108 protein-coding genes (2 of these 108 cut by a window edge) are annotated in these 110,449 nt (G+C 66.3%); 55 read left to right on the forward strand and 53 right to left on the reverse strand.

The window, feature by feature from the left end:
- The 5 genes from CEY09_RS16270 to CEY09_RS16290 all read left to right on the forward strand — a co-directional run.
- A protein-coding gene (locus CEY09_RS16270; RefSeq protein WP_006226532.1) for a methyl-accepting chemotaxis protein crosses the window boundary here: on the forward strand, positions 1-1,785 show its 3' portion. Its footprint begins 75 nt before the window's first position; the window shows 1,785 of its 1,860 coding nt (coding positions 76-1,860); its start codon lies beyond the left edge, outside the window; the stop codon is at positions 1,783-1,785.
- A gap of 109 nt (positions 1,786-1,894) precedes the next feature.
- The gene (locus tag CEY09_RS16275; protein ID WP_088589439.1) at positions 1,895-2,704 is read left to right on the forward strand and encodes an alpha/beta fold hydrolase; all 810 of its coding nucleotides are present in this window, start codon (positions 1,895-1,897) and stop codon (positions 2,702-2,704) included.
- A 90-nt stretch (positions 2,705-2,794) separates the two neighbouring features.
- Positions 2,795-4,369, forward strand: a complete 1,575-nt coding sequence (locus CEY09_RS16280) for a hypothetical protein (protein ID WP_088589440.1) — start codon at positions 2,795-2,797, stop codon at positions 4,367-4,369.
- A gap of 37 nt (positions 4,370-4,406) precedes the next feature.
- The gene (uvrA, locus tag CEY09_RS16285; RefSeq protein WP_088589441.1) at positions 4,407-6,938 is read left to right on the forward strand and encodes an excinuclease ABC subunit UvrA; all 2,532 of its coding nucleotides are present in this window, start codon (positions 4,407-4,409) and stop codon (positions 6,936-6,938) included.
- The gene (locus CEY09_RS16290) at positions 6,935-7,384 is read left to right on the forward strand and encodes a GNAT family N-acetyltransferase (protein WP_088589442.1); all 450 of its coding nucleotides are present in this window, start codon (positions 6,935-6,937) and stop codon (positions 7,382-7,384) included. Before uvrA ends, CEY09_RS16290 begins: the two co-directional genes overlap by 4 nt.
- 36 nt (positions 7,385-7,420) lie before the next feature.
- Here the strand turns inward: CEY09_RS16290 and CEY09_RS16295 are convergent, their stop codons facing one another.
- Positions 7,421-8,197: a bestrophin-like domain gene (locus CEY09_RS16295; protein WP_088589443.1), complete on the reverse strand. Its 777-nt coding sequence runs from the start codon at positions 8,195-8,197 to the stop codon at positions 7,421-7,423.
- A 142-nt stretch (positions 8,198-8,339) separates the two neighbouring features.
- Between CEY09_RS16295 and CEY09_RS16300 the strand changes: the two genes are divergently transcribed.
- Positions 8,340-9,389 carry an NADP(H)-dependent aldo-keto reductase gene (locus CEY09_RS16300; protein ID WP_006226526.1) on the forward strand — a complete coding sequence of 350 codons (1,050 nt, stop codon included), beginning with the start codon at positions 8,340-8,342 and terminating at the stop codon, positions 9,387-9,389.
- A 26-nt stretch (positions 9,390-9,415) separates the two neighbouring features.
- Entirely contained in the window at positions 9,416-10,030 is a 615-nt protein-coding gene (locus CEY09_RS16305) for a hypothetical protein (RefSeq protein WP_088589444.1), read from the forward strand.
- Here CEY09_RS16305 and CEY09_RS16310 read toward each other — a convergent pair.
- The gene (locus CEY09_RS16310) at positions 10,027-10,836 is read right to left on the reverse strand and encodes a metallophosphoesterase (RefSeq protein ID WP_006226524.1); all 810 of its coding nucleotides are present in this window, start codon (positions 10,834-10,836) and stop codon (positions 10,027-10,029) included. The genes CEY09_RS16305 and CEY09_RS16310 overlap by 4 nt on opposite strands.
- Positions 10,837-10,934: 98 nt before the next feature.
- On the opposite strand from CEY09_RS16310, the gene CEY09_RS16315 reads away from it, so the two are divergent.
- The 5 genes from CEY09_RS16315 (at position 10,935) to CEY09_RS16330 (ending at position 15,733) form a co-directional block, all read left to right on the forward strand.
- Positions 10,935-11,366: a lysozyme inhibitor LprI family protein gene (locus CEY09_RS16315; RefSeq protein WP_006226523.1), complete on the forward strand. Its 432-nt coding sequence runs from the start codon at positions 10,935-10,937 to the stop codon at positions 11,364-11,366.
- Positions 11,363-12,013 (forward strand): DNA-3-methyladenine glycosylase I, encoded by a 651-nt coding sequence (locus CEY09_RS16320; RefSeq protein WP_088589445.1) that lies wholly within the window; start codon positions 11,363-11,365, stop codon positions 12,011-12,013. The genes CEY09_RS16315 and CEY09_RS16320 overlap by 4 nt, the downstream gene beginning before the upstream one ends.
- Positions 12,014-12,092: 79 nt before the next feature.
- Positions 12,093-13,082: a bifunctional helix-turn-helix transcriptional regulator/GNAT family N-acetyltransferase gene (locus tag CEY09_RS16325; RefSeq protein WP_088589446.1), complete on the forward strand. Its 990-nt coding sequence runs from the start codon at positions 12,093-12,095 to the stop codon at positions 13,080-13,082.
- Positions 13,083-13,269: 187 nt separating this feature from the next.
- On the forward strand, positions 13,270-13,437 hold the full coding sequence (locus CEY09_RS32305) for a hypothetical protein (RefSeq protein WP_167390088.1): 168 nt from the start codon (positions 13,270-13,272) through the stop codon (positions 13,435-13,437).
- 64 nt (positions 13,438-13,501) lie between these two features.
- Entirely contained in the window at positions 13,502-15,733 is a 2,232-nt protein-coding gene (locus CEY09_RS16330) for a phosphocholine-specific phospholipase C (RefSeq protein WP_088589447.1), read from the forward strand.
- 97 nt (positions 15,734-15,830) lie between these two features.
- On the opposite strand, the gene CEY09_RS16335 is transcribed toward CEY09_RS16330, so the two are convergent.
- The 4 genes from CEY09_RS16335 to CEY09_RS16350 form a co-directional block, all read right to left on the reverse strand.
- Positions 15,831-16,526: a pentapeptide repeat-containing protein gene (locus CEY09_RS16335; RefSeq protein WP_088589448.1), complete on the reverse strand. Its 696-nt coding sequence runs from the start codon at positions 16,524-16,526 to the stop codon at positions 15,831-15,833.
- Positions 16,527-16,643: 117 nt separating this feature from the next.
- Positions 16,644-17,294 (reverse strand): response regulator, encoded by a 651-nt coding sequence (locus CEY09_RS16340; protein WP_088589449.1) that lies wholly within the window; start codon positions 17,292-17,294, stop codon positions 16,644-16,646.
- Positions 17,295-17,351: 57 nt separating this feature from the next.
- Positions 17,352-17,690, reverse strand: coding sequence for an Hpt domain-containing protein (locus CEY09_RS16345; RefSeq protein ID WP_088589450.1), 339 nt, complete (start codon positions 17,688-17,690; stop codon positions 17,352-17,354).
- 2 nt (positions 17,691-17,692) lie between these two features.
- Entirely contained in the window at positions 17,693-20,254 is a 2,562-nt protein-coding gene (locus CEY09_RS16350) for an ATP-binding protein (protein ID WP_088589451.1), read from the reverse strand.
- Between the two features lie 227 nt (positions 20,255-20,481).
- Between CEY09_RS16350 and CEY09_RS16355 the strand changes: the two genes are divergently transcribed.
- The gene (locus CEY09_RS16355) at positions 20,482-21,276 is read left to right on the forward strand and encodes a hypothetical protein (RefSeq protein ID WP_088589452.1); all 795 of its coding nucleotides are present in this window, start codon (positions 20,482-20,484) and stop codon (positions 21,274-21,276) included.
- A gap of 66 nt (positions 21,277-21,342) precedes the next feature.
- Here the strand turns inward: CEY09_RS16355 and gvpU are convergent, their stop codons facing one another.
- Positions 21,343-21,789 (reverse strand): gas vesicle accessory protein GvpU, encoded by a 447-nt coding sequence (gvpU, locus tag CEY09_RS32415; RefSeq protein ID WP_175216753.1) that lies wholly within the window; start codon positions 21,787-21,789, stop codon positions 21,343-21,345.
- Between the two features lie 177 nt (positions 21,790-21,966).
- Between gvpU and CEY09_RS16365 the strand changes: the two genes are divergently transcribed.
- Complete coding sequence (locus CEY09_RS16365; protein WP_088589453.1) at positions 21,967-22,341, forward strand: hypothetical protein; 375 nt, start codon at positions 21,967-21,969, stop codon at positions 22,339-22,341.
- A 12-nt stretch (positions 22,342-22,353) separates the two neighbouring features.
- On the opposite strand, the gene CEY09_RS16370 is transcribed toward CEY09_RS16365, so the two are convergent.
- Positions 22,354-23,313 carry a helix-turn-helix transcriptional regulator gene (locus CEY09_RS16370; RefSeq protein WP_088589454.1) on the reverse strand — a complete coding sequence of 320 codons (960 nt, stop codon included), beginning with the start codon at positions 23,311-23,313 and terminating at the stop codon, positions 22,354-22,356.
- A 121-nt stretch (positions 23,314-23,434) separates the two neighbouring features.
- Between CEY09_RS16370 and CEY09_RS16375 the strand changes: the two genes are divergently transcribed.
- Positions 23,435-24,040 carry a glutathione S-transferase family protein gene (locus CEY09_RS16375; RefSeq protein WP_088589455.1) on the forward strand — a complete coding sequence of 202 codons (606 nt, stop codon included), beginning with the start codon at positions 23,435-23,437 and terminating at the stop codon, positions 24,038-24,040.
- 14 nt (positions 24,041-24,054) lie between these two features.
- On the opposite strand, the gene CEY09_RS16380 is transcribed toward CEY09_RS16375, so the two are convergent.
- Positions 24,055-25,374: a ParB/Srx family N-terminal domain-containing protein gene (locus CEY09_RS16380; RefSeq protein ID WP_088589456.1), complete on the reverse strand. Its 1,320-nt coding sequence runs from the start codon at positions 25,372-25,374 to the stop codon at positions 24,055-24,057.
- A gap of 146 nt (positions 25,375-25,520) precedes the next feature.
- On the opposite strand from CEY09_RS16380, the gene CEY09_RS16385 reads away from it, so the two are divergent.
- Entirely contained in the window at positions 25,521-26,195 is a 675-nt protein-coding gene (locus tag CEY09_RS16385) for an ankyrin repeat domain-containing protein (RefSeq protein ID WP_088589457.1), read from the forward strand.
- Here the strand turns inward: CEY09_RS16385 and CEY09_RS16390 are convergent.
- Positions 26,162-27,352 carry an MFS transporter gene (locus CEY09_RS16390; protein ID WP_088589458.1) on the reverse strand — a complete coding sequence of 397 codons (1,191 nt, stop codon included), beginning with the start codon at positions 27,350-27,352 and terminating at the stop codon, positions 26,162-26,164. The two genes, CEY09_RS16385 and CEY09_RS16390, sit on opposite strands and share 34 nt — an antisense overlap.
- An 84-nt stretch (positions 27,353-27,436) precedes the next feature.
- Here CEY09_RS16390 and CEY09_RS16395 point away from each other — a divergent pair, with 84 nt between their 5' ends.
- Positions 27,437-28,210 carry an AraC family transcriptional regulator gene (locus CEY09_RS16395; protein WP_088589459.1) on the forward strand — a complete coding sequence of 258 codons (774 nt, stop codon included), beginning with the start codon at positions 27,437-27,439 and terminating at the stop codon, positions 28,208-28,210.
- A gap of 289 nt (positions 28,211-28,499) precedes the next feature.
- Here the strand turns inward: CEY09_RS16395 and CEY09_RS16400 are convergent, their stop codons facing one another.
- Positions 28,500-29,609, reverse strand: a complete 1,110-nt coding sequence (locus CEY09_RS16400) for a porin (protein ID WP_088589460.1) — start codon at positions 29,607-29,609, stop codon at positions 28,500-28,502.
- Between the two features lie 254 nt (positions 29,610-29,863).
- Between CEY09_RS16400 and CEY09_RS16405 the strand changes: the two genes are divergently transcribed.
- The 3 genes from CEY09_RS16405 to CEY09_RS16415 all read left to right on the forward strand — a co-directional run bounded on the left by CEY09_RS16405 (position 29,864) and on the right by CEY09_RS16415 (position 33,157).
- Positions 29,864-30,517: an NUDIX hydrolase gene (locus CEY09_RS16405; RefSeq protein ID WP_088589461.1), complete on the forward strand. Its 654-nt coding sequence runs from the start codon at positions 29,864-29,866 to the stop codon at positions 30,515-30,517.
- A gap of 96 nt (positions 30,518-30,613) precedes the next feature.
- Entirely contained in the window at positions 30,614-31,447 is an 834-nt protein-coding gene (locus CEY09_RS16410) for a phosphoribosyltransferase family protein (protein WP_088589462.1), read from the forward strand.
- Positions 31,448-31,462: 15 nt separating this feature from the next.
- On the forward strand, positions 31,463-33,157 hold the full coding sequence (locus CEY09_RS16415; RefSeq protein WP_088589463.1) for a nicotinate phosphoribosyltransferase: 1,695 nt from the start codon (positions 31,463-31,465) through the stop codon (positions 33,155-33,157).
- Between the two features lie 91 nt (positions 33,158-33,248).
- Here the strand turns inward: CEY09_RS16415 and CEY09_RS16420 are convergent, their stop codons facing one another.
- The 5 genes from CEY09_RS16420 to cyoA all read right to left on the reverse strand — a co-directional run bounded on the left by CEY09_RS16420 (position 33,249) and on the right by cyoA (position 38,209).
- Positions 33,249-34,028, reverse strand: a complete 780-nt coding sequence (locus CEY09_RS16420; RefSeq protein WP_088589464.1) for an SURF1 family protein — start codon at positions 34,026-34,028, stop codon at positions 33,249-33,251.
- Positions 34,028-34,450 (reverse strand): cytochrome o ubiquinol oxidase subunit IV, encoded by a 423-nt coding sequence (gene cyoD / locus CEY09_RS16425; protein WP_006226499.1) that lies wholly within the window; start codon positions 34,448-34,450, stop codon positions 34,028-34,030. Before cyoD ends, CEY09_RS16420 begins: the two co-directional genes overlap by 1 nt.
- Positions 34,447-35,088: a cytochrome o ubiquinol oxidase subunit III gene (gene cyoC, locus CEY09_RS16430; protein ID WP_006226498.1), complete on the reverse strand. Its 642-nt coding sequence runs from the start codon at positions 35,086-35,088 to the stop codon at positions 34,447-34,449. Before cyoC ends, cyoD begins: the two co-directional genes overlap by 4 nt.
- Positions 35,081-37,084, reverse strand: a complete 2,004-nt coding sequence (gene cyoB, locus CEY09_RS16435) for a cytochrome o ubiquinol oxidase subunit I (RefSeq protein WP_088589465.1) — start codon at positions 37,082-37,084, stop codon at positions 35,081-35,083. Before cyoB ends, cyoC begins: the two co-directional genes overlap by 8 nt.
- Positions 37,085-37,165: 81 nt before the next feature.
- Positions 37,166-38,209 (reverse strand): ubiquinol oxidase subunit II, encoded by a 1,044-nt coding sequence (gene cyoA / locus CEY09_RS16440; RefSeq protein ID WP_088589466.1) that lies wholly within the window; start codon positions 38,207-38,209, stop codon positions 37,166-37,168.
- 132 nt (positions 38,210-38,341) lie between these two features.
- Here cyoA and CEY09_RS16445 point away from each other — a divergent pair, with 132 nt between their 5' ends.
- Positions 38,342-39,676, forward strand: coding sequence for an MFS transporter (locus tag CEY09_RS16445; protein WP_006226495.1), 1,335 nt, complete (start codon positions 38,342-38,344; stop codon positions 39,674-39,676).
- 20 nt (positions 39,677-39,696) lie between these two features.
- On the opposite strand, the gene CEY09_RS16450 is transcribed toward CEY09_RS16445, so the two are convergent.
- Both CEY09_RS16450 and CEY09_RS16455 read right to left on the reverse strand, forming a co-directional pair.
- Positions 39,697-40,740, reverse strand: a complete 1,044-nt coding sequence (locus CEY09_RS16450) for a histone deacetylase family protein (protein ID WP_088589467.1) — start codon at positions 40,738-40,740, stop codon at positions 39,697-39,699.
- A 54-nt stretch (positions 40,741-40,794) separates the two neighbouring features.
- Positions 40,795-41,376: a YdcF family protein gene (locus CEY09_RS16455; RefSeq protein WP_088589620.1), complete on the reverse strand. Its 582-nt coding sequence runs from the start codon at positions 41,374-41,376 to the stop codon at positions 40,795-40,797.
- 123 nt (positions 41,377-41,499) lie between these two features.
- Here CEY09_RS16455 and CEY09_RS16460 point away from each other — a divergent pair, with 123 nt between their 5' ends.
- The 3 genes from CEY09_RS16460 to CEY09_RS16470 all read left to right on the forward strand — a co-directional run bounded on the left by CEY09_RS16460 (position 41,500) and on the right by CEY09_RS16470 (position 45,529).
- Entirely contained in the window at positions 41,500-42,006 is a 507-nt protein-coding gene (locus CEY09_RS16460; RefSeq protein ID WP_088589468.1) for an RNA polymerase sigma factor, read from the forward strand.
- Positions 41,975-42,988 (forward strand): FecR family protein, encoded by a 1,014-nt coding sequence (locus CEY09_RS16465; RefSeq protein ID WP_088589469.1) that lies wholly within the window; start codon positions 41,975-41,977, stop codon positions 42,986-42,988. The genes CEY09_RS16460 and CEY09_RS16465 overlap by 32 nt, the downstream gene beginning before the upstream one ends.
- A 174-nt stretch (positions 42,989-43,162) precedes the next feature.
- A complete protein-coding gene (locus CEY09_RS16470; protein WP_088589621.1) occupies positions 43,163-45,529 on the forward strand; it encodes a TonB-dependent siderophore receptor in 2,367 nt (788 codons plus the stop codon).
- 3 nt (positions 45,530-45,532) lie between these two features.
- On the opposite strand, the gene CEY09_RS16475 is transcribed toward CEY09_RS16470, so the two are convergent.
- Complete coding sequence (locus tag CEY09_RS16475) at positions 45,533-46,819, reverse strand: DUF4141 domain-containing protein (RefSeq protein ID WP_234818328.1); 1,287 nt, start codon at positions 46,817-46,819, stop codon at positions 45,533-45,535.
- Between the two features lie 148 nt (positions 46,820-46,967).
- Here CEY09_RS16475 and CEY09_RS16480 point away from each other — a divergent pair, with 148 nt between their 5' ends.
- Positions 46,968-47,369, forward strand: coding sequence for a hypothetical protein (locus CEY09_RS16480; protein ID WP_006226488.1), 402 nt, complete (start codon positions 46,968-46,970; stop codon positions 47,367-47,369).
- Here CEY09_RS16480 and CEY09_RS16485 read toward each other — a convergent pair whose 3' ends face one another.
- The 3 genes from CEY09_RS16485 to CEY09_RS16495 all read right to left on the reverse strand — a co-directional run bounded on the left by CEY09_RS16485 (position 47,370) and on the right by CEY09_RS16495 (position 49,416).
- Positions 47,370-47,987, reverse strand: coding sequence for a hypothetical protein (locus CEY09_RS16485; RefSeq protein ID WP_088589471.1), 618 nt, complete (start codon positions 47,985-47,987; stop codon positions 47,370-47,372). It abuts the gene before it with no gap.
- 51 nt (positions 47,988-48,038) lie between these two features.
- Positions 48,039-48,440, reverse strand: coding sequence for a hypothetical protein (locus CEY09_RS16490; RefSeq protein WP_088589472.1), 402 nt, complete (start codon positions 48,438-48,440; stop codon positions 48,039-48,041).
- 82 nt (positions 48,441-48,522) lie between these two features.
- Positions 48,523-49,416 (reverse strand): LysR family transcriptional regulator, encoded by an 894-nt coding sequence (locus CEY09_RS16495; protein WP_088589622.1) that lies wholly within the window; start codon positions 49,414-49,416, stop codon positions 48,523-48,525.
- Positions 49,417-49,522: 106 nt separating this feature from the next.
- Here CEY09_RS16495 and CEY09_RS16500 point away from each other — a divergent pair, with 106 nt between their 5' ends.
- The gene (locus CEY09_RS16500; RefSeq protein ID WP_035213838.1) at positions 49,523-50,509 is read left to right on the forward strand and encodes a TerC family protein; all 987 of its coding nucleotides are present in this window, start codon (positions 49,523-49,525) and stop codon (positions 50,507-50,509) included.
- Between the two features lie 170 nt (positions 50,510-50,679).
- The gene (gene tam, locus CEY09_RS16505; RefSeq protein ID WP_088589473.1) at positions 50,680-51,459 is read left to right on the forward strand and encodes a trans-aconitate 2-methyltransferase; all 780 of its coding nucleotides are present in this window, start codon (positions 50,680-50,682) and stop codon (positions 51,457-51,459) included.
- Positions 51,460-51,469: 10 nt separating this feature from the next.
- Here tam and CEY09_RS16510 read toward each other — a convergent pair whose 3' ends face one another.
- From CEY09_RS16510 to CEY09_RS16520, 3 genes are read right to left on the reverse strand one after another with little or no spacing between them, the layout of a single operon-like run.
- On the reverse strand, positions 51,470-52,897 hold the full coding sequence (locus CEY09_RS16510; protein WP_088589474.1) for an efflux transporter outer membrane subunit: 1,428 nt from the start codon (positions 52,895-52,897) through the stop codon (positions 51,470-51,472).
- Positions 52,894-53,949, reverse strand: a complete 1,056-nt coding sequence (locus CEY09_RS16515; protein WP_088589475.1) for an HlyD family secretion protein — start codon at positions 53,947-53,949, stop codon at positions 52,894-52,896. Before CEY09_RS16515 ends, CEY09_RS16510 begins: the two co-directional genes overlap by 4 nt.
- Positions 53,950-53,962: 13 nt before the next feature.
- Positions 53,963-55,459 (reverse strand): MFS transporter, encoded by a 1,497-nt coding sequence (locus CEY09_RS16520; RefSeq protein ID WP_088589476.1) that lies wholly within the window; start codon positions 55,457-55,459, stop codon positions 53,963-53,965.
- Positions 55,460-55,680: 221 nt separating this feature from the next.
- Here CEY09_RS16520 and CEY09_RS16525 point away from each other — a divergent pair, with 221 nt between their 5' ends.
- Positions 55,681-56,073, forward strand: coding sequence for a DUF4148 domain-containing protein (locus tag CEY09_RS16525; protein WP_088589477.1), 393 nt, complete (start codon positions 55,681-55,683; stop codon positions 56,071-56,073).
- Here CEY09_RS16525 and CEY09_RS16530 read toward each other — a convergent pair.
- Positions 56,037-56,837: an AraC family transcriptional regulator gene (locus CEY09_RS16530; protein WP_088589478.1), complete on the reverse strand. Its 801-nt coding sequence runs from the start codon at positions 56,835-56,837 to the stop codon at positions 56,037-56,039. The two genes, CEY09_RS16525 and CEY09_RS16530, sit on opposite strands and share 37 nt — an antisense overlap.
- A gap of 145 nt (positions 56,838-56,982) precedes the next feature.
- Between CEY09_RS16530 and CEY09_RS16535 the strand changes: the two genes are divergently transcribed.
- Positions 56,983-58,215, forward strand: a complete 1,233-nt coding sequence (locus CEY09_RS16535) for an MFS transporter (RefSeq protein WP_143219564.1) — start codon at positions 56,983-56,985, stop codon at positions 58,213-58,215.
- Between the two features lie 15 nt (positions 58,216-58,230).
- On the opposite strand, the gene CEY09_RS16540 is transcribed toward CEY09_RS16535, so the two are convergent.
- Entirely contained in the window at positions 58,231-58,560 is a 330-nt protein-coding gene (locus CEY09_RS16540) for a protealysin inhibitor emfourin (protein ID WP_088589479.1), read from the reverse strand.
- On the reverse strand, positions 58,557-59,621 hold the full coding sequence (locus CEY09_RS16545) for a M4 family metallopeptidase (protein ID WP_088589480.1): 1,065 nt from the start codon (positions 59,619-59,621) through the stop codon (positions 58,557-58,559). Before CEY09_RS16545 ends, CEY09_RS16540 begins: the two co-directional genes overlap by 4 nt.
- A gap of 181 nt (positions 59,622-59,802) precedes the next feature.
- Between CEY09_RS16545 and CEY09_RS16550 the strand changes: the two genes are divergently transcribed.
- Positions 59,803-60,450: a DMP19 family protein gene (locus tag CEY09_RS16550; protein ID WP_088589624.1), complete on the forward strand. Its 648-nt coding sequence runs from the start codon at positions 59,803-59,805 to the stop codon at positions 60,448-60,450.
- 7 nt (positions 60,451-60,457) lie between these two features.
- On the opposite strand, the gene CEY09_RS16555 is transcribed toward CEY09_RS16550, so the two are convergent.
- Complete coding sequence (locus CEY09_RS16555) at positions 60,458-61,126, reverse strand: aspartate/glutamate racemase family protein (RefSeq protein WP_088589481.1); 669 nt, start codon at positions 61,124-61,126, stop codon at positions 60,458-60,460.
- A 296-nt stretch (positions 61,127-61,422) separates the two neighbouring features.
- Between CEY09_RS16555 and CEY09_RS16560 the strand changes: the two genes are divergently transcribed.
- A complete protein-coding gene (locus tag CEY09_RS16560) occupies positions 61,423-62,304 on the forward strand; it encodes a prohibitin family protein (RefSeq protein WP_006222527.1) in 882 nt (293 codons plus the stop codon).
- Here CEY09_RS16560 and CEY09_RS16565 read toward each other — a convergent pair.
- Positions 62,297-64,402, reverse strand: a complete 2,106-nt coding sequence (locus CEY09_RS16565; protein ID WP_088589482.1) for a PTS sugar transporter subunit IIC/EAL domain-containing protein — start codon at positions 64,400-64,402, stop codon at positions 62,297-62,299. The two genes, CEY09_RS16560 and CEY09_RS16565, sit on opposite strands and share 8 nt — an antisense overlap.
- 261 nt (positions 64,403-64,663) lie before the next feature.
- Between CEY09_RS16565 and CEY09_RS16570 the strand changes: the two genes are divergently transcribed.
- The 4 genes from CEY09_RS16570 (at position 64,664) to fhuE (ending at position 69,071) form a co-directional block, all read left to right on the forward strand.
- A complete protein-coding gene (locus CEY09_RS16570; RefSeq protein ID WP_006222529.1) occupies positions 64,664-64,906 on the forward strand; it encodes a hypothetical protein in 243 nt (80 codons plus the stop codon).
- A gap of 103 nt (positions 64,907-65,009) precedes the next feature.
- Positions 65,010-65,513: an RNA polymerase sigma factor gene (locus tag CEY09_RS16575; RefSeq protein WP_006222530.1), complete on the forward strand. Its 504-nt coding sequence runs from the start codon at positions 65,010-65,012 to the stop codon at positions 65,511-65,513.
- On the forward strand, positions 65,510-66,508 hold the full coding sequence (locus tag CEY09_RS16580) for a FecR family protein (protein WP_088589483.1): 999 nt from the start codon (positions 65,510-65,512) through the stop codon (positions 66,506-66,508). Before CEY09_RS16575 ends, CEY09_RS16580 begins: the two co-directional genes overlap by 4 nt.
- 211 nt (positions 66,509-66,719) lie before the next feature.
- Positions 66,720-69,071, forward strand: coding sequence for a ferric-rhodotorulic acid/ferric-coprogen receptor FhuE (fhuE, locus tag CEY09_RS16585; RefSeq protein ID WP_167390090.1), 2,352 nt, complete (start codon positions 66,720-66,722; stop codon positions 69,069-69,071).
- 4 nt (positions 69,072-69,075) lie between these two features.
- Here the strand turns inward: fhuE and CEY09_RS16590 are convergent, their stop codons facing one another.
- Positions 69,076-69,810, reverse strand: a complete 735-nt coding sequence (locus CEY09_RS16590; protein WP_088589485.1) for an SDR family oxidoreductase — start codon at positions 69,808-69,810, stop codon at positions 69,076-69,078.
- 112 nt (positions 69,811-69,922) lie between these two features.
- On the opposite strand from CEY09_RS16590, the gene CEY09_RS16595 reads away from it, so the two are divergent.
- The 4 genes from CEY09_RS16595 (at position 69,923) to CEY09_RS16610 (ending at position 75,118) form a co-directional block, all read left to right on the forward strand.
- Positions 69,923-70,735, forward strand: a complete 813-nt coding sequence (locus CEY09_RS16595) for a LysR family transcriptional regulator (RefSeq protein ID WP_088589486.1) — start codon at positions 69,923-69,925, stop codon at positions 70,733-70,735.
- 256 nt (positions 70,736-70,991) lie between these two features.
- Entirely contained in the window at positions 70,992-71,501 is a 510-nt protein-coding gene (locus tag CEY09_RS16600; RefSeq protein ID WP_006222537.1) for a sigma-70 family RNA polymerase sigma factor, read from the forward strand.
- Positions 71,502-71,512: 11 nt separating this feature from the next.
- Positions 71,513-72,517: a FecR domain-containing protein gene (locus CEY09_RS16605; protein ID WP_088589625.1), complete on the forward strand. Its 1,005-nt coding sequence runs from the start codon at positions 71,513-71,515 to the stop codon at positions 72,515-72,517.
- Between the two features lie 138 nt (positions 72,518-72,655).
- Entirely contained in the window at positions 72,656-75,118 is a 2,463-nt protein-coding gene (locus CEY09_RS16610) for a TonB-dependent siderophore receptor (RefSeq protein ID WP_088589487.1), read from the forward strand.
- Positions 75,119-75,131: 13 nt separating this feature from the next.
- Here CEY09_RS16610 and CEY09_RS16615 read toward each other — a convergent pair whose 3' ends face one another.
- Positions 75,132-76,793 carry an ATP-binding protein gene (locus CEY09_RS16615; protein ID WP_234818329.1) on the reverse strand — a complete coding sequence of 554 codons (1,662 nt, stop codon included), beginning with the start codon at positions 76,791-76,793 and terminating at the stop codon, positions 75,132-75,134.
- A gap of 118 nt (positions 76,794-76,911) precedes the next feature.
- Between CEY09_RS16615 and CEY09_RS16620 the strand changes: the two genes are divergently transcribed.
- From CEY09_RS16620 to CEY09_RS16630, 3 genes are all read left to right on the forward strand, one after another.
- A complete protein-coding gene (locus CEY09_RS16620; RefSeq protein ID WP_377785547.1) occupies positions 76,912-77,445 on the forward strand; it encodes a sigma-70 family RNA polymerase sigma factor in 534 nt (177 codons plus the stop codon).
- On the forward strand, positions 77,442-78,413 hold the full coding sequence (locus tag CEY09_RS16625) for a FecR domain-containing protein (protein ID WP_088589489.1): 972 nt from the start codon (positions 77,442-77,444) through the stop codon (positions 78,411-78,413). Before CEY09_RS16620 ends, CEY09_RS16625 begins: the two co-directional genes overlap by 4 nt.
- Positions 78,414-78,511: 98 nt before the next feature.
- Complete coding sequence (locus CEY09_RS16630) at positions 78,512-80,986, forward strand: TonB-dependent receptor (RefSeq protein WP_088589490.1); 2,475 nt, start codon at positions 78,512-78,514, stop codon at positions 80,984-80,986.
- A gap of 25 nt (positions 80,987-81,011) precedes the next feature.
- On the opposite strand, the gene CEY09_RS16635 is transcribed toward CEY09_RS16630, so the two are convergent.
- The 3 genes from CEY09_RS16635 to acnA are packed head-to-tail and all read right to left on the reverse strand — an operon-like array spanning position 81,012 to position 85,637.
- On the reverse strand, positions 81,012-82,067 hold the full coding sequence (locus CEY09_RS16635; protein WP_088589491.1) for a lactonase family protein: 1,056 nt from the start codon (positions 82,065-82,067) through the stop codon (positions 81,012-81,014).
- A 52-nt stretch (positions 82,068-82,119) separates the two neighbouring features.
- Positions 82,120-83,016 (reverse strand): GntR family transcriptional regulator, encoded by an 897-nt coding sequence (locus CEY09_RS16640; protein ID WP_088589492.1) that lies wholly within the window; start codon positions 83,014-83,016, stop codon positions 82,120-82,122.
- Positions 83,013-85,637, reverse strand: coding sequence for an aconitate hydratase AcnA (gene acnA, locus CEY09_RS16645; RefSeq protein ID WP_088589493.1), 2,625 nt, complete (start codon positions 85,635-85,637; stop codon positions 83,013-83,015). The genes CEY09_RS16640 and acnA overlap by 4 nt, the downstream gene beginning before the upstream one ends.
- A gap of 87 nt (positions 85,638-85,724) precedes the next feature.
- Between acnA and CEY09_RS16650 the strand changes: the two genes are divergently transcribed.
- Positions 85,725-86,708 (forward strand): Bug family tripartite tricarboxylate transporter substrate binding protein, encoded by a 984-nt coding sequence (locus CEY09_RS16650; RefSeq protein WP_006222547.1) that lies wholly within the window; start codon positions 85,725-85,727, stop codon positions 86,706-86,708.
- A 12-nt stretch (positions 86,709-86,720) separates the two neighbouring features.
- On the opposite strand, the gene CEY09_RS16655 is transcribed toward CEY09_RS16650, so the two are convergent.
- Positions 86,721-87,335, reverse strand: coding sequence for a TetR/AcrR family transcriptional regulator (locus CEY09_RS16655; protein WP_088589627.1), 615 nt, complete (start codon positions 87,333-87,335; stop codon positions 86,721-86,723).
- 110 nt (positions 87,336-87,445) lie between these two features.
- Here CEY09_RS16655 and CEY09_RS16660 point away from each other — a divergent pair, with 110 nt between their 5' ends.
- Genes CEY09_RS16660 through CEY09_RS16670 form a run of 3 tightly spaced genes read left to right on the forward strand, consistent with a single transcriptional unit; the run spans position 87,446 to position 90,416 of the window.
- Positions 87,446-88,501 (forward strand): sugar phosphate isomerase/epimerase family protein, encoded by a 1,056-nt coding sequence (locus CEY09_RS16660; RefSeq protein ID WP_088589494.1) that lies wholly within the window; start codon positions 87,446-87,448, stop codon positions 88,499-88,501.
- A gap of 17 nt (positions 88,502-88,518) precedes the next feature.
- Positions 88,519-89,403, forward strand: coding sequence for an alpha/beta fold hydrolase (locus CEY09_RS16665; RefSeq protein ID WP_088589495.1), 885 nt, complete (start codon positions 88,519-88,521; stop codon positions 89,401-89,403).
- Positions 89,404-89,405: 2 nt separating this feature from the next.
- Entirely contained in the window at positions 89,406-90,416 is a 1,011-nt protein-coding gene (locus CEY09_RS16670) for an alpha/beta hydrolase (protein WP_234818330.1), read from the forward strand.
- Here CEY09_RS16670 and CEY09_RS16675 read toward each other — a convergent pair.
- Entirely contained in the window at positions 90,355-90,984 is a 630-nt protein-coding gene (locus CEY09_RS16675; protein WP_088589628.1) for a 2OG-Fe(II) oxygenase, read from the reverse strand. The two genes, CEY09_RS16670 and CEY09_RS16675, sit on opposite strands and share 62 nt — an antisense overlap.
- 153 nt (positions 90,985-91,137) lie before the next feature.
- Here CEY09_RS16675 and CEY09_RS16680 point away from each other — a divergent pair, with 153 nt between their 5' ends.
- Complete coding sequence (locus CEY09_RS16680) at positions 91,138-91,830, forward strand: HAD family hydrolase (RefSeq protein WP_006222553.1); 693 nt, start codon at positions 91,138-91,140, stop codon at positions 91,828-91,830.
- Between the two features lie 24 nt (positions 91,831-91,854).
- Here CEY09_RS16680 and CEY09_RS16685 read toward each other — a convergent pair whose 3' ends face one another.
- On the reverse strand, positions 91,855-92,637 hold the full coding sequence (locus CEY09_RS16685) for an SDR family oxidoreductase (protein ID WP_088589497.1): 783 nt from the start codon (positions 92,635-92,637) through the stop codon (positions 91,855-91,857).
- Between the two features lie 149 nt (positions 92,638-92,786).
- Between CEY09_RS16685 and CEY09_RS16690 the strand changes: the two genes are divergently transcribed.
- On the forward strand, positions 92,787-93,320 hold the full coding sequence (locus tag CEY09_RS16690; RefSeq protein WP_006222555.1) for an MgtC/SapB family protein: 534 nt from the start codon (positions 92,787-92,789) through the stop codon (positions 93,318-93,320).
- A gap of 9 nt (positions 93,321-93,329) precedes the next feature.
- On the opposite strand, the gene CEY09_RS16695 is transcribed toward CEY09_RS16690, so the two are convergent.
- The 8 genes from CEY09_RS16695 to CEY09_RS16730 form a co-directional block, all read right to left on the reverse strand.
- Complete coding sequence (locus tag CEY09_RS16695; protein ID WP_167390091.1) at positions 93,330-94,076, reverse strand: SDR family oxidoreductase; 747 nt, start codon at positions 94,074-94,076, stop codon at positions 93,330-93,332.
- A gap of 41 nt (positions 94,077-94,117) precedes the next feature.
- Entirely contained in the window at positions 94,118-94,486 is a 369-nt protein-coding gene (locus tag CEY09_RS16700; RefSeq protein ID WP_088589499.1) for a cupin domain-containing protein, read from the reverse strand.
- A 105-nt stretch (positions 94,487-94,591) separates the two neighbouring features.
- The gene (locus tag CEY09_RS16705; protein ID WP_088589500.1) at positions 94,592-95,401 is read right to left on the reverse strand and encodes an AraC family transcriptional regulator; all 810 of its coding nucleotides are present in this window, start codon (positions 95,399-95,401) and stop codon (positions 94,592-94,594) included.
- A 19-nt stretch (positions 95,402-95,420) separates the two neighbouring features.
- Positions 95,421-95,807, reverse strand: a complete 387-nt coding sequence (locus CEY09_RS16710) for a VOC family protein (RefSeq protein WP_006222559.1) — start codon at positions 95,805-95,807, stop codon at positions 95,421-95,423.
- Between the two features lie 54 nt (positions 95,808-95,861).
- Positions 95,862-96,869, reverse strand: coding sequence for a formylglycine-generating enzyme family protein (locus CEY09_RS16715; protein ID WP_088589501.1), 1,008 nt, complete (start codon positions 96,867-96,869; stop codon positions 95,862-95,864).
- Positions 96,870-96,952: 83 nt separating this feature from the next.
- Positions 96,953-97,630: a DNA oxidative demethylase AlkB gene (gene alkB, locus CEY09_RS16720; RefSeq protein ID WP_088589502.1), complete on the reverse strand. Its 678-nt coding sequence runs from the start codon at positions 97,628-97,630 to the stop codon at positions 96,953-96,955.
- Positions 97,631-97,632: 2 nt separating this feature from the next.
- A complete protein-coding gene (locus CEY09_RS16725) occupies positions 97,633-98,343 on the reverse strand; it encodes a 2OG-Fe(II) oxygenase (protein ID WP_088589503.1) in 711 nt (236 codons plus the stop codon).
- A gap of 83 nt (positions 98,344-98,426) precedes the next feature.
- Complete coding sequence (locus CEY09_RS16730; RefSeq protein WP_088589504.1) at positions 98,427-99,947, reverse strand: phospholipase D family protein; 1,521 nt, start codon at positions 99,945-99,947, stop codon at positions 98,427-98,429.
- 98 nt (positions 99,948-100,045) lie between these two features.
- On the opposite strand from CEY09_RS16730, the gene CEY09_RS16735 reads away from it, so the two are divergent.
- Positions 100,046-100,615, forward strand: coding sequence for a helix-turn-helix domain-containing protein (locus tag CEY09_RS16735; protein WP_088589505.1), 570 nt, complete (start codon positions 100,046-100,048; stop codon positions 100,613-100,615).
- Positions 100,616-100,622: 7 nt separating this feature from the next.
- Positions 100,623-101,165, forward strand: a complete 543-nt coding sequence (locus CEY09_RS16740) for a GNAT family N-acetyltransferase (RefSeq protein ID WP_088589506.1) — start codon at positions 100,623-100,625, stop codon at positions 101,163-101,165.
- A 113-nt stretch (positions 101,166-101,278) separates the two neighbouring features.
- Here the strand turns inward: CEY09_RS16740 and CEY09_RS16745 are convergent, their stop codons facing one another.
- Together CEY09_RS16745 and CEY09_RS16750 are read right to left on the reverse strand one after the other, a co-directional pair.
- Entirely contained in the window at positions 101,279-101,611 is a 333-nt protein-coding gene (locus CEY09_RS16745) for a hypothetical protein (protein ID WP_006222567.1), read from the reverse strand.
- Between the two features lie 158 nt (positions 101,612-101,769).
- Positions 101,770-102,666, reverse strand: a complete 897-nt coding sequence (locus CEY09_RS16750) for an alpha/beta fold hydrolase (protein ID WP_088589507.1) — start codon at positions 102,664-102,666, stop codon at positions 101,770-101,772.
- 114 nt (positions 102,667-102,780) lie between these two features.
- Here CEY09_RS16750 and CEY09_RS16755 point away from each other — a divergent pair, with 114 nt between their 5' ends.
- The 3 genes from CEY09_RS16755 (at position 102,781) to CEY09_RS16760 (ending at position 104,994) form a co-directional block, all read left to right on the forward strand.
- Positions 102,781-103,668 carry a LysR family transcriptional regulator gene (locus CEY09_RS16755; protein ID WP_088589508.1) on the forward strand — a complete coding sequence of 296 codons (888 nt, stop codon included), beginning with the start codon at positions 102,781-102,783 and terminating at the stop codon, positions 103,666-103,668.
- A gap of 146 nt (positions 103,669-103,814) precedes the next feature.
- A complete protein-coding gene (locus tag CEY09_RS32310) occupies positions 103,815-103,964 on the forward strand; it encodes a hypothetical protein (protein WP_167390092.1) in 150 nt (49 codons plus the stop codon).
- Between the two features lie 205 nt (positions 103,965-104,169).
- Positions 104,170-104,994, forward strand: coding sequence for an SDR family oxidoreductase (locus tag CEY09_RS16760; protein ID WP_006222571.1), 825 nt, complete (start codon positions 104,170-104,172; stop codon positions 104,992-104,994).
- A gap of 24 nt (positions 104,995-105,018) precedes the next feature.
- On the opposite strand, the gene CEY09_RS16765 is transcribed toward CEY09_RS16760, so the two are convergent.
- Together CEY09_RS16765 and CEY09_RS16770 are read right to left on the reverse strand one after the other, a co-directional pair.
- Positions 105,019-105,789: a sulfite exporter TauE/SafE family protein gene (locus tag CEY09_RS16765; RefSeq protein ID WP_088589509.1), complete on the reverse strand. Its 771-nt coding sequence runs from the start codon at positions 105,787-105,789 to the stop codon at positions 105,019-105,021.
- Positions 105,786-106,202 (reverse strand): SEL1-like repeat protein, encoded by a 417-nt coding sequence (locus CEY09_RS16770; RefSeq protein ID WP_088589510.1) that lies wholly within the window; start codon positions 106,200-106,202, stop codon positions 105,786-105,788. The genes CEY09_RS16765 and CEY09_RS16770 overlap by 4 nt, the downstream gene beginning before the upstream one ends.
- A 136-nt stretch (positions 106,203-106,338) precedes the next feature.
- On the opposite strand from CEY09_RS16770, the gene CEY09_RS16775 reads away from it, so the two are divergent.
- Positions 106,339-107,304 (forward strand): LysR substrate-binding domain-containing protein, encoded by a 966-nt coding sequence (locus CEY09_RS16775; RefSeq protein ID WP_088589511.1) that lies wholly within the window; start codon positions 106,339-106,341, stop codon positions 107,302-107,304.
- Here CEY09_RS16775 and CEY09_RS16780 read toward each other — a convergent pair.
- The gene (locus CEY09_RS16780; protein WP_167390094.1) at positions 107,225-108,628 is read right to left on the reverse strand and encodes an MATE family efflux transporter; all 1,404 of its coding nucleotides are present in this window, start codon (positions 108,626-108,628) and stop codon (positions 107,225-107,227) included. The two genes, CEY09_RS16775 and CEY09_RS16780, sit on opposite strands and share 80 nt — an antisense overlap.
- A 133-nt stretch (positions 108,629-108,761) precedes the next feature.
- On the opposite strand from CEY09_RS16780, the gene CEY09_RS16785 reads away from it, so the two are divergent.
- The gene (locus CEY09_RS16785) at positions 108,762-109,238 is read left to right on the forward strand and encodes a MarR family winged helix-turn-helix transcriptional regulator (protein WP_006222578.1); all 477 of its coding nucleotides are present in this window, start codon (positions 108,762-108,764) and stop codon (positions 109,236-109,238) included.
- Here the strand turns inward: CEY09_RS16785 and CEY09_RS16790 are convergent.
- Positions 109,235-110,140, reverse strand: coding sequence for a DMT family transporter (locus CEY09_RS16790; RefSeq protein ID WP_088589630.1), 906 nt, complete (start codon positions 110,138-110,140; stop codon positions 109,235-109,237). The genes CEY09_RS16785 and CEY09_RS16790 overlap by 4 nt on opposite strands.
- Positions 110,141-110,236: 96 nt before the next feature.
- On the reverse strand, positions 110,237-110,449 hold the end of the coding sequence (locus CEY09_RS16795; RefSeq protein WP_088589512.1) for an AraC family ligand binding domain-containing protein. Its footprint extends 591 nt past the window's final position; only the last 213 of its 804 coding nucleotides appear in the window; the start codon falls outside the window, past its right edge; the stop codon is at positions 110,237-110,239.

Genomic DNA, 110,449 nt, shown 5'->3' on the forward strand with positions numbered 1-110,449 from the left:
GGGATCACCACCTACCAGATCGTCCGCAGCAACATGATGGCGACGATCTCGGGCAACCTGGACGCCATTGCCGCCGGCAATGCCAGCGCCATCGAACGCTGGTCCGAGGACAAGGCCCAGGCGGTCGTCGCCACCGCGGCCGTGGTGGAAAAGGGCGATCCGCGCGGCCTGACCAAATTGATGGGCGAAACGAACGGCTTCCCCATTTCCACCATCGGCTGGTCAGACAAGACCTTTTTCTCGACCACGCAGGTGGCGGCTGACTATGACCCCACGGCGCGCCCCTGGTACAAGAGCGCGGTGGCGGCCGGCAAGCTGACGGTCACCAAACCCTATGGCGACTCGGGCACCGGCAAGCTCTACGTGGCGTTCACCACGCCCATGATCCGTGGCGGCCAGACGACGGGCGTACTGAGCGGCGCGGTGCCGCTGGACGGCATCCAGAGCATCATCCGCGCAATCCGTCCCACACCGTCCAGCCTGGCCTTCGTGGTGGCGACCGACGGGCAGGTCATTGCGCACGTGAACGACAAGCTGGCGCTCAAACCGTCCACCGACGTGGCGCCTGAGCTGACGCCCGCCGCGCTCTCGGCCATGTCGCGCGACGGCGCCGAGCCCCTTGCGGTCAACCTGGACGGGGTGCCGAAGCTGCTGAAGGTCCGCCGCATTCCGGGCACGGACTGGTCGCTGGCAATCGCGCTGGACAGCGCCGAGGCCACTGCCGGCCTGACGCAGGTGCTCAACGCCACGCTGATCTCGCTGGTGGTGCTGACGCTGTTGGCAGTCGGGATCGCCAGCGTGGTGACGTCCCGCGCCTTCAAGCGCCTGTCGGCCGTACGCGACGCAATGGACACCATCGGTTCGGGCGACGGCGACATGACGCATCGCCTGGAGGTCGTGGGCCATGACGAAGTGGCGCAGATCTCGTCGTCGTTCAACGCGTTTGTCGACAAAATAAGCACCGTGATGCTGGATGTACGCACCGGCGTGCATTCGATGTCGGCCGCAACCCGCGAAATCGACATGGGTAACCGCGATCTCTCGCAGCGCACCGAGACCTCGGCGGGCTCCTTGCAGGAAACCTCGTCGGCGCTCACGCAACTGACTTCCAGCGTGCGTCAGACGGAAGAGGCCGCGGAACACGCCACGCGCCTGGCCACGGAAGCCAGTTCGGCGGCCGAGCGCGGCGGGCTGGTCGTCACCGACGCGGTGACGACGATGAGCGCGATTTCGCAGTCGTCGCAGCGCATCACGGAAATCATCAGCGTGATCGACGGCATCGCCTTCCAGACCAACATCCTGGCGCTGAACGCGGCCGTGGAAGCGGCGCGTGCCGGCGAGCAAGGCCGCGGCTTTGCCGTGGTGGCGGGCGAAGTCCGCACCCTGGCGCAACGCAGCGCGGCGTCGGCGCAGGAAATCCGGACCCTGATCCAGGCGTCGGTCGAAAACGTCAAGAGCGGCACCGAACGCGTGCAGGCCGCCGGTTCGACCATGAGCGAGATCGTTGAAGGCATTTCGCGCGTGCAGCGCCTGGTGACCGAGATCCACGGCGCGATGACCGAGCAAAGCGTCGGCATCAGCCAGATCGACCGCAGCGTGGCGGACATGGACCAGGCAACGCAGCAGAATGCCGCGCTGGTGGAAGAGTCCGCCGCGGCCTCGGCCATGCTCAGCGATCAGGCGCGCGTGCTGGCCGATACGGTGGCGCTGTTCAAGCTGCGGGGCGACGCCCACGGCTCGGCGCCTCGGATGCTGGCCTTGCCGCAGGCCGCACCGGCCTACTAAAGCGGGCCCTCGGCGCCCCTCTCGACCCGCCTTGGCAAGCGGGCGGGAGTTGCCTGTCAGCCCGGTTGGCCGCAGAATCTGCGAAGCCCAAGGACTGAACAGAGGACTCATGATGGTTGAGCACGCCGCGCCCGCGCCAGAAAGTTGCCTGATCCCCACCGCACAGGGGCGGATCCACGCCCGGCAATGGCCGGGCGGGGCCGATGCGCAGGCTGGCGCGCCCATCGTCCTGCTGCACGACTCGCTGGGATGCGTGGACCTGTGGCGTGATTTCCCAGCCAAGCTTGCCCAGGCCACGGGGCGGGCGGTCATCGCCTACGATCGGTTGGGTTTCGGCAAGTCGGACCCGCACCCCGGCCGCCTGCAGGCGGATTTTGTCGGCAATGAGGCGAGCGACGCCTTCGCCGCGCTGGCGGCCCATTTCAAGTTGACCGGCTTCATCGCATTCGGCCATAGCGTCGGGGGCGGAATGGCCGTGTCGATCGCCGCGGCCTATCCCGGCCGCTGCATCGGCGTCATCACCGAATCCGCCCAGGAATTCGTCGAAGACCGCACCCTGGAAGGCATCCGCGTGGCCGGCGAGCAATTCAAGGACCCGGCGCAACTGGACCGCTTGAAGCGCTATCACGGCGAGAAGGCGCAATGGGTGTTGGACGCCTGGGTCCAGACCTGGCAATCCCCCGAATTCGCCGACTGGAACCTGGACGCGGTTTTGCCCCAAGTTACCGTGCCGCTTCTGGCCATCCATGGCGAAAACGACGAATACGGTTCCATGCGCCACCCCGAAAAACTGACGGCGCTGGCCGGTGGCCCCGCAGACATGCTGCCCATGTCCGGCTGCGGCCACGTGCCGCACCGCGAGCGCGAAGAGGCGGTGCTGGAGGCGGTGCGGGTGTTCCTGGGTCAGCGGGGCGTTTGAGGCGTTTGGGCCTCCGCTGCGCGCGGCCCTTAATTTTTCGGGCGTCCTGCCGTTAGGACTGGGAGAAATCCCGATAAATCAGGGCAGGCCTTGCCCACGCGCTGGGACGACATCGCCACCATGACCCCCATCAGTTCATCCGGAGGGCTGCAGAGCGCCCTCCCGTTCAATACCGCCAACACCGTCGTGCGTACGCCCGACGCCACGCTGGCGACCGTCGCGTCCGCGTCGACCCGCGTCGCGCTGGGCCAGCCGGCATCGGCTGCCAATTCCACCATCTATACGCAGACGGGCGCGATCGACGATCCCCTGTCGGCGTTGATGGCCCGGAACGTGCGGGCGGGCGCCGGCAACCCGTTCCAGGACCTGGGCGCGGCGTTGCTGGGTCGTTTCCGGACAGACGGCGGCAACTATGCCCAGTCGGTGACGGCGCCCGGCGTGCCGTCCCAAACCGGATCGGACAGCGCGTTGCAATCCCGGCTGCGCCTGCAAGCCGACAATACGGTCTCATTACGGATCGGCACGGCTAGCGGGGCCAAGGTCGAGATTTCCTTGGCTCGCGGCCAGGAAGGCCTGGCGGTGCAGATCGACGTGACCGACGGCACGCTGACCGAGGACGAGCGCAATGCGATCGCGGCCTTGTCCGGCGCTTTCGAAGACGCGCTGGACGGACTGTCCCAGGTGCCGCCACGGCTGGATATCGCCGGTCTGGCGGATGTGGACGCCTCGGTCTTGTCGTCGGTGAATTTGCGCGCGGTCACCCGCGCCGATGGCGTCGCGGTGCAGACCATCGAATTCCAGGCTGACAGCGGGCAGCGGTCGGTGACCTACTCGGGGCCCGCTGGCGAGGTCAGCGTCAATGTCGACCTGAGCAAGCCCGCCACGTTCGGCACGGCCGAGCAGCAGGCGGCGGCGCTCAGCAAGGCTTTGCTGCAGTTCGACAGCGCACAGCGCCGTGGCAATGGCGACGAAGCGCTGATGGCCATGTTCAAGAGCGCCTTTTCGGCCGTGCATGGCAGCTATGGGGCGGCATTGACCGAACGGTCGCAGCCGGCAGGCACCGTCGTCCGTGTGCCGGCCTCGGAATCCCACCGGGCCTTGCTGTCAGGCCTGGCGGACTACTCGGCGTCGATCAAACAGGAATCCAAGAGCAGCAATCCCGCCCGTCTGGAAGAAGTCGACGGGTTCTCGATGCGGGTGTCGCAAAGCAGCAAGGTCACGGGGCGGGCCGGCTCCAACCTGGCGATCACGCAGGACCAGCAGTCCGCGCTTGACGCCAGCTTCCACAAGCCCTTGTCGCCGCACGAAACCCTGGCGCTGAGCACGGACAAGTCTTCCCAGAACTACCTCTACTACCAGGTCAAGGACTCCACCAGCAGCCGTACCGAACTGGCGTACGAGCGCGGCGGATTGACCTCGGCGTCGGTGACGCACTCGCGTAACCTGTCCATGCAGATATCCAAGTTCGTGGGCGGGGAGCGGGTGGAATACACCGTCATCCCCACGGTCGATACGGTCACGCACGATCTGCTGCCCATGTTGCGCGCGGCGCAACTGGACGGACAGGAAGCAGACAGCCGGCAGCCGCGCGACCAGACCGAGGCGATCCTGCGCCGCCGGTACCATGACCTGGCGAATTCGGTGGCGGCGTTGAATCAGGGGTAAATCGCCGCCGTTCGCGGCGTCCATTACTATTCCTGGCATGAGCCAGCGAAAGAACTCCGCCAAGCCGCGCGCCGACGCCTGCATCCGCGTCCGAGGCGCGCGCGAGCACAATCTGAAGAATGTGGATGTGGACATCCCGCGGGATGCGCTGGTGGTGTTCTCCGGCGTATCGGGGTCGGGAAAGTCGTCGCTGGCCTTCGGCACGCTGTATGCCGAAGCGCAGCGGCGCTACCTGGAGTCCCTGTCGCCCTACGCCCGGCGGCTGATCGACCAGGTCGGCGTGCCCGACGTGGACGCGATCGACGGCTTGCCGCCGGCCGTGGCGCTGCAACAGCAGCGCGGCACGCCGAACGTGCGTTCCACGGTGGGCAGCGTCACCACCCTGTCCAGCATGTTGCGCATGCTGTATTCCCGTGCCGGCACGTATCCGGCACGCCAGCCGATGCTGTACGCCGAGGATTTCTCGCCTAACACGCCGCAGGGCGCGTGCCCCAACTGCCATGGCTTGGGCTACGTGTACGACGTGACCGAGCAGTCCATGGTGCCCGATCCGTCGCTGAGCATCCGGGAGCGCGCCATCGCGTCGTGGCCGCCGGCCTGGCACGGACAGAACCTGCGCGACATCCTGGTCACGCTGGGATACGACGTGGACAAACCGTGGCGTGACCTGCCCAAGAAGGCGCGCGACTGGATCCTGTACACGGATGAGCAGCCCACGGTGCCGGTCTACGCGGGCTTCACGCCCGCCGAAACCCGCGCCGCGTTGCGCCGCAAGCAGGAACCCAGCTATATGGGCACCTACACGGGGGCGCGGCGCTACGTGATGCACACGTTCGCCACCACGCAGAGCGCCATGATGAAAAAGCGCGTTGCGCGCTTCATGACCGGCGCGCCGTGCCCGGTGTGCGATGGCCGGCGCTTGAAGCGCGAAGCGCTGTCGGTCAAGTTCGCGGGGCTGGACATTGGCACCCTATCCCGGCTGCCGCTCACCCGCATTGCGCAGGTCCTGGCGCCGGCGGCCAACGGCCACGCGGACGGGGCGGCGGCGGACGGTGCGCGCCATATCGCCGCGCAACGCATTGCCCACGATCTCGTCGAACGCATCGGGACCTTGCAGGCGCTGGGCCTGGGGTATCTGGCGATGGACCGCTCCACGCCCACCCTGTCGCCCGGCGAACTGCAGCGGCTGCGGCTGGCGACCCAGATCCGATCCAACCTGTTTGGCGTGGTGTATGTGCTGGACGAGCCCTCTGCCGGCCTGCATCCGGCGGACGGGCAGGCGTTGCATCGCGCGCTGGACCAGTTGAAGGCGGCCGGCAACACGCTGTTCGTGGTGGAGCACGACCTGGACACCTTGCGCCGTGCCGACTGGCTGGTGGATGTGGGACCCGGCGCGGGGCAGCACGGCGGGCAGGTGCTGTATAGCGGCCCGCCCGAAGGCCTGCGCAAGGTCGGGGCGTCGCTGACTGCCCGGTATCTGTTCGACCGCGCAACCACGCCCCGCCGGCCGCCGCGCGAGCCCGCGGCATGGCTGTCCTTGCGCGGCATCCACCGCAACAACCTGCATGGCCTGGATGTCCGCTTCCCGCTGGGCGCGTTCACGGCCGTCACGGGCGTATCGGGCTCCGGGAAATCCAGCCTGGTCAGCCAGGCGCTGGTTGAACTGATCGGCGAACATCTGGGGCACGAGCCCATCGTGGAAGAGCCTGAGGGCGATCTGCCCCAGCCCGATACGCTGCCGCGCACGACGGGCCGCATCCACGCGGGCGCTGATGCCATCAAGCGGCTGGTGAACGTGGACCAGAAGCCCATCGGCCGCACGCCACGCTCCAATCTGGCAACCTATACGGGCCTGTTCGACCACGTCCGCAAACTCTTCGCCGCGACCCGCACTGCCAAGTCCCGCCGATACGGTGCGGGCCGTTTCTCGTTCAACGTCGCCCAAGGCCGCTGCGAGACCTGCGAGGGCGAAGGTTTTGTCCATATCGAACTGCTGTTCATGCCCAGCGTCTATGCGCCGTGCCCCACTTGCCATGGCAGCCGCTACAACGCGAAGACGCTGGAAATCGAATGGAACGGCCGCAACATCGCCCAAGTGCTGGCGATGACGGTTGACGAAGCGCATGCCTTCTTCCAGGATGAACCCGTGGTGCAACGCCCCTTGGCGCTGCTGCACGAGATCGGCCTGGGCTATCTGCGCCTGGGGCAACCGGCGACCGAGCTGTCCGGCGGCGAAGCGCAGCGCATCAAATTGGCCACCGAACTGCAGCGCAGCCAGCGCGGCAATACGCTCTACGTGCTGGATGAGCCCACCACGGGCCTGCACGCGGCCGATGTGGATAAGCTGATGGCGCAGTTGCACGGGCTCGTGGACGCCGGCAACACCGTCGTGGTCGTCGAGCATGACCTGCGCGTAGTTGCGGGCAGCGACTGGATGATCGACGTCGGTCCGGGCGCGGGCGACGAAGGCGGCCACATCGTCGCCGAAGGCACGCCGCAGGCCGTCAGCGCGGCCGGCGTCGGGGTTACGGCGCCATTCCTCCAAAAACTGTTTCAAGAGTCTGTATGAGCCTTACCTACCGTTCTGCCATCCCTGAAGACGCCGCCGCCTGCATCGTGCTGCGCGCCATGACCCGCGAGAATGCCGTGACCGCCGCAGAACTGGCTGACGCCGGGATCACGCAGGAGACCTGGGGCGCGGGGATCGAATCCGGGCTGTATCCGGGCGTGGTCGCGTTGGATGGCGACAAGTTGGCGGGCTACTGCTTTGGCCATCGCGACACCGGCGAAATCGTGGTGCTGGCATTGCTGCCCGAATACGAAGGGCAGGGCGTGGGCAAGACCGTCCTGGCCATGACGACGGCCGGGCTGCGCAAGCGCGGCTTTGCCCGCTTGTTCCTGGGTTGCGCCGCCGACCCCGCCGTGCGGTCCTACGGCTTTTATCGCCACCTGGGATGGCGTTCAACGGGCACGTTCGATGCGGCGGGCGACGAGGTGCTGGAGTATCTTTTTTAAACTTCCGCCCTGCGCAGAAATCGTCTGGACGAGCCCCTACTGCTCTTGCTCCAGCGTCTTCTGCATCCGCTCCATGCTTTCTTGACTGACTTGAATCATACCGGTGCCGGGTTGATCGATGTCGACGATAAACGTCAGCACAAGTGCTATCAGTGCGGAGAACAGGCCCGTCGACGTCAACCGCCTGCGGCCGTACAGGCCGGTGCCGTAGGCGATATAGGCCACGGCGCCTGCGCTGACGATGAACAGCAGATAGAAGACGGGCTCGGGGACGTGGTTCTCCAGCGCCACGCGGCGCTTCTCATTGACCTGCGCCATCTCGTTGATGGCTTGGATGAACATGATCGTCGAGATCGCCGGCGGGTTGTCGGCGGTGGCGGCGGCCAGGCTGCGGATCTGGCGTTCGATGCGGCGCGACGTGGCGCTGGCGGCGTCGAAGCGGGGCATGTCGTTTTCCGCGTCATGCAATTCCAGCGCGGCCTTCGTATATTCCAGCAGCAGATTGGGCACCTGCGCCCGCGCAGACGGAGCGATCAGTTGCGAACGCCAATAGGCGTTGCCGATGGCGTTGGCCTCTTCCAGCACCAGGTTCTTGCGCGCTTCGAAGCGCGTGACCGACATGGCGAAGGTAAAGCCCAGCAGCAAGGCCAACAGGCCGAGCAGGGCGGTCTGCAGGGCGGTGATGTGCGTCTTGTGGGATTCGTCGGCCGGCCGGCGTTGCGCGCGGCCCAGGCGAAAGCAGAGCTCGATGATGCCCAGGAAGACCAGGACGCCGATGAAGAACAGGTAGGATTCGTCGAAATTCCTGAGCATGGCGCCTCCTCTCGCGGACAGGCCAGCGTATGCGGATTGCGGCAAGGAGGCAAGTTGCCGGATGCCCGGGGTCTGTCAGCGAAACGCCAAGTTCTTGCGGTAAGGTGTCGGTTCCCCACTAAGACCCCGCACGGAGCAGAACTTGAAAACCCGCAAACTCGGCCGTACCGACCTGGATGTCAGCCTGATTGGATTGGGCACCATGACCTGGGGCGAACAGAACACCGAGGCCGAAGCGCATCAACAACTGGACTACGCGCTATCGCGCGGCGTCAATCTGGTCGACGTGGCCGAGATGTATCCGGTGCCGCCCAAGCCCGAAACCCAAGGCCTGACCGAAACCTATATCGGCACCTGGCTGGCGCGCAGCAAGCGCCGCCAGGACATCGTGCTGGCCAGCAAAGTGGCTGGCCCCGTGCGCGACCCCAAGCGCCCCGGCCACATCCGCGACGGCAAGACCTTTCTTGACCGCAAGAACCTGACGGCCGCCCTGGACGCCAGCCTGAAGCGGTTGCAGACGGATTATCTGGACCTGTATCAGCTGCACTGGCCCGACCGCACCACCGCCACGTTCGGCCAACTGAACTATCCCTGGGTCGAAGACGACCACACCGTGCCGATCGAAGAGACCCTGTCGGTGTTGCAGGATTTCGTGCGCGCCGGCAAGGTGCGCCACGTGGGCGTGTCCAATGAAACGCCGTGGGGCGTTTCGCAGTTCCTGCGCCATGCCGACACCCAGGACCTGCCGCGTATCGTATCGATCCAGAACGCATACAGCCTCTTGAACCGCGTCTTCGAGATCGGCCTGTCGGAGTTCACGCACCATGAAGGCGTGGGCCTTCTGGCCTACTCGCCGCTGGCGATGGGCATGCTTTGCGGCAAGTACCTGAACGGCGCCCGCCCGGAAGGCGCACGCCTGACGCGCTACACGCGTTTCACGCGCTACAGCAATCCGCAGGCCGAGGCCGCCACCAGCGAGTACGTGGCGCTTGCCCGTGAACACGGCGTGTCGCCCACGCACCTGGCGCTAGCCTGGGTGAACCAGCGTCCGTTCGTCACCAGCAACCTGATCGGTGCCACGACGCTTGAGCAACTGAAAGAGAACATCGACAGCGTCGACGTGACGTTGTCGCCCGACGTGCTCAAGGCGATCGACGAGATCCACGTGCGCCACCCGAACCCGGCGCCCTGATCCGGCTGCAGGTGGAATCCGCCTTCATGACACGTATCCGCGTATCGCGACGGTTGCCCGCGCTTGCCATGGTCATGGCCATGGCGGGTTGCGCGTCGACGAAGCCTTACACGGAAGAGGTCTCGGCCCTGATGGTGTCTTCGGACAGCAAGACCTTTGCGGTGTTGGGGCCGAAGTACCACTACCTGTTCCAGATGCCGCCGTCGATGGCGCAGTCGTTGACATCGGATTTCCGGACGCGGCTGACGGCCGTGATCCTGCGGGAATTCCACGTGGGCGCCGGCGGATACACCTGGGGTTATGTGCGGCTGCAGCTGGCGGACAACGCGACCGATCGCGACCGCCAGCAGGCTTATGCCATGCATTACAGCACCACGAAAGAAGGGCTGGTCTATTACACCTACCATCTTGAAGGCAGACGCTACGTGGCGCAGCCGGGCACGCCCAGCGCGGCGCAGGGCGGCGAAAGCCGGCAAACCGTGCTGGACAAGCCTTATCGCGTCACCGTGATGGATTCGCAAGGCAGCGCGGAAGCCATGAAACTGCTGTCGCCCGTCACCTTCCTGGCCGGCACGGGGTTCGTGGTGGCCAATCCCGCGGTGGTGCTCTTCGCGCTACCCATGGCCGGTCTCAAGCCCTAGGCGTTGATTTCCCACAGGCGATCAGGCGCGAAGTCCGCCTGCTCGCCCTTCTTGGCGTAACCCAACGGGTTGGCCACGACGCGGCAGCCGTCCTTCAGATAATCGTGCGCGCAGTGCAGATGGCCGTGCATCCAGGTGTGCGCCAACGGTAGCAGGGCGTCCAGCGCGTTGCAAAAGCCCGCCGTGCCCGGCGACACACCGTAGCGGGGATCGGCGCTGGCCAGCGTGGGCGCGAAGTGCGTGATGGCCAGGGTCGGGCCGTCGAACGGCACGCGCAGCGCCGCGTCCAGCCAGGTTTGACAGGCCAGGCCCTGTTCACGCATCTGTTCGGCCATGAAGGGCGCGCCGTGGCGGCGCATCTCGGCCTTTTCCAGATAGAAGTCGGCCGCGCGAAAGGCTTTGGCGCGTTTGGTCAGTGCGACGCCGATACTGTCGCTGTCGGCCGCCAATGCATCGAAGTCCGTCCATAGCGTGGTGCCGATCAACCGCACGCCGTCGATGACGCAGGTTTCACGCTCCAGCCATTGGATGTCCAACGCGTGGCACAGCTCGCGCAGCCGATCGTGCGCGTCATCGAAATCCAGGTTGTCGTACTCGTGGTTGCCGGGCACGAACACCACCGGCGTCGGCCAGCCGTTGCGTGGTGCGTAGCTGCCCAGGCCGAAGTCGGTGCCGGTCAACTTCGATCCCCGGCGGTAGGAGCCGATATCGCCAGCCAGCACCAACAGATCGGCGCCCGGAGCCGGGCGCGCCACGAAGGTCGGGTCGGATTCTAGATGCAGGTCGGAAAGCAATTGGATCTTCATGGCCGATATCTTAGGCGACAGGGCGACATGCGCGGTAACCCTTATCCATGCGACACTTTCCCATCAGTCTTTCCCGCTTACTACCCGGAGGAACGTTTATGCGTATCGTGACGGCCCTGGCGGCCGCGCTTGTCCTCGCGGCCAGCGCGCACGCGCAGCCGCAACCACAGACGCAACCGCAATTGATCAAATGCGGCAATGCCAGTACGCAGACCGATCTGAACCTGTGCGCCGATCAGGCCTACAGAAAATCAGACGCCGAACTGAATGCGGCCTATCGGACCGTGACCGCACGCCTGAAAGACGATCAGACGACGTTGGCCAAGCTGCAGTCGGCACAGAAAGCGTGGTTGTTTTTCCGTGATGCGGAATGCGCTTTTTCGTCGGGCGGCACCACCGGTGGCAGCGCCTATCCGATGGTCTTGAGCCAGTGCCTGGACAAGCTGACGCAGACACGCACGAAGGAATTGCGGGCCTACCTCAAATGCGAGGAAGGCGATATGAGTTGTCCCGTGCCGGGCAAGCAATGACCTTGCTGGATGTCGCGGACGCCGCCCGCAAGGGCGGCCTGATCCTGGATGCGCAGGGCGCGTCGCGCTGCTTTTGGCAGCCGTCCATGCCTGACTATCACGACCATGAATGGGGGCGGCCGGTAGCGGATGACCGCCGCCTGTACGAAAAGATCTGCCTGGAAGGGTTTCAGGCAGGCATGGCCTGGATCACCATCCTGCGCAAACGTGAGGCCTTTCGCGAGGCCTTCGACGATTTCGACTTCGAACGCGTGGCGCGCTACACCGAACAGGACGTCGAACGCTTGATGGGCAATCCGGGCATCGTGCGTAACCGCGCCAAGATCGTGTCCACCATCAACAACGCGCGCCGCGCGGTGGCGCTTGCTGAGGAAACCGGTTCTCTGTCCGGCTGGCTGTGGCGGCACGAGCCGCCCGCCGTCGAGCGGCCAGCCACGATCGATCTGGACTACTGGAACCAGAACCCGACTTCGACGGCATCGGCGGCGTTGTCGCGCGCCTTGAAAAAGCGCGGCTGGACGTTCGTTGGCCCCACCACCATGTATGCCTTCATGCAGGCGGTCGGCATGGTCAACGACCACATGAGCGGCTGCGTCTGCCGGCCGGCGATCGAGGAGGCGCGTAGCGCCTTCAACCGGCCGGCGTAACCCGCCGGAACGAGAAAATCTTGAATTGGTTGCGGTTCGCAAGTATATTGGTTGCGAACCGCAACTTATTGGGGCCGCCATGGATCTCATCGATTTTCCCTCCCAGTCCCGCGAACAGACCATCCGCGACCTGCGGGACTTTTCTCGCAAGCTGGTACGCGAGCTGGGCTTCATGCGCACCTCGCTGGCTGGCAGCGACCTGGCGCCCTCTGCGGTGCACGCCATCATCGAAATCGGCTTGCAGCCGGGCATCCAGGCGCGCGACCTGGCGGGCATACTCAGGCTGGACAAGTCCAACACCAGCCGCCAACTGGCCAAACTGGAATCCGCCGGATTGGTCACACGAGAAACCGACACCGATGACGCGCGGTCTTCCCGCCTGGCCCTGACCGACGCGGGCCTGGCCATGCGCGCTCGGATCGACCAGTTCGCCACCGACCAGGTGTCGCGCGCGCTGCGCCAGTTGGCGCCTGACGACCAGCAATCCCTGATCCGCTTCATGTCCTTGTATGCCGACGCCCTGTCTCGCGAGAATCCCAACGTGGCGCCCGGGGCGACCCCCGCCATCGGCGACCAGATTCACGAAGGCTATGTGCCGGGATGCATCGGCGACGTGGCCAGCCTGCACGCGCGCTATTACGCGCAGGCCTCGGGCTTCGGCGTGTACTTCGAACGCAAGGTGGCCACCGAACTGGGCGCGTTCACCGAAGGCTTGCCCGCGCAGGGCAAAGGCATGTGGCTATATGTGGACGGGGGCAGGGTGCTGGCCTCCATCGTGATCGACGGCGACTCGCCCAGCCGCCAGGCGCATCTGCGCTGGTTCATCGTGGACGAGTCGCTGCGCGGCATGGGCGTGGGCCGTGCGCTGCTTGAACGGGCGCTGGCATACGCCGACGCGCATTACGACGAGACGTACCTGTGGACCTTCAAGGGTCTGGACGCGGCCCGTCACCTGTACGAGGCGGCCGGCTTTGTGCTGACCGACGAATCGGAAGGCCGGCAATGGGGCAGTGTGGTGGTCGAGCAGCGGTTCCTGCGCCGCGGTAGCGCACCCAACCGGCGGGCGTGATAAAGGCGCGGTCGTCCTTTTCATTCTGGCGGCCGTATCTGCGCGCAGCAGAAATACACCGATACATCACCGTCGCCGGGCGGGTCGTCCATTCACGGGGCTGTCACGTCGCGTTCCTAGACTCGCGGGGGTCATGCCGGCTGACAGCGGCATGAATGCCTGCCCCCCACCCTGGACCGATCTTCCCATGCCCCCCAAACGCCTAGCAAAGATGCTTGCGGCCACGTTGTTCGTGGCCGTTTCCCTGTCCGCCTGTGGCGGAGACGATAGCGACGACCCGCCCACGACCAATCCTGAGCCTCCCGTTACGGAGCAGCCCACGCCGCCCGCGCCGTTGCTGCGCTGCGCGCCGTGAGCCGCCGCGCGCCAACCCGCTTGGCCGTGTTTGTTCCTCTCCTCAACGACTCCGGATTCCGCCTATGACTTCCCGCCGTAATTTCCTAGAGACCACCACGGGCGCAGGCTTTGCCGCCGCCGCGCTGGCCGCGTTCCCGCCCAGCATCCGCCGTGCGCTGGCCATTCCCGCCAACAACGCCACCGGCACCATCAAGGATGTTGAACACGTCATCATCCTGATGCAGGAGAACCGTTCCTTCGACCATTACTTCGGCACGCTCAAGGGCGTGCGCGGGTTCGGAGACCGCTTCACGATCCCGCTCGCCAACGGGCGCAAGGTCTGGCAGCAGGAGCGCGCCAACGGCGCCGTGCTTACGCCCTACCATCTGGACGGCAGCGCCAACAACGCGCAGCGCGCCGATGGCGCCCATCACACTTGGGTCGACAGCCAGGCTGCATGGGACCATGGACGCATGACGCGATGGCCTGCCGAAAAAACCGATATCTCGATGGGTTACTTCAAAGAGCGCGAAATCCCGTTCCAGTTCGCGCTCGCCAACGCCTTCACCTTGTGCGATGCCTATCACTGTTCGATGCACACCGGCACCGACGCCAACCGCTCTTTCCATCTGACGGGCACCAACGGCGCCACGGCCGGTGGCGCATCGTTCGTCAACAATGAATGGGACTGGATCGACGGGCAGGCCTCGACGCAGAACCGCGGCTACACCTGGAAGACGTATGCCGAACGCCTGGAAGAGGCAGGCATCAGCTGGATTTCGTACCAGAACATGCCGGACGAATGGGGCGACAACATGCTGGGCGCGTTCCAGCAGTTCCGCCGCGCGAACGTGGCCTCGGGCTTCCCGGTATCCAGCGGCGGCGAGCCCGGCGTGCCGTATGCCAACACCGGGCAGGCGCTGCCCTACCATGCCTACGACGCGGCAAGCGACAACGCGCGCAATCCGCTTTACAAGGGCATCGCCAACACCTTGCCCGGCACTGCGCCCGAAAACTATCTGGACGCGTTCAAGCGCGACATCCGGGAAGGCAAGCTGCCGCAGGTCAGCTGGATGAATGCGCCTTCGATCTATTGCGAACACCCCGGCCCGTCCAGCCCCGTGCAAGGCGCGTGGTTCCTGCAGGAAGTGCTGGATGCGTTGACCGCCGTGCCGGAAGTCTGGAGCAAGACGGTGGTGCTGGTGAACTTCGACGAGAACGACGGCTACTTTGACCACGTGCCGTCGCCGTCGGCGCCGTCGCCCGACTCCGGCCTGGGCAAGGCGGGCAAATCCACCCTGAGCGATGCCGACATGGGGTTCGAGTATTTCTCGCATCCGGCGCCGGCAGGCAGCCGCACCCAGCCCGCCCCGGATGGCCGCGTTTATGGCCCCGGCCCGCGCGTGCCTTTGTTCGTGATTTCTCCGTGGAGCCGCGGAGGCTGGGTCAATTCGCAGGTCTTCGACCACACGTCGGTGCTGCGTTTCCTGGAGGCCCGATTTGGGGTGAACGAGCCCAACATCAGCCCGTTCCGCCGCGCGGTCTGTGGCGACCTCACCACCGCCTTCAACTTCCAGACGCCCAACACCGAAGCGTTGCCGACCCTGGCCGGCCGCAGCACGCGTAGCGCCGCCGACCAGTTGCGCACCGCGCAGGAAGCCTTGCCCGCGATGCCGTTGCCGACCGATATGCAACTGCCCATCCAGGCCAGCGGAACGCGCCCGTCGCGCGCGCTGCCCTACGAGCTGCATGTCAGCGCGCGCTGCAGCGCCGAGGGCATGGTGGAACTGCTGTTCTCCAACACGGGCAAGCAGGCGGCCGTCTTCCACGTGTATGACCAGTTGAACCTGGCCCGCGTCCCGCGCCGCTATGTCGTGGAAGCGGAGAAGTCGCTCTCGGATACCTGGAACGCGTTCCAGGACAATCTTGGCCGTTACGACCTGTGGGTGCTGGGTCCCAACGGCCTGCATCGCCACTTCAAGGGCGACACCAACCGCATCGCCGACACCGACGTCGCGCCCGAGATTCGCGTCTGCTACGACATCGCAAATGGCGACGTCTATGCCGAGCTCATGAACACTGGCGCCAAGACCGCCGACTTCACGGTGACCGCCATGGCCTACCGTCAGGACGGCCCCTGGCGCGAGGCGGTGGCGGGCAAGGCGAAGGCGTCGTTGCACTGGTCGCTGGAAGGCAGCGCGCAGTGGTACGACTTCGCCGTCACCTGCGCAAGCGACCCCACGTACTACCGTCGCTTTGCGGGGCGGGTAGAGACCGGCAAGCACACGGTGAGTGATCCGGCCATGGGGGCATAGATCGGATCGCACTGAAGGCCAAACCCGGGATCACTCCCGGGCTTGCAACGCGAACGTGCAGGCGGCGGCCTACGGGCGGCCGTCTGTCGCGGGCGCGTCAGATCACGCTGATGCGCAATTCGGCCAGCAGCACGGCCGCCTGCGCTTTAGAGATGGTCGCGCCGGCCAGGCGCGCGGCAACCGTCAGGTCGATGCCGCTCAAGTCCACTTCACGCAGGTCGGCGCCTTCAAAGCGGACGTTCTTCAAGTTGGCGTTGCGTAGGCTGCCGCCATGGAACACGGCGTCGCGAAAATCACTGCCGGCCAGGTCGGCATCAGAGAAGTCCAGCTGCATGATGTTGGACTTGCGGAACGACACGCCGCGCAGCAGCGCGCCCACCAGCAGGCATTCCTCCACGGTCCAGCCCAGGCAGGCGATGCCGTCGAAATCGGAACCGGTCAGCTTGCAGCCCTGGAACCGGGCCGCCGCCAAGCGAGCCCGGCGCCAGTTGGCGTTGTTCAGGTCGCAGTTCTGGAACACGGCGTCGCTGGCGTCGGCCGAGGCGAAGCTGGCTTGGCCGCCGCGGCAACGCACCCATGACGTATCGGCAAGCGTGGCGCCCTGGAATGAGGCATTCGCAATGGCGCAGGCCGTGAACCGCGCGCCGCGTAAATCCAGCCGGGAAAAGTCGGCATCCTGAAAATCGCAGTCCTGGAACGACAGCGGTTTGCCCGCCGCACGTTCAATCAAGGCCTCCATTGCCTTGCGGTCCACGTGAGAGTCGGTCACGGTTTCAATCGGGTCTTGCGTCATGCATCGGGTCTCGGTTCGGTGCTCCGGGGGCGAGGCTGGAACGCGCCACGCCCGGCGGGGCAAGCGCTAGGATACCAAGCTAGTAAGGTCGTCGAGGTCATAGGATTTCGTAAAGGGTTACTGGAAAATCCCGCATTCGACGCAGAACGCTACCAGTTCCTGGTCGGTCTGCACATTCAGCTTGCGCATGGCGGAAATCTTTTGTCCGCTAACGGTCTTGACGCTGCGTTGCAGCGTCTCGGCGACTTGCATCATGGACTCGCCGCGGATGAAGTGGCGCAGCACTTCGAACTCTTTGGGCGACAGGCTATTGATGCGTTCGCCAATGAACCTGGTGTGAGAATCCTCGACGCCTTCGCGCTGAAAGCCGGGAGGGTAGTAGTTGCGGCCGGCCTGCAGCGTCCGTAAGGCGGTCACGATTTCGGCCAGGTTGTCGCGCTTGAGCACCACGGCGGACACCCCCGCGTCGTACAGCGCAGAGATGATCATGGGATTGGACACCATGGTCAGCACGACAAGCCGCGCGCGCGGGAAATGCCGTGCCAGGTACTGGACCAGACGGATGCCGTCGCCGTAGGTGTCGTCGCCTGGCATGGAATAGTCGGTGATGATCACATCCGGCTGGCCGCCGCGCAGATGCTCGACCAGCGCCGTCGGGCTGGACAGCGTCGCAGTGATCTCGAAACTGAGTTCGCGATCAAGCAGGTCGCGCATGGCCATCAGCACCAGGGGATGGTCATCGGCAAGGACTATTCTGAGTCGTTCCATTCGAAGGCGCACGGCGACGTGAGCAGGTGGGACATCGGGGCTATGCTGCGCCATGACTCATACCTGAACCAGGAAAGCTCGCAGTTCAAGCATGAGACTTGATGCCATCCGAAACGCGTGCTCGTTCCAGCCGTCACGCCTGACCTGCGTGTCGAAGGCATCGACGCGTGTCAATATTTCGGTCAGTTTTACCATGGCCAGCGCGCCGCGTATGCGATGCAGCATCAGCTGGGCCGCCTGCCCGTCGCGTTGGGCAAGCGACTGTTCCAGCGTCGCCACGTCGCTACTCATCGTGTCCAGGAAAAGGCGGCGGAGCCTGGCGGGCACGGTGGGGCCCGGGTCAGCAAGTCGAGACGCTTCGCCGCCCCGCTGGGGCACCTTGGGATCGTGAGGCATGGTCAGCTCCGGACACCTTGCAGCGTCTGCAGGGCTTGGCGCATCGCGGACAGTGCCAACGGCTTGACCAGCAGACGCGTCATGCCGGCATTCTTGCCGCGGCGTTGCTCGTCTTCGAAGGCGTTCGCGGTGATGCCAAGGATGGGACCTTCATATCCCCGCTTGCGCAGTCGGCGTGTGAACTCGTACCCGTCGACAAGGGGCATGTTCAAGTCGGTCAGCACGGCGTCGAAATCCAGCAAGCCGGGCAAGTTCAGCGCCTCTTGGCCATCGCCTGCCAAGACGACAGTGCAACCCAGGTGTTCCAGTTGTTCGCGCAGGATGAATTGGCTGATCGGATTGTCTTCCGCAACCAGCACCCGCAAATTCAGGGCTTCGGTGGCGGCTTTGGCCTGATGCGGCATGCTGCGGGCCAGGCCGATGTGCGCCTGATGGACCGCCTGGCGGATGCTGGCAAGACTGTAGGCGTTGGCGAACCAGGTGCGCGGACTGCTTTCAACTGGCGCAGGCAAGCCCGGCGGATGGATGATGACTTGCGGGCCGTGCCAGTCGCCGCGCCTGTCCGTGTGCGGCCAGGCCTGCACCAGCACGGCGGGGTCCAGGGCCGCTGTGCCGGCTAAGGGATAAGGCAAGGCCACGGCTCCCCAGTGGCGCAGCCATCCGCACAAGTTGTGGACGATCTCGGGTACGGCACCCTGCACGTACACGGCCGTGCCGCTCAGATCGGGGCCTGCGGCCTCGGGGGGGGCCGACGCCTGCGGCAGCCGGACGTCGAACGTGACGCTGGTGCCCAGGCCGAGTTCGCTGACGGCGTTGATCCGGCCCTGCATCGCCTCCGCAAGGCGACGGCAGATGGACAGCCCGAGGCCCGTTCCCGGCAAGGCAGCCGGATCGTCCGTCGACACTTGGTAATAGGGGTCGAACAAGCTGATTTGATGCTCCGGCGCGATGCCGGCGCCCGTATCCGCGACCTGAAAGCCCAGGCAGATGCCTTCGTGGCTGCTGCCGGCCAGCTTCAGGCGCAACACGATCCGGCCCGAGTCCGTGAACTTGACGGCGTTGCTGACCAGATTGTCGAGTATCTGCCGGATGCGCATGGCATCACCGATCACGGCGGCGGGCATGTCGGGGTCGGCCAGGGCATAGGTCTGCAACCCTTTGGCTTGGGCGCGCGCGGCAAAACTGGCGACGACGCTGTTGAGCAATTCAACGGGCGAGAACGGCGCGCACTGCAACGCGGTGTGGCCGGCTTCGATGCGGGAGAGGTCCAGCGTGTCGTTGATCGTCCGCAGCAACGTCGCTGACGATTGCTGGACGGTTTCGAGATACTGCGCCTGTTGGGGGCTGACAGGGGTCAGCGAGAACAGTTCCAGCGTGCCGAGGATGCCGTATAGCGGCGTTCGGATCTCGTGGCTCATCGTGGTGAGGAACACGGTCTTGGCCTGGTTGGCGGCCTCGGCATCGCGTTTGGCCTGTAGCAGCGATTGTTCGGCGCGCCTGAGCGATGATAGGTCCCCGGCCAGGGTTTCGTATTGGCGCACCGCGGGCAAGACAAGGTGGCGGCGGATGTAGCGAATCTGCAGGACGACGGCAAACGTCAGCAACAGGCAAGCGATGGCCGCTGTCTGCAAGGCGAAAGCGTTGTCTTGCAGCACACGCATAAGCGGCGTGTAGTACACGAGCCGCCAGCCGTCGTCCCCCACCGATTTGCTCAGCACCAGATAGTCGGGGATCCACCCTTGGCCCTGCAGGCCGAAAGCGTCTTTGCGCGCGGTATGCGCCAGCGCGCGGTCGGCGGCGGGGTCCGGGCTGTGCAGCACGGGGCGGTTGCGTTCGTCGAACAGCACATAGTTGCCCGTACCAGCTTGCGGCGTATCCACGGCGGACTCTACGCCTTGGACTTCCAGGCCGATCCAGCCGGCCTCGGGTTCAACGGGGTCGAGTGGGGTGAACAGGAAGAGGCGCTTGTCGGTGTCTTGTGGCGGGTGCAGCCAGATGATCCGGGTTTGTCCCGTGGCGGACGGCCGGAGGGTGATGTTGGCCAGGGTGCGTGACAGCCATGCCTGGGTATCGGCAGGGATCGGCGCCAGCGCGACCTGGTCGCGAGCGGCCATGCGCAGCGTGCTGGCATGGCGGGGCGAGCTGTAGACCACTTTGGTGCGGGCCAGGGCCACGCGTCGCAGGTCGCGGTGGGTCAGCACCAGCGCCCAGTCGTAAGCGCCATCCGCTTCCTGCAGCGGCAGGACCTCGACCTGTGGGGCGGCGCCCGTGTGGGCCAGCGCCTCGTCCAGGTGTGCGCTGCCGACGTTGCGCACGGCCGATGCCGAGAGGGACCGCAGCAGCGCTTCGCGCTGGTCGAAGAACTGCTGCGCATCGTAGGCGGCCGCGTTCATGTGGCGGCGGTGGGAGGACACGACATTGTTGAAGGCCCAGTACAGGTAGAGCGTGGCGCCGGCCGCGATGCAGACGAGCAGGGCCACTGCAAGGCAGTGCAGCAGCAATGAAGCCGCGCGTGGCGCGGCCTGAGGTTCAAGGGCGGGAACGCCACGGTCTTCTACCAGCATTGTTTCGATGATAGAAACACCCACTTACTAAGAGAATAAGAAAAATCTCAAAGTAAACAGGAGTCGTGAGGATTTCCCGCCGGGCTCGCTCGAGGGGGTTCCTTCCGTGCCACGGGCACTGGGGCCCGCCCTTTCAGAACTTTCTTGTTCAGTTGGTGATCACGGTTGGGCAGTATCGGGCAGGCGTCAATTCAGACGTCAATCGATAACGGAATGATCCTGACCCTATGAAGGACGACACTCGACTCTGGCCCGTGCACGAACAATCCGTCCTGCTGCGCTTTCAGCCCGTCTTCACGGCGCAAGGCCAAGTCCACGAATACGCAGTGCTGGGGCGTTCCCGGCCTTCTCTCTGGGGCGGTCTCACGTCCTCCGGGCCGGGCGCGGGGCTACAGGCCGGTGTGGCGTTCTTCAACAGGTTCGATACGCCGATCGTTCTGTCGTTCGAACATCCGCTGGATGTGACCGCCTCCGGTTGTCTGGGAGAACGCCTGTGCGCCGAACTGGGCATCGGCTTGATAGACCACGCGATCTGGGTCAATAAACTGGTCTGCCATGACGACATTGCGCCCTTGACCATTCCCGCGTCAAACGTCACGTTCACGGTGCCGTTGAGCAGCAGACTGTCCAAACGCGCCGACCTCCTGGCGCGCTATCCGGATTTTCATCCCCGCTTGCGGGCGCGGCTCGCTCCCCGCGCCCAGGGGGCAGCGTCGGCGCACGGGCTGCTGCGCGTCGACGGGCTGCAAGTGGAGATTCCGCCTGGCCTGTTCGAAAGCCGGTCGATGCAGGGGCGGTTCTTCACATTGATGGAACGTGCCTGGAGCGCCGGCCTGCAAGTGGTGGCAAGCGGCGTCGACGACATCCGCGATTTCGCCTGGATGCGCGCGCATGGCCAACTGCTTTACCGTGGCGCCGCGATGGCCGGACCGCTTAGCCCGGAATGCCTGGACACCTGGCTGCAAGCCGATAGCAGCCAGTGGCGTTCATTCAACGCCTGTACGACAAGCTTTGCAGGCTGATTGCCGGCCAGCTGGTTCTGCCCGAAGCGGGCTCCGGGCAGTGATGGCGTTTTCGCTGACAGCGCTTCAGCTTGCCGCGTCGGATTGCAAACGGCCCAAGATGAATCCGTCCACCGCGCTGGTGCGGCCGCGCCACAACGTGGGTTGTCCCGCGACAGGCGTGCCGTCGGCCGCGAAGAACAAGGCGTCGGACAAGTGGATGTAGTTGGGCAGCGGATCAGCGGGTTGGGGCACGCGGAAGACGTCGCCCAGTTCGGCCAGGGAAGCGTGCACGGTGCTGCGGGTGTCCGCATCCATCGCGCCGAGCGAATTCGTGAAGCTGGCGGCGAAGCGGTCGAAGTATTCCGCGCCCGACACGATCGAGCCGGACACCAGCATGCCGCCCATCTGCAACGTGACCCCGATGCTTTCGATCTGGCTGCCGTTGTTCACCAGGTTGACCAGGAATTGAAGAAAGGCGTCTGCGCCGGGCGCGGCGTGCTTGTCCTGGGCGGGGAGGGAATCGATGCTCATTGTTCGGGTCTCGGAAAGGGCGGGAAAGAGCCACAAGATACTCGATGCATGCGAAAAATACACAAACGGCAATAGCGGGAAAAACGGCAGAATCAGGCGTCAGACCGCCCCATCTCCGACGGTTTGCCGGCGTTACCGTGTCAGGCTGCGGGAGATCCCGCCTTCTGGACGACCGACATGAACACCACAAACATCGCGAACGCCTTGGGCGCCAGGGCATCCGGCGCGCCTTCCGCCGGCACGTCTTCCGCGCGCACGGACGGCGCATTCCGCACTGCCTTCCTGAACGCTGCCGAGCGCAATCAGTCTGCGATGGCGGGCGGGGTGTCGGGCAGCACGGTATCGGCGCCGTCCAGCGCCGAGCAGGAATTCATGGACTACGCGTCCCTGTCGCTGGAAGAAAAGATGTTCTATGCCGCGCTGGCCTCGCTGGGCATCTCGAAGAAGGAATACGACGCGATGTCGGCCGACGAGCGTCTGGCGATTGCCGCCAAGCTGTCGTTGGCCATGCAGCAACTGACCAAGGCCGACAATACCGAAAAGGTCCTCTGAGCACGGGCCTGGCTAGGCCTGCACGCTGCGTGCCAGGCGTTGCGCAGCGGCTTTCAGGCGGTCCCGCAGCGCATCCGGCGCGAGCACTTCGAAATCCACGTCCAGCGTCATCAGCCAGTACGCCAGGGAATCTAGCGAATCGGCGCCGCATTGCAGCAGGCAGCGCGCCTCGTCCAAGGGCTGAAGCTGGCTGGCGGATTCGGCCAGCTGCTGCGCCATGACGGCCAGTGGCGCGTGCAGAATGATCTGCGCCTGTTCCGCATACGGCGCCACGTGAATCGAGCGTGAGACGAACGCCCGCAGATCTCCGCCTTCGGGCGGTGGGCGCGGCGTGAAATGGCCGCCGACGCTCGGCGTGCCGGTAATACGGTCGATGCGGAACGTGCGCCAATCGTCGCGCGCCGGGTCCCATGCCACCAGATACCAGCGTTGGGCCGTGTGCGCCATACCCTGGGGTTCGACATGCCGGCGGCTGATCTTGCCACGGATGTCGGTGTAGCCGAACTCGATCAGAAGCTGGTCGCGACAGGCGGCGGCCAGCGTGGCGAGCAAGCCCGCGTCGACGGTCGGGCCGCCCCGGTCTATCGGCACGATGACCGCTTTCAAAGCCTCTACCCGGCGCCGCAGGCGCGCCGGCATGACCTGTTCAAGCTTTACCAGCGCGCGCAGTGCGGACTCTTCGATGCCTCCTACAGAGCCCGTGGCCGCCGTGCGCAGTGTGATGGCCACCGCCAGCGCTTCGTCGTCATCCAGCAGCAGCGGCGGCAAGGCGTTGCCTGGGCGGAAGGCATAGCCGCCGGCGACCCCGCTGCTGGCCTGGACGGGATAGCCCAGTTCGCGCAGCCGATCGATGTCGCGTCGCAGGGTGCGCGGGTGGATGGCCAGGGTCTGGGCAAGCTCGGCGCCCGCCCAGTGGCGGCGGGTTTGCAGCAGCGAGAGCAGGCGTAGCAGGCGATTGCTGGCGGTTAGCATCGGCCTACGATACCGCGAATCGAGGGCGGAATCTGTCCGCAATGACTTCTACAGTGGCGCCTGCTGACCGAGGCATTCCGCCGCGGACGAAGCTTCTTGCAGATGAGTAGGAGAATTGCCCATGTCCATCGTCCTTTACTGGCACCCCAGGTCCAGTGCGCTTCCCATTGCCAGCGCCTTGACGGAACTTGGCGTGCCCCACGAGCGTGTCGTCGTCGACATCGAAGCGGGCGAGCAACGGCGTCCGGAATTCCTGGCACTCAATCCCCACGGCAAGGTGCCGACGCTGACGGTGGATGGTGCGCCGATGTTCGAGTCCCTGGCGATCCAATTGTGGCTGGGAGAATGCTACGGCGTCGACGCGGGGCTGTGGCCGGCGCCGAACACGCCGGCGCGCCTGCTGGCCATGTCTTGGTGCGCGTGGAGCTATGTGTCGTATGGCGCCGTGCTCTGGCGGGTGTATCACGCGACCCACGGAGAGGAAGCGCGCCGGGATGCCAGGCAGGCCGAGGCCGGCCTCGCGGATATGAATGCGCTGCTGGCCGTGCTGGACGGTCATCTGTCCAAGCAGCCCTGGATCCTGGGCGCGGCGTATTCGCTGGCCGACCTGATCGTTGGATCGGTGGTTGGTTACAGCGCCTTCCTGGGGGCGGTGCAGAACCACCCGCATGTGCGGGCATGGTGCGACCGGGTCAATGCCCGGCCGGCCATGCAGATCGCCGCCTAGGGCGGCGCACCGTCCTACCAGCCCCAGCAGGTGCCTGCCGCGGGCTTGCCGCAAGCGCGGTAGTTGACGGCGAACCACAGCTTGCCGGCGTTGCGCGGGGTGTTGTCGCTCTTGAGATCGTTACGGATCAGCTCGTCCAGCGTGTCGCGCGAGCCCTTGATGGAAACTCCGGCTGCGACGTTCGCCACCAGCGGAATCCCGCCAAGGCTGGCCGCCGTACGATCGTCGAACACGATGTCGGTGGCGGCCAGCGCACCCATCTTCAAGGATGCGTCCCGCACGGCGGTGGCGTAGCTGTCGTTCGCGCCGCCCGGCACCAGCGTCGCGTTGAACGAGCTGGCCGCCAGAATCTGCGCAGGCGTGGCGGGCGCTTGCAACTTGTACTGGTCAAGCGCAGGCAACTGGCCCGCTGCGGCCTGGCGGCGCAGCCAGTCGCCCCACAGGAATTCCGCGAATTCGGGCAGGCTGCCGTTCTTGTAGGCGACGTCGCGGGTGTAGTAGACCAGCGAGCGGTAGCGGTCCTCTTGCATGCCGCCGGCCTCGTCGGCGTTGGCCATGCCCAGGCGGGTGGGCAACTGGTCCACGGTGATGGGCTGGTTCTGGCCGTCGCGCAACCAGGCGCGGCGCTCGTCGACCATGCGTTGCCAGAATGCAGACGCAGTGGGCAGGTCGCTGTAGTTGGCGTCGACCTTCACCCAGACGGGCAGCTTGGGGCCACCGTCGAAAATTGTGCGCAAGGACGAGAAAGTGTGGTGGCCGTCGGTCAGGTACAGATTGCCGTCCCAGCCGACCACGACGGTCTTCAGGTTTTCCGTATGCGTGCCCGGCGCGTCCTTGCAGGCGAAGGTGGCAGGCTGGTCCAGCCGCGCGGCGCGGGCCGCGGCGATGTCCGCGAACTTCTGCGCGCGTTCGGTGCCGCCCATGTCTTCGCAGTAATCGTCGAATTTCTTGCCGACGGTGCGGTCCAGATAGTCCAGCTGCAAGGCGGGATCGGCCGCCCACGTGGACCGATTGAAGTCGCCTTGCCAGCGTCCCAGCTTGTAGTAGATCTGGTCGTAGCCGATGGCGGCTTGCGTGGGGTTCAGCTCTTCGATGCGGACTTGGATGACGTCGCCGGCCTTGGCCTTCAGATAGGCGGTGTTGCGCGTAGGCGTCTCGGGTTCCGGCGCCGGGTCGACGACAACAGGCGGTGGGGTAACGGCGGGCTTGTCGTCGTCGTCATCGCCGCCGCCATTGCAGGCGGCAAGGGCCAGGGGCAACAAGGCCGCGGCCAGCAGGCGCGCGAGGGGGCGGTGGATCAGGGCGGGATTCAGGAGGGTAGAGGTCTGGGTCATTGGCCGGCAGGGGCTGCGATCGAAAGGTGTCGAATCATGACTGGCGCGTATGTCCCGCGTATTGCACTGCCGGCGGCTAGGGGAAATTCCCAATGCCGGCGTGCTTGTCCATAATCTACCTGTGATTCATGAAAAGGATACCGGCAATGGCGATCATCAAATTCTGGCGGGCTTGTTTTGTTGCGGTCTTGAGCGCAGTGGGCGCGGGGGCGCTGGCGGCCGAGGATCCGGCTGCGCAACTGCGGACCGCCGCCGCGCAGGGCGAGACGGCCCGCGTGCGCGAATTGCTGGCCATCGGCGCACCGCTGGAGGCGCGGGACGCGCAGGGCAACACCGCCTTGCTGCGCGCGACCCAAGGCAACCATGCTGAAACTGCGCGCGTCCTGATCGAGGCGGGGGCGGACGTGAACGCGCAGAACCAGATGCAGGACAGCGCCTACCTGCTGGCGGGCGCGCAAGGCTATCGCGAGATCCTGGACCTGACGCTACGCCACGGCGCAGACCTGAAAAGCACCAACCGCTATGGCGGCACGGCGCTGATCCCCGCATGCGAACGCGGGCACGTCGAGATCGTGAAGACGCTGCTGAAGGCTGGGGTGGACCCCAACCACGTGAATCGGCTGGGCTGGACTGGGTTGCTGGAAGCCATCCTCTTGAGCGACGGCGGCCCGCGCCATCAGGAGATCGTGGCGCTGTTGATCGAGGGCGGCGCCGACGTGAACCTGGCCGACGGCGATGGCCGCACGCCGCTTGCGCATGCCCGCCAACGCGGGCAGCGTGCCACGGTTCAGTTGCTGGAGCGCGCGGGCGCGCGCGGGTGAGGCCGACGCTGCGTGGCCAGCAGCACCGCACATACCGCGAGCCATGCGCAAGACAAGGGTAGGGCCGAGTCAAAGGGCAGCCACGAACTGGCCGCCAATCCCGCGCCCAACAGGGTGTAGTAGCCAAGCCCGAACAAGGCGCCCGCCCGTCCCAGGCAGTGGCCGTACTGCTTCAAGGCCGGGCCAAGCAGGTTCGGGATGGCGAGCCCATAGCCTGCAAAGAGGGGCAACGCGGCGAGGGCCCACACCAGCCCCGGCTGCGGCAATAGCCACACCACGGCGCATTGTGTCACTACGCCGGCCAGGACGCAGCGCAAGCCATAGCGCACGCGTTGCGCCGGACCGGTTTCGGCCGGCAGACGCCGGTTGCTGGCCGCGCCCAGGCAGCCGGCAGCGGCAACGGCCAGGCCGACCCAACCGAATCCCAGGCCTGGCAGAGGGCCAACCATGAACGGGCCAGCGGAATAGAACGAGAACACCAGGAAGTTCAAGCCGGCGACCTGCACGGCGGTGCGCCGCAGCGGCGCGTCCGCCAGCATGTGGCGGCCAAGGGTCCGCAGCGGGACAGCGGCCATGGCGGCGCCACGCGTCTCGATAAGGAGGCGGCCGCCCACGCCCAGCAGCAGCATGATGACCAGTGCAATGGTCAGCAGCACGCCCTGGTAACCCAGGCGGTCCGAGAGCAGTTGGCCGACTAAGGGTCCGACGGCGGGGGACCACGCCAGCACCGCGCCCAATGTCACGAAATAACGCGTCAGAGCGTCGCCGGCCAGGCGGTCGCGCAACAGCGTCTGCGTCGCGACCGAGCACGTCGCCAGTCCGGCCGCCTGGACGAAACGGCCGAACAACAAGGCTTCGAAACTGGGTGCCGCCAGGGCGCATAGCGTCCCGGCCAGGCCCATGGCCAGACCGGCGAGCAAGGCGGGGCGGCGGCCCCAGACGTCGGCCAGATGCCCCCACAGCAGGACACCCAGCGCGAAGCCCAGGAAGAAGATGCCCATGACGGATTGAGCGGCGCCGGCGTCCAGTTGCCAGTGCCGGGTCAGGTCCGGCAGGGCGGGGGCAAGAATGGTCTCGGCAATCTGCGGCAGGGCCAGTAGCGCAAGGATCAAGCCGCGCGGCGGCAGGCCATCGCGGCGAGCGGGAGCGTGTTTCATGGTCCGGGGAAAAAAGGGCCTAGCGTATCCAGCCTGGGCGAAGCAAAATCAAGCTGTTTCGCCATAAAACATCGATAATCCGACATGCCGCATTACTCGCCAGAATCCGTCCTGGATCCCGATAGCGCCGTTTGCCCCGTTGTCGGGCTGGCCATCGATACCCGCGCCCACGCCTCGGATTGGCATACGCATCGCCGCACGCAGCTGCTTTACCAGGCCGAAGGCGGGGTCACGCTGTTCTTGCCGGACCGGGTGGGGCAACTGGCGCCGCTGCAGGCCGCATGGCTGCCCGCCGGCTGCACGCACCGCACGGCCATGCATGGCACGTTCGCCTACCGCAGCCTGTATTTCGACGTGCAGGCCTATCCGGGATTACCGGCCGAACCGCAGATCCTGGACGTCAATCCCCTGTTGCGCGAGTTGATCCTGCGCGTGACGGATTGGTCGGCCGACGTCGGACTCACCGCGGCGCAGAGCCGCATTGTGGATACCTTGCTGGATGAATTGGCGGCAGCACCCGCTGCGCCCATGCCTCTGCCGATGCCGCGCGACCGCCGGCTTGTGCCCATTGCCCGCGAATTGCTGGCGAACCCGGCTTGCCCGCTGTCTCTGGAGGATTGGGCCAGCCGCGTGGGCGCCAGCAGCCGCACCGTGGAGCGCTTGTTCCTGACCGAAACCGGACTGCCGTTTGCCCGCTGGCGCACGCAGACCCGCTTGCTGTTCGCCCGGGCGCGGTTGGCCGAAGGCATGTCGGTCACGGCCGTCGCACACGCGGTGGGGTACGCCAGCGACAGCGCGTTCATCGCGATGTACCGCCGCATCTACGGCGAATCGCCGGGGCGAAAAAAAGGGAAATGACCCCCACGCCGCGCACACTGTGTGTGCTTGCTGCCCCCCGAGGGGGCGTTTTTATCTTGGGGCGGCCCGGCGATAAAAATGACCCCCACGCCGCGCACACTGCGTGTGCTTGCTGCCCCCCAAGGGGGTGTTTTTATCTTGGGGCGGCCCGGCGATAAAAATGACCCCCACGCCGCGCACACTGCGTGTGCTTGCTGCCCCCCGAGGGGGCGTTTTTATCTTGGGGCGGCCCGGCGATAAAAAACACCGGCCTCTTAAGAGGCCGGCGCGTGTTGACGCTGTGCGACGCTTAGAACTGGTGGCGGATGCCCACGCCTGCGGCGGTGCTCTTCAGCCCGTCGATGAACGCGTAATCCGTGCCGTACGAACCGTAGGCATACAGATTGGTGCGCTTGGACAGGTCGTAGGTGTAGCCCACGCTGTAGACGTTCATGTTGGCATCGCCGCCCGTCAACTTGTCGTTGGACGGGGCGACGTGTTGCCACGAGGCGAAGACGCTGCTGGCGCCGCCCACGGGCAGGGTCGCGCCCAGCATGTAGGCGTTCGCCTTGAAGCCGTTCACGAAGCGGTTGGTGCCGAACTCGTCGCTGAAGGGCGTGCCGGCGGGCAGATCCTGGCCGACGAACCAGCCGTCCGTGGTGCGGCCGTAGGCGGCGGCCAGCTTCACGACTTCCAGGTCATACGACACGCCCAGCGCGTACTGGCGCGGCGTGGCGTCCTGGTCGATCGTCGTGCTGCGGTGGGAGCCGTTCAACTGGTCGTACGTCAGCGCGACGTTCAGCGGGCCTTGCACGTAGCGCAGGCCGGCGGTGATGCCGCGCGTGTTGTCGGCGGTGCGAAAGCCCGTCTGGTCGGCGGTCGTGTCGTCCGCGTTGAACGAGTAGCCGATGCCGAATTCAAAACCGTTCACCGAAGGGGTGCGGTACATGACCATGTTGTCCCAGCGCATGGTATTGGCCGCGCTGAAACCCAGGCCCAGGTTGGATTGGGTGTAGCTGGTGTAGAAGGGATCGATGTCGGCCAGGTAGTTCGAGCCGATCGTGGCTTGGCGGCCGAAATCCAGCTGGCCCCAGGCGTCGTTGGCCAGGCCGATGGTGGCTTGGCGGCCGAACAGGCGGCCGGATTGTCCGCGCTGGCCGTTGCCGGAGTCGAAACCGCTTTCCAGCTTGAAGACGGCGCGCAGGCCATCGCCCAGATCTTCGGATCCGCGCAGGCCCCAGCGGGAGCCGGCCTGGATGCCGTTGATCATGCCGAGCTTGCTACCACTGTAGCCGTCGCCTTTGATCTTGTTGTAGCCGATGCCGGTGTCGATGACACCATAGAGGGTGACTGACGGTTCTGCCTGAGCGATGCCTGTAAAAGCGGTCAGCATCGCAGCGGCGAGCAGCGTCTTTTTCATCCGGGGATCTCCTGGGGATTTGGGTTGGAAAAAACAAAGGGAACAGCACGCTCGGCATAGCGCTAAGCGGTGTTCCCAGACCCCAGTGTAAAACATTTCCGTTAATTTCTGCTTATTGCATAGGATGTTCCGGCTATTCCTGTTAATTCCTGGGCGCTGGTCCTTGGCATGATCGGCTTACCTCACCGTGCTCTGTTTGACTGTCGCTCGCCATAGTGGCATCTTGCCCCGAAGTCTTACTTACGGAGCTGCCCGTGGACTATCCACTGCCCCTCGTCACTGTCGATGCCGTCTTGCTCACCTTACGGGCGGGTGGACTGGAAATCGCCCTGCACCAGCGCGACCGTGCGCCCTATAAGGACGCGATGGCGTTGCCGGGCGGGGTGGTGCACGTGGACGAAGACGCCAGCACCGAAGCCAGCATCCGCCGCGTGCTGCGGGACAAGACCGGGTTCGAGCCGCGCTACCTCGAGCAGTTGCAGGTGTTCTCGGGGCCGGGCCGCGACCCGCGCAAGTGGTCGCTGTCCGTTTCCTATGTGGCCCTGGTGCCGGCGGCCGAGCTGGAGGCCGCGACGCAGGCCGGGTTCCGGTTTGTGAGCGTGGACGCGCTGCCGCCCTTGGCGTTCGACCATGCGGACATCGTGGCGGCCGCCGTAGCTCGCTTGCGTGGCAAGTCCAGTTATTCGACCTTGCCGTTCTTCCTGTTGCCGGAGCGCTTCACCCTGACCGAGCTGCAACACACCTATGAAGCCATCCTGCAGACGCGGCTGGAGAAATCGAATTTCCGCCGCAAGATGGAGGCGTGGGGCGTGCTGGAAGCCACCGAGGACTACGTGCTGGGCGCGCAGCGTCCCGCGCGCCTATATCGCCTGAAGGACTTTGCCTTGTTCGACCGCAGCGTCGGATAAGCGTCGGACCGTTTTGGATTCAACATAGTTGCAAATCAACAATAAGTAGGCTTATACTGGCCTCACTTAGTTTTAAAGTGCCACTAAGGGCTGATCATGTTCACCATCACTGCGGTAGTAGAAGGACAACGCCAGAGCGAGACGCCGGCTGCGTTCGTGTTTCCCGGGGGCGAAAGCCAGGTCACGGTGCCCGCGGGATTGCAGGCCAGGGCCGATGTGGCTAGCGAGTTCCGCATCCACGCCCTGTTGAAGTCGGCCGACGACGTCATGCAGTTGCTGATGCTGACGGACGCGCTGCGCCGCCTGAACCCGGCGGTGCCGGTGCATCTGGACATGCCCTATGTGCCGTACGCCCGGCAGGACCGCGTTTGCAATCCGGGCGAGGCGCTGGGGGCGGCCGTGTTCTGCAAGTTGATCAACGATCAGCAATACGCCACGGTGACCGTGGTGGAACCGCACAGCGATGTGACACCCGCGCTGCTGCAGCGCGTGCGAGTGGTCGACGCCGCCGCCTTCCTGAAGAACGCGCTGGCCGCCCCGGTCTTTGCCGATGGCGTGACCCTGATGGCGCCTGACGCCGGGGCGCGCAAGCGCGTGCAGGCTCTGGCCAAGAAGCTGGGCGTGGCTGACGTGCGCTTCGCTGAAAAGGTGCGCGACCCGCAGACCGGCCGCATTACCGAGACCCGCGTGCCCGATGACATCCCCGCGCAACCCGTGCTGGTGGTCGACGACATCTGCGACGGCGGCCGCACCTTCCTGGAACTGGCTGCCGCCTTGCGCGACAAGACGCGCCAGCCGCTTTACCTGTACGTCACGCACGGCCTGTTCAGCAAGGGCCTGGGCGAGCTGAACGCCCGCTACGCAGGCATCTTCACCGCATTCGACTGGACCGGCACCGAAGGCGCTGGCGCCCCGGTAATCGTCAATTAAGTAGGAAACCGAGCCATGAATACCCGCGATTCCCTCACCGTCAAGAACGGCATCAATCCCTTCCTGCAGGCCGACTTCTATAAGACAGGCCACCCGTTCCAGTATCCCCAGGGCACCAACAAGATCCTGGCCAACTTCACGCCGCGTTCGGCCCGGCTGGCGCCGGTGTTGCCCGAACTGTTCGACGGCAAGATCGTCTGGTTCGGCCTGCAGGGCTTCATCAAGGAAATCCTGATCGACCTGTTCGACCGCGAATTCTTCGGCAAGCCCGCCGGCACTGCCGTGCGCCAGTACCAGCGCCGTGTGGACAATGCGCTGGGCAAGGGCGCGGTTACCGTGGACCACCTGCAGGCGCTGTATGAACTGGGCTACCTGCCGCTGGAAATCCGTTCGGTGCCCGAGGGCGCGCGGGTGGATATCCGTGTGCCGCCGGTGACCTTCGTCAACACCCACCCGGAATTCGCGTGGCTGGTGACCTATATCGAAACGCTGTTCAGTTGCGAATCGTGGAAGGCGTCGACGGTGGCCACGATCGCCTTCGAGTACCGCAAGCTGTTGACCTACTTCGCCCGCCTGACGGGCAGCCCGATGGACTTCGTGAACTGGCAGGGGCATGACTTTTCGATGCGCGGCATGGCGGGCCTGTATGACGCCCGCAAGTGCGGCGCGGGTCACCTCTTGTCGTTTACCGGCACCGACACGATTCCGGCCATCGACTATCTGGAAGATCTCTACGGCGCGGATTCCGACCGCGAACTGATCGGCGGCTCCGTTCCGGCCACTGAGCACTCGGTCATGTGCCTGGGCAGCAAGGAGGGCGAAATCGAAACGATCCGTCGCCTGGTCACGCAGGTCTATCCGGCGGGCATCGTGTCGGTGGTCTCGGATACCTGGGACTTCTGGCAGGTGGTGACGGACTTTGCCGCTGCGTTGAAGCCGGAGATCCTGGCGCGCCAGCCCGACGCTTTCGGCAACGCCAAGGTCGTGTTCCGCCCCGATTCAGGCGACCCCGTGAAGATCCTGACGGGCTACTTCTGCACCGACGTTGCCAGCGTGGAAGACACTGCGGCAATGGCTGCCGCACGTCGCGACGGCTTCGAGGCGGTGCGCGATGCCGCGACCGGCGCGTACTGGCTGCTGGACGAAGATGCACGCGCAAGCCAATCGCTGCGCGAAGCCGAAGTGAAGGGCGCCGTGCAGTGCCTGTGGGATAGCTTCGGCGGCGTGGTGACGGAGCGAGGCTACAAGCTGCTGGACTCGCACGTGGGCCTGATCTACGGTGACTCCATCACGCTGGCCCGTGGCCGCGACATCCTGGTCCGGCTGGAAAAGAAGGGCTTCGCCTCGGGCAACGTCGTGCTGGGCATCGGGTCCTACACCTATCAATACCTGACGCGCGACACCTTCGGTTGGGCGTTGAAGGCCACGTATGCCGAAGTCAACGGCGAACCCCAGGAGCTGGTGAAGGACCCGGTGACCGATTCGGGCGTGAAGCGCTCGGCCAAGGGTCTGCTGCGGGTCGATGAAACGGCTACGGGGTATGTGCTGCATGACCAGCAGACACCCGAGCAAGCCGCGGGCGGCGCATTGGTGCCGGTGTTCCGCGACGGCAGCCTGCTGGTGGAGCAAAGCCTGGCGCAGATCCGGGACCGGCTGCAAGGTTCGTGGGTGTGCCCGGAGCTGGGTAGCATTGATTGGGCGGGGCGTTGAAGGGTTGGCCAGACGGGGTGATCCCACCGCGAGGCCGTTGCACGACGCGGTTCGTAAAAAAAGCTCCCGAGGGAGCTTTTGGTGCGGGGCCTCAGGCTTTGCGGCGTGCGCGTCTTTCTTCGCGCACGAAGATCACCACACCCACGATGATCATCAGCGCCAGCGCATACCAGGTGATGGCATAGACCAGATGGTTGTTCGGGAAGCTCAGCACCGTCAGGCCGCCGACCGGCGCTTTCGCGGGATCCCGGCCCGGGCTGGACGCGGCGTCGGCGTCGATGAAGTAGGGCGCCACGTCGGTCAGACCGCGCGCGGCGGCGATTGCCGGCAGGTCGCGTGAATACCAGAGATTGGCGGCGGGATCGTTGTTGCGCAGGAAGCCGCTGCCGGGTTCGCCCATGCGCAGCAGGCCCGTAACGCTGCCCTCGGCCGGCGGTTGCGTGGCCGCGGCCTGGCTCTTGCGCCATTCCGGCAGCACGAAGCCGCGGTTGACCAGCACCGTGCCGCCGTCCGGCAACTGCAGCGGGGTCATGACCCAGTAGCCGCTGCCCAGTTCGGTGGCGGCCTGCACCAGCGTCTGGCGGTCGTACTGATATGTGCCGGAGGCGGCCACGTGGCGGTACTCGGCATTGTTGAAGCTCAGCGACCGCCAATCGCGTTTGCCTGGCGCCGGCGTGGTGGCCGCATGGGCCCGCTGGTCGACTTGGGCGATCAGGTCGCGCTTCCAGGCCAGGCGATGCACCTGCCAGGTGCCCAGGGCGCACAGGCCTGCGAAGAGCGCGGCAGCAACCACCCCCAGGATGACCAGGGTGGTTTTGCTGCGCGGATTACGGGAGGTGTCGCCGGAGTGAGTGTCTTTTACTGCTGCCATCAGGGCATATTCCGCATGTCGTGTGTGGACATGGGCATCATATTGGAGTTCAAGTGATACATGATCCAGATTGACCCGCTGAGCGTGATTACGACCAGCACCAGCGTGAATATTAACGCCAACATGTTCCACCCGCTTTCGGACTTGGCGTCCATGTGCAGGAAGTACACGATGTGCACGACGATCTGCACCACGGCAAAGGCCAGGATCACCAGCGCGGTCGTGCGCGAATTGGCGAAGACGCGGTCCATCACCAGCCAGAACGGAATGGCGGTCAGGATGGCTGCCAGGACAAAGCCCGTCACGTAGCTTTTCAGCGTGCCGTGGCCGGCGCCGTCATCGTCGTCGTGGTGATCGTGGCCGCCGCCATGGCCGTGGCCGCCATGCCCGTGATGGGCCAGGTTTTCCATGTGCGAGCTCATGGCAGCACTCCCATCAGGTACACGAAGGTGAACACGCCCACCCAGATCAGGTCCAGGAAGTGCCAGAACATCGACAGGCACATCAGGCGGCGCCGGTTTTCGGGGATCAGGCCGTGCATCTGCACCTGGATCATCATCGTCACCAGCCAGACGATGCCGAAGGTGACGTGCAGGCCGTGGGTGCCGACCAACGTGAAGAACGACGACAGGAAGGCGCTGCGTTGCGGACCCGCGCCCTGGTGGATCAGGTGCGCGAACTCATATAGTTCCAATGACAGGAAGCCCAGCCCCAGGATGCCCGTGACGGCCAGCCACAGCTGGGTGGCGCCGATGCGGTTGCGCCGCATCTCCAGCATGGCGAAGCCATAAGTGATGGACGACAGCAGCAGCAAGGAGGTGTTCACCGCCACCAGCGGCAGGTCGAACAGGTCGGCACCCGATGGGCCCGCCGCGTAATTGCGGCCCAGCACGCCGTAGGTCGCGAACAGGCAGGCGAAGATGAGGCAGTCGCTCATCAGGTAGACCCAGAACCCCAGCAGGGTGCCGTTCTTGGGATGGTGTTCGCCCGCGACGTAGAACACGGGCTCCGGGGGCGGCGTGGTGCCGCCGGGCAGGGTGGGGGCCAAGGTATCAGACATGTTTCGCCAACAGTCGTGTGCGGGTAGCTTCTTCGCGCACGACCTCGTCGGCCGGCACGTAGTAGTCACGCTTGTAGTTGAAGGTATGGACGATGGACACCAGGATCAGCGCCACGAACGACAGCACCGCCAGCGGCCACATGTGCCAGATCAGCGCAAAGCCCATCACCACGCTGATCGCCGCCAACACGACGCCCGCCCACGTGTTCTTCGGCATGTGGATGGGGATGAAGCCCTGTTGCGGCCGTTGGTAGCCGTGCTGCTTCATCTGCCACCAGGCATCCAGGTCATGCACGCGCGGCGTGAAGGCGAAGTTGTAGTTGGGCGGGGGCGACGACGTGGACCACTCCAGCGTGCGGCCGTCCCAGGGGTCTCCCGTGTTGTCGCGCAACTGGTCGCGGCGGCGGTAGCTGACCACCAGCTGGATGATGAAGCTGGCGATGCCGCACGCGATCAGCAGCGCGCCGAAGGCCGCCACCTGGAACCAGATCTGCAGCGACATGTCTTCGAAGTGGTTTACGCGGCGCGTCACGCCCATCAACCCGAGCACGTACAGCGGCATGAACGCCACGTAGAAGCCCACCAGCCAGAACCAGAACGAGCACTTGCCCCAGAACGGATCGAGCTTGTAGCCGAACGCCTTGGGGAACCAATACGTGATGCCGGCCATCAGTCCGAACAGCACGCCGCCGATGATGACGTTGTGGAAGTGCGCGATCAGGAACAGGCTGTTGTGCAGGGCGAAGTCGGCAGGCGGCACGGCCAGCAGCACGCCCGTCATGCCGCCGATCACAAAGGTGACCATGAAGCCCATCGTCCACAGCATCGGCACTTCGAAGCGGATGCGGCCGCGGTACATCGTGAACAGCCAGTTGAAGATCTTGGCGCCGGTCGGGATCGAGATGATCATCGTCGTGATCCCGAAAAACGAGTTCACGCTGGCGCCGGACCCCATGGTGAAGAAGTGGTGCAGCCAGACCAGGTACGACAGCACGGTAATCACCACGGTGGCGTACACCATGGACGCATAGCCGAACAGGCGCTTGCTGCAGAAGGTGGACACCACTTCGGAGAAGATGCCGAAGGCGGGCAGGATCAGGATGTAGACCTCGGGGTGGCCCCAGATCCAGATCAGGTTCACGTACATCATGGCGTTGCCGCCGAAGTCCGCCGTGAAGAAGTTGGTGCCAACGTAGCGGTCCATGGACAGCAGGGCCAGCACCGCGGTCAGCACGGGGAAGGCGGCCACGATCAGCACGTTGGTGCACAGCGCGGTCCAGGTGAAGATGGGCATGCGCATCATGGTCATGCCGGGCGCGCGCATCTTCACGATGGTGACCAGCAGGTTGACGCCGGATAGCAGGGTTCCCACCCCCGCTATCTGCAAGGCCCAGATGTAGTAATCGACCCCCACGTCCGGGCTCTGCATGATCCCCGATAAGGGTGGATACGCCAGCCACCCCGTGCGCGCGAATTCGCCGACGAACAGCGACATCATGACCAGCACGACACCGCCTGTCGTCATCCAGAAACTGAAGTTGTTCAGGAAGGGAAAGGCCACGTCGCGCGCGCCGATCTGCAGCGGCACGATGTAGTTCATCAGCCCCGTGACCAGCGGCATGGCCACGAAGAAGATCATGATCACGCCATGCGCGGTGAAGATCTGGTCATAGTGGTGCGGCGGCAGGTAGCCCGTCGAGTCGCCGAACGCCACGGCCTGCTGCAAGCGCATCATGATGGCGTCGGCAAAGCCCCGCAACAGCATCACGATGCCCAGGATCACATACATGATCCCGATCTTCTTGTGGTCGATGCTGGTGAACCATTCGTGCCACAGGTAGCCCCATTTCTTGTAGTACGTGATGGAGCCCAGCACGACGATGCCGCCGACCGCCACCATGAAGAAGGTGGCAAGCAGGATGGGTTCGTGAAAGGGGATGGCGTCCCAGGTCAGTCGACCGAAGATCAGCTTGATGAGGTCTGGTTGATCAGGCATCTCGATTCCAGCGTAAAGACCACAATTTCATGAAGCCCCTGCATCGGCCGGCCCGTGTCGCGACGGACTCGCGGCAAGCCGCTACAACACGAGCCCTTCGGTGGACGTGCACATGGCGCCTACATACTTGCGCGGCGGCGTGCCGGTCAGGCCCAGGCGTTCGCGCGTTTCCGTGTCCAGCGTGGTGACGTTGAGCGCGCCCGGAATGCCCATGCCGCCTTGCGAGTCGATGGCCATCGCGTCCTTCATGCACATGCGGTTGCCTTCGACGCAGCGGTTCACGATGGCGTCGAACAGGCCTGGCGCGAAGGTAGCGAAGTGCTGTACCGGGTTGCGTTCGCTGGGCTGTTCAAGCTTCAAGTAGGCGTCGCGGCTGAGCTTGCCGGTGGACGCGCGGGCGTCGGCCACCCACTTGTCGAAGCCCTGCTGATCCAGGCCATGGAACTTGAAGCGCATGCCCGAAAATCCGGAGCCGCTGTAGTTGGCGGACAGGCCTTCGTATTCGCCGGGGTGGTTGATCACCGCGTGCAGCGTCGTCTGCATGCCGGGCATGGCGTAGATCTGGCCCGCCAGCGCCGGCACGAAGAAGGAATTCATCACCGTCGACGACGTGATCTTGAACTGGATGGGGCGGTCGACGGGTGCTGCCATCTCATTGACGGTGGCGATGCCTTGCTCGGGATACAGGAACAGCCATTTCCAGTCCAGCGCCACCACTTCGACGACAAGCGGCTTGGTGCCCGCGGGTACCTCGCGCCCTTCGGACAAGCGTGCAAGCGGCCGGTAGGGATCAAGCTGGTGCGTGCTGACCCAGGTCAACGCGCCCAGCGCGATGATGATCAGCAGCGGCGCGGCCCAGATCAGCAGCTCCAGCATCGTGGAGTGGTTCCATTCCGGGTCGTAGTGGGCTTCCTTGTTGCTGGCCCGATAGCGCCACGCGAACAGGAAAGTCAGGAAGATCACCGGCACGATGATCAGCAGCATCAAGCCGGTGGAGATGATGATCAGATTACGCTGTTGAAGCGCGACATCGCCTGATGGCGACAGCAGCACCGCATTGCATCCGGCGAGCAATGGCAGGGCGGCAATCAGGATCAATCCGCGGAGCCTTGTGAAGGACGGCATAGCCATACCTCGAAACGTAACCGTGGGAGGTAAACGCAACACTACGCTGGAAGCCGCGAAAAATCTAGGGTAAAAAGAACAAAAGTGTGCAGGGCAGTGGCGTATTTCGGACCTCCTACAGTGAGCAAACCCATGTCGACCACCACGCAATATCCCGGTCATGCCCCCGCTGTTCCCGGCCCGGGGCCAACGGCCGGCGGGGCCAGCCACGCCAAGGTGGCCCCGGGTGAAATCGCTGTCGGCGTGGTGGTGGGACGCGCCTCCGAATACTTCGATTTCTTTGTATTCGGCATCGCCTGCGTGCTGGTTTTTCCGAAGGTCTTCTTCCCCTTCGAACCGCAGCTGGAAGGCACGCTCTGGGCCTTCGTCATCTTCTCTTTCGCGTTCATCATGCGTCCCATCGGCACCGCGCTGTCGATGGCGATCCAGCGGCGTTGGGGCCGCGCCACAAAGCTGACGGTCGCGCTGTTCCTGCTGGGTACCGCCACGGTGGGCATGGCGTTCCTGCCCAGCTACAACACCATCGGCGCGCACGCGATCACCTTGCTGGCGGTATTCCGCTGCTTGCAAGGGTTGGCATTCGGCGGGTCATGGGACGGGTTGCCGTCGTTGCTGGCGCTGAACGCGCCGCCTAACCGCCGTGGCTGGTATTCGATGATGGGCCAGCTGGGCGCGCCCGTCGGCTTCATGGTGGCCAGTGCGCTGTTCCTGTATCTGCACGTCACGCTGACGCAGTCCGACTTCCTGGAGTGGGGCTGGCGCTATCCGTTCTTCGTCGCCTTCGCCATCAACGTGGTGGCGCTCTTCGCCAGGTTGCGCCTGGTCGTCACCGAGGAATACACGCAGCTGCTGGAAGAGGGCGAGCTTGAACCCATCAGCATTGCCGAGATGCTGCGTTCGCAGGGATATAACCTTTTCATTGGCGCGTTCGCGGCCTTGGCCAGCTATGCGCTGTTCCACCTGGTCACGGTGTTCCCGCTGTCCTGGATCGCGGTCAGCGCCACGCAACAGATATCCGACGTGCTGATCGTGCAGATCATCGGCGCAGTGATCGGCATCCTGGGCACGGTGGCTTCGGGCTGGCTCGCCGACCGCATCGGCCGGCGCACCACATTGGGTTTGCTGGCCGTGCTGATCGCCGTTTTTGCGCTGTTCACGCCGTGGCTGCTGGGCGGCGGGCCGATGGGGCAGGACGCGTTCATCCTGGTGGGCTTCGCGCTGCTGGGCCTGTCGTATGGCCAGGCCTCGGGCACGGTCACCGCGAACTTCACGCGCCGCTTCCGCTATACCGGCGCGGCGCTGACCTCCGACATGGCGTGGCTGATTGGCGCGGCCTTCGCGCCGCTGGTCGCGCTGGGCCTGTCGGCGCGTTTCGGCTTGGTGGCCGTCAGCATCTATCTGCTGTCGGGCGCTGCGTGCACCTTGCTGGCGCTGCGCATCAACAAGGTGCTGGAAACGCGTGACTGATGGATAAGGGCTTGGGCGGCTTAGCCGCCGAAGCCTTCCAGCACGTTCGCCACATTGATCCCCACGTCCGCCACGGCATAGCCGCCTTCCATCGTGAAGACCGCGGGCAGCCCAAGGCTGGCCAGATGGCGGCCCACTTGCAGGTAGTCGGCGCTTTTCAGCTTGAACTTGGAGATAGGGTCGCCTTCGTAGGTGTCCACGCCCAGCGCGATCACAACGGCGTCGGCCTTGAACGTCCGGATGGCGGCGATGCCTTGTTCCAGCGCGTCGGTCCACGCGGCAAAACCGGTGCCCGCGGCCAGCGGCAGGTTCAGGTTGGCGCCTGCACCCGCACCGGCCCCGTGTTCATCGGCATAGCCCAGGAAGAACGGGTATTCGGTGGTCGGGTCGCCATGCACCGAGACCGTCAGCACGTCGCCGCGTTCATAGAAGATGCTTTGCGTGCCGTTGCCGTGGTGGTAGTCCACGTCAAGGATGGCGACGCGTTCGGCGCCCGCGTCGCGCAAGGCTTGCGCGGCCAGCGCGGCGTTGTTCAGGAAGCAGTAGCCGCCGAAGAAATCGGCGCCGGCATGGTGGCCCGGCGGGCGCGTCAATGCCATGGCGGCACGCGGGCCACCGGAGGCGGTGACGGCGCGCGCGGCGTCGATGGCGCAGGCTGCGCCGGCGGTGGCGGCTTCCCAGGTGCCCGCCGTCAGCGGGCAGCCGCTGTCGAACGAGAACAGGCCGACGCGCGCGGCGAAATTGGTGGGTTCGATATCGTGGCGGAAGCCGCGCACGGGCCAGACCGAAGGCAGGATGTCGATGTCGGCGTTGGCCGGATCCAGCGCGACCCAGTCGCGCCATGCGCTGGCCAGGAAGTCCACATAGCGCGGGGTGTGCACGCGCTTGATCAGATCCATGTCGGGCGCGGACGGGGTCAGCAGATCGCCGATGCCGCGTTCGCGCAGCGCATCCAGCACGTATTCCAGCCGGGCCGGCGTTTCGTGGCAGGGAACGAGCTTGCCGCGGAACATCTCCTGGCGGCCAGCATGCTTGTCATGGACGGGGTTGTGGAAGATCTGCACGGCGTCGGGGTCCTTGGGTTGTTCAACGCATTCTGTTTGACGGCAAGAGCGCCACTATAGCGGCCGGAACGCGTACCACGCTACGGCTGGCAGCTCGCGAAAAACGGAGTACAGGTCGCGCCCTTCGAAGAAGCGCGGATAGCCACCGCTGACGTCCGGTACGCCCTGGCGCCGCAGGGCCAGCATCGTTCGCGGAACGTGGAAATACTGGGTGACGGCCATCGCGCGGGTATAGCCATGTTCGCGCATATAGGCGCTGGCATGCCGCGCGGTGGACCAGGAGTCTACGCCTGCGCTGTCGGTCACGATGCGGTCGGCGGGCACGCCCCGCGCCAGCAGGTAGTCGCGCATGACTGCGGCTTCGTCCGCGCCGGCCGGATCCACGCCGCCGCTGACGAACAGGATGCGGCATTGCGAGGCCGCATAGCACTCGTAGGCGCGGTCCAGGCGGGCGGCCAGCCGGGGCGATGGCCGTCCGTCGGCTTGCACGGTGTTGCCCAGCACGACGGCCACATCGGCGGGGCGGGCGCCAATAAGAAGGCCGGCCGCCGCCAGCGCGAACGCGGCAAGCATCATCAGCAGGGCCAAGGCGGCGAGGCAACGCGTCAGGCGGGATGGCAGGGGGCGTCGTGGCACGGTAGCGGTTTCAGTGTGGAAGTCCGGATGGCATTCTGCACCATGCGCGAACGGCATTTGTCGTAATGAGAATCATGATTGATAATGCACGCCTTCCAACCGTGCCTCTGCCATTGCCCTTCCATGTCCCGCCCGCCGCCTTCCGACAAAGGTTGGCTCGCCCATTATCGCGAGCTGATCGGGTCGTGGACGCGCCGTGGAAGCAGCCGCCCGGACGCGGAAGATGCGGCGCACGACGTCGTGGCGAACATGCTGCGCAATGGCGACGCGGCGGTGCTGGATCCCAAGGCGTACCTGTACGGCGCCAGCCAGAACCGGCTGAACGGCGAGATCCGGCGCCAATCGCGGCGCGAGCAGGTGAGCCTGGACGAATTGCCCGACGCCGAACATCCGGTACAGTCCGACCCTGAATCGGCCATTCGCGCAGCGCAATTGGCCGACGCCCTGAAGGCGGCGCTGGCCGAATTGCCGCTGAAATGCCGGCAGGTCTTTTTATGGAACAAGCTAGAGGGCTATACCCAGGCCGAAATCGCGCAGAAACTGGGCCTGACTCAAAGCTCGGTGGAAAAATACATGCGACGCGCGCTGGCGCACATCCATGACCGGTTGCAAGATCATGCCCCGCATTGAATCCTCTTCTCGGCACCGCGCCGAATCGCCCCGCGAACAGGCCATCTACTGGTTCTCGCGCGAACGCCTGGGCACGCTGGATGCGCATGCCAGGCAGGAGCGCGACGCGTGGCTGGCTGCGGATCCCGAGCACCAGCGCCAGTACCGTTCGGTCGAAGCGACGTGGAGCGTGGCCGATTCCGTGCCGCAGGCTGAGTTGCGCGCCATGCTTGAGCGGACTGAAAGCGAACCTGCCGCGCCGCGGCGCCGGCGGTTTGCCGTCGGATTGACTGCCGCCTGTGCGTTGATGGCGACGGCGGGCGTTATCGGGCCGCGGCTATGGGCGCCCGAGGCGGATTTCACTCAGGCGCTGGCGACGGGCAAGGGCGAGCGCCATCGCGTCGTGCTGCCCGACGGGTCGTTGCTGGAATTGAATACGGACACGCAGGCCAGGGTGTCGCTGTATGGCGACCGCCGAGAGGTGGAACTGCTGGCCGGAGAAGTCCTGTTCACCGTCAGCCCCGATGCGGCGCGCCCGTTTACCGTCCTGAGTGGCCACGCTCAGGTGCGCGTGACCGGCACGCGATTCAACGTGCGCCGGGACGGTGACGCCGTGGCGCTGGCGGTGGAAGAGGGCAGTGTGGCGTTCTCGGCCGGCTCGTGGTGGAACCGCACCACGCAACATCTGACGGCGGGCTACGTGCTGCGTCACGCGCAGGGGGAACCGCTGGCCGCGCCGCACCAGGAAAACGTCGCGGCCATCACCGCCTGGCAGCGTGGCCGCCTGGTGTTTCGCGATACGCCCTTGTCGCAGGTGGTGGCCGAGCTGAACCGGTATCTGCGCGAGCCGCTACGGATCGATGACAGGAAGCTGGCGCAACTTCGTGTGGCAGGCTCGCTGCCCATCGACGAACCGGAGGCCGTGCTGGCGGTGTTGCCGCAGATCGCGCCCGTGATCGTCCTGTATCCGCCCGATGGTGGCCGCGTGCTGGCACCGCGTTGAATCATCTTGTTTCAATTAATTTAGCGAGAATCATTCCGGAATTTTCCCGGCCGTGGCGTCTATCCCTGGACGGGGTGTGTTCACGAAAGTCGATCTCGACCCTGTAAGCAACCTTTGGCCAAGGGTGTCGGGCGCAAATCGCGCGGGCAGTTGTACTGGAATTTTTTTCGCATCATGGACAAGCAAGTGATAGCGCGCGCATCGACGGCGCGCAAGACCGCATGGACCGGCGTGGGTGCCGGATGCCATGCCCTGGCCGTGGCACTGGCGCTGGCGTGGGGTATTCCCGCCGACGCGGTCGCACAGACCGCGCCGGTGCCGATCAGCATTACCGCCCAACCCTTGGGCGATGCGCTGATCCAACTGGGCGAGCAAGCCTCGTTGGTGATCTTCTATCTGCCTGAAACCGTGCGCGGCCGCAATGCGCCGGCGGTGATGGGCAACCTGACCCCGGACGACGCGTTGCGCAGCCTGCTGGCGGGTACGGGCATCGCATTCCAACGCGACGGGCGCAACGTGTCGCTAAGCCTGCCGTCGTCGGGCACGGCGCAGCTGGAGCCGGTGACGGTGCATGGCGTGGCCGTGGGAACTGCCGACAGCTATGTGGCGCTTTCCAGCGCCAGTGGCAAGCTGGACGTGCCGTTGATCGAGACGCCGCGTTCGGTGTCGATCGTTACGCAGGAGCAGATCAAGATGCAGGCCCCTCGGAACCTCGAGGCTGCGCTGGCGTACACGCCGGGCGTGCAGACGGAGGTGTCGGGGTCGAGCGACGTGCGCATGGTCGGCGCCGTGATCCGCGGCTTCAGCGACGGCAGCGCCTATTACAAGGACGGCCTGAAGCAGCTGTCGGCCGGCACCTACGGGTCGTGGAACGACAGCCTGGATGATCTGGACAGCATCGAAGTGTTGAAGGGGCCGGCGTCGGTGCTGTACGGCCAAGGCCGGCCCGGCGGCGTGATCAACATGGTGTCCAAGCGTCCCACGCCCGGGCAGGTCAACAGCGTGGGCTTGAGCTACGGCACCTACAACCGTCGCCAGGTGACGGCGGATTTGGGCGGCGCCTTCGACGAAGGCAACAAGGTGCTGTATCGGCTGAACGTCACGGGCCGCAAGAGCGACGGGCGCACCGACGGGTCCAAGGACGACCGGATTTCGGTGGCGCCGACGGTGCTGTGGAACATCACGAACCAGACGCGGCTGACCGTGCTGGGGACCTACTCCAAGGAGCGCGGCACGCCCAAGAGCTGGTGGCCGAACCTGTACACGTATCCTGAGATCGCGGACTTGCCCCTGCACCGCACGGCGGGGGACCCGGACTTCGACAAATTCGACCGCGACACCAAGTCCATCGGCTATGCCTTTGAACACGATACGGACAGCGGCTGGCGGCTGCGGCAGAACCTGCGCTATTCGGAAATCGACATCGATTACCGGCACATCTACGCGATGGACCTGCTGGCCGACAAGCGCACCGTCACGCGCGGCAGCCTTGCGCAGCGCACCCACGGGCAGACGTTGGCCGTGGATAGCCGCGCGTCCAAGGACTTCGTGTGGGGGGGCTTGCAGCACACCTTCGCGATGGGGGTGGACTTCGTGCGCTATCAGGAGCGCGACGCGCTGGGCTTTGGCTGGGACGTGCCGAACCTGGACATCTACCAGCCGGTGTATGGCCAGCACGTGGACCATCCCGAGATGGACAAGTCGCAGAGCGCGTTGAAGCAGACGGGCGTCTACACGCTGAACCAGCTGAAGTTCAACCGCTGGGTCGGTAACGTCAGCCTGCGTCGCGACTTTGCGACGACGACGCGCAGCAGCACGACGCAGCCCGAGATCAAGGACGCCGCCACGACGGGCAGCGCGGGCTTGCTCTATCTGTTCGACAGCGGCTTTGCGCCCTACGTCAGCTATTCGACGGCGTTCGATCCGATCACCGGCCAACAGTTCGACGGTAGCGCCTTCAAGCCGCGTGAAGGCAAGCAGTACGAGGCCGGGCTGAAGTACCAGCCGCCGGGCACCGATGCCCTGTTCACGGTGGCGGTGTTCGATATCCGCCAGACCAATGTGACGACGCAGGACCCGGACCATCCGCGCTTTAACGTGCAGACGGGCGAAGTGCGCTCGACGGGCCTGGAACTGGAAGCCAAGTTCCCGCTGACGCGCGAACTGCGCGTAATGGCTGGCTACACGTATCTGGATCCGCGCACGACGCAGAGCAATCGGCCGGCCGAAGTGGGCCGGCAGACCGCTCAGACGGCACGCCAGACGGCCAGCCTGTGGCTGGACTACCGGCCGCATCAGATCCAGGGCCTGATGCTGGGCGGCGGCTTGCGCTATCGCGGCAAGGCTCCGTTGAACACGGCGGCCGATGGCACCACACCCTACAACCCGGCGTTCACGCTGGCGGATGTGGCGGTGGCCTACGAGACCCCGCGCTACCGCGTCGCGCTGAACATCAACAACGTGTTCGACAAGCGCTACTACACCTACACGTTCCGCGGCATGGAGCGCGAGGCCATGCTGAGCCTGAATTACTACTGGTAGCGCTTACAGCGGCGCGGGCGGCCGCTTCGGCAGCGGGTAGTCGAAGCCGATTTCATTGGAGACGAGGGGTTGGGCGAGATTGCCCGGGTCGGTGACGACGGCGGCGGCGCGGTACTTGCCGGGCGCCAGCGCGGGCAGGAAGGGGACGCTGCCGTAGCCGTTGTCGTTGACCATGTAGGCCGGCTTGCCGTCTTCGTCCGGACTCCAGACCACGGGGTCGCGGGCAAAGCCCAGCGGGTTGGCCGGGTACAGGGTGTCGCCTTCGCGTTGGTACAGCGGGTGCACGATGCGGTCGCCTTGCGCGTTGGTCAGCAACAGCCAGACGCGCGGCGCCTTCAATTGCGCCGGCGCTTCGCCGCGGTTGGCCACGCTGAGGAGGAAGATGCCGCCGTCCTCGCCGTTCCAGTCGCCCAGGGTGTCGGCGAGTTCCAGCTCCAGGCCCCCTTGCGGCGGATGCGCCGGCAGTTGATGCTTGTCCACGCGCAGATCGCCATAGCGCACCCATTTGAGGACGTCCCCCGCCGTCTTGCTGGCGTAGCGTACCTGCAGCCAGTCGTGCGGGCGGATCGCCACCACGTCCAGGTGCTCGCCTTCGGCGGCGGTCATCGCCGGCCTGGCGTTCACGTCGGGCGTGTCGTAGAGGTCCAGCTTGCTGACCGGCACGGTGCCGTCTTCCAGCGGGGATCCTTCGCCTTCGATGTCGATGCGTGCAGTCGAGCCGTCTTCGCGGAAGTGGTAGGTCAATTCGGCCGGCGCGTCGTCCAGGCCGAACAAGGCCTGGGTGGACCACGACGTGGCGTGCACCGTGCCGTCGGGGCGCAGCACGTATTCCTCAGCGCCGTTGCTGGCGGCGCCGTAGCGGCAGCCCACGCTGATCCGGGCCTGCTTGTCGTCGAACACCGGATTGACGAAGCCCCGGCAGGGACTGGTCTTGTCGGGGTGCAGGATTTCCTGGAAGGTGCCGGTGGCGGGCCGGTACAGGAACAGGCGGGTGATGAGCTGCGTGCCGCCGCCGCTTTGCCCCAGCACGAGGTCACGGTAGCCGTCGTGGTCGATGTCCACGGATGCCATCTGGTCGACTTCCTCGTCGTCGAAGCTGCCCAGCTGCTGCTCGGGTCCGTTGCCCACGCGCACGGTGGCGCGCTGGGCGTCGCCGCCGCTGATCTTCACCACGCCCGACAGCCCGGCCTTGATGGGGTAGGGATAGTCGCGCGGGGCGGCTTGCGCCTGTACGCCTTGCCCCTGCAACGCCAGTGCCGTTATCGCGCCCGCAAGCAGTATTCGTTTCACCCGCCTCTCCCCAGCTTCGAATCGAGGGGGGCAATATACCGCAGCCGATTGCGGGAAAACGAGCAGTGCGCCGTCGCGGGCGGCCCGTCATCCTGGGTAGAATCGAACGATGCGCAATGTCTGCGCAGATGCTGTCCCGCCACCCTCCATGAACCTGCCGTTCCCTATCCGCCAAGAATGTCCGCCGGGCGCCTGTATGTGCGACCGCGAACGGCTGCTGGCCGATCCGGCCGCCGACATCCGTATCCTGCGCCTGACCAAGGAAGAGGAAAAGCGGCTGGTGGCGCGGCTGGAAAGCATTGCCAGCCTGGAGGACTTGCGCGCCATGCAGGGGCGGATCCAGGCGCAGTTGGGCATCGTGATTCGCATCACGCCCAGCGACAACGAAGTGCGCACGTCGCGCGGCATCTCGATCCAGCTGGACGACGCGCCGGGCCTGTGCCGCAAGACGCGCACCGCGCTGCCTGCCGCCATCCGCCGCGGCTTCGACAACAAACCCGAAATCGTCTATGCGCTGCTGAACGAGCGCGATCTGCTGAGCGGCACCTGATCAGGATTTCTTGCCGGGGTCGCGGCAGGGCGTCAGCGGTTCCACGGCGGACGGCGTGCGGCCGGCCTCGGGTCGGGTCGCCGGCTTCTTGCCGCTGCGAACGGGGTAGGACAGCAGGACGGCGCTGCCAGCTTCCAGCCTGGGCGACGTTGCGGATCCATAGGCCACCGTCCAGCCGCGTACGGCCAGCGGCGCCAGCGTGTACTGCAGGGCCGAGCCGGGCGATACGTGCGCGACCTTGCCTGCGAACAGCTCTTGCTGGGGCGTTTCCGTGCCGTCTACGGTGGAATACGTGACGATGCTGTCCAGCGCGGCCGATTCTTCATGGCGCGCCAGGATGGCGGTCTTGTATTTGCCGGGGGGAATGTCGGCCAGGCTGACGGTCAGGGCTTCTTTGGCCTGGCCGCCGCCATCCAGCCGGACGCCGGTGACGTCGACGCGCGTCAGCGGCGCCGTACCGGTATTGCGCACGCGCACGCTGTACTGCCCCGAGGTGCCCGTCACTGTGCAGACTTCCACGTCGGAAGGGCTGGGGGAAGCGTGCGCCAAGGCCGTGGCGCCTGCGGATAGCAGGGCGGCCAGGGACAACGTCAGGGCTGAGGCAGATCGGGTGGGCACGGCACGCTCCTTGAGGGAGGCAGCGTGCCGGGTGGCGCGTTGCCAGCCTTATTACACCACTTGGCGTCCCGGAGCCTCGGCCGCTTGCTGGCGTTTGCCCGCCAGCCAGCTCAGGATCAGCGCCAGGACCAGCAGGCCGGCGATGATGAAGCCCCAGATGATCCAGCCCAGCACCGAGATCAGCGTGCCCAGGCTGCCGGCCACGGGCAGGATCTGGTTCAGGCCCTGTGCGGCCCAGACCAGGCCGCCTTGCAGCGACTGCAGCCAGGCCGGGTCGACCCAGCCGGCGGCCCAGGCGGGCGCCACCCATTGCGACGTGTCCAGCGCCGTGCCCGGCACCTGAGCGGTGGCGATGGTTGCCAGGACCCAGTCGGTCAGTTGCAAGGTCAGCGCTACCAGCCCGGTCCAGAGTGCGGCAAGCACGGCAAAAGCGAGCCAGATGAATTTTTTCATTGCAGTGGTACTCCGATTTCAAAAGAGGGTCCACGATAAAGCGGATTCTATTTCTGAAAAACCAGAGTATCTGTGACAAACCTTAAGAAAAAACCGAAGTCTTGGCATGTGCCAGCACCGCCTGGACCAGGGGGTGGTGCTGCCCGCGGCGGTTGCGGATGGCGTGGATTTCCTCTTGCACATCGTCGCAGCGGGCCAGGGGGCGCAATCCGCGCAACAGGCCGATGTCGTCCCCGCCCAGCCGGCTAAGCGGAAATACGCCCAGGCCCCGGGCGGCAAACACCGACATCAGCGCGCTGTCTTCGAATTCGCCCACCACGTTGGGAAAGACGCCTTGTTCGTTGAACCAGCGGTCCAGGGTCTGGCGCAGCACGGAGTGGCCGGTGGGCAGCAGTACGGGCAGGCGCTCGAGGCAGCGCGGGAAGTCCAGCGTGTCGAACTTGCGCACCAGCCGCGCCGGGCCGTACCAGTCCACAGGGGAGGACACCAGGCGGTCGCTGGTCAGCCGCAGGTTGGGGTTGGCGGGCGCGCCCTGGCCGGCCAGCACCAGGTCCAGGTGGTGCTGGGCCAGTTCGCCCAGCAGTTCCTCGACCTCGCCTTCGTGGCAGGTCAGGCGCAGGTCCGGGGTGTCCAGCACGGGGCCCAGCAAGGCGTGCGCGGCCAGCTTGGAAATACCGTCGGACAAGCCCACCGACAGCCGGATGACGGGCTTGGTGGCCGCGGCCCGCACTTCCTGGGGCAGCACATGGCCGATCTGGAAGATCTCTTCTGCCCGGGCGAAGGCGGCCTTGCCGGCGTCGGTCAACGCCACGCCGCGGCCGGCGGGCTTGAGCAGTTGGTGGCCCAGGTTCTTCTCCAGTTCGCGCACCTGGGCGCTGATGGTCTGGATGGCCATGTCCAGCCGTTCGGCTGCGCGGGAAAAGCCGCCTTCCTTGGCGACCATCCAGAAATAGTACAGATGGCGGTAGTTCAGCATGATCGAGCTCACTTCGGTTTTTTCGAACCTTAACTCACTTTCAGGCTGATTTCTCCATCTGGCCCGTATCCGGATGATGGGCACCTTCGAACACAGCGGGGCATTCATGGATACTTTGATCACCTTCTTCATGGCCGATTTTCTGGGGACACCGACCTGGAGTTGGCTGCTGTTCATCGGCATCGTCGTCAGCTTGCTGGTCTTTGACCTGGGCGTGCTGCACAAGGAAGACCGCGAAATCGGCGTGCGCGAAAGCCTGTTGCTGTCGGCCGGCTACATCAGCGCGGCGCTGCTGTTCGGCGCCTGGGTGTGGTGGCAATTGGGCGCAGCCAGCGGCATGGCGTACTACACCGGCTTCATGATCGAAAAGTCGCTGTCGATGGACAACGTCTTCGTGATCGCGCTGATCTTCAGCTTCTTCGCAATTCCGCGCCAATACCAACACCGCGTGCTGTTCTGGGGCATCCTGGGCGTGATCGTGCTGCGCGCCATCATGATCGGCCTGGGCGCCGCGCTGGTCAGCAATTTCGGCTGGTTGCTGTACCTGTTTGGCGCATTCCTGGTGTTCACGGGCATCAAGATGTGGATGATCGCGGACCAGACGCCCGACATCGCGACCAACCCGATCCTGAAGTTCTTGAAGCGCCACATGCGCGTCACGGAAGGCCTGCGCGGCAACGCGTTCGTGGTGACCGAGACGGATCCGGCCACGTCGAAGAAGGTGCGTTTCGCGACGCCGCTGCTGCTGGCCCTGGTGCTGATCGAATTCGTGGACCTGGTGTTCGCGGTGGACTCGGTGCCGGCGATCTTCGCCATCACGACCGACCCGTTCATCGTCTACACCAGCAACATCTTCGCCATCCTGGGCTTGCGTGCGCTGTACTTTGCGCTGGCGGCGATGATCCACCGCTTCCACTACCTGAAGTACGCGTTGGCGCTGGTCCTGGTGTTCATCGGCACGAAGATCTTCCTGGTCGGCTTCATCGGCAAGGTGCCGGCTGCGATTTCGCTGGGCGTGACGTTCAGCCTGATCCTGGGCGGCGTGCTGTTCTCGCTGTGGAAGACCCGGTCCGCGGAACTGAAGGCGCAGTAAACCATCAACGCAGCAACGCAGTGGAAAACCCGCCGGCTGGCCCCGGCGGGTTTTTCTTTTCAGGTTTGCCATATTGTTTGAATATGGATTTGTTGTTATCCAGATATTTGTAATATGGATACGGCAGGCGTAGAGTCCAACCGTACACAGTCGTTCGGTAAGGAGCCGTCATGAGCAACAACAGTTGGTCCGCCAAGCAGTATTCCGCTTTTGAAAACGAACGCACCCGGCCGGTGCGCGATCTGGTGGCCGCGTTGCCCAATCCGTCCGTCGGCCTGGCCGTGGACCTGGGCTGCGGCCCGGGCAATTCCACCGAGGTGCTGGCCAGCCGCTATCCCGACGCGAAAGTCATCGGCATGGACAGCTCGGAAGACATGGTGCAGGCCGCCCGCAAGCGCCTGCCCGCGCTGGAGTTCGAACTGGCCGACATCGCCACGTGGAATCCGCCGCAGCAGTACGACGTGATCCTGGCGAACGCGGCGCTGCAATGGGTGCCCGACCACGCGATGCTCTACCCCCGGTTGGTCGGCAAGCTGGCGCCGGGCGGCATCCTGGCCGTGCAGACTCCCGACAACCTGGAAGAACCTGCGCACCGCCTGGCGCGCCAGGTGGCGGGCGAAGCGCCGTGGGCCGCGAAGACGGGCGAGGTGAAGCATCCGCCGCGCCACAGCGCCGCCTGGTACTACGAATTGCTGAAGCCGCATTGCGGCGTGCTGGACGTGTGGCGCACGACTTACCACCACCCGCTGGCGGGCGCCGCCGCGGTGGTGGAATGGTTCAAGGGCACGGCCTTGCGCCCCTATCTGGACAAGCTGGATGCCGCCGAGCAGGCCAGCTTCCTGGCGCGCTATCAGGCGCTGATTGCCGAGGCCTATCCGGCGCTTGCCGATGGCACGGTGCTGCTGCCGTTCCCACGGCTGTTTATCGTGGCGGGTCCGAAGCAGGCGTAAGGGCCCAGGGCTATTGCCAGCCGCCACCCAGCGACCGGTAAAGATCCACCAGCGCCAGCGACACCGCGGCCTGCGTGGACACGCGGGCTTGATCGCTGGCCAGCACGGCGTTTTGCGCGCTGAGCACATTGACGAAGTCCGACGCGCCGGCGGCATACTGGCGCTGCGCGTTGACCAGGGCGCGGCGCGCGCTGGCCGAGGCGCGTTCCAGGCTGGCGTGCGCCAGCTGTTGGGTCTGATAGGCGGTCATCGCGTTGTCGACTTCATGCCAGGCGGCAAGCACGGTCTTTTGGAACAGCAGGGCAGCTTGCCGCGCCTGCGACTCGCGCAGCCGCAGCCGGCCGCGCAGGCGGCCGCCCTCGAAGAGCGGAACGCGCAGCGCCGGGCCCGCGCCGAAGATGCCGGCCTTGTCCGTGTCCAGGTCCCGCAACTGCAGGGCCTGCAACCCGAGGTTGCCAGACAGCGTGATGCGCGGATAGAAGTCGCCCTCGGCCACGCCGATGGCGGCCACCGCCGCATGCAGCGTGGCCTGCGCGCGGCGGATGTCGGGCCGGCGTTCAGCCAGTTCACTGGGCATGCCCACCGGCACCCGCACGGGGCCGCCGGGAATCGGCGCCGCGGCCGCCAGCCGTTCGTGCAGCGCGTGCGGTGGCTGCTCAAGCAACAGCGCCAGCGCATTCATCAATTGATCCACCCGCAGCACCAGCGGCGGGACGGCGGCTTCGATCGCCGCCGCCTGCGCGTCGGCTTGCGACACGTCCAGTTCGGTGGCGACGCCTTCACGCTGGCGCAAACGGGTCAACGCCAGGTTGTGATTGGCGTTGTCCAGCGTCTTGTTCAAGACGGCCAGTTGGTTCTGCGCGCCACGCAGCAGGATGTAGTTGCGCGCGGTCTCGGCGCGGATCGACAACACCACGCCTCGTTGCGCCTCCAGCGCCCCTTGCGACTGTGCGCCCGACTGTTCGACTTCGCGCCGGACCCGGCCCCACAGGTCCAGTTCCCAACTGGCGTCCATGCCCGCTTGCCAGAGATTGAAGGACGAGCGGCCGTCGCGGCCCGACGGATCGGCCAGGCCGGTCTCGCTGTTCTGGCCGCGCTGGTAGCTGGCGCCGGCGCCCGCGCGGGGCAAGGCGCCGGCTTCCGTGATGCCCAACGCGGCCCGGCTTTGCCGGAGGTGTTCGTAGGCGATGCGGATGTCCACGTTGGCCGCAGTGGCGTCGATGATCAATGCGGTGAGCGTCGGGTCGCCGAAACTGTCCCACCAGGAGGTGGTCAGGCTCTCCTGCACCGGGACGCTGGGCGCCGGCGGGGCAGCGGGCGCTCGCCATTGCGCCGGCAATTGTGCTTCTGGGGCGACGAAGTCGGGGCCGACCGCGCAACCGCCGATGCCGAGCAGCGCGGATAAGAGCAGTGCGCGAGAGATCAGGCGGTGTGTCATTGGACGTCCCCGCGCAGCGTGGCCACGGTGTCGACCACGGCTTCGACCGACATGCCGGCGCGTAGCCGTGGCGCGTTGTCGGGCAGGGCGTCCAGTACGATCTTGACCGGCAGGCGCTGCGCCACCTTGGTGAAATTGCCGGTGGCGTTGCTGGGCGCCACGGGGGAAAAGCTCAGCCCCGTCCCGGGCGCGATGCTCTGCACGCGACCGTGCAGCGGCGCGTCCGGATAGGCGTCGACGGTGATCGTCGCCGTCTGGCCGGGGCGCATATGGGTCAGTTGCCGTTCGCGGAAGTTCGCCACCACATAGGCGTTCTGCAACGGCACGACAGCAAGGATCGCCGTGCCCGGGCTGACATAGGCGCCTACGCGCAGCGCGCGGCGCCCGATCGTGCCGTCGATAGGCGAGGTGATCCGGGTATACGACAGATTCAGGTCGGCGCGGTCCTTCAAGGCCTGGGCGCGTTGCAATCCCGCACGGGCGGCGTCGCGCTGCGCGGCGAGCACCTCTTGCTGCTTGCGGGCGGCCTGCAACGTGGCCAGGTGCTCGGCCTGGCGCGCTTGCGCCATCTCCAGCCGGCTCTTGGCCTGTTCAAACACCTGTTGCGTGCCCGCGCCTTCGCTGGCCAGACGGCGATGCCGCTGGAGCTCGCTTTCGGCGAAACGGATATCAGCCAGGTCGGCGCGGGTAACGGCGCGGGCCTGGTCGATCACGGCCTGCTGGCGTTCCAGCGTGGCGGCCGCGTTGGACAGCTGGGCGGCGGCGACGGCCAGTTCGGCGCTGGCGGCGGTCAAGGCCGCCTGGTAGTCGCGGTCATCGATGCGGGCCAGCAATTGGCCTTGCTTGACGTCCTGGTTGTCGTCCACCAGCACGGCGTCGATGAAGCCGGAGACTTGCGGCGCGACGATGGTGTGGTCGGCGGTGATGGTGGCGTCGTCCGTGGATTCGGTGGCGGTCGAGGCGGACCACGACCAGCCGCCGTAGGCAAGCAGGCTCAGCGCGGCCAGCGCGGCAGTACGGGGGAGGAGGGTGCGTAAGAAGGGTGTCGTCATCAGGGACTCGATGTCAGGTTGCGGCGCGAGGCGGATAGATCCGGGTCGCGACAAAGGGAATCAGGAGGATCAGCAGCACGGCCACGCCGGCCATGCACAGATACAGATCGGCGGAGGTCAGCACGGCGGCCTGTTCCTGCACGCGGCGGGACAGCGCCGCCGCGCTTTCGCCGCCGAGGCTCAAGGGGAAGTTGCCCAGCTGGTCGGCCAGCTGGCTGGCGTGCGTGTTGCGGCGCCAGGTCGTCAGCGCGTCCAGCAGGCCGGTGGCGGCGACGGCGGAAAATCCCTTGATGGTGTTGAACCAGGCGGATGCGTAGGGGCCGTCCTGGGGCGCGAGGCCGCCGGTCGCCAGCATCAGCAAGGGGATGACGGCCATGGGCTGCGCGAAGACCTGCACGGCCTCCAGCAGATAGAACTGTTCGCGCGACCAGACGGGGGTCAGTCGGGATCCCAGCACGCAGGACGCGGCCAGCAGCGCCAGGCCAGCCGCCAGCACCCAGCGGCAGTCGACCGCGCGCAGATTGCACAGCGCAGCGACCAGCGGCAGCGCGATCAGTTGCGGCAGGCCCATCGTCAACAGCACGGGCGCGGTTTCCAGGGGGCGATAGCCGCGCAACTGCGCGAGGAAACTCGCGGGTATCAGGATGACGCCCAGCAGCACGATCAGCACGCCGCCCAGGGTCACCAGGGCATGGCTCAGGTTGCGGTGGCGCAAGAGCTGGATCTTGAAGAACGGCAGCGGATGGGACCATTCGTTGACCATGAACAGCACCATCAGCACGGCGCCGGCGCCCAGCAGGCAGGCAATGAGCGGCGAGTTCAACCAGTCCAGGCGGTCGCCCTGCAGCAGGCCGATGACCAGCATCGCAAGGGCGGGCGCACCCAGCAGCAAGCCGCGCCAGTCGAACTGGCGGAAGCGTTCGAGCTTGAGCGGATCTTGCGGCAGGCCTTTCCAGACTGCGGCCATGGCTAGCAACGCGGGGGCCGTTACCAGCCAGAACGCCCAGCGCCAGCCCAGCACTTCGGTGCAGAAGGCCGCCAGGGGAATGCCCAGGCTGGGCGCGAACGTGGCGGTCAGCGCATAGCCGCCCAGGCCGTACAGCTTGATGTTGGCCGGAAGAAAGCGCAGCGCCACGGTCATCAACATCGGCGGCAATGCGCCGCCGGCCAGGCCTTGAAAGGTGCGCAATAGCAGCAGCACGGGCAGGTTGGGGGCAAAGGGGCAAAGGGCACCGAATAGCGCGAAGGCGGCAAGCGCCGCGACGGTGAACCGCCGCAGCGAAAACGTGACCGAGCACCACGGAGCGAAGGCCATGGCGCAGACCGAGGCGGCCGCATAAACCGCGACGAACCAGGTGCCCTGGTCGACGCTGATGCCGAGCACGCCGCGGATGTCGGGAAGCGCCATCTTGGTGACGTTCTCATTGAGGCCGGCCAGGATGACGGCCAGCAACACGCCGGACAGGCCGGTCAGGATGCGCGGGCCAAAGGCCGATGAGGGAGACTGCATGGAAATAGCGCCTTGGAAGACAGGAGCCATTCAGTCTAGGGAGATGCGTCCTTGCGAAACACCGGGCGCGGCGCAATGCAGGCTTGCGTCGCGTGCAAGGTTGGCGCACCCCGGCGCGGCGAAGCTTGCGTGCAGGACAACGCTGGATTGCGCGGCAGGGGATTTATCACGGGGGGCGTTCAGACGACCATGGCGGCACTTGATAACCGCAAAGGAATTCCATGAACACGTTCCAACTTTCCACGCTGACTCTGTGCCTGGCCCTGGCGGGCGGCGCCGCTCACGCCGAAGGCAAGACTCGCGAACAGGTGCGCGCCGAACTGATGGAGGCCAAGGCCGCGGGCCTGGTCACTTACGGCGAACAGCAATACCCGGTCGAGGTGCGGGCCACCCGCAGCAAGACGGCCAGCCAGGTCCGCGAAGAATTGGCGGCCGCCCGGGCAGCAGGCATGGTGACGTCTGGTGAACTCGACTATCCGCCCGATGTGCCCGCATCCACCGACAAGACCCGCGAAGCGGTGCGGGCGGAAATGCGCGAGGCCCGCGTCCGCGGCGAGATGAAGTCCGGTGAGCTGGACTATCCGCCCATCGCGTCCGATTTGTCCGCGAAGTAACGCGCGGGCGTCTTGCCCAATGTCTTCTTGAACATCGTGATGAACGCGCTGACCGATTCGTAGCCCAGATCTTCGGCGGTGCGTTGCACGGACACGCCGGCGGACAGGCGTTGCAAGGCCAGGATGATGTGCAGTTGCTGGCGCCAGCGCCCGAAACTCATGCCCACTTCCTGCTGCACCAGGCGCGCGAGCGTGCGTTCGCTCATGGCCACCCGCTTGCCCCATTCCGCGACCGTGCTCCGGTCGGCGGGATCGGCGTTCAAGGCGCTGGCGATCTGGCGCAGGCGAGGGTGGTCCGAGAGCGGCAAGTGCAGGTGCTCGGTGGGCATGCGCGACAGCTGTTCCACCAGCACGTCCGCCAGCTTGCGGTTGGCGGCGGTGGTGGTGTCGGAAGGCGGCAGGTCGGCCAGGTGCACGATCAGCTCGCGCACCAAGGGCGAGATCGCCAGGGTGCAGCAGGCGGAAGGCAGGCCGGGCGTGCCGGCCGGGACGAACAGAAAGCAGACCTGTCCGTTTGCCGTGACGCGATTGCTGTGCGGCACGCCGCCCGGAATCCACACGCCGCATTGCGGCGGCACCATCCACAGCCCTTGGGGGACCGAGCAGGTCACCCCGCCGCGCAGCGACAGCACCAATTGGCCCATGGGGTGATGATGGGTGGGCGATTCGCTGTCCTGCTCGGCCGCATGGACCGGCATGGCGAAGGTCCACTGCGCGGCGGCGTTGGGATCGAAGGCGGGCGGCGGGGAATGGGCGTGATGCATGGGGCGACGCCGAGGGGGCAGGTTGGCAGAATTCAGGGATAGTTTGTCATTGTCTCGAAATTCGGTAAAGCGCCGCGTGCGTAAGCTATGACCTCTGAAATGCGGGTTTTTTCCGCATTGGCTTTGGATTTCACAGATTGCCGCCATGACTCACATTCCTTCCCACATCCGCCCCAACAGCCGCCCGGTGCTGCTGATCGCGGGCATGCTTTGCATCGCCATGGCGCTGCGCGCGCCGGTCACCGGCGTGGCGCCGCTGATCGGCATGATCCGCGAACAACTGGGCCTGTCGTCGACCGCCGCCGGCATGCTGATCACATTGCCGCTGCTGGCGTTCGCCGTGGTGTCGCTGTTCGGGGCGGGGCTGGCCCGCCGCTTCGGGCTGGAGCGCGCGCTGTTCGGCGCGCTGCTGCTGATCGCCTGGGGCATCGTCGGGCGCACGCTGGGCGGGGCCTGGGGGCTTTATGCGGGCACGGCCATCATCGGCGCGGGCATCGCGATCGGCAACGTGCTGCTGCCCAGCCTGGTCAAACGCGACTTTCCGCAGCGCGTGGCCGGGTTGACGTCGGCGTACGTGCTGACCATGAGCATCGCCGCGGGCGTGGCATCCGCCATCGCGATCCCGTTGGCCAACCTGTCGATGGGCGGATGGCGCTTTTCAACGCTGTGCCTGGTGGTGGTGCCCGTCGCCAGCCTGCTGCTGTGGCTGCCGCAGCTGTCCAATCACACTGCGCCGGCCTCGACGACCACGCATGCGCCGCACGGCGGCCGCCTGTGGCGTTCGCCGCTGGCCTGGCAGGTGACGCTTTACCTGGGCATCAATTCTTTCGTGTTCTACGTCGCGGTGAGCTGGCTGCCCGCCATCCTGCTCGATGCCGGGTACTCGGCAGAGCGGGCGGGCTCGCTGCACGGGCTGCTGCAACTGATGTCGGCCGGCCCCGCCTTGTTCCTGGCGCCGGTGGTGCGCCGATTGAAGGATCAGCGCGGCGCGGCGTTCTGCTCGGCGGCGGCCTCGTTCGTGGCCCTGCTCGGCCTGATCGCGGCGCCCGGCTGGGCCACGCTCTGGATCGTGCTGCTGGGTCTGGGCACGGGCGGCGGCATCATCCTGGGCCTGGCCTTTGTGGGCTTGCGCGCCAGCCACGCGCAGCAGGCTGCGGCGCTGTCGGGCATGGCGCAGTGCGTGGGCTATCTGTTTGCGGCCTCCGGCCCCGCCGTGGTGGGCGCCTTGCACGACCGGCTGGACAGCTGGAGCGTGGCGCTGGGCGCATGCGCCGCCTTGTGCGTGGCAATGGCAATCATCGGCCTGTATGCCGGACGCGCGCTGCAGATCGGCGGGTTCCGCGAGCACGCGGCACGGCCGGTGCCAGCCGGGCATTGACGCGCACGGGCGGTGTCACATGGGTTCGGCGTGGGCTTTCCACAGGCGCACCAGCGTATCGGGCGCATCCGTTTCCGGCACGTCGAAACTGACGGCCGTCTGGTTGTCGCGGTCCATCACCATTTCGATGTGGAAGTAGCGCTGATCGCCGCCGCCTTGCCCACATTCGGGCACGGCCAGCGGGGCGGCGCGTTGCAGGGCGTCGCACACGTCCTGGCGCACGCCGGGCGGGCAGGTCGACAGGTTGATACTGCGGGGTTGCGACAGGCCGGGCAGGTAGGCCAGGCCGCCTTCTCGGCTTAGCCGCACCAGCAGCACGAGGTCCAGCGGAGGCAGCTCGATCATGACAGCACTCCCACGGTCGCCCACGCTTGGCCGATGGCTTTCTGCACGGCCGCGCCATGGCGTTCGGCGGCCACCGTCATCGTCAGGGCGGCAAAGGCCTTGAAATCGGCATCGTGGCGCAGGCGCTTGTCGCACAGCGTGTCGTACCACACTTGCCCGGCGCCTTTCCACGCGGGCCCGTCCAGCGTGGTGGCGGCCAGGAAGAAAGCGCGGTTGGGGATGCCGGAATTGATGTGCACGCCGCCGTTGTCGCGCGGGGTGTCGGCGTAATCGCGCATGTGCCCGGGTTGTGGATCCTTGCCCAGCAACGGGTCGTCGTAGGCGCTACCAGGCTCGGCCATGGAGCGCAGCCCGCGGGCACTGACTTTTTCGGTGAACAGTCCGGCGCCCACCAGCCAGTCCGCCTGCCGGGCCGTCTGGCCCAGCGCGTACTGCTTGACCAGTGCGCCGAAGACATCGCACAGCGATTCGTTCAGCGCGCCGGACTGGCCCTGGTAGAGCAGACCGGCTTCGGTATCGATGACGCCGTGCGTGAGTTCATGGCCGATGATGTCGACGGCGATCGTGAAGCGGTTGAAGACTTCGCCGTCGCCGTCGCCGAACACCATCTGCGCGCCGTTCCAGAAGGCGTTGTCATAGTCTTCGCCATAGTGCACGGTGCCCACCAGCGGCAGGCCATGGCCGTCGATGGAGTGGCGCTTGTAGATGTCCCAGAACAGCTTGTACGTGGCGCCCAGATGCGCATAGGCTTCATCCACTGCCGCATCGCCGCTGGCCGGTCGGCCTTCGGCGCGCGCCAGCGTGCCGGGCAGGGTGGTGGTGTTGTCGGCGTCATGCACGGCACGTTGCGGCGTGCCGCCAGGCGCGGCGTGGCGGGTGGGGGCCAGCGTGGCGCGTGGCGGCTGTTCGGCCATCTCGCGCAAACTGCGCTGTTGCTGGTCGATGATCAGCGTCTTGACGGCCGGCATGCTGACGCGGGCGTCAGTATGCTGCGCCAGGCGGTCCAGCACGTAGGGCGGGATCACGCCGATCAGCGGGGCGGACTCGGAAGGACGTGGCATAGTCGGTCTCTGTCGTGGGAGCCGGGCCAGTGGCACGGTGCAGGCAAGACTACGGTAGCAGAAGGCTTCGGCCCGAGGACGTAACAGTGTGCGGCCTGATGCGAGCGCTGCCTACGCGTGCGCCTCGACAGGGATGCGCGGTGCCGGTAAGGTTCGCCGGTTCCTGTTCTTCGGTTTTGACATGTCATTGACCCCGTACCGCATTCAATCCATCGCGTTGACCGACACGCATCTGCTGCTGACGCTGGCCAACGGCTACACGCTGCCTGAACCGATCAGACGCCACATTCGCCTGGAAAACGCGACGCCTGCCGAACGCGAGCAATGGCAATTGGTGGACGACGGCTTTGGCGTGGTCTGGCCAGCGCTACTGGAGCCCTCGGCCGAGGGCATGCTGAATGTGCACGACCTGTTGTGGGACCAATGCTACGAGCAGGCCATGGCGAGATTGGCCGCGGCCGAATGGCAGCTGGACCGCCTGTCGCGAGTCGACCAGGAGCTGGTGGCGCTATGGCGGATGGAAGCCGACATCAACAACGGCGGCTTCATGCAGTTCCTGTGCAATTGGGGCGACCCGACCTGCCAGTTGGCCCTGCAGGCCTTGCGCAAGGTGGGCGCCACGCACATGCTGGCCGTGCTGTCGCGCATGCGTGGGCTGATCGACCGCTTCGAGGCCTCGCCCGAGGTAGTGGAGCTGAACGACATTTACGGCGCGATGACCGACGCCGAACAAGAAGAAATGGAAGCGCTGGACCACGCATTCTGGGAATATCCCGACCGGTTGTCCCGGTTGGGGTTGCAGGTTTACGGGGCGATCCTTCAGCCTTGAATCTGTCTCAGTCCTTCGCGCTATCCACAGCCTTCATTGCCGCCAGCGCCGCGCGCAAGCCGGCGGCCGGGCTGCTTAAAGGGGCTTTATGCGAACGGGTCAATACGGCTGCGCCGGCCATCGATGACTGCGCCAGGGCCACGGCATCCGCGCCCTGCGCGTAGGCCTCTTGCGCCGCGTTCGCGATGGCGCGCAGATAGGCGTCCGTGTCTCCTGCCTTGAAGTGGTTCCAGGCGCCATCCACCAGGCGCACGTCCACCGTCGCACCCGAGTCCTCCGCCAGCGCTTCAAACAGCGCGCGGGTGGGTGTCATCGTCGTCGCGACTGCGCACAGCGCGACGATCGACAGGCCGGCGCGTATCGCCTCTTCTGCCAGCGCGCGGTCCACGCGCAGCACGGGGACGGCAAGCGTTGCCGACAATTCGTCCGCGACGGGCCCCAGCGTGGAACAGGTCAGCAGCACGACGTCCGCGGACGCCGCCAGCGCTTGAATCGCAGCCCGTGTGGCGCAGGCGACGTCGTCAGTCATACCGCCGGCCTGTTCCGCCGCTTCCAGCAGGTCGGCGCGCACGTGATGCTGCAGCGTGGCGCGTGCGGGCTCGCCGAATACGTCCTGCGCGGCGCGGTCGAAGACGGTGATATTGCTCTGGGCGGTATGCAGGCAGGCGATTCGCATGGACAAAGTCCCTTTCACAGGGGGAAAAACGGCCAAGCGTAGCAGAGTCCGAATGCTCAGCAACGTTCTGCAAAGTCTGGCAACACTCGCGCCCGATAGGGCCATCTATCCGTCCCCGGCTCGGGCTAGAATCCGATGCTTCTTTCCCGGGGGGGACGCTCGATGAGGTATTTCCTGATCTTGGTTGGCGCAGCAGTGGTCGCCTACTTGCTGGCCCGCGGCATCGCGGCCGTGCTCTCGGACCGTAAACGTTCAAAAACAGATAGGGACTCCAAGTGAAGCCGACAGACATTCAGATGGTCAAGACGATCGGCGCGGTCAAGCCGCGCAGCATCAAGGTCGCCATTGGCACCGGCATTCTCTTCCTGCTGATCCTGTTCCTGGCGTTCGGTTCGTGGTTCCAGGTAGACCAGGGCGAACGCGGCGTCGTGCTGCGCAACGGCAAGCTGGTGCGCGTGTCCGAGCCGGGCCTGGATTTCAAGACGCCGTTCATCGACAACGTGATGACGGTGTCCGTGCGCGACCACACTTTTGTATTTGAAAAGCTGGAGGCCTACAGCTACGACCAGCAGCCCGCGCACCTGCGCGTGTCCGTCACGTACCGTGTGCCGCCCGAGCATGTGGCCGAGCTGTACTCCGAATACGGCACCATCGGCAATCTGCAGATGCGCGTGCTGGAGCGCAAGACGCCGGACGCCGTGAAGAACGTGTTCGGCCAGTACACCGCTGTGCGCGCCATCCAGGAACGCCAGAAGCTGGGCCTGGACGTGAACAACGCGGTGTTGAAGACGATGGAAGGTGCGCCGGTGCAGGTGGTGGGCGTGCAGATCGAAGAAGTGGGCTTCTCGCAAGCCTATGAGCATTCCATCGAACAACGCATGCTGGCCCAGGTGCAGATCGAGACCACGCGCCAGCAGAAGGAAACGGCGATGATCAACGCCGAGATCCAGGTGGTGAAGGCCAAGGCTGAAGCCGATGCGCGCCGTCAGCAGTTCACGGCTGAAGCCGACGGTATCCGCATGCGCGGCGAAGCCGAAGCGGCGTCCATCCGCGCCAAGGCCGAGGCGCTGGCCGCCAACACCAATCTGGTCAGCCTGAACGCGGTTGAAAAATGGGACGGCGTGCTGCCGGCCACGCAGGTGCCGGGTGCGGCATTGCCGTTCATCGGCATCAAATAGGCGCCGACGTGTAAGGAGGCGCCGGCATGGGCGGGGCCGCCTGCCGCCGGCGCGTGAAGTCCACAAGGCTGTCGCCCGACAATGCCTTGCTGTAGTACCACCCCTGCACGATGATCTCGGCAGGGGAATCCAGCGCCATCAGCTGCTGGTCCGTCTCCACGCCTTCCACGACGATCTGCAGGTTCAAGGCCTCGCAAAAGCGCAGCAGGCCGCTCATGACCAGCGCGCCTCGGTCGGAGCCTTGCGCGACCACGAAGCTGCGGTCGATCTTGACCGCGTCGATCTGGAATTGGTGCAGGTAGCTCAGGGCCGAATAGCCCGTACCGAAATCGTCGATGTACACCCTGGCGCCGATCGCGTGCAGGCGGTCGAACGCGGTATGCAGCGCCTGCGCGTCTTCGACCAGCGCGTCTTCCGTCAACTCCACCGAGATCTGTCCGCCGGCTTGCGCCAGCACCTTGATCAGTTTTTCCAGGTAGTCGTCGGAGGTCAGCGTGCCTGGCGTGACGTTGATGGTCATCGGCAGCACGAAGTCGCGCTTGCGCCATTGCAGGCATTGCAGCACCGCCTGCCTGGCCACCCACAAGTCCACTTCGCGCATCAGGTCGGCCTGCGCCAGCCAGCGCAGGAATTCCATTGGCGCCTGTTGCGTGCCTTCCGGGCCGGTGGCCCGCAGCAAGGCCTCGCAGCCGGTGCAAAGTCCGCTGCGCAATGACACCTGGGGCTGGAACTGCAAGTAGAAGTCGTATTGGCTGATCTCGCGGATGCGGGCGTTTTCGGTGGCCCGGTGCGCGCGGTCGGCGTAGATCTTCACGATGGGGTCGTGCGCGTACAGCAGCGATTCTTCCTGCAACCGGGGGAAGGTCGTATCCAGGGATTTGAAGTAGACGGTCGCGCTTTCCTGGCGCTGGCGTTCCTGCGCGACGACAAAGGGGGCGTACAGGCACATGCCGATGCCCACCAGCACGATCTGCAACGCCACGCCGGCCAGGCTGCCGCCTGCGGCGATATAGGCGTTGAACAGCACGGGTGAGGTCAGGGGCAGTTCGGTGGAGGCGGTTGGCAACCAGCCCAGCTGCACGACGGCCAGCGCGATGATCGCATTGCTCACGGGCGCCAGCACGAATGGAACGAGCAGGCGTGGGTTGAGGATCAGGGGCAGTCCGAACAGCAGGATTTCGTTCACGTTCAACAGCGACACCGGCAGGCTCGCCAGGGCCAGCACGCGCAGCGATTCGTTGCGCGAGAACACCAGGATGGCGATCACCAGCGACATCGTCGCGCCCGATCCGCCGATGAAAACGAAGGCGCCCAGCAGCGTGCTGTTCAACGCATACATGCCTTCATAGCCGGCGGCCTGGGTCACGGCGTTGAGCATGGCCGCCTGGTCCATCACGTCCATCACGGGCGCCATCGCATGGTAGCCATGGATGCCGAAGAACCACAGCAGGGAATCCAGGCCGGCGATCACCGCACCGGAGGTGAAGGGATTGTCCAGCGAGGTGAAGTTCAACGGGATGTTGAATTGCGCCACGCCTGGAATGCGCAACGCGGCGGACAGCGTCACCAGGACCACGCCGGCCGACAGCAGGCCGGGCACCACCATGTTCAACGTGTCACGCACGTTTTCGCTGATCAGTCCGTCGGGCGCCAGCCGTGTCCAGGGGCGCCGGTGCAGCCACGCCATCAGGGGCACAGTCAGCAAGGGGGACACGATGGCGATGAAGAGCACCAGCGTGGCTGCCGCTTGGGGATAAGGCGCCATCAGGCCGCTGGCCATCACCACGAACGACAGGCACAGGAACGCGGTGGGCAGATGGGGCAGGCGATACCGGAAGGACAGCATGTAGCCGATGGACGTGCCGGCCAGGATGGGCATGATCCCCGACAGCTTGTCGTGCACGCCGGTCAGCAGTTCGACCACGCTGGCGGGCATGCCGAATTGGCGGGCGACGACGGACAGGACGAGGAACAGGGCGGTGACCAGCAGGCACGGCAAGGTCCAGAGCAGGCCCTCGCGAATGGCGCGCAACGCGCTGGCGCTTGCCAGAGAGGCCAGCCGATCTTTCGGGTTGCGAGGCAAGATCGATTTCGGCATGGAGGTCTGCCCAAGGTCCCGAGCAGGCGAACAAGTGCTCGGTCCCGTGTTTGTAAGAATATTTTGCTACATCCTAGCCGCTGTTTTCCCGATTTAGCAATCGATATGGCGCCGAATCCTAGGGATTCCCCTCTGTCAAGAAATGCAAAGCGGGCGCAAGGTGGCAGTACAGGCTCGATGGAGCGCTATACGATCAAGCGGTTGCACACCCGATTCGCGGGGTAGGCGCACCAGCCAATAAGCTTCAATGAGGAGACATGGATGTCTCAGTTGGATTGGACGTCCGGCGATACCGCGCCGGAACGGCAGGGTTATTACGAAACACGGTTCGACACGGGACGCACTGCCATCACGCTGTACAGCGTGCTGGGTTGGATGCCGGTGAAGACACCCGGCAACATGGTGAGTTGGCGGCCATTGCCGCCTGCGGCCGAGAAGGAAGAAGCCGAACGCCACATACAGGAAATCCGGGCGGCGCAAAGCCATTGCCCCATGGATTACTAGCGGAGCGGCCAAGGTTGTGGCGGACACGCGACGGTGCGCTTGCGATAATGAGAATTATTTGTAAAATTCGCAGCCCTGACGCTTTCCGCCACTTGATTGGTCCATGTCCCGCCCTTCCTCGCCCCGCACCGGCTGGCTCGCCTATTACGACGAGCTGGTGGGCGTATGGAGCCGGCGCACCGGCAACCGGCACGATGCCGAAGATGCGGCGCATGACGCCATCGAGCGCCTGCTGAAAGCGGATGCCAGCGTTGCGCTGAAGGCGCGCGGCTACCTGTTCCAGGCGGCGGGGCACCGGCTGATCGACCGCTGGCGCCGGCAGGACCGGGCTGAACACATACCGCTGGACCAGCTGGGTGAGGCCGACCAGTTGATCCTGGACGACCCGGACGCGCCGGTGCGCGCATCGCGCCTGGCAGACGATCTGGCCAAAGTCCTGGCAGAATTGCCCCCCAAGTGCCGCGAGGCCTTCGTGCTGAACCGCATCGAAGGCTGGACGCAGGCCGAGGTGGCAGCGCATATGGGGCTGTCCAAGAATATGATCGAGCGCTATGTCATGCGCGCCATTGAACACGTGCGCGACCGGCTGCGCGAACACAATCCATGAGCATGCCTTTTCCGAACGACCGCGACGCAGCGCGCGAGCCGGCCACCGCCGCGTGGTGGTTCGCGCGCTGGCATTCGGGCGAGCTGACGCGGCGCGACCGCCGCGAGTTCGCCCGGTGGCGCCGCGCCCATCCCGATGCCGCGCGCGAATTCGACCGCATGCAGCAATTGGGAACGGCGGCCGCCGGATTGTCGCGGGACCAGGTGCAAGGCCTGCTGGGCGGCGCAGTGCCCCCGCGCCCGCGACTGCGCCGCGAGCGCGGGTTCGTGCTGCGCGTGGCGATGGCCTGTGCGGGGGCGGCGGCGGTGGCCTTGGGCGTGTGGTGGAGCCTGCCCGTGGAAGCGCCGTCGTTCACCTCGATGGTCAGCACGGAACGTGGCGAGCGCCGCCAGATGACCCTGCCGGATGGCTCGGTCCTTGAGATCAACGGCGGCACCCGCGCCCAGGTGAAGCTGTATGCCGGGCGCCGCGACGTCGAACTGGAAAGCGGAGAGATCAATTTCACCGTCAGCGCCGACCCCGCGCGCCCGTTCATCGTGGACGCCGGTAGCGGCGTGGTGCGCGTGACGGGCACGGTGTTCGACGTGCGCCGCGATGCGGATCAGGTGGCCGTGCTGGTGGAGTCCGGCACGGTCCAGGTATCAGGCGGGCACTGGTGGAACCTGGGCCGCGCCGTGCTGCGCGCGGGCCACGGTATTCGGGTGCCGGGCAGCGGCGCAATCGGCGTGCCGGCGCCCGCCGACGTACAGACGGCCACGGCCTGGCGCGATGGGCGGGTGGTGTTCAAGAACACGCCGCTCACCGAGGTGGTGCGCGAAATGAACCGCTATCTGGCCACGCCGCTGCGCTTGGCGGATGACAAGGCGGGCCGACTGCGCGTGTCGGCGTCGTTCTCGCTGGACCGCCCCGAGGCGCTGGTCGACGCCTTGCCGGCGGTGGCCCCGGTGCGCTTGACGCCACGGCCCGGCGGGCCCATCGACATCAACGCGAACTGAGCGCCGCCCAGCGCTGTTACAAAATAAATGGGAATGAGATTCAGGTTTATCTGCGGTTGAGGCGTTCTACGAAGGAAGGCGCATGCGCCGCACGCCCATTGCCGGGCGCGCAATCCCCTCCGTCGAACCGAAACAGCAGGTATTCGTGACCCATCCCGCAAGCAGTCATTCCACCGCGGCGACGCGCCGCGCAGGCGCGGCACCGCGCTTCATGCTTTCCTCCCTGATGCTGGCCCTGGGCCTGGCGCTTGCCGGCGCCCCGGATGCCGTGCGCGCCCAGTCCGGCGCCGTGTCGGTCGACATTGCCGCGCAGCCGCTGGGCGACGCGCTGATGCAATGGGCCGCCCAGACCAAGGTGCGCGTGTTCTATGCGCCCGACGTGGTGGCGGGCCTGAACGCGCGCGGCCTGCGGGGCAGCCTGGCGCCCGAAGACGCGTTGCGGACCCTGTTGCAGGGCACGGGCGTGGCCTACCGCTGGCAGGGCGACAGTATCATCCTGACGCGCGACGGCGGCGTGACGAGCTTGGCGCCGGTGACGGTGATGGGCAGTGCGGATCCGGCGGTTACCGAAGGCACCGGTTCCTACACCACGCCGGCCACGTCGGCTGCCACCGGCTTGACCCTGTCGCTGCGCGAGACGCCGCAGTCCGTCAGCGTCGTGACGCGTCAACGTATTGACGACCAGAACCTGCGTTCGCTGGACGAGGTGATGGGCAACGTCGTGGGCGTGCAGGTGGTCAGCGAAGACACCGACCGCACCGACTTCTGGTCGCGCGGGTTCTATATCGACAGCTTGCAGTACGACGGCGTGCCGACCACCATTGGCCTGTCGATGTATGGCGAATCCGACAACGACTCGTTCATCTACGACCGCATTGAAGTGGTGCGCGGCGCCACTGGCCTGATGAGCGGCGCGGGCAACCCGGGCGCGTCGATCAACCTGGTGCGCAAGCACGCCAACAGCAAGGAATTCACGGGTTCGGTCAGCGCGGGCTTCGGCTCGTGGAACCAGTACCGCGGCACCGTGGACATGTCCACGCCGTTGAACGAGGAAGGCACCGTGCGCGCGCGGATGGTGGCGCTTTACCAGGGCCGCGATTCCTATATCGACCTTTACCACGCGAACAAGAAGGTCTTCTATGGCGTGATCGACGCGGACCTGACACCGAACACGCGGCTGAGCGTGGGGGCGGACTATCAGGACAAGCGGCCGCGCGGTTCCACCTGGGGCAGCCTGCCTGTCGTGTTCAGCGACGGCACGGCCACCGATTGGCGCCGGTCCAAGACCACGGCGGCGGACTGGACCTATTGGCACACGACCAACCAGACGATGTTCGCCACGCTGGAACACCGCTTCGAGAACGATTGGGAAGTCCGCGCGGACTGGTCCCAGCGCAAGAGCGAGTATGACGCCAAGCTGCTGTACCTGTATGGCAGCCTGGACCGCGAGACCGGCACGGGCCTGCGCGCGCTGCCGGGCTACTGGAATTCCTACGCGCAGCAGACGTCGCTGGACGTGCAGGCCAAGGGGCCGTTCACGCTGCTGGGCCGCAAGCACGAGGTCGTGGTGGGTGCCATGCGCAGCCGGTACGGCGAAGACTTCTATCGCTACGGGTTTGAAAGCGCTTCGCTGGCCAGCACCGGCAACTTCTATCAGTGGGACGGATCGTTTGCGCAGCCCACCTGGACGGACGCCAGCCTGCGCGCGACCGTCACCCATCAGGAAGGCGCATACGGCGCCATCCGCTGGTCGCTGGCCGACGGCCTGACCGCCATTACGGGCGGCCGCTACGCGACCTGGAAATCCAAGTCGGATACGCGCGACCAGAAGGATTCCCAGTTCATTCCGTACGCCGGCGTGGTGTACGACATCAACGACACCTATTCGGCCTACGTCAGCTACACCGATATCTTTCAGCCGCAGGACAACCGCGACCGCAACGGCAATTACCTGGATCCGGTGCAGGGCAAGAACTACGAAGTGGGCGTGAAGGGCGAATACCTGGATGGCAGGCTGAATACCTCCATCGCGCTGTTCAAGGTCAAGCAAAGCAAGGTCGCCGTGCTGGATGGCGACGCGCTGGTTCCGGGGTCGTTCGAGCAGGCATACACCACTGCAGACGGCGTCACCACCAAGGGCGTCGAGCTGGAAGTCAGCGGCCAACTGACCCCGGGCTGGAACGCCTATGCCGGCGGCACTTACTACACCAGCCGCGATGCGCAGGGCGTGTCCGTCAACCCGGAACGTCCGCGCGCCATGGCCAAGTTGTTCACGACCTACCGCTTGCCGGGCGACTTCAGCAAGCTGACCGTGGGCGGCGGCGTCAACTGGCAGATTTCGACGTATAGCGAAGTCAGCGCGGGCGGCGGCACCGTCACCGCCAAGCAGAAGGCCTATGCTATCTACAACCTGATGGCGCGCTACGACTTCAATTCGCGCTTGTCCGCCCAGTTGAACCTGAACAACCTGTTCGACAAGAAGTACTACCTGGGCGGCGTGGCGAATCAGGTCTATTACGGCGAACCGCGAAGCGTGTTCGTGAACCTGACCGCGAAGTTCTAAGGCGTCAGGCCTGCTGGCGGGTGGCCGCCAGCACGATCTCGCGGATGCAGACGCCGTCCGGCTGCGCGTAGGCGTAGTGGACGGCGTTGGCCACGTCTTCGGCGGCCAGCACTTTGCCACCCATGTCCGCCTTCCAGGCTTCATAGCCCGTCTTGATGCTCTCGTCGGTGGTATGGCCGAGCAGCTCGGTTTCCACTGCGCCCGGGGCGATGGTGACCACGCGCACGTTGTGGGCCGACAGTTCTTCACGCAGGTTTTCCGACAACCCGTGCACCGCGAACTTGGTGCCCACATAGGCCACGTGGTTGGGGAAGGTCTTGCGGCCCGCCACCGAACCGATGTTGATGATGGTGCCGCGCTTGCGTTCGGCCATGCCGGCCGCCACGGCGTGCACGCCGTTCAGCACGCCCTTGATGTTCACGTCCAGCATGCGGCTCCATTCCTCCGGGTCCTGGCGCGTGATGTCGCCCAGCAGCATGACGCCCGCATTGTTGACGATGGCATCCGCGGGGCCGAAACGCGCCTCGGCTTCCTGTACGGCAGCGGCCAGCGCCTGGCGATCGGTCACGTCGACCGAACGCGTCAGCGTGTGGGGCAGGTTCAACGCCTGCATCGGTTCCAGCCGGCGGGCCAGCAGCAGCAGCGGGTGGCCGTGAGCCGAGAAGAGGCGAGCGGTGGCCAGTCCGATGCCGGAACTGGCGCCGGTGATGATGACGAGCGGTTTGGTGGGGGGGGTCATGGTGGGGCTCCAGGTATTGGTTTTCTGTATGCGAAAGGGTTGGAAATCATTCTAGGGCGGGACGCTCCGCCTGAAAAATGGTTTATTCTTTTCGCAGCAATCGGGAAAACTTATGGATAGCCGTCAACTCAAAGCCTTCGTCGCCGTCTTCGAAGAACGCAACATCACGGGCGCCGCGCGGCGGTTGCATCTCAGCCAGCCGGCCTTGTCGGGCACCATCAAGAGCCTGGAAGACCTGTTGGGCACGCAACTGTTCGAACGGCAGGCGCGCGGCGTGTCGGTCACGGAAGACGCGCGCATCCTGTACCCGCAGGCGCGCCGCCTCCTGTCGCAAACGGAATCCATGACGCAGCAGTTCCGGCAGGGTGCGAATGCGGCGGAAATCGAGATCGGCGTCGAAGCCGACATCGCCGGCGAGGACGTAGCCGCCTTCGTGCAGGCAGCACGGCAGGCGGTGCCGGCCTTGTTCGTGAAGCTCTCGGAAGGATGCGTGGGCGATGCGCGCCTGTCGACGGAAGACGAGCGCTGCGAAGACGAGTTGTTCCTGACGCTGTCCATCGACCCCTACGTGCTGGCCGTGCCGGAAGGCAGCGCCGGCGATGCCGCGCTGCCGTGGATCATGTGCCCGTCTCATCCGACCCATCAACGCCTGCTGCCGTACTACGGCGCAGCGGCCAGCGCGCCGGCCGCGCATGCCGGGTCCTTGCGCCTGGCGCTGGAGTTGGCCGCGGCAGGCGTGGGCGCCTGCGTGGCGCCCGAGTCCCTGGTGCGGCGCCAGGCGGGCGTTGCCGGCCGGCCCATCGGCGAACTGGAGATGTTTCGCCGCGTGGGCCTGTGCTACGCAGTCCAGGCGCTGGACAAGCCCGTGCTGGCCACGCTGGTCGAGGCGTTGCGGGCGCGCGCGCCCCAGGCCGAGCCTGTTTAGAACTCGAACTGCGCCGACAGCGATACCGAGCGCGGGCTGCCCATGTTCAGCCAACCGCCGCTGACGCCGGCGGCCGATGCCTAATAGCGCTTGTCGAACACGTTGTCCGCGCCCACACGCAAGGTAATGCAGTCGCTCCTCATGCTGCTCCCCCAATACGAATTCGTGGTTCTTGTAAACGGATCGAAGATAATTATAATTGCGAATCATTTTCATTGTGTGTGGACATCTGGCGGCGACGCCGGGGCGCAACGTCATGCCTTCCTCTTCATTCGCCCCTCGCGCCGAGGTGCAAACCGTCTATCTGGCCCATCACCAATGGTTGCGGGGCATGCTGCAGCGCAAGCTGGGCAATGCGTCCGATGCGGCCGACGTGGCGCACGACACCTTTGAACGACTGATCCGGGCCAACGTCCGCGAGCCGCTGAGCGAACCGCGCGCTTACCTGCGCACGATCGCCACGCGGCTACTGATCGGCCGTGCGCGGCGGGCGGCGCTGGAGACGGCCTATGCCGAATCGCTGGCGTTGCAGCCGGTGGCGGTGGAGCCGTCGGTGGAGGCGCGCGCCTTGATCCTGGAAGCGCTGGAACAGGTTTGCGAATTGCTCGACAGCCTGCCCATGGCAAGCCGCCGCATCTTCCTGATGGCGCAGATCGACGGCCTGTCCTACGCCGAGATCGGCCAGCAACTGGGCCTCACGCCCAACGCGGTGCAGAAGTCGCTGGCCCGGGCGCTGGTGCATTGCTACACGGCTGTCTACGGGTGAGCCGCGGCCTGATGGACAGCGCCAAATTGCTGCGCCCGCATGCCCCGGACGCCGGGCGGATCGACCCCAAGGTCATTCGCCAGGCCGCCGACTGGTGGGCGCGCCTGCGCGAGGACGCGACGGATGCCGACCGCGCGGGCTTCGAACGCTGGCGCCAGGCACAGCCCGCGCATGAACTGGCCTGGCAGCGCATGAGCGCGCTGACGCGCGATGTCGCCCTGGGCGTGGCCGAGGTCGGCAACGGCGTGGCCGCGCGCACCTTGCGGCAGGCGCCGCTGATCCAGTCGCGCCGCAATGCGATCCGCTGGATGGTGTCGGCCGCCGGACTGGGCCTGGGGGCGTGGGCGGTGGGCGAACGCGGTGCGATCCGCCGCCTGACCGCGGACCTGCGCACCGGCACCGGCGAACGCCGGGCGCTGACCTTGCCGGACGGGACGCTGCTGGAACTGAACACCGGCAGCGCCGTCGACTTGCGCTATACCGCCAGCCAGCGGGAATTGGTGCTGCTGGAAGGCGAGATCCTGGTGACCACCGCGCAGGACAAGCAAGGCCGGCCCTTTACCGTGCGCACCCGCAGCGGCGTACTGACGCCGGTGGGCACGCGCTTCCTGGTGCGTGACCTGGATGGGGGCCGCAGCTTGCGGGTGGCCGTCTTGGAGGGCGCGGTGGATGTGCGGGGCCTGGACCCCGCCGACGCGCCGCGCCGCGTGGCGGCCGGCGAACAGGCCGACTATTCGGCCGGGGGCGGCTTTGTTTCCGGTCCGCTTGAACCTGCGACGTCCGCCTGGCTGACCGGGATGCTGATCGCCGATGAACTGCCCCTGTCGGATTTCCTGCGCGAACTGGGGCGCTATCGTCCCGGCGTCTTGAGCTGTTCCGATGCGGCGGGCGCCTTGCGGGTGGTGGGCGCGTTCCCGCTGGCCGATAGCGACAAGGTACTGGCCATGCTGCAGGAAGTGCTGCCCGTGCGGGTGCGCCACTACACCCGTTATTGGGTCACGGTGGGGCTGGCCTGAGCGGGGAACCGGAACCCTTCTCATTTAATTTGTAACCGCAACGGCGTAAATCCCGACCTCGCGCTTCATGTAAGGAAAGCAGCCCGGACGATCCCCCGCCCGGGCTGCGCCATCCTTCAAGAGCCAGGGAATCCCTTCATGTCTTCTCGTCCTGCCCGCGCCGCGGTCCTTGCCCGCTTCACTTTGCCTCGCACCCGTCTGAGCGCCGCGCTGCGCCTTGCGCTGCCCGCCGTCATGCTTGCCGCGCCGTGGCCCTCGGCTGTGTACGCCCAGGCGACGACCGGCCAGCGGGCAGTGGCGTTCAGCATTCCGGCAGGCCCGCTCAGCGCGGCGCTGGGGGCGTTCGGGGTGCAGGCCGGCGTCATGGTGGCCTCCGATCCCGCGTTGACGGCCAGCGCCCGGACGGATGGGGTGGCGGGCACGTACGCGGTGGACGCGGCGCTTGAGCGGTTGCTGGCGGGCACGGGCTTGCAGGCGGTGGCGCGGCCCGAGGGCGGCTTCCGCTTGCGGCAAGCCGCCGCGCCGGGACAGGCCGCCACGCTTGCGCCCGTGACCGTGACGGGCAGCTACAACGCCACCACGGATGGCACGGCGTCGTACACGTCGCCCGCCGTCACCATCGGCAAGACCACCCAGGCCTTAAAGGACATCCCGCAATCCATCACCGTGCTGACCCGGCAGCGCATGGATGACCAGGACATGACGAGCCTGCCCGACGCCATCAACAATACGGCCGGCATGGTGGGCGTGCAGGGTGTGGGGCCGGGCGTGGCCATCAACGCCCGGGGCTTCCCGGTGGATTTGCTGCAGTACGACGGCGTGGCGCTGCTGCGCAACAGCTACAGCCTGGGCAACTGGGAGCAGGATTCGCTGGTGTTCTACGACCGCGTGGAAATCCTGCGCGGGGCGGCGGGCCTGCTGCAAGGGGCGGGCAGCCCGGGCGGCGCGATCAACCTGGTGCGCAAGCGTGGCGGGGCGGAGCCGTCGGTGGTCATCACCGGCAAGGCCGGGTCGTGGGACCACTATGGCCTGCAGCTGGACGCCGGCGGCCCCTTGAACGCGGCGGGCACCTTGCGCGGCCGCGTGGTGGTGGATGAAGACCAGAGCCATTCCGCCATCGACTACGTGTGGGACAAGACGCGCAATCTGTATGCCGCCCTGGACTATGACGTTACCGAGAACACCACGGTGGGCATCGGCATCAGCAACCGCTACAGCCGTTCACGGCCGATGTTCGTGGGCTATCCCCGCTACGAGGACGGCGGCGACATCGATCTGCCGCGCTCGACGTTTACCGGGTCCACGTGGAACCGGGCGAAGAACGACCAGACCATCTTCAATGCCGACGTGACCCACCGCTTCAACGACGCGTGGCGATTCCGGCTGGCGGGTGTCGCCATGAACGAGAAGAACACCACCGTGCACCAACGCGCGGTCGGCCCGATCCTGCCGGACGGAAGCGGGCTGGACTACGGCAATTTCGGCGTGGACTTCAAGAGCAAGCAGCGCGGGCTGGACATGTCGGTCAACGGCAACTTCACCGCGCTGGGCATGGAGCAGGAAGTGGTGGTGGGCGCCAGCTATTCCAAGCTGACCACGGCCGACCGTTACACGCGCGCCTGGGAGTCCGGCGGCAATGTGTTCGACATCGATCACCATCGCCCGTGGCAGGACATCGACAGCATCGCCGCGACTAGCGGCTATGACTCGCGCAGCAGCTACGATATCCGCCAGAAAGGCCTCTACGGCACGTGGCGCGTCAAACCCATCGAGTCGCTGGCGCTTATAGGCGGCGGACGCGTCGGCTGGTTCGACTACGGCTATTCCAGCGGTGGCACCACCACCACGTCGACGACGTCGGGCAAGTTCATCCCCTACGTCGGCCTGGTCTATTCGCTGACCGACAACTGGTCTGCCTACACCAGCTACACCACCGTGTTCGAACCCCAGACCGAACGCAGCCTGGACGGCAGCCTGCTCAAGCCCATCGAAGGCAACAACTACGAAGTGGGTGTGAAGGGCGAACTGATGGACGGCCGCGTCAACACGTCCGTTGCGCTGTTCCGCTACGACCACAAGAACCGCGCGGTCAACGACTACGATGCCGGTTTCGCGTGCGATGGCTGGTATTGCTCGCGCGCGTCAGGCAAGGTGCGCAGCCAGGGCCTGGAAGCCGAGATCTCGGGCGAAGTGGTCAAGGGCCTGGAGCTGTACGCCGGCTACACCTACAACACCACCAAGTACCTGTCGGACCCCGACAACCAGGGCGCGGTCTTCAATACCTGGACGCCCAAGCACATGCTGCGCCTGTGGGCCAACTACAAGCTGCCGGGCATGATGAACCGCGTCAGCGTGGGCGCGGGCGTGAACACGCAGACCGACACGATCAGTTCGGACCGCGAGTTCAAGTTGGCCGGGTTCACCGTCTGGAACGCGCGCGTTGGGTACCAGGCCACGTCGGAGCTGAGCTTCGCCTTGAACCTGAACAACGTGTTCGACAAGAAGTACTACGTGCCTTCCTACAACACGGTGTCCGGCAACAACTACTACGGCGAGCCGCGCAATGTGATGTTGACGGTGCGCTACGAGCCCAAGCTATAAGGGCCTGCGCGGCTTAGCCGCGCATCAACGCATGGACCTGGCTTGCCAGGTCTTCCAGCGCAAAGGGTTTGGGCAGGACGGGCAGGGCGGGTTCTTCGGCGGACGCGGCGACGCCGCTCAGGCCCGAACCCGTCATCAGCAGCACTTTCAGCCCGGGACGCAAGCGGCGCGCCGCGTCGGCGACTTGATGGCCGCTGATGCCGCCAGGCAGTCCCAGGTCGCAGATCAGCAGATCTAGCGGTTCGGGCGAGGCCAGGCGGCGCAAGGCCGCGGCGCCGTCGGCCGCCTCGGCCACGGTGTAGCCCAGCTCTTTCAGGGATTCGGCGGCAACTGCCAGGACGGAAGGGTCATCCTCCGCGATCAGGATGGTTTCCCCGTGCGCCGCGGCCGGGGGCGCTTTGAGGGCAGCCTGTTCCAGCGACGCCATTGCGCCCTGGTGGCGGGGGAAGTACAGCGTCATTGCCGTGCCTAGCCCCAGGCGCGAGCTGACCTGCACCTGGCCCTGGGACTGCCGCACGAAGCTGTACAGCATCGACAGGCCCAGCCCCGTTCCCACGCCCGCCGCCTTGGTCGTGAAGAAGGGTTCGAAGATGCGCTGCACCGTATCCGCCGCCATCCCGCAGCCCGTGTCCGTGACGCGCAGCCGCAGGTAGTCGCCCGGCGTCAGTCCGCGCCTGCCCGCCTGCGCGGCGTCCAGCGTGACGTTGCGCGTCGAGACACCCAGCGTGCCTTGTCCCGGCATCGCATCGCGCGCATTCAGGCACAGGTTGAGGAGGGCGTTCTCCAGTTGATGGGTATCGACCCAGGCGGGCCACAGGCCGGGCTCGCAGGCCAGGTCCAGGGTGATGCGCGACCCGATGCTGCGCCGGATCAGGTCTTCCATGCCGGTGACCAGCCGATTGATGTCGGTGGCTTTGGCGTCTTGGGGCTGGCGACGGGAAAAGGCCAGCAGGCGATGGGTCAACGCGGCGGCCTTCCGGGCGCCGCTTTGGGCGACCTCGATGTGACGTTCCAGGTCGTTGTGCCGTTGCTGGGCCAACCGCATGCCCAGCAATTCCAGGCTGCCGGAAATCCCCATCAGCAGGTTGTTGAAATCATGGGCCAGGCCGCCGGCCAGCTGCCCTACGGCTTCCATCTTCTGGCTTTGGCGCAAGGTGTCTTCGGCCTGCAGCAGGGCCTCGGCCTGGGCCCGTTCAGCGTTGACCCGCGAGGTGGTCTCGATGACGGTGTCCATCATGCCGACCACTACGCCGCGCTCGTCGCGCACCGGGCTGTAGCAGAAGGTGAAGGTGGCGTCTTCGGGCTCGCCCGACCGCAGGATCTGCAGCGGATAGTCTTCGATGAAGGTGGCTTCGCCAGCGAATGCACGGTCGGCGATGGGGCCGATCATCGGCCAGGCCTCGCTCCAGACTTCACTGAATGGACGGCCCAACGCATCGGCCTTGGTGCCCAGGATCGGCGTGAAGGCGTCGTTGTACAGCGTGATCAGTTCCTTGCCCCAGACCAGGCAGCAGGGGAACCGGGAGGACAGCACCATGCCGGCGGCGACGCGCAAGGCGCTGGGCCAGGCCGTGATGGGCCCGAGCGGCGTGGCGGCCCAGTTGAAGGTGGAGACCCGCAAGCCCATCTCTCCGCAGCCGGCAAGGAACGAGGGCATGGAGGAGTCGATCTGCATGACGGTTGCGACGGTAGCCGAGGGTGACTGATTTTATCCGACAGGGGACTGCGCAGCAGGAGATGGAACTGGGCCTGGGATAAGATAAAATAGAAATCGTTCCCATTTACATGCCCCCATGAGGTGCGCCTTGCCTCCGTCCGATTCGCTGACCCAGGACACCGTCACAACGCTCTATCGTGACCATCACGGCTGGCTGTCGATATGGCTGCGCAAGAAGCTGGGCAACTCGTTCGACGCCGCGGATTTGGCCCACGACACCTTCGTGCGCCTGATGAGCGGCCGTCGCAAGGACGGCGTGGGCGCCGAGCCCCGCGCGCTGCTGACGCACATCGCGAAGGGGCTGGTGGTAGACCATTGGCGTCGGCGCGCGGTGGAAGATGCTTATCTGGCGGCGGTGGCGCATTTGCCCGCACCGGAAGTGCCGTCACCCGAAATGCGGGCGCTGATCCTGGAAACGCTGCACGTCATCGACGCTACCTTGCGGACCTTGCCGGCCAAGACGCGCGAGATCTTTCTGCTGTCGCAGTTCGACGGCATGGCGTACGCCGACATTGCACAGACGCAGCGCGTGTCGCTGGCGACCGTCAAGCGGCACATGCAGAAGGCGCTGACCGCCTGCCTCATCGCTTATCAGGTCCACGCGGCATGAGTGCGGTGATCGATCCCGCGATTCTGGAAGAGGCGGCCGGCTGGCTCGTGCGCTTCCAATCCGAAACGCTTTCCGCCGCCGACCGCGCCGCGTTCGACCGTTGGCTGGCCCGCAGCGCCGCGCATGGCGCGGCGTGGCAGCGGGTGGAGGACATGCTGCGGGGGTTCGGTCAGGTGCCGCCCGCCATCGGGCGCGACACCCTGCGCCGTCTGGACCGTCCCGGCCGCCGGCAGGCCATCCGCGCGTTGGGCGCCTTGCTGGTGCTGGGGCCGGCGGCCTGGGCCGGATGGCGCACGCTGCCGTGGCGCGAATGGGCGGCGGACGTGCGCACCGCCACGGGCGAGCAGCGTCACCTGGAGCTGGCCGACGGCACCCGCCTGGTGCTGAACACGTCCAGCGCCGTCGACATCCTCTACACCCCCGAACAACGTGTGCTGTGGCTGCGCGCGGGCGAGATCCTGCTGACCACTGGCCGCGACCCGTCGCCCGTCCATCGCCCCTTCATCGTGCGGACGTCGCAGGGCACGATCCGCGCGTTGGGCACGCGTTTCATGGTGCGCGATGAAAGCGCCAGCATCCACGTCGCGGTGTTCGACGGGTCGGTGGAAATCCAGCCGCGAGATGCCGGCGCGGCAGCCGTGGTGGTGCCGGCAGGCCAGCAGACGGTGTTCAACGCCCACGAGGTCGAGCCCCTGGCCACGGCCGAGGCGGCATCCACGTCGTGGGAGCAGGGCATGCTGGCCGTGCGCAACTGGCGGCTGGCCGACCTGGTGGACGAACTGGCGCGTTATCGGCGGGGCGTCCTGCGCTGCGACCCCGCGGTGGCCGGATTACGGGTTTCGGGCGCCTTCCCGCTGGCCGATACCGACGGCAGCCTGCGCCTGCTCGAAAAGACCTTACCCGTGCGGATCAGCCGGGTGACGCCGTTCTGGGTCACGGTCGCGCCCAGCGCGGCTGTTACAAACTAATCGCCGATCCGTTGACACTTTTTTCCGCTTCGTCCGGTGTACCGGGTGAATCGTCGCGACATGCGAGCGTCACCCAGTCCCCTACGAAGGATCGTTTCATGGTTTCCCGAATCTCCCGTTCGTCACGCCTGCCCCGCAGCCAGGCCGTCCTGTCGCCGCTGGCGGCGATGCTGCAGGCCGCCGGCATGGGGTTGATGCTGCTGGCCGTGGCGGGGGCGCCCACGCCTGCCGCCGCTGCCGATGCCGCAGGCCCAGGCACGTCGGCCGTGCGCCAGTCCTACGCGATCGCCGGCGGCCCGCTGGGCGACGTGCTGGCCCAATTCGCGGCGGCGGCGGGGGTGCCGCTGTCGTTCGATCCAGCGCTGGTGGCGGGCCGGCAAAGCGAAGGCCTGACGGGCGCCTACACGGTGCGCGAAGGGTTTGCGCGCTTGTTGAGCGGGTCGGGCTATGTCCTGGCCGAACAGGGGGCGGGCGCCTATTCCCTGCGCAAGCTGCCGCAAGGCGAGGGCGAGGCCGCGACGCTGCTGCCCAGCATCACGGTCGCCGGGTCGGGCGTCAGCGCGTCTGCCTTGCCGGCCGAATTCGCCGGCGGCCAGGTGGCCCGCGGCGGCCGCCTGGGGCTGCTGGGCAATCGCGACGTGATGGATACGCCGTTCAACGTCACGAGCTACACCTCGGAGCTGCTGACCAACCGCCAGGCCGTAACCTTGGCGGACGCGCTGAATGCCGAGCCCTCGGTGCGCTTCACGGGCCAGATCGGCGGCGTGACGGACTCCTTCTACATCCGTGGATTCCCCATCGGTGAAGGCAACCTGGGCGAGATCGCGTTCGACGGCGTCTACGGCGTGGCGCCCAACTATCACGTCTTCACCGATTACATCGAGCGCGTTGAAGTGCTGAAGGGGCCTGCAGCCTTGCTGTACGGCATGTCGCCCAACAGCGGGGTGGGCGGGGTGATCAATATGGTGCCCAAGCGCTCGCTGCCGCAGGACCTGACGCGCGTGTCCGCTGACTACGTGGGCGACTCGCAATTCGGTGCCCGGGTGGATCTGAGCCGCCGCTTCGGCAACGACGGCGAATGGGGCGTGCGCGTCAACGGCATGCATCGCCAGGGCGACACGCCGCTGGACAACCTGTATTCGCGCACCGACATCGGCGCCCTGTCGCTGGACTATCAGGGCGAGCGCCTGCGCGCATCGCTGGACCTGCTGACCCAGAACGAAAAAGTCGACGCGCCGACGCGTCCGTTCCTGATTGCCTCCGGCATCGACGTGCCGCGCGCCGCAGATGGCCGCCGCAATGCGACGCAGCCCTGGGGGTGGTGGAAGTCGGATGGCCAGTCGGCGTTGCTGCGGGTGGAGTACGACGTCAGCGACCGCCTGACGGTGTTCGCCGACGCGGGCGGATCGGATACCGATGTGTCGCGCCTGTCGGACCAGACGCCCACTATCATCAACAGCGCCGGCGACACGCTGGTCACGCCCAACAACTTCCGTTTCAAGGTGGAGCGCAGCACGTACAACGCGGGGCTGCGCGCCAAGCTCGATACCGGGCCGGTGCGCCATGCGGTCAGTTTCATGGGCTCGCTCTACAGCGACCGCAACCTGCAGGCCAGCGTGTCCGGTACGCCGCTGACGTCCAACATTTACCACCCGATCACGCGCCCCGAGCAGAACATCCCGGCGCCGGGCAATGTGCCCAAAGTGTCGTCGTCGGATCTCTCCGGGCTGGCGCTGGCCGACACGATGAGCATCTTGGACGAGCGCGCGCAGCTGACGCTGGGCGTGCGCCAGCAACGCATCGAATCGCGCAACTTCAACGCCACGACCGGCGTGCGCACCGTCAGTTATGACGAAAGCGCGACCACGCCGCTGGCCGGTCTCGTCATCAAGCCCTGGAACAACGTGTCGCTGTACGCGAACTACATCGAAGGCCTGAGCAAGGGCGATGTGGCGCCGGCCACCGCGTCCAACGCGGGCCAGGTGTTCAAGCCCTACAAGGCCAAGCAGAAGGAAGTGGGCGTGAAGGTAGACCTGGACGACGCGATGCTGACGTTCAGCGCGTTCGAAATCACGAAACCCAGCGGCCAACTGACCAATGGCGTGTACGGCGCCGACAGCGAACAGCGCAACCGCGGCCTGGAACTGAACCTGTCCGGCGAACCCGTGCGCGGGCTGCGCCTGTTGGGCGGCGTCACGTACCTGAACGCCGAGCTGACGCGCACCAACAATGCGGCGACCGTTGGCAACCAGCCAGTGGGCGTGCCGAAGTTCTCGGCCAACCTCAGTGCGGAATGGGATACGCCGTGGGTGGCGGGCCTGACGCTGACCGGCGGCATGATGTACACGGGCCGCGAATACGTGAACCAGGCCAATACGCAGTCGGTGCCGTCGTGGACGACGTTCGACCTGGGCGCGCGCTATGCCACGAAGATCCAGGGCAAGGACGTCACGTTCCGCGCCAACGTCGTCAACGTGACCAATCGCGCGTACTGGTCGGGGGTGGCGTCTTACGGCACGGTGTCGCAGGGCGTGCCGCGCACGCTGATGCTGTCGGCGTCGATGGACTTCTGATCGCCGGCTGCCCGCTGCCCGGCCATCAGGTGCGGCGGCGGGCGAACACCATGCACACGGGGCTGCCCACGCGCAGCTCGTAGCCGTCGCGCGTCAGGGCGCCGTCGGGCGCGTTCACGCGAAAACGCACCAGCGTGTCGCTGTCTTCGTTCAGCGCGAACAGGAAGCGGCCGTCGGGAGACAGCGTGAAAAAGCGCGGCGTCTTGCCGCCCGAGGGGGCGTGCTGTACGGGCGTCAGACGGCCGTTGACCGGGTCGATGCGGAACACGGCGATGCTGTCGTCGCCCCGGTTCGACACGTACAGGTGGCAGCCGTGCGCATCTAGCGAAATGCCGGCGGCGCGGCTGTTGCCGGTATAGGTGTCGGGCAGCGTGGGCAGCACCTGGAACGGCTGCAACGCGCCAGCGGCCAGCGTGTAGGCGGCCACCGTGTTGTCCAGTTCATTGACGACGTAGAGCCAGCGGCCGGCGGGGTGGAAGGCCGCGTGCCGGGGGCCAGCGCCTTCGCGCGTTTTGGCGACGTTTGCCGGTTCGGCGCTGATTCCGCCATCCTCCAGGGCGTAGAGGAACACGCGGTCCAGGCCCTTGTCCGGCACCACCACATAGCGGCCGGACGGATCCACCAGGTTGTAGTGCGGTTTGGCGAAGGGCTGCTCTTTGCGGTGCGGACCGGGCTCGCCGGACAGGGGCACCGTCTGGGCCACCGGCGCCAACGCGCCGTCGCCGTCCACGGGCAGCACGGCCAGCGTGCCCGTCAGATGGTTCGACACCATCAGGTAGCGGCCGGACGGCCCCAGCGCCAGGTGCACGGGGTTGCGGCCTTCGCAACCCTGTTGCCGCCACGGCGTCAATGCGCCGCTGCGGGGATCGCGATGCAGGGCGCTGACTTCATGGCTGTCGCCATGCACCGTATACAGCACGGGCAGCGTCGGATGCGGCAACAGATAAGAGGGGTTGACCAGGCCGCCGACGACTTGCGTCAAGGTCAGCGTGCCGGTTTCCTGGGCGTAGTCGAAAACGCTGATGCCTTCGCCACGGGCATGGCGTTCCCGCGTGGTGCGGGAACCGATATAGACGTGCATGGAACGATCCTCGGCTTGAAAAGAAAGCGGCCATGCGCGCCAGGCGCCGGGCCTAGGAAATCAGGATGCCGCTGATGCGGGCCAGGTTGTCCAGCGTGCTGCGCAGATGGCTGGACAGGGCGGCAGCGGCGTCTTCGTTGCGTTCGCGCTCCAATAGGTCCAGGATGGCCAGGTGCTGGTCGCAATGCTGCTGGTAGCGGCTGCGGTCCTGCATGGACCGGTAGGACAACAGCCGGCGGACGCGGTTGACGCGCTTGATCGTGTCGATGAAGAACGGGTTGCCGGACGCTTCCACCAGCGACTCGTGAAACCGCACGCCGCGTTCGTGCAACTGGTCGGCGGTGTCGGTGGCGATGCCGCCGTCCAGCAGATGTTTTTCCGCCGCGCGGCATCGTTCGATCACGGCCTTTTCGATGCGGAACGACGGCTCCAGCAAGGCCGCCGGTTCCAGCGCCAGACGCAGCCGGTACGACTGCAGCAGGCTGTCGGGCGTGGTCATCATGGACGAGAATTCCCAGCCGTATCCGGGCCGCCGCTGCGCCCAGCCTTCTTGCGACACGCGCGCCAGCAACGCCTGCGTCTGCGCGTTGGTCAGCGCATAGCGCACGCGCAACTGGGCCTCGCTGCATTGCATGGGCAATTCGCCTCGCAGCAGCTCGTCGGCCAGTTTGAAATAGCTTTGCGTCACGATGTCGTCCGCGGACGGCGGCGCCAGGCCGGCGTGCGCCTCGGGCAGGGCGTCGAAGTCTTGCTGCAGGAAGTAGCCGCGGTTGGGCTTGCGCGCCACGATGCCGTGCTGCTCCAGCACGCCCAGGGCGTCGTTGACCGGAGACCGCGACAGCCGCAGCCGGTCGGCGAGCTTCTGCGCGGTCAGGTGCGAGCCGCCGGGCAGGCGGTCCTGCCGGATCAGGTCCAGGATTTTCGTGACGGTATTGGTTTGCGCGCTCATGGGGGCGAGGAGGGCTGGAGGGTATCCGATAGGATAGCGGGAATGACGCCTCCCATCCGCAACAAACGCACCTCCAGCTGGGTCTCGACGGCGGCGGTGGCGGCCAGCGCGTCGATGCGGCCGTCCGCCCGCAGGATACGCACCGGCACGGCGATGCGCGGTGCCAGCGTGTCCGCCGGTGCGTCGATCTCGATGCGGTCGCCGGACTGCACGCCCAGCGTGGCGGGCGTGACGCCTTCTGGCAAGCGTAGGGGCAGTATGCCCATACCGATCAGATTGGACCGGTGGATCCGCTCGAAGCTGACGGCCAGGACGGCGCGGATGCCCAAGAGGCGCTGCCCTTTGGCCGCCCAGTCGCGTGACGAACCGGTGCCGAAGCGTGCGCCGGCCAGCAGCACCACCGGCTGCTGTTCCTGGCGGTAGTGTTCGGCGGCTTCCCAGATCGGTTCCACGCGGCCGCTGCCCGCATGCCGCGTGTGGCCCACGGGCGCGTCCGGACAGAGCAGGTTCTTCAGGCTCTTGCTGTAGAAGGCCGCGCGCATCATCACTTCCCAATTACCTCGCCGCGACGCGAACACGTTCAGGTCATTGCGGTCGTCGCCGCGCGCCGCGAGGAAGTCCGCAATCAGGCTGTCCGGCGGAATGGCGCTGGCGGGCGACAGGTGGTCGGTCGTCACGTCGTCGCCCAGCACCAGCAGCGGATGCGCGGCGTAGCGGCCCAATTGGCCGGCCGCCTGCATCGAGGCGAACGGCGGACGCCGCAGCGCGGTGGAGGCGGGGTCCCACGGAAAGCGCGGGGTATCCGGTGATTGCAGGGCCTGCCAGGCCGGGTTGGCGCTGGCGATCTTGAAGGCCGCGCGGAAGTCGTCCGGCCGCAAGCCTTGGGCCAGCGCGGCGTCGATCTCGGCCTCGTCCGGCCACAGGTCGCGCAGGTGCACGGCCCGGCCATCGGCCGTGGTCTGCACCGGTTCCTGGCTGAGATCGCGTTCGGCGTCCCCGGCCAGCGCGAAGGCGATGACGAGCGGGGGCGACATCAGAAAGCCCAGGTCCAGATCGGGATGGATGCGTCCAGTGAAATTACGGTTGCCCGACAGCACCGCCACCGGGTGGATCGCGCCGGCCGCCATGGCGTCCTGGACCGCGGCGGGCAGGGGGCCGGAGTTGCCGATGCAGGTGGTGCAACCGTAGCCCACGATGTCGAAACCGACCGCGGCCAGATCGTCCAGCAGTCCGGCGCGGGCCAGGTAATCGGCCGCGGCGGGCGAGCCGGGGCCGAGCGACGTCTTGACCCAGGACGGCACGCGCAGGCCCGCCTGGCGCGCCTTGCGGGCCAGGAGTCCGGCCGCCATCAACAGGCGGGGATCCGACGTATTGGTGCAACTGGTGATGGCGGCGATGGCGACGGGATGGCGGGGCAGGCCTCCGTCGGCACTCGCCGCCGGCGTGAAGTCCAGCGCCGACAACAGGGCACGGGTCCGGCCGTAGGGGTGCAGGTCCTGCGGCCGCTTGGGGCCGGCCACGTGCATCTGCACGCGGTCCAGCGCGATCTCGATCACGCGGGTATAGCGCGGCGAGGCCTCGGGATCCAGTGCGATGCCGGCGCGTTCGGCATAGGCGGCGACGCGCGCGATGTGGGCCTCCGGGCGGCCCGTCTGGCGCAGGTAGGCAAGCGTTTCGCCGTCAATCGGAAAGTAGCCGGTGGTGGCGCCGTACTCGGGCGCCATGTTCGCCACCACGCATCGGCTGCCGGCCGACAGCGTGCTGACGCCTGGCCCGAAGAATTCAACGAACTCGCCCGAGACGTCGATGGCGCGCAGCCGTTGCGTCACCGTCAACGCCAGGTCGGTGGCGGTGACGCCCGCCGCCAACGCGCCCGTCAAGCGCACGCCGATCACGTCCGGTATGCGCAACAAGGTGGGCATGCCGAACATCACCGTCTGCGCCTCCAGGCCGCCGACGCCCCAGCCCAGTACGCCGATGCCGTTGATCATCGGCGTGTGGCTGTCGGTGCCGATCATCATGTCGGGATGCAGGGCGCCGTCGTCGCCTTGGCAGACCACGGTGGCCAGTTGCTCCAGGTTGATCGTGTGCATGATGCCGGTGCCGGGCGGATGGATGCGCACGTTCGACAGCGCCTTGGAGGCCCAGCGCAGGAAGCGGTAGCGCTCGGCGTTGCGCCGCAATTCCAGGTCCAGGTTGCGCGTGGCGGCATCGGGTTGCGCATAGGCCTCGACGGCCAGCGAATGGTCCACCGACACGTCCACCGGCAACACCGGGTTCAGCAAGGCCGGGTCCACGCCGGCCTCAGCCAGCGCGTCGCGCATCGCGGCGATGTCCACCAGCGCGGGCGTGCTGGTGGTGTCGTGCATCAGCACCCGGCCGGGCTGGAAGGCGATCTCGGCTTCGCTGGTGCCGTGCGCCAGCCAGCCGAACAAGGCGTTGACGGCAGCGTCGCGCTCGTCGCCCTGCATGTTGCGCAGCGCGTTTTCCAACAGCAGGCGCAGCACGACGGGCAGGCGGAAATAGTCGGCGCCGAACGTGGCGGGCAGGTCCACGCAGGTATGGGCGGCCCCGTTCAGCGTGAAGCGGGCGTGGCGCAGCAAGGCATTGGTGTTTTCCATAGCTGCCAGTTTTGCATATTGCATCTATAAAATGCAATTAAGTAAAAACCCGGCCGCCATCCGGTCAGGCCGATCAGGAGACAGACCATGCCCCCCATCCGATTGCTTGCCGCCGCCGCTCTGGCGGCCACGGCCTTAGCGCCGCTCCCTTCCGTCCAGGCCGCCGACGTCGGCCGGCCGGTCAGCTTGATCGTGCCGTTTGCCGCCGGCGGCGGGGTGGACGGCATGGGCCGCCTGCTGGCCGAACGCCTGCGCAGCGAAATGCCGCAGGGCGTGGTGGTGGAAAACAAGCCCGGCGCCAGCGGCATGCTGGGCGCGCAGACGGTGGTGCGGTCGGCGCCGGATGGGTCGACGATGCTGCTTGGGTCGGCGGGCGAAACCGCCATCAACCCGCTGGTCTTCAAGGGCAAGATGCAATATCAGCCGGAAAAGGACCTGGTGCCGATCGCACTGGTCGCCCGCGTGCCGAACGTGCTGGTCGCCAACCCCAAGCTGCCGGTCAGCAATGTGGAGCAACTGGTGGCCTACGGCCGGGCCCACCCGGACAAGCTGACCTACGCGACCAGCGGTGTGGGCAATCCGCAGCATCTGAACGGCGAGCTGCTGCAGTCGCTGGCGGGAATCAAGATGGTGCACGTGCCGTACAAGGGGGCGTCCGCGCAGTTGGTGGACGTGGCGGCGGGCAGCGTGGACCTGACCTTCGTCAGCCTCGCGGGCGCATTGCCCTTCATCAAGAGCGGCAAGGTCAAGCCACTGGCGGTTACGTCGGCCACGCGCGCCTCGTTCGCGCCGGATATTCCCGCCGTGGCGGAATACGCGCCGTTAAAGGACTACGCGCTGGAGAACTGGTTTGGCGTATTCGTGGCGGCGGGCACGCCGGCCGATGTCCAGCAAAAGCTCGCGGCCGCCATCGGGCGCGCCTTGCGCGACGAAAAGTTCGTGGCCAGCATCCGCGAGCTGGGTGGAGAAGTGCAGCCCATGAGCCAGGAAGAATTCCGCGCCTTCATCAAGGCGCAGACGGCGGTATTCGCCAAGGTCGTGGCCGACGGCCACATCACGGCCGAAAACTGAAATCGGTGCGCGCTAGGGCCGGGACGGCCCCTGGCGCAACACCGCATCCAGCGCGCCCAGCGCTGGCGGGATCATCGCCAGCAGGCGCGCTTTGCCCACGCCGTCGCGCGCCTGCACCGACAGACCGTGCAGCACGACGGCGTAGTAGTCGCCCAACGCCTGCACGTCCGTGCCGGGTTTGAGTTCGCCGCTTTGCACGGCGGATTCAAGCCGGTCGATGATGCCTTGCGTACGCGCCTTGCGATGCGTGGTGAGCCATGCCATGACGTCTTCGTTTTCGGCCGCGTAGTTGGTGGCGGCGCTGACCACCATGCAGCCCTGCGGCCGGCCGCGCCGGGTGTAGGTCAGCACCGCGTCGGTCAGCAGTTTCTCGATGGCGTCGCGTACGCCGTCGGTGGCCTCGAGCGCTTTTTCCGCAAACGCGCCGTCGCCCGCTTCATACCGCGCCACGGCTTCGCGGAACAGGTCCTGCTTGGATCCGAAGGCCGCATAAAGCCGCGCCGAGGCCAGGCCCGTCGCCGCCACCAGATCCGCCATCGACGTGCCCTCATACCCCTGTTTCCAGAACGCCAGCATGGCTTGCTGAAGCGCTAGGTCGCGGTCGAATTCTCTGGGTCTGCCTGCCATCACGGTCTCGGTGAAATGATCTGGACGCAGTGTACCGCCCGTCATCGCATTTGCATCGCGACGATTTATCGCCTATTCTTTGTCGATCGACAAATAATTAAGGATTCGATATGAAGACGATCAAAGGCCCCAGCCTGCACCTGGCGCAATTCAGCGACGCCGCGGCGCCCTTCAACAGCTTGCCGGCCATCGCGCAATGGGCGGCGGGCGTGGGTTTCAAGGCTTTGCAGATTCCGGCCTGGGACAAGCGTTTCTTCGATGCGGAAACGGCGGCGGCCAGCCAGGACTATTGCGACGAAGTCACCGGAACGCTGGCGGCCCACGGGCTGGTCGTCAGCGAACTCACCACGCACATCTTCGGCCAGTCGCTGGCCGTGCATCCGGCTTACGACGCGATGGTCGACAACTTCGCGCCTGAGCACGCGCGCGGCAATCCTCAGGCCAGGACGGCCTGGGCGAAGCAGGGGCTGCTGAATTCGGCCCGCGCTTCGAAGCGGCTGGGTTTGACCGAGATGGGCACTTTCTCGGGGTCGCTGGCCTGGCCGTACCTGTTCCCGTTCCCGCAACGGCCCGAGGGCCTGATCGAGACGGCATTCGATGAACTGGCCCGCCGCTGGCTGCCGGTGCTGGACGCCTGCGACGAGCAGGGCGTGAACCTGTGCTTCGAGATTCACCCCAGCGAAGACCTGCATGACGGCATCACGTTCGAGATGTTCCACGAACGCGTCGGCGCCCACGCCCGTTGCGCCATGCTGTTCGACCCCAGCCATTTCGTCCTGCAGCAGCTGAACTACCTGGAATACCTGGACATCTACAAGGACCACATCCGCATGTTCCATGTGAAGGACGCCGAGTTCAATCCCACGGGCCGGCAAGGCATCTATGGCGGCTACCAGTCGTGGATCAACCGGGCGGGGCGGTTCCGTTCGCTGGGCGACGGCCAGGTCGACTTCAAGTCGATCTTCTCGAAACTGGCGCAATACGACTATGCGGGCTGGGCCACGCTGGAATGGGAGTGCTGCCTGAAAGACCAGGAAGCGGGCGCACGCGAAGGCGTGGAATTCATCAACCGCCACATCATCCCCGTCACGTCCAAGGTGTTCGACGACTTCGCCGGCGCCGCCATCGACAAGCAACAGATCCACGCCCTGCTGGGCATCGCGTAAACGCAGAGCCTTCAACCATGACGCATCAAACCGAATCCTTCTTCACCGCCGCCGACGGCGTGACGCATCAGTACCCGTTGATCGACGGCCATCGCATCCATTGCGCCATCGCGGGTGACGGCCCGCCCGTCTTGCTGATCCCCGGTTGGCCACAGACGTGGTTCACGTGGCGCCACATCATGAAATCGCTGGCAGAGGCGGGCTATACCGCCATCGCCGTGGACCCTCCCGGCACGGGCGACTCCGGGCGTCCGGCCCAAGGCTATGACACCGGCGCCGTGGCCAGCGTCCTGCATCGCTTGATGGAGCAATTGGGGCATGCGGCTTATCAGGTCGTCGGCCACGACATCGGCATGTGGGTGGCGTATGCGCTGGCCAGCGACTATCCCGAGGCTGTCTGCCGGCTGGTGCTGACCGAGGCCGTCATCCCCGGCCTGGCGCCTGCGCCGCCGATATTCGTGCCGCCGGCAGAGAACATCTTCCTATGGCATTTCATGTTCAATCAGCTGCAAGACCTGCCGGAAGCGCTGATCACCGGACGCGAGCGCGCCTACCTGAGCTTCATTTTCGACAAGTGGTCGCATCGGCGGGACCGCGTCGCCGCGGACGTCTACATCGACGCCTATTCGGCGCCGGGCGCATTGCGCAGCGGCTTTGCCTACTATCGGGCCATTCCCGAGACCATCCGGCAGAACCAGGAGCGCTCGAAGACCCGCTTGCGCATGCCTACGCTGGCCATCGGCACGGAACACGCGACCCGGGACGCGCCGCTGATCACGATGCGCGACAACGCTACCGACCTGACCGGCGTCATCATTGACGACTGCGGGCATTTCGTGACCGAAGAATGCCATGAGGCGTTCTCTGAGCACCTGCTTGCCTTCCTGTCGAAAGAGGGTTGAACGTGTCCCTCGATCCTCGTATCAACGCCTTCCTGACGCGCCTGTCCAGCGCATCCGCACCGCTGGTGCTGGAAGACATCCGCGCCGCGACCGAAACGGGGCTGCGGGCGCTGCAGGGCGGGACGGAGGCCGTGGACGCCGTGTCCGACCACGAGGCGCGCTGCCAGGACGGGCATCCGTTACGGATTCGCGCCTACACGCCGGCCGGGCTGGCGCAGCACGAGGCGCTGCCCGCGATCGTGTTCGCACATGGCGGAGGCTGGTTCCAGTGTTCGCTGGATCTGTACGACAACCCTTGCCGCGCGTTGGCCAACGCGACGCAGTGCAAGGTGTTTTCGGTGGACTACCGGCTGGCGCCCGAGAACAAGTTTCCGGTGCCGGCCGAGGACGTCTATGCCGGACTGCAATGGGTCAGCGCGAATGCCGTGCGGCTGGGCATCGACGCGTCGCGCCTTGCCATCTGCGGCGATAGCGCAGGCGGCAACCTGGCGGCGGCCGCCGCGATCATGGCGCGGGACCGCGGCGGGCCGTCCATTGCGCATCAGTTGCTGATCTACCCCGTGATGGATCATGCCTTTTCGACGCAGTCATACCAGACGTACGGGCGCAACTTCTTCCTGACCGAAGAGATCATGCGCTACTGCTGGTTCACGTACCTGGTCAACGAGGCGGATGGGGCGTCGCCCTACGCGTCGCCGCTGCGGGTGCAAACCGTAAAGGGCCTGCCGCCCGCCACCGTGCTGGTCAGCGAGTACGATCCCCTGCGGGATGAGGGCGAGGCCTATGCGCAGCGGTTGCGCGACGGTGGCGTGGCGGCGCAGGACCATCGTCTGCCGGGCATGGTGCACGCATGTATCCACATGCTGGGCCTCACGCCGGCGGCCAGGCGCTTGTTCGACCTGGCGGGGCAGGCGATGCAGGCCGCGCTGGGGGCAGGCGATACGCCCGCGGCTACGGGCCGTCGTGCAGCAGCACTTCCAGCCCGGTGCGTTCCCCTGAGCGCACCCGGCTGACGGCCTGCCGGGCCGTGACGCGGTAAATGTCGCGCACACCCTGGACGGGGCGATGCGATACCGCGATCACGGCCGCGTCGCCCAGCTCCAGGGGCAGCACCATCGGACGCGACTGCATGCGCGGGCGTTGTTCGGTCATGACGAATTCGCCGCCGGTAAAGTCGGTGCCGGGTTGGGACAGCAGGGCGACGAGTTGCAGGGGAAAGACATGCGCGCCGTCCGCATGCTGAATCAGCGGCTGATACGCGTCCGCGCGCAGGCAGTGCAGCGCCGTCAGCGGCCGGGTCTGTCCCGCATCGCGGTTGCGTTGCATCCAGGCGGAGAAATCGTCAGGGTATGCCGCGTCCTGCTGCAAGGCGGCAGCCCAGGATCGCGCGACAGGAAGCAACTGCCGGTACAGGTGGGCGCGCAGTGAATCGAACGCCGCGGCTTCTGCACCGGGCCGCGCCAGCCGCCGCGCCGCATCCTTCTGGAACAAACCGGGCAGCAGCGCCCAGCCCTCGGCGTCTAGTTGGCGGGCAATCAGGTCCCAATCGTAGTGGGCAAGCGGGGTGTGGTCAGGCGTCATGGCGGCAAAAGGCGTTCGGAGCACCACAGGATAGGGGCGGGCGGGGCGTTCGTCACTCCGGTGCTTGCTTGCGTACCCGGGGCGTGTGGGGCAGCGTTCAGGGGCCTTGAAGTATGCTTGTGGGCTTCACGAACCCATTCTATGCCGCCTGTAATGACTGATTTCCCGTTTGACGCCGTCCTGTTCGATTGCGACGGCGTGTTGGTTGATTCCGAACCCATCACCAGCCATGTGCTGACCCAGATGCTGAACGAACTGGGCTGGGACATCACGCATGACGAGACGATGCGCATCTTTACCGGGAAAGCCGTCAGGGACGAACTGCCGCTGATCGAGGCGCGTACCGGCGTCAAGCTGGGCCCGGAATGGTTCGATGTGTTCCGCCAGCGCCGCAATGCCGCGTTGGACCGCGACCTGCTGGAGATCCCCGGCGCGCCGGACGCCGTGCGCGCGCTGCACCAGACCCTGGACGGCCGCATCGCCGTGGCCTCGGGCGCCGACCGCCGCAAGGTGGAGCTGCAACTGGCCAAGGTGGGCATTGCCGAGTGCTTTGACGGGCGCGTTTTCAGCGGCCATGAAATGCCGCGCAGCAAACCGTTTCCCGATGTCTACCTGGCCGCCGCCCAGGCGCTGGGCGTAGACCCCAAGCGTTGCGCGGTCGTGGAAGACACGGTCACGGGCGCGACCGCTGGCGTGGCGGCGGGCGCCACGGTGTTCGGGTACAGCCCGGACGCCAACGGCCACAGCGGGGCCGAGGCTCTGCGCGGCGTGGGCGTGGCCCACGTATTCACCGACATGAAGCAACTGCCCGCGCTGCTGGCGGGCTGGCAGGCCGGCGCGCGTTAAACGCGGCCGGTCGCCCACGCGCGCTTAGCGCGCGTGGTTGGCGTATTGCTCGCCGCCGTCCAGGTCGATTACGGTACCGCTCAGGTAGCCGGCGCGCGGCGACGCGCCGAACACGATCATGTCGGCCACTTCCTCGGGCTCCATCAGGCGGCCGAACGGCAGATCCGACAGCGTTTCCTGCCACCGGCTGTCATCGCCCCAGCGGGCCTGCGCGCGTTGGCGCGCCAGCGTCAGCACGCGGTCCGTGCGCGTGCGCGACGGATTCACGCCAAACACGCGCACGCCATGGCGCGGGGCTTCACCGCCCAGGGCGCGCGTAAACGCGATCAGCGACGCATTGGCCGAGGCGCCACAGATGTAGTCCGCACGCGGCGCGGCCCCGGCCATGCCGATGATGTTGGCGATGACGCCGGCGCCCGCTTCGCGCATCGCGGGGTAGTAGTGGCGGGCCAGATTGATATAGCCGTGCACCTTCAGATCCCAGCCGGCGCGCCAGCGTTCGTCCTGCACCTGGTCCAGCGCGCCACCGGGCACCGCGCCCGCATTGTTCACCAGCACGTCGATGGGACCGGTGTCCTTGGCCAGCTTTTCCGCGGCGCCGGGCAAGGCCAGGTCCAGGGCCACGGCTTGCGCGGCGCGGCCGGTCTGCTCGCGGATGGCGGCGGTGGCCTGATGCAGCGCGGCGTCGTCGCGCGCCACCAGGATCGGGTCCGCGCCTTCGCGTGCGAAGGCCACGGCGCATGCCAGGCCGATGCCCTTGGACGCACCCGTGATGAGCACGCGTTTTCCTGCCAGCTGCAAATCCATGAAGCGCTCCTGTCGATTCGCGCCTGCCTGTGCGGCGCACGCTTAGGTTGTAAACCACTTGCCGGCCGCATGCCAGCTTGAACGCGGCATGGCGCATCCGGGCGCGCGCCTGCTATGCTGAAAACCACCTGTGCCACAAGGATGCGGCGATGTCGGAAATCTGGCTGGAAATCTGGACCACCGTGCGGAGTGAATTCGCGGATATTCCCGATGTGGGCGAAGCCACGCGCATCGTGCTGCGGTTGGGCATGGCCGTGATATTGGGCGGCCTGCTGGGCTATGAACGCGAACGCAGCGGCAAGGCCGCGGGCCTGCGCACGCACATGCTGGTGGCGCTGGGCGCGGCGATTTTCGTGCTGGTGCCGTTGCAGGGCGGCATGCAGGTCGGCGACATCAGCCGCGTGCTGCAAGGCGTGATCGCAGGTATTGGCTTCCTGGGCGCGGGTGCGATCATCAAACTGAGCGATGAACGCGAGATCCATGGGTTGACCACGTCGGCCAGCATCTGGATGACGGCCGCCATCGGCGTGGCAGCCGGCATGGGCCGCGAGGCCACGGCCCTGGTCAGCACCTTGATGGCGCTGTTCGTGCTGGCGGTGCTGCGCCGCGTCGAAGCGCGCATTTCCTCGCGGCAGGAAAAGAACCTGATCACCGCCGGCACGAAGTCCGGGGGGAATGCCTGACAGCGGCGTTCAGCTGCCGCCGGAGACGTCGATGAAAGAGCCGCTGGTGTAGCCGGCTTCGTCCGAGAACAGCCACATCACCGCGCCCGCCACCTCTTCCACCGAGCCGCCGCGGCGCAACGGAATCACGCTTTTCAACCGGTCCACGCGGCCAGGCTCGCCACCGCTGGCGTGCATCTCGGTGTAGATGGTGCCGGGCCGTACGCCATTCACGCGGATGCCCTCGGGCGCCACTTCCTTGGACAGGCCGATCGTCAGCGTATCCAGCGCGCCCTTGGACGCGGCGTAGTCCACATATTCGTTGGGTGAACCCAGGCGGGCGGCGGCCGAGGACACGTTGACGATGGCGCCGCCCTGGCCGCCGTGGCGCGTCGACATCCGCCGCACGGCCTCGCGGGCGCACAGGAAGGCGCCGATGACGTTGGTGGACAGCACGCGCAGCAGGCGGTCGGCATCCATGTCGTCCACGCGCATCTGCTTTTCCAGGATGCCGGCGTTGTTGACCAGCGCATCCAGCCGGCCCAGCCGCTCGTCCAGCGTGTGGAACATGCGCAGCACCTGGTCTTCCTGCGAGACGTCGGCCTGGATGGCCAGCGCCTGGCCGCCTTCGCGCCGGATTTCGGCCACGACGGCGTCGGCGGCGTCCGCATGGGTGCGGTAGTTGACGCCAACCGCATAGCCGCGGCGGGCGGCCAGTTTGGCGACGGCGGCGCCGATGCCCCGGCTGCCGCCGGTAACGAGCATGACTTTGGACATGGTTTTCTCCTGCATGACTGCCACGTTAGCAGAACGCAGGCTCAGATCCACACGTCGTTCGGGGCGCTGCGCGCGCCGCCCTGGTCGCCGGTGTTCACGACCCCACAGGGTTCCACCAGCATCAGGTGAGTCTCTTCCTGCGCGCAGGGCTTGTGCTCCACGCCCTTGGGGATGACCGTCATGTCGCCCGGGCCCAGGTCGATGTGGCCGTCGCGCAGTTCGATCCGCAGCCGGCCGCTGACGACGATGAACGTCTCGTCGGTGTCCGCATGGCTGTGCCAGACGAAATCGCCCTGCACCTTGACCACCTTGAACTGGTAGTCGTTCATCTGGGCGATGACCTTGGGCTGCCAGTGCTCGGAGAACAGCGTGAGCTTGCCGGCGATATTGATGGAGGATATGGGGGACATGGCGGAGCCTGAACAAGGGGAAGACGCCTGCAGCATAGGGCGGCAGGGCGCGCGTCGTCTTGTACGTTCTTGCAGGTTTTCCGTGCCCCGCCCGGCACGGCGGGGCTAGCCGTGCAGCATCCGCCGCCAGCGGTCTGGCGTCATGCCGTAGGTCTGCACATGGCGATGCGTCAGGTGGCTCTGGTCTGTGAAGCCGGCGCCGGCCGCGGCGTCCGCCAGCGGCTGGCCGGCGGCGATCAGCCGGCGGGCGAGATCCAGGCGGCGCAGCATCACGTAGCGATAGGGGCTGGTGCCGAACAGCGCGCGGAAATCGCGCGACAGGCGCCATCGGTCGTTGCCCGCGGCCTGCGCCAACTGGTCCAGCGTGATCGGCTGGCCGAGCGAGGCATGGATGAACTGCCGGGCGCGCTCTGCGGCGGGGTAGTCGGCCGTTCGGCGTCCCTGAGGGCGGCCGGCGGCGGCGCACAGCGCGTGGGCCAGGTCGTAGAGCGCGTCGTCTTCCTGCAAAGGGTCGATTGCCGCCCGGGTGCTTTGCAGCAGCGCTTCGCTGGCGGCGTGCAGCCGCGGGTCGGCAGAGAGGCCGCCCGCGATGAACGGCAGCGGCCGGCCGCCCAGGATCTGCTGGATCAGCGCGGGTTCGACGTAGATCATGCGGTAGTGGAAACCGGCTTCGGTGCCTGCCTGCCCGTCGTGCGGTTCGTCAGGGTGCAGCACGATGGTGCCGCCTGGCAGGCTGTGCCGGCATGAGCGCCGGTAGTGGAAGCTTTGCACGCCCGACAGCGTGCGCCCGATGGCGTACGTGTCGTGGCGGTGCATGTCGTAGCCATGACCGCCGAAGTAGGCTTCGATGCGCTCCACGTGGCCCGAGGGCGCGGCGCGCAGTATCCAGTCCTGCTTCGGTTTGGCCAACGTCATGGCGGACGTGCGGCAGGGTCTACTTCTTCACCTGCACCAGTACGAACTCGTTGCCGTACAGGTCGATGAAGTGGGCGTAGACGGTGGTGTCGTCATGGACGGGCTCTTTGGTGAAGCGCACGCCCCGCGCGGCGAACTTGCTGTGGTCGCGCACGACGTCGTCGGTGTAGAACACGCCCACCGGCTGGCCGCCGGTCTGGTCGCCCACGCGGTCGCGTTGCGCCTGGGTCAGGGCTTGCAGCAGCCAGACGCCGACCGCGGGTTGTTCCGGCAGGCGCAGGTGCACATACCGTTGCTGGCCCACGGGCATATCGACGAACACCTCCATGCCGAGCTTGTCTTGGTAGAAAGAAATGGCGGTGTCGTAGTCGTTCACAAGAAGGACGAGACGGCCCAGCGAATGCATGTCAGGACTCTCTTTGAGGTTAAGCGTGCGGCTATGCTAACCCGTCGCGGCCCTTTACCGGCTGTCGGCCTCGCGCAACAGCCGCAGGCCCACCAGCGGGTAGCGCGTTTCCTGGGTGTTCCAGTTGCGGTAGGACGATCGGGTATAGAGCGCCCAGGTGTGCCACGAGCCGCCCCGGCGCACGCGCACATTGCCGCTGTCGGGGCCTTGCGGATCATCCGTGGGCGAGTGCGCGTAGTAGTCCTCGCCGTACCAGTCCGCCACCCATTCCCAGGCGTTGCCGTGCATGTCGTACAGGCCGAAGGCGTTGGGCGCGTAGGTGGCCACCGGCGAGGTGAACGTGTAACCGTCGTGGCGGGCCGAGGCGAACGCCTGCCATTTCGGCCACAGCGGTTGGGCGTCGGCGTCAAAGCCGTTGCCGGCATCGGGCATGCCGGCCGGGTCGTCGCCGTTCTGGTAGCGCGTGCGCGTGCCGGCGCGGCAGGCGTATTCCCATTCGGCTTCGGTGGGCAGCCGGTAGACGCGGCCTTCCTTCTGGGTCAGCCAGCGGGCCAACGCCTGGGCGTCGTTCCAGCTGATGTTCACGACGGGGTGATCGTCGGTCTGGGCGAAGCCCGGGGTGCGCCAGGAATAGCGGCGGTCGCGGCCTTCGAAGGCGTCGCCGCGTTCGGACTTGTCGGGATCGTAGGCGGCGTTGTAGCCATAGCCTCCCGTGCCGTCGGCCTCGGATTCGGGCACATACCCGGAGGCTTCGATAAAGCGCCGAAACTGTCCGACCGTGACCTCGGTGCGTTCCAGGTAGAACGGCCGGGTGATGCGCACGGTATGCACGGGCGCTTCGTCGAACAGCTGCGCGAAACGGTCCTTGGGATATTGCGGGTAGTCGCGCGCCAGCGCCTCGGGCGTTTCGTCGCTGCCCATGTGGAACGTGCCGGCGGGGATGGCGACGAACACCATGCCCAGTGAATTCTCGATCAATGCAGGGGGCTCGCTGGACGGGGCCGCGCGCAGCGGGGATGACAGCAGCAAACTGGCAAGCAACAGGCAGGGACGGATACGCATGGAGGGTCGCGGGCGCGGGGCGCAGGGCCAAGGGTGCGACATAGTAGGGCGGCCGCGTCCGGACAGCCAGACGCGGGGAACCCTCATACGGGCCCTGCGCTTTCCCCTGCCTTGCGCAAGGTGAAGTTGATCCGCCGGCTGCCCAGTCTGGGATGCGGCAGGTCTTTCATGGGCATTACGCCGTGATAGCGCAGCCGGTCCACGCCGCCCCACACGACCACGTCGCCATGCAGCAGGGGCACGCGCACGGTCTTGTCCGAGCGTTCGTGGCCGCCGAACAGGAAGAGGGCGGGCATGCCCAGCGAGACGGAAACGATGGGGGCGCCGTAGTCGCGTTCGTTCTTGTCCTGATGCAGCGACAGCCGCGACCCCGGCTCGTACTGGTTGACCAGGCAGGCGTCGGGCGCAAAACCGGGAAAGCCGGCCCCGGCCGCCGCAGCCTGCGCCAGTTCCAGGAAGGCCGAAGGCAGGTCGGGCCAGGGCAGGCCGGACAGCGGGTCGATGCGCGTATAGCGGTAGCCATGCGCATCCGTCGTCCAGCCCCACTGCCCGCAATTGGTCAGCGCGACCGACATGGTGTAGCCCCCCGGCGTCTGCATGCGCCGGAAGGGCGACTGCGCGGCGACGGTGTCCACGCCTTGCAGCAGCGCTTCGGCAAACGGCAAGGCAAACCCGCGCAGCACGAAGGATTGCGGCCCGATTGCCTCGCGCCCGCTTTGCGCGGTGTCGTCGTCGCCAAACAGGTCCAGCGATGTCGTCATGGTCATTGCGCGTCGTGGAAGATCAGCCCCAGCGTGTGGCGCCGGCCGCTGCGCAGCGCGCTGACGCCGTGCCGCATGGCGGTCTTGCGCCAACCGCGCGCGCCGGGCACGGGCCGCTGGTTCACGGTGAAGATCAGCGCGTCGCCCTGCTGCAGCGGCAGCACCTCGGCGCACTGTTCGCGGCTGCTGGTTTCCGTCATCACGAATTCGCCGCCCGTGAAATCCTGGCCGGGGCGCGACAGCAGCACCGCCACCTGCAGCGGGAACACGTGTTCGCCGTACAGGTCCTGGTGCAGACAGTTGTAGTCGCCGGGGCCGTACTCCAGGATCAGGGGCGTGGGACGGCGTTGGCCGGCGTCATGGCAGCGCTGCAGAAAGGCGGCGTGGTCGGCGGGATGCTGCACATTGATGCCCAACTGCCGGTTCCAGCGGTTCGCGATCGGCGCCAGTTGCGGATACAAGGCGGTGCGCAGCTGCTGCAGCAACGGCGGCAGCGGATAGGAAAAGTACTTGTATTCACCGCGGCCGAAGCCATGCCGCGCCATCACGATACGGCTGCGGTAGCCGTCCGGCGCGGCGTAGCCGGCCGCCAGCGCCGCGCACTGGGCGGGCGTCAGCAGGCCGGGCGCGATGGCATTGCCATGCGCATCCAGCGACTCGGTGATCCGGGCCCAATCGAGGTCGGGCAGGGGAGCGGCAGGCGGCATATCCATGGGGCGAGGGCACGCAAGGCGAAGCAGAAAAAACCAGTCTACGCCTGCCCGCCGCTAGGCGAACTCCGCTTGTTGCGCCGGGGTCACAGCAGCGGCTCCAGCGGCAGCAGCGACACGAACCAGACGGAAAACCGCTTCCACACCGTCGTGCCCGGCTCGGTGTCATGGCGGATCGTTTCCCCGTTGCGCTGCTCCAGCCAATACAAGTCCCCTTTATCGTCCAGGCAGACGCGGTAGGCCACCTTGGGCAACTCGTTCTTGAAGGCATCGGCAATGCGGCCCGCCAGCGTCGGGCTGTCGATCACAAAGCCCAGTTCCGTATTCAGGGTGGCCGAACGCGGGTCGAAGTTGAACGACCCGACGAAGATGCGCTGCCCGTCCACCGCGAAGGTCTTGGCGTGCAGGCTGGAACCCGAGCTGCCGAAGGGCCCCATGCTCTTGTTGCGCTCGACCTCGCCCGCCATGCGCTTCATCTCGAACAATTCCACGCCGGCTGCCAGCAGGTCCTTGCGGCGCTTGGCGTAGCCCGAATGCACGACTGCGACGTCGGTCGCTTCCAGCGCATTGGTCAGCACCTGCACCTTGACCCCACTTTTCGCCATCTTCGCGAAGGCTTCCGTGCCCGCGGCCGTGGGCACGAAATAGGGCGACACCAGTTCCAGATCGGTCGCGGGCGCGCCGATGATTTCATGCAACTGGTGCGGCAGCATCGCCTCGGGCGGCGCGGTGCCCAGCGTCTTGCGCGGATCGTCGCTGACCATGCGGGTGTTCGCCCATTCCAGGCGCAGCTCGCCTTGCAGCAATTGCCGGATGAAGGGCAACTGCTTCATGGCGTCGGCATAGGCGGCGGCTTCGGGCGACCCTTCCACCTTGCTGGCCCGTTCCTCCAGCGCTTGCAGCGCGCCCGGCTCGGCCTTCTTCAGCAGCCGGTCCACGGGGTAGGCGGATTCGCTGGCCCAGTACCGGTCGAAATCCATCGACACGTCATTGACCGCCGCGCCGATCGCCAGCACGTCCAGGTCGGTGAACAGCACGCCGTTGGCGGCGCCGAAGTATTCGTCGCCAACGTTGCGCCCGCCGATGATGGTGGCCTGGTTGTCCGCGGTGAAGGACTTGTTGTGCATGCGCCGGTTCAGGCGGCTGAAGTCCGTGACGTAGCCCAAGGGCTTGGGCCAGCGCAGCACAAAGGGGTTGTACAGGCGGACTTCGATATTGGGGTGTTCGTCCATCGCGGCCAGCACCGTGTCCAGGCCCGACGTGCCGTTGTCGTCCAGCAGCAGCCGCACGCGCACGCCCCGGTCGGCAGCGGCGTGCAGCGCTTCCAGCAGCATCGTGCCCGTCATGTCGTCGTGCCAGATGTAGTACTGCACATCCAGGCTGCGCTCGGCCGCCCGCGCCAGCATCATGCGGGCGGCGAAAGCGTCATAGGCGTTGGACAGCGGGTGGATGCCCGACTTGCCGGGGTGCGCTGCCGCCAGCGGCGCGATGCCGCGGCCCAAGGGCGTGGCGGCGGATTGTTCGGGCGTCAGCGCCTGGGACTCGCTGCGCTTGTCGAGCGGGGGCAGGCTGCATCCGCTTAGAAACGAAAGGCAGAGGGCGGTCATAAGAAAGGGTTTGGCCAAAAGCATGCCCGTATTGTGCCGAAAAAAGTGGCAGGCACCGGGTCTTGATAATTTTCCATATTTGGAATAAATTCCCTAATATGGAAAACACAACGATTGATGCCGATCTGGACCGCCGCATCGCCCAGCGCCTGAAAGCCTTGCGCTTGGCGCGCGGGTGGTCGTTGGACGAATTGGCGGGGATGGCTGGCGTTAGCCGCGCCACGCTCTCGCGGCTGGAAAACGCCGAGGTCAGCCCCACGGCCAGCGTGCTGGGCAAGCTGTGCGCGGCCCACGGCTTGACCATGTCGCGGCTGATGGTGATGGTGGAAGACGATTTCGCGCCCTTGGTGCCCGAGCACGCGCAGGCCGTGTGGGTCGACGACAGTGCGGGCTTCACGCGGCGTTCCGTGTCTCCGCCGGCGCAGCAGTTGGCGGGCGAAGTGCTGGCCTGCGAGCTGGCGGCAGGCGCCCGCATCGGCTACGAGCAATCGCCGCGGCCGGGGCTGGAGCACCACCTGCTGATGCTGGAAGGCGAACTGCATATCACCGTCGACGGCCAGACCCACATCCTGGCGCCGGGCGACTGCCTGCGCTATCAACTGTTCGGCGCCAGCCAGTTCATCACACCGCCGCATAGCGGCGCCCGCTACCTGCTCTTCATCGTCTGAAACCGCCATGTCCCACGACCCCGCCACCCTTGAATTGACCCTGCTGACGGCGGATGACGCCGCTGCCAATCTGCCCGCGCTGGGCGAACTGCTGCACGCCTGCGTGCAAGGCGGCGCCAGCGTCAGTTTCGTCCTGCCGTATTCCCCGGAAGACGCGCAAGCGTTCTGGCGCAACAAGATCCTGCCGGCGCTGGCCGGCGGCAAGCTGGCGCTGTGGGTGGCGCGTCAGGATGGTCGCATCGCCGGCTCGGTGCAATTGGATAGCGATACGCCGCCCAACCAGCCCCACCGCGCCGAGGTGCGCAAGCTTCTGGTGCACCCCGATTTCCGCCGGCAGGGCATCGCCGGCCACTTGATGCGCGAGGCCGAAGCCCATGCGGTGCGCATCGGCCGCAGCTTGATCACGCTGGATACACGCACCGGCGACAGCGCCGAGCCCCTTTATGCGTCGCTGGGCTATGTGACGGTGGGGCAGATCCCGCATTTCAGCCGCGACCCACATGATGCGAGCAAGCTGGATGCGACGACGATCATGTACAAACGGGTGTAGATAAGGCCGACGGACAACGGAATAGGCCACCCATCCGGCCACAAAAGCAGCCCCCGAAGGGGCAACAAAAAAGCCACCCGCGAGGGTGGCTTTCTTATTCAATCAGCGCCCATTCAAGCCAGCGGCTTGATGCCCACGCTGTAAGGGGGCGCATTGCCGCGTGCGGCGGCCTTGATCTTCAGCATCGAGCCGCCGGGGGTGAACTCGAAGTCCTGCAGCGGCACTTCGAACCATTGGTGGAAGCTGGTGCGGGAAAACTCGGGCACCCAGACTTTGGCGCGCCGCGCGTCGCAGTGGAATTCCACCAGTGTGCGGTCGATGCCCAGGGGGCGGGTGTTGCCGATGCGGTAGCTGACGCGCAGTTCGGCGCTTTCCGTCGAGCCGGGGCGCCAGGTCAGGCCGATGGATTCCATGAATTGTTCAATCGCCTGAATGCCGCGATACATAGCTGACTCCGAATGCTGTCGGGCGCTGGGCGCCCACGAAAATCCGCCGCGCGCGGCGGCGGGAAACAGACGGATTATCCGCCATTCCGGGGCAGGCTGCCCAGCCGGCGGCCCGCGCGGGGCGGAATGGGGCGCCGCGCCAGGCGTGCGGGCGGGCGTCAGGCGCCGGTTTTGGCGCAGAACGCCAGGATGGCGTCGGCGACAGCTTGCGGGGCTTCGCGCTGGGGAAAATGCCCCACGCCGTCCAGGACGCGACGTGCATAGCCGCCCTGAAAGAACGCCTCCTTGCCTTCCGACGTGGCCGGCTGGTTGCAGGCGTCGGCGCCGCCATGCAGCACCAGCGTGGGTACGGTCAGCACGGGGGCAGGCGTGAGCAACGCCGTGTCGGCCCGGTAGGCGGCGTCGCCTTCGGCATAGCCCCAGCGGTGGCGGTAGGAATGCAGCACCACGTCGGCCCAGTCGGGATTGTCGAAGGCGCGCGCGGCCTGGTCGAAATCCTCGGGCGTGTACCAGGCGCCGGGCGACCACGTGTCCCACATGGTGCGGGTGAACTCGCGGCGGTTGCCGCGAACGGCCTCGGCGCCCCGCGGCGTCGCCATGAACCAGTGGTACCAGTAATTGCGTGCCTGGCTCAGCGACAACACCTGGTTCGGGTCGTTGGTGCCATAGCCCACCGACAGCAGTACCAGCTGCCGCGCGACACCCGGCCGAAGGCCGCAGGCGTTGGCGGCGGCACGCGCGCCCCAGTCGTGGCCCACCAGCAGCGGGCGGTCGATACCCAGCGCATCGATGAAGTCCAGCAGGTCGCGCCCCAAGGCGGCCAGTTCGCCGCTGCGCGGCGTGGCGGCAGCGCGAAAGCGGGTCGGCCCGAAACCGCGCAGGGCCGGGCACAGCACGCGGTAGCCATCCGCCGCCAGGCGTCCGGCGACGGTGTTCCAGCTTTCGGGGCTGTCGGGCCAGCCGTGCAGCAGCACGGCGGTGCGGGATCCGGCAGGGTTCCATTCCAGATAGGCGATATCCAGCAAAGGGGTCTGGATCTGAGCGTAGGCGGACATGATGAGGTTCCTTCTTTCGGTGACGGTGCTGTCACGATAGCGGCAGGTCTTGTCATGATTCTTGATGAATAAGCGCTTATTATCAATAAATCATGAATATAAGGATGGCAGGCGATGGATATTCCTAACGAGTCCGCCGGCGTGGTGCTGGACCTGACGCTCTTGCGCACGTTCCTGGAGGTGGTGGACAGCGGCGGCTTCGCGTTGGCCGCCGATGCGCTGTCCCTGACGCCCTCGGCCATCAGCGGCCACATCAAGCGCCTGGAGGTGCTGGCGGGCGCCACCTTGCTGGACCGCACGACGCGTAGCTTTGAAGTGACGCCGGCGGGCGAGACGCTGTACGCCTACGCGCGCAACATCGTCGATCTGGAGCGCGAGGCGCGCGCCCGCTTGAGCGGCACGCGCCTGAAGGGCCGCTTGCGCATCGGATCGTCGGAGGATTTCGCGGGCGCGTGGCTGGCCGAAGTGCTGCAGGCGTTTCACCGCGGCCATCCGGAGGCTTCGATCGAACTGAAGGTAGGCGTTACCGCCGACCTGCTGCGCCAGCAGGCGCGAGGCAAGCTGGATGTGGTGTTCGGCAAGCAGTGCGCGCGCGTGCAGGACGATGGCGAGCTCTTGTGGGAAGAAGACCTGGTGTGGGCCTGGGGGGAAGACAAGCCGTGGAAGCCTGGGCGCCAGGTGCCGTTGGCCGTGTTTCCCGAGCCTTGCGTGTATCGCGAAGCGGCCATCACGGCCTTGGGGCAGACGAAGCAGGGCTGGGTGCCGGCATTCGAAAGCGGCAGCATGGCGGGTTGTCTGGCCGCCGCGTTGGCGGGATTTGCCGTGGCTCCAGTTGCGCGCAGCCAGTTGCGCGAGGGCTTGCGCGCCCTGTCGCGCGATGACGGCATGCCCGACCTGCCGATGACGCGCTTCTACGCGTATCTGCGTTCGGCCGAACCCGCGGTGCAGGCGCTGGTGGCGGCAGTCCGGCAGACGGGGCAGCGGCGCCGCTTCGGGCGCTGAGCGCCTCGACGCATCGCCGGCCTTTATCGCCGCCATTGAGTAAAGCAAATGGACGCCACGCGCCATGGCCCGCACCATGACGCACATGTCCTTACCGAGGCCGGCGCGCAGTCCGCCGGCCGGGACGCTTCACTCAAGGAGTCATCATGGCGAATTTCTTACTGGCATTGGTCAACGCGGAACTCTCGTTGTTCGGCGTGCAGACGGCAGACGAACCGGCGGCGGCGCCCGCCACCGTGGCGCAGGACACCGCGCCTGCCTTCGATAGCGAGCATTACCGCAGCGCGCTGGGCTGACCGCGCGCATCGCCGCGCAAAAAGCATCAGCGTAGAAATAGGCAGGTTTCATGCAAGAACGAGCCTGTACGCCAGCACGCCCGATTCTTAATATCCCTACCAGGCTCAGGGCCGAAGCATCAGTCATGAATGCTTTACCCGGCCTGGCCGCCCGGCCTCTTGCCGGCGGCTGCAAGCATGCAGGCTAGCAAGGGATGGGAATCGCATGAATACCGAAAAAATCTGGTTGGTGACGGGTGCGTCGACGGGCCTGGGCCTGGTTCTGGTGAAGATGCTGCTGGACCGGGGTCACAAGGTGGCGGCGACGGCCCGGGATGGCGATGCATTGCTGGAAGCCGTAGGGGCCAAGCTGGAAGGGCAGTTCCTGCCCTTGTCGGTGGATCTGGCCGATGAGCGCAACGTGCGCCGTGCGGTGGACGCCACGATGGCCGCGTTCGGCGGCGTGGATGTGGTGGTGAACAACGCGGGCGACGCGTTGCAGGGATCGTTGGACAGCCTGTCCGACGATGCCTTGCGCGGCACGTTCGATATCAACGTGTTCGGCATGCTGAACGTCATCCGCGCGGTGCTGCCGCGCATGCGCACGCAGCGCAGCGGGCACGTGTTCAATATCTCGTCGATCCTGGGCTTTGACGGCGGTTACGCGCAATGGGGCGCCTACAGCGCCGCCAAGTTCGCGGTCAGTGGTTTGACCGAGGCGTTGGCGGCCGAGGCGTCGGCATGGGGCGTGCGTGTGTCGCTGGTGTACCCGGGCGCAATGCGCGCGGGATCCCACCCGGATCGCGGTGATGCGCCCGAAATGGCGGCGCGCGATCCCTTGCGGCAAGAGCTGGGCGGCGATCCCGTCAAGGCGGCCCAGGCCTTGATCAGCGCGGCGCAGGCGCAGTACGCGCCGCTGCATCTGTTCCTGGGCCGGGATGCCTTCGACCAGGCGCGCGGCAAGATCCAGTCGGTGCAGCAGGAACTGGCGCGCTGGCGCGAGATGTCGGTGTCGATCGGTTTTGTCGACGAGCGGCGTCTGGCGGCGTGACCTGCCAAGGGGGCTGGACCGCGCTCAGGCGGTCCAGCCTTGCACGACCTGGTACGCGCCCAGCAACGCCAGGCTGATCATGAAGCACAGCTTGAACGTGCGCGCGGAAAGGCGGTTGCGCAGCCATTGGCCCAGCGCCATGCCGATCAGCGCGGGCAGCAGCATCAGCACGGATGCCCCGGCCGTGCCGGAACTGTAGCCGCCGTTTAACGCAAGGCCTGCCGCCAGGGCCACCGTCGACACCGTAAATGAAATGCCCATGGCCTGGATCAGGCCATCCTTGCCCAGATTCAGCGCTTGCAGGTAGGGCACGGCCGGGATCACGAACACGCCTGTCGCCGCGGTGATCACGCCGGTGACGACGCCGACCACCGCGCCCAACATCTGTTCGTGCCTGCGCGGCACGCTGGGCGGCGAGCCGAACAGGCCCCAGGCCGCATAGGCGATCAGCGCCAAGCCCAGGCAGACGCTCGCCCAATGACCGCTGGGCGCGCCCAGCCACAGTGCGCCTGCGATCGTGCCGACGCAGACGCCCACTTGCAGGGCGCCGATCCGCCGCAGCGTCAAAAAGAGCGTGGGCCAGGGCCGCGCCTGCCAAAGATTGGTGATGAGCGAGGGCACGATCAACAACGCGGCGGCTTGCGCCGGCGCCATGACCAGGGCCAGCATCGCCATGGAAATGGTGGGCAGGCCCAGGCCCACCACGCCTTTGACGACGCCGGCCAGGACGAACACGGCGACCGTCACGGCAAGCAGCGCCGGCGTGCCGCCGGGGAACAGGTCCAGCGGGTTCACAGGCGCTCGCATTGGGAAAGCTGGGCGGGCCGGGGCCGGCTGAAGAGCGCGTAGGCCACATCCCCGGCGCCCGGGCCCTCCTGGCGCGCCGCGCGCAACAACCATTGCCGGGCTTCGCACAGATCGGTAGGCATGGCCGGGCCATACAAGGCGGGTCCCCCGATCAACGCCACGCCCAGCAGCCGTTGCGCGGGGGCGTGGCCGTCGTGCGCGGCGGCACGCAGCCATGCCAGCATGGCAGGCACGTCGCCTTCGGTCTGGGCTTCCAGCGCCAAGGCGTATTTCTGCGCGGGCGTGGTGTAGTCGCTAAGGCCAGGCTGGGCTATGGCGCTGCCTGAGGTTTGCAAGACCAGGCACAGCAGTGCCAGCTTTGGCCATTGCGCACGGCGGGCACATGGATTCAGGGGTTTCATGATCGGATTCCGGAGAGTTGTCAGGGGAGCCCGGGGGGCATGCCTTATTCTGCGCCGCCAATCCCTCGAGCCGGTATCGGGAAGTGGCATACCCTGCCTATGGTCTGGCCTGAGGCACGCGTGCTACGCTGGCCGGATGCGATTCGACCTGACCGACCTTCGGCTTTTCCTGAACGTGCAGGAAACCGGCTCCATCACGGCGGGCGCCAAGCGTTCGCACATGACGCTGGCTTCCGCCAGCGAACGCATCCGCGGCATGGAAGACACCTTGGGGGTGCCCTTGCTGCTGCGCGAACATCGCGGCGTGGAACCCACGCCGGCGGGCCGGACGCTAGCGCATCATGCGCGCGTGGTCCTGGCCCAGATGGATCGCATGCGCGGCGAGCTTGACCACTATGGTCATGGGCTGAAGGGGCACGTGCGTGTGCTGTGCAACACCACGGCGCTTAGCGAATACCTGCCGTCCGTGCTGGGCGATTTCCTGAAGGACCATCCCCGCGTATCGGTGGACCTGGAGGAAAGGCTCAGCCACGAGATCGCCGATGCGCTGCGCGCGGGCACCTGCGATATCGGCGTGCTGGCGGATTCGACGGACCTGCATGGCCTGCATACGCTTACCTTCCGCCATGATCCGCTGACGCTGATCGTGCCGCGCGGCCATGCGCTGGCCGGCCGTCCGGCCGTCATGCTGGCCGAGGTGGCGGACGAGGAGTTCGTGGGCCTGGTGGAAGGCAGCGCCTTGCAGGAGCACATCGCGCACCATGCGCGGCGCGGCGGAAAAGCGCTGTCGTACCGCGTGCGCTTGCGCAGCTTCGACGCGGTATGCCGGATGGTGGGGCAGGGCGTGGGCATCGCCATCGTGCCGCGCGTGGCCGCGGTGCGCTACGGCCGCGCCGCGGGCGTCGCGCGCGTTGCGCTGGCCGATGACTGGGCCACGCGCGACCTGGTGCTGTGCGTGCGCGACGCCTTGCCGGCCTACGCCGCCGAACTGGTCGCGTACGCGCTGCGCGACGCGCCCCGCACTACGGACGCGCCAGCGGCTGAGGTCTGCGCAGATGGCCCCGGTCGAACCAGGACCCCGACGCGACCGCGCTCAGGATGATCAGGCCGTACAGGCACATCGCCACGGCGGCCGTCAGGAAAAACAGGGTCAGTGAACCGGTCAGGTGCAGGACGACACCACCCGCGCCCACAGCCACCAGCAGGCGCAGGCAGCCGGCGATCAGCGGCCACTTCAGCCGGCCCGCGCCTTGCGAGGCGAAGTACATCGAGAACCCCAGGGCAAAGAACCCGTAGACCGGACCGACCATGCGCAAATAGTCCGAGCCGGCCTGCAGCATGTGGTCTTCGGCGCCGAAGAGGCGCAGCCAGGCCTCGGGAAAGCATGCCGCGGCCAGTCCGATGCCTTCGGCCAGCACGAAGGCCATCGCGCCGCCGGTCAGGGCGATCCGCATGGCGCGTTCAGGCTGCCCCGCGCCGATGTTGGACGCCACCATCGCGACCATGGGGGCGCCCAGCCCGAAGGCGATCGGAATCAGCAGATACTCCAGCCGCACGGCGATGCCGTAGCCGGCCACGGCGGCGGTGCCGGCATACGCGCCGACCAGCGCCGCCGTCAGCGCCACCAGCGCGTTGGTCAGCAAGGGGTTCAGCGTGGCCAGCGCGCCCACGCTGAGGATGCTGCGCATCAGGTTCAGATGCAGCCGGCTGGCGACCAGCCGCGCAGGGTTGCGCCCGCTGGCGCAATAGGCGCCCAGGATCAGCGCGCCCACGCCGTAATAGATAACGAGCGCCCAGCCGCCGCCTGCCACGCCCAGCGCGGGGAACGGCCCCCATCCGAAGATCAGGCACGGCGACAAGGGGATCAGCAGCAAGGCGCCGCCGCAGATCACGGCGCCCGGCACCAGCATGTTGCCGGTGCCCCGGATGACGCTGGCGAAGGCGTTCATCAGCCACATCAGGACGATGCCGCCGAAGATGACGTTGGAGTAGGCCAGGGCGGCCTCCAGCGCTTCGCCTTCGGCGCCCAGCGCGCGATACAGCTGCGGTCCGAAGGCCAGCAGCAGCACGCAGAAGAGCAGCCCCAGCAGCGCATTCAGCACGACGGCATGCAATACCAACTGATCGGCCTCTTGCTGGCGGCCCCCGCCCAACGCGCGCGCCACGGCGGCGGAGATGCCGCCGCCCATCGCGCCCTGGGACATATTGCCCATCAGGAACAGCACGGGCACCACCAGCGCCACGCCCGCCAGCACCGAGGTGCCCAGCCGCGCCAGGAACCAGGTCTCGATCAGGCCGGTGGCCGACTGCGCCGACATCATCAGGATATTGGGCCAGGCCAGGCGTGCCAGCGTGGGGGCGATGGGCGCCTCAAGCATGGCCTGCAAGCGCGCATTGGCGGGGCGTGGCGGAGGTGTCGCTGACATGGAGGTTGGCCGGAACAGGATGCGGTAAAATTTACGTGCATATGCCAATACCTGTCAAGATTGGGCTGGACGCGAGCCTGGCCCGGCAGTAGCGTAATGGCCTTGCCCTTCCCAACTTGCCGTCCCCGCCGCCATGTCCGCCGCCGATTCTTCCGTCCCCGCCATCGTTCCGGATCCCCTGGTTTGCAACGGCGCCGCGCTGCGCAAAGCGACCCGGCGCGTGTCGCAGTTGTATGACACGGTGCTGGCGCCCTGCGGCCTGAAAGTCTCGCAGCATTCCATCCTGATCCATATCGCGCGCGCCGGCACGCCGTCGATGACTGACTTGGCGCGCGCCATGGTGTTGGACCGTTCCGCGCTGGCGCACAACCTGAAACCACTGGAACGGGACGGCTACGTGCAGATGGCGCGCGACGAACGCGATGGCCGCAGCCGCCGCGTGGCGCTGACGGACGCGGGCCGCGCCAAGCTGGCGGAATCCAAACGCCTGTGGAAAGACGCGCAGAACCGGTTCGAAGCTGCCTATGGCGCAGAACGCGCGGCCGCCTTGCGGCATGCGCTGGCCGATATCTTTTCCGACGAATTCGCGCTGGCGTTCAGTCGCGGTTAACGGCCCGTGGGCGTGGCCAAGGACCGCCTGAGGCCTGTCCATCCCAAGAGCGCCACGGCGCCCAGCACGCAAGCCATCCCCGCAATCTGCGCACCCGTCAGGGATTCGCCCAGCAGGCCAGCCGCCAGTGCGACGGCTGATGCCGGGGCCAACGCGGTGAAGAGCGCAGCTTCGGACCCATCGACGCGCGCGGCGCCGGCATACCAGAGCAGGAAGCCGCCCACGGTGGGCACCACCGCGTAATAAGCGACCGCCACCAACGCATCGCCGGACACGCTGATCTGCCAGGGCGATTCGGCCACGCTCGCCAGCGCAGAAAAGGCCAGCCCGAAGCCCGTCATGACGGTGGATAGCGCAAGCGGCGGCACGGGCACGCGCAGCCGCTTGTTGAGCAGGATGAACAGCCCTTCGCACAGGACCGCGCCCAGGATCAGCGCATTGCCGATCCACGAGGGCGCGCCGCTGGCGTCAGCGCCATGGCGCGTCATCAGCCAGACGCCGAAGCCCGCGGCGGCGATGGCGGCCAGCATGGCCTTGCCCGGGCGTTCGCCCAACAGCACGATTGCAATGGCCGCGGTGACGAGCGGCAGGGTCCCCAGAATGACGCCGCCGTCCACCGCGGACGTGCGCTGCAGCCCGGCGATCAATAACGTGGTGTAGCCCACGCTGCCGGCGATGGCCTGCGCCGCCAACAAAGCCCAGTCGCGCCGCCCCAGGCGCGGCAGGCGCGCGCCGGTCGCGGCCATCAGTAGTGCAAAGCAAGGAAGCGCGATGGCGAACCGCAGCGCCGTCGCGGTGAAGGGCGGCAGCCCGGTTCCGATGATCTTGCTGGCCACGACCGTGCTGCCTACCAGCACCATGGCCGCCGCCAGGTAGCAATACCCCTGCATCTTTCCGCTCATGTCCATTTACTGCGTATGAAGAAAGGCGCAGCGTAGGGCGCGGGTGGGCCGCCGGTCTTGAACGAAATTGCAGGGCGGGAAAGGAAGGGAGGCGGGTCAGCGCGCCGCCAGCGCGTACCGCCGGGGCGATACGCCGTAGGTGCGGACGAAGAGGCGGGTCATGTGGCTCTGGTCGGCAAAGCCGCCCGCCGCGGCCGCGTCCGCCAGCGGTTTGCCTTCGCGGATCAGCCGGCGCGCGAGCAGCAGGCGGCGTTGCATCTGATAGGCGTGGGGCGTCAAACCCGTGGCGCCTGCAAAGGCGCGCAGCAC

Source organism: Achromobacter marplatensis (assembly GCF_002209535.1).
Taxonomy (GTDB): domain Bacteria; phylum Pseudomonadota; class Gammaproteobacteria; order Burkholderiales; family Burkholderiaceae_B; genus Achromobacter; species Achromobacter marplatensis.

Excerpts from the sequence above, each read along its gene's own strand:
- CEY09_RS16620 (WP_377785547.1), top strand. The coding sequence starts at position 76,912 with ATGAGGTGCGCCTTGCCTCCGTCCGATTCGCTGACCCAGGACACCGTC.
- CEY09_RS16495 (WP_088589622.1), bottom strand. The coding sequence starts at position 49,416 with ATGCTGAACTACCGCCATCTGTACTATTTCTGGATGGTCGCCAAGGAA.
- tam (WP_088589473.1), top strand. The coding sequence starts at position 50,680 with ATGAGCAACAACAGTTGGTCCGCCAAGCAGTATTCCGCTTTTGAAAAC.
- CEY09_RS16340 (WP_088589449.1), bottom strand. The coding sequence starts at position 17,294 with ATGGAACGACTCAGAATAGTCCTTGCCGATGACCATCCCCTGGTGCTG.
- CEY09_RS16375 (WP_088589455.1), top strand. The coding sequence starts at position 23,435 with ATGTCCATCGTCCTTTACTGGCACCCCAGGTCCAGTGCGCTTCCCATT.
- CEY09_RS16730 (WP_088589504.1), bottom strand. The coding sequence starts at position 99,947 with ATGACCGCCCTCTGCCTTTCGTTTCTAAGCGGATGCAGCCTGCCCCCG.
- CEY09_RS16535 (WP_143219564.1), top strand. The coding sequence starts at position 56,983 with ATGACTCACATTCCTTCCCACATCCGCCCCAACAGCCGCCCGGTGCTG.
- CEY09_RS16770 (WP_088589510.1), bottom strand. The coding sequence starts at position 106,202 with ATGAAACCCCTGAATCCATGTGCCCGCCGTGCGCAATGGCCAAAGCTG.
- CEY09_RS16710 (WP_006222559.1), bottom strand. The coding sequence starts at position 95,807 with ATGCATTCGCTGGGCCGTCTCGTCCTTCTTGTGAACGACTACGACACC.
- CEY09_RS16395 (WP_088589459.1), top strand. The coding sequence starts at position 27,437 with ATGCCGCATTACTCGCCAGAATCCGTCCTGGATCCCGATAGCGCCGTT.
- CEY09_RS16775 (WP_088589511.1), top strand. The coding sequence starts at position 106,339 with ATGCGATTCGACCTGACCGACCTTCGGCTTTTCCTGAACGTGCAGGAA.
- CEY09_RS16500 (WP_035213838.1), top strand. The coding sequence starts at position 49,523 with ATGGATACTTTGATCACCTTCTTCATGGCCGATTTTCTGGGGACACCG.
- CEY09_RS16725 (WP_088589503.1), bottom strand. The coding sequence starts at position 98,343 with ATGGATATGCCGCCTGCCGCTCCCCTGCCCGACCTCGATTGGGCCCGG.
- CEY09_RS16490 (WP_088589472.1), bottom strand. The coding sequence starts at position 48,440 with ATGAAAAAATTCATCTGGCTCGCTTTTGCCGTGCTTGCCGCACTCTGG.
- CEY09_RS16355 (WP_088589452.1), top strand. The coding sequence starts at position 20,482 with ATGAAGGACGACACTCGACTCTGGCCCGTGCACGAACAATCCGTCCTG.
- CEY09_RS16530 (WP_088589478.1), bottom strand. The coding sequence starts at position 56,837 with ATGCATCACGCCCATTCCCCGCCGCCCGCCTTCGATCCCAACGCCGCC.
- CEY09_RS16345 (WP_088589450.1), bottom strand. The coding sequence starts at position 17,690 with ATGCCTCACGATCCCAAGGTGCCCCAGCGGGGCGGCGAAGCGTCTCGA.
- CEY09_RS16460 (WP_088589468.1), top strand. The coding sequence starts at position 41,500 with ATGTCCCGCCCGCCGCCTTCCGACAAAGGTTGGCTCGCCCATTATCGC.
- CEY09_RS16565 (WP_088589482.1), bottom strand. The coding sequence starts at position 64,402 with ATGCCGAAATCGATCTTGCCTCGCAACCCGAAAGATCGGCTGGCCTCT.
- CEY09_RS16350 (WP_088589451.1), bottom strand. The coding sequence starts at position 20,254 with ATGCTGGTAGAAGACCGTGGCGTTCCCGCCCTTGAACCTCAGGCCGCG.
- CEY09_RS16575 (WP_006222530.1), top strand. The coding sequence starts at position 65,010 with ATGTCCCGCCCTTCCTCGCCCCGCACCGGCTGGCTCGCCTATTACGAC.
- CEY09_RS16635 (WP_088589491.1), bottom strand. The coding sequence starts at position 82,067 with ATGCACGTCTATATCGGTTCCCGCACCACGCGGGAACGCCATGCCCGT.
- CEY09_RS16745 (WP_006222567.1), bottom strand. The coding sequence starts at position 101,611 with ATGTATCGCGGCATTCAGGCGATTGAACAATTCATGGAATCCATCGGC.
- CEY09_RS16445 (WP_006226495.1), top strand. The coding sequence starts at position 38,342 with ATGTCGACCACCACGCAATATCCCGGTCATGCCCCCGCTGTTCCCGGC.
- CEY09_RS16330 (WP_088589447.1), top strand. The coding sequence starts at position 13,502 with ATGACTTCCCGCCGTAATTTCCTAGAGACCACCACGGGCGCAGGCTTT.
- CEY09_RS16715 (WP_088589501.1), bottom strand. The coding sequence starts at position 96,869 with ATGCGTATCCGTCCCTGCCTGTTGCTTGCCAGTTTGCTGCTGTCATCC.
- fhuE (WP_167390090.1), top strand. The coding sequence starts at position 66,720 with ATGCTTTCCTCCCTGATGCTGGCCCTGGGCCTGGCGCTTGCCGGCGCC.
- uvrA (WP_088589441.1), top strand. The coding sequence starts at position 4,407 with ATGAGCCAGCGAAAGAACTCCGCCAAGCCGCGCGCCGACGCCTGCATC.
- CEY09_RS16370 (WP_088589454.1), bottom strand. The coding sequence starts at position 23,313 with ATGCTAACCGCCAGCAATCGCCTGCTACGCCTGCTCTCGCTGCTGCAA.
- cyoB (WP_088589465.1), bottom strand. The coding sequence starts at position 37,084 with ATGCCTGATCAACCAGACCTCATCAAGCTGATCTTCGGTCGACTGACC.
- CEY09_RS16420 (WP_088589464.1), bottom strand. The coding sequence starts at position 34,028 with ATGGCAGCAGTAAAAGACACTCACTCCGGCGACACCTCCCGTAATCCG.
- CEY09_RS16380 (WP_088589456.1), bottom strand. The coding sequence starts at position 25,374 with ATGACCCAGACCTCTACCCTCCTGAATCCCGCCCTGATCCACCGCCCC.
- CEY09_RS16525 (WP_088589477.1), top strand. The coding sequence starts at position 55,681 with ATGAACACGTTCCAACTTTCCACGCTGACTCTGTGCCTGGCCCTGGCG.
- CEY09_RS16780 (WP_167390094.1), bottom strand. The coding sequence starts at position 108,628 with ATGTCAGCGACACCTCCGCCACGCCCCGCCAATGCGCGCTTGCAGGCC.
- CEY09_RS16335 (WP_088589448.1), bottom strand. The coding sequence starts at position 16,526 with ATGACGCAAGACCCGATTGAAACCGTGACCGACTCTCACGTGGACCGC.
- cyoA (WP_088589466.1), bottom strand. The coding sequence starts at position 38,209 with ATGCCGTCCTTCACAAGGCTCCGCGGATTGATCCTGATTGCCGCCCTG.
- CEY09_RS16515 (WP_088589475.1), bottom strand. The coding sequence starts at position 53,949 with ATGACGACACCCTTCTTACGCACCCTCCTCCCCCGTACTGCCGCGCTG.
- CEY09_RS16480 (WP_006226488.1), top strand. The coding sequence starts at position 46,968 with ATGAACCTGCCGTTCCCTATCCGCCAAGAATGTCCGCCGGGCGCCTGT.
- CEY09_RS16325 (WP_088589446.1), top strand. The coding sequence starts at position 12,093 with ATGGATCTCATCGATTTTCCCTCCCAGTCCCGCGAACAGACCATCCGC.
- CEY09_RS16275 (WP_088589439.1), top strand. The coding sequence starts at position 1,895 with ATGATGGTTGAGCACGCCGCGCCCGCGCCAGAAAGTTGCCTGATCCCC.
- CEY09_RS16385 (WP_088589457.1), top strand. The coding sequence starts at position 25,521 with ATGGCGATCATCAAATTCTGGCGGGCTTGTTTTGTTGCGGTCTTGAGC.
- CEY09_RS16625 (WP_088589489.1), top strand. The coding sequence starts at position 77,442 with ATGAGTGCGGTGATCGATCCCGCGATTCTGGAAGAGGCGGCCGGCTGG.
- CEY09_RS16605 (WP_088589625.1), top strand. The coding sequence starts at position 71,513 with ATGGACAGCGCCAAATTGCTGCGCCCGCATGCCCCGGACGCCGGGCGG.
- CEY09_RS16410 (WP_088589462.1), top strand. The coding sequence starts at position 30,614 with ATGTTCACCATCACTGCGGTAGTAGAAGGACAACGCCAGAGCGAGACG.
- CEY09_RS16640 (WP_088589492.1), bottom strand. The coding sequence starts at position 83,016 with ATGAGCGCGCAAACCAATACCGTCACGAAAATCCTGGACCTGATCCGG.
- CEY09_RS16520 (WP_088589476.1), bottom strand. The coding sequence starts at position 55,459 with ATGCAGTCTCCCTCATCGGCCTTTGGCCCGCGCATCCTGACCGGCCTG.
- cyoC (WP_006226498.1), bottom strand. The coding sequence starts at position 35,088 with ATGTCTGATACCTTGGCCCCCACCCTGCCCGGCGGCACCACGCCGCCC.
- CEY09_RS16650 (WP_006222547.1), top strand. The coding sequence starts at position 85,725 with ATGCCCCCCATCCGATTGCTTGCCGCCGCCGCTCTGGCGGCCACGGCC.
- CEY09_RS16785 (WP_006222578.1), top strand. The coding sequence starts at position 108,762 with ATGTCCGCCGCCGATTCTTCCGTCCCCGCCATCGTTCCGGATCCCCTG.
- CEY09_RS16595 (WP_088589486.1), top strand. The coding sequence starts at position 69,923 with ATGGATAGCCGTCAACTCAAAGCCTTCGTCGCCGTCTTCGAAGAACGC.
- CEY09_RS16510 (WP_088589474.1), bottom strand. The coding sequence starts at position 52,897 with ATGACACACCGCCTGATCTCTCGCGCACTGCTCTTATCCGCGCTGCTC.
- CEY09_RS32305 (WP_167390088.1), top strand. The coding sequence starts at position 13,270 with ATGCCCCCCAAACGCCTAGCAAAGATGCTTGCGGCCACGTTGTTCGTG.
- CEY09_RS16550 (WP_088589624.1), top strand. The coding sequence starts at position 59,803 with ATGTCATTGACCCCGTACCGCATTCAATCCATCGCGTTGACCGACACG.
- CEY09_RS16610 (WP_088589487.1), top strand. The coding sequence starts at position 72,656 with ATGTCTTCTCGTCCTGCCCGCGCCGCGGTCCTTGCCCGCTTCACTTTG.
- CEY09_RS16570 (WP_006222529.1), top strand. The coding sequence starts at position 64,664 with ATGTCTCAGTTGGATTGGACGTCCGGCGATACCGCGCCGGAACGGCAG.
- CEY09_RS16750 (WP_088589507.1), bottom strand. The coding sequence starts at position 102,666 with ATGTCCGCCTACGCTCAGATCCAGACCCCTTTGCTGGATATCGCCTAT.
- CEY09_RS16555 (WP_088589481.1), bottom strand. The coding sequence starts at position 61,126 with ATGCGAATCGCCTGCCTGCATACCGCCCAGAGCAATATCACCGTCTTC.
- CEY09_RS16675 (WP_088589628.1), bottom strand. The coding sequence starts at position 90,984 with ATGACGCCTGACCACACCCCGCTTGCCCACTACGATTGGGACCTGATT.
- CEY09_RS16695 (WP_167390091.1), bottom strand. The coding sequence starts at position 94,076 with ATGTCCAAAGTCATGCTCGTTACCGGCGGCAGCCGGGGCATCGGCGCC.
- alkB (WP_088589502.1), bottom strand. The coding sequence starts at position 97,630 with ATGACGACATCGCTGGACCTGTTTGGCGACGACGACACCGCGCAAAGC.
- CEY09_RS16390 (WP_088589458.1), bottom strand. The coding sequence starts at position 27,352 with ATGAAACACGCTCCCGCTCGCCGCGATGGCCTGCCGCCGCGCGGCTTG.
- CEY09_RS16580 (WP_088589483.1), top strand. The coding sequence starts at position 65,510 with ATGAGCATGCCTTTTCCGAACGACCGCGACGCAGCGCGCGAGCCGGCC.
- CEY09_RS16415 (WP_088589463.1), top strand. The coding sequence starts at position 31,463 with ATGAATACCCGCGATTCCCTCACCGTCAAGAACGGCATCAATCCCTTC.
- CEY09_RS16315 (WP_006226523.1), top strand. The coding sequence starts at position 10,935 with ATGCGTATCGTGACGGCCCTGGCGGCCGCGCTTGTCCTCGCGGCCAGC.
- CEY09_RS16545 (WP_088589480.1), bottom strand. The coding sequence starts at position 59,621 with ATGCCACGTCCTTCCGAGTCCGCCCCGCTGATCGGCGTGATCCCGCCC.
- CEY09_RS16295 (WP_088589443.1), bottom strand. The coding sequence starts at position 8,197 with ATGCTCAGGAATTTCGACGAATCCTACCTGTTCTTCATCGGCGTCCTG.
- CEY09_RS16655 (WP_088589627.1), bottom strand. The coding sequence starts at position 87,335 with ATGGCAGGCAGACCCAGAGAATTCGACCGCGACCTAGCGCTTCAGCAA.
- CEY09_RS16365 (WP_088589453.1), top strand. The coding sequence starts at position 21,967 with ATGAACACCACAAACATCGCGAACGCCTTGGGCGCCAGGGCATCCGGC.
- CEY09_RS16760 (WP_006222571.1), top strand. The coding sequence starts at position 104,170 with ATGAATACCGAAAAAATCTGGTTGGTGACGGGTGCGTCGACGGGCCTG.
- cyoD (WP_006226499.1), bottom strand. The coding sequence starts at position 34,450 with ATGAGCTCGCACATGGAAAACCTGGCCCATCACGGGCATGGCGGCCAC.
- gvpU (WP_175216753.1), bottom strand. The coding sequence starts at position 21,789 with ATGAGCATCGATTCCCTCCCCGCCCAGGACAAGCACGCCGCGCCCGGC.
- CEY09_RS16590 (WP_088589485.1), bottom strand. The coding sequence starts at position 69,810 with ATGACCCCCCCCACCAAACCGCTCGTCATCATCACCGGCGCCAGTTCC.
- CEY09_RS16615 (WP_234818329.1), bottom strand. The coding sequence starts at position 76,793 with ATGCAGATCGACTCCTCCATGCCCTCGTTCCTTGCCGGCTGCGGAGAG.
- CEY09_RS16700 (WP_088589499.1), bottom strand. The coding sequence starts at position 94,486 with ATGTCCCCCATATCCTCCATCAATATCGCCGGCAAGCTCACGCTGTTC.
- CEY09_RS16660 (WP_088589494.1), top strand. The coding sequence starts at position 87,446 with ATGAAGACGATCAAAGGCCCCAGCCTGCACCTGGCGCAATTCAGCGAC.
- CEY09_RS16560 (WP_006222527.1), top strand. The coding sequence starts at position 61,423 with ATGGTCAAGACGATCGGCGCGGTCAAGCCGCGCAGCATCAAGGTCGCC.
- CEY09_RS32310 (WP_167390092.1), top strand. The coding sequence starts at position 103,815 with ATGGCGAATTTCTTACTGGCATTGGTCAACGCGGAACTCTCGTTGTTC.
- CEY09_RS16465 (WP_088589469.1), top strand. The coding sequence starts at position 41,975 with ATGACCGGTTGCAAGATCATGCCCCGCATTGAATCCTCTTCTCGGCAC.
- CEY09_RS16735 (WP_088589505.1), top strand. The coding sequence starts at position 100,046 with ATGGAAAACACAACGATTGATGCCGATCTGGACCGCCGCATCGCCCAG.
- CEY09_RS16740 (WP_088589506.1), top strand. The coding sequence starts at position 100,623 with ATGTCCCACGACCCCGCCACCCTTGAATTGACCCTGCTGACGGCGGAT.
- CEY09_RS16690 (WP_006222555.1), top strand. The coding sequence starts at position 92,787 with ATGTCGGAAATCTGGCTGGAAATCTGGACCACCGTGCGGAGTGAATTC.
- CEY09_RS16680 (WP_006222553.1), top strand. The coding sequence starts at position 91,138 with ATGACTGATTTCCCGTTTGACGCCGTCCTGTTCGATTGCGACGGCGTG.
- CEY09_RS16630 (WP_088589490.1), top strand. The coding sequence starts at position 78,512 with ATGGTTTCCCGAATCTCCCGTTCGTCACGCCTGCCCCGCAGCCAGGCC.
- CEY09_RS16665 (WP_088589495.1), top strand. The coding sequence starts at position 88,519 with ATGACGCATCAAACCGAATCCTTCTTCACCGCCGCCGACGGCGTGACG.
- CEY09_RS16310 (WP_006226524.1), bottom strand. The coding sequence starts at position 10,836 with ATGAAGATCCAATTGCTTTCCGACCTGCATCTAGAATCCGACCCGACC.
- CEY09_RS16705 (WP_088589500.1), bottom strand. The coding sequence starts at position 95,401 with ATGACGTTGGCCAAACCGAAGCAGGACTGGATACTGCGCGCCGCGCCC.
- CEY09_RS16685 (WP_088589497.1), bottom strand. The coding sequence starts at position 92,637 with ATGGATTTGCAGCTGGCAGGAAAACGCGTGCTCATCACGGGTGCGTCC.
- CEY09_RS16790 (WP_088589630.1), bottom strand. The coding sequence starts at position 110,140 with ATGAGCGGAAAGATGCAGGGGTATTGCTACCTGGCGGCGGCCATGGTG.
- CEY09_RS16305 (WP_088589444.1), top strand. The coding sequence starts at position 9,416 with ATGACACGTATCCGCGTATCGCGACGGTTGCCCGCGCTTGCCATGGTC.
- CEY09_RS16540 (WP_088589479.1), bottom strand. The coding sequence starts at position 58,560 with ATGATCGAGCTGCCTCCGCTGGACCTCGTGCTGCTGGTGCGGCTAAGC.
- CEY09_RS16755 (WP_088589508.1), top strand. The coding sequence starts at position 102,781 with ATGGATATTCCTAACGAGTCCGCCGGCGTGGTGCTGGACCTGACGCTC.
- CEY09_RS16400 (WP_088589460.1), bottom strand. The coding sequence starts at position 29,609 with ATGAAAAAGACGCTGCTCGCCGCTGCGATGCTGACCGCTTTTACAGGC.
- CEY09_RS16600 (WP_006222537.1), top strand. The coding sequence starts at position 70,992 with ATGCCTTCCTCTTCATTCGCCCCTCGCGCCGAGGTGCAAACCGTCTAT.
- CEY09_RS16320 (WP_088589445.1), top strand. The coding sequence starts at position 11,363 with ATGACCTTGCTGGATGTCGCGGACGCCGCCCGCAAGGGCGGCCTGATC.
- acnA (WP_088589493.1), bottom strand. The coding sequence starts at position 85,637 with ATGGAAAACACCAATGCCTTGCTGCGCCACGCCCGCTTCACGCTGAAC.
- CEY09_RS16470 (WP_088589621.1), top strand. The coding sequence starts at position 43,163 with ATGGACAAGCAAGTGATAGCGCGCGCATCGACGGCGCGCAAGACCGCA.
- CEY09_RS16290 (WP_088589442.1), top strand. The coding sequence starts at position 6,935 with ATGAGCCTTACCTACCGTTCTGCCATCCCTGAAGACGCCGCCGCCTGC.